Origin of the sequence: Streptomyces sp. NPDC018964 (assembly GCF_044390325.1) — a bacterium.
Classification (GTDB): Bacteria; Actinomycetota; Actinomycetes; order Streptomycetales; family Streptomycetaceae; genus Streptomyces.
Window position 1 is genome coordinate 57,226 of sequence record NZ_JBIRYZ010000020.1, and the last position, 82,228, is coordinate 139,453.

79 protein-coding genes and 3 pseudogenes (1 of these 82 cut by a window edge) are annotated in these 82,228 nt (G+C 73.2%); 33 read left to right on the top strand and 49 right to left on the bottom strand.

Translation table 11 applies throughout. The features are described from left to right. From ACH5AO_RS27335 to ACH5AO_RS27360, 6 genes are all read right to left on the bottom strand, one after another. Positions 1–289, bottom strand: partial view of a sugar kinase gene (locus tag ACH5AO_RS27335; protein ID WP_398929120.1) — the beginning only. 290 nt of this gene lie to the left of the window's left edge; only the first 289 of its 579 coding nucleotides appear in the window; its start codon is at positions 287–289; the stop codon falls past the left edge of the window. Further along, positions 286–1,434, bottom strand: coding sequence for an ROK family glucokinase (locus ACH5AO_RS27340; RefSeq protein WP_398929122.1), 1,149 nt, complete (start codon positions 1,432–1,434; stop codon positions 286–288). Before ACH5AO_RS27340 ends, ACH5AO_RS27335 begins: the two co-directional genes overlap by 4 nt. 127 nt (positions 1,435–1,561) lie before the next feature. Further along, positions 1,562–2,353 carry an ATP-binding cassette domain-containing protein gene (locus ACH5AO_RS27345; protein ID WP_398929124.1) on the bottom strand — a complete coding sequence of 264 codons (792 nt, stop codon included), beginning with the start codon at positions 2,351–2,353 and terminating at the stop codon, positions 1,562–1,564. Next, on the bottom strand, positions 2,350–3,441 hold the full coding sequence (locus ACH5AO_RS27350) for an ABC transporter permease (RefSeq protein ID WP_398929126.1): 1,092 nt from the start codon (positions 3,439–3,441) through the stop codon (positions 2,350–2,352). Before ACH5AO_RS27350 ends, ACH5AO_RS27345 begins: the two co-directional genes overlap by 4 nt. Then, positions 3,438–4,442 (bottom strand): sugar ABC transporter substrate-binding protein, encoded by a 1,005-nt coding sequence (locus ACH5AO_RS27355; RefSeq protein WP_398929128.1) that lies wholly within the window; start codon positions 4,440–4,442, stop codon positions 3,438–3,440. The genes ACH5AO_RS27350 and ACH5AO_RS27355 overlap by 4 nt, the downstream gene beginning before the upstream one ends. 171 nt (positions 4,443–4,613) lie before the next feature. Beyond that, positions 4,614–5,363 carry a GntR family transcriptional regulator gene (locus ACH5AO_RS27360; RefSeq protein WP_398929274.1) on the bottom strand — a complete coding sequence of 250 codons (750 nt, stop codon included), beginning with the start codon at positions 5,361–5,363 and terminating at the stop codon, positions 4,614–4,616. 116 nt (positions 5,364–5,479) lie between these two features. On the opposite strand from ACH5AO_RS27360, the gene ACH5AO_RS27365 reads away from it, so the two are divergent. After that, the gene (locus tag ACH5AO_RS27365; protein ID WP_398929131.1) at positions 5,480–6,502 is read left to right on the top strand and encodes a Gfo/Idh/MocA family oxidoreductase; all 1,023 of its coding nucleotides are present in this window, start codon (positions 5,480–5,482) and stop codon (positions 6,500–6,502) included. Positions 6,503–6,504: 2 nt separating this feature from the next. On the opposite strand, the gene ACH5AO_RS27370 is transcribed toward ACH5AO_RS27365, so the two are convergent. Together ACH5AO_RS27370 and ACH5AO_RS27375 are read right to left on the bottom strand one after the other, a co-directional pair. Beyond that, positions 6,505–7,179 carry a response regulator gene (locus ACH5AO_RS27370; protein WP_398929133.1) on the bottom strand — a complete coding sequence of 225 codons (675 nt, stop codon included), beginning with the start codon at positions 7,177–7,179 and terminating at the stop codon, positions 6,505–6,507. Between the two features lie 58 nt (positions 7,180–7,237). Further along, entirely contained in the window at positions 7,238–8,488 is a 1,251-nt protein-coding gene (locus tag ACH5AO_RS27375; RefSeq protein WP_398929135.1) for a sensor histidine kinase, read from the bottom strand. A 179-nt stretch (positions 8,489–8,667) separates the two neighbouring features. Between ACH5AO_RS27375 and ACH5AO_RS27380 the strand changes: the two genes are divergently transcribed. After that, positions 8,668–8,868, top strand: a complete 201-nt coding sequence (locus tag ACH5AO_RS27380; protein WP_398929137.1) for a hypothetical protein — start codon at positions 8,668–8,670, stop codon at positions 8,866–8,868. A 242-nt stretch (positions 8,869–9,110) separates the two neighbouring features. Here ACH5AO_RS27380 and ACH5AO_RS27385 read toward each other — a convergent pair whose 3' ends face one another. Continuing rightward, entirely contained in the window at positions 9,111–9,737 is a 627-nt protein-coding gene (locus ACH5AO_RS27385; protein ID WP_398929139.1) for a dihydrofolate reductase family protein, read from the bottom strand. Between the two features lie 145 nt (positions 9,738–9,882). Here ACH5AO_RS27385 and ACH5AO_RS27390 point away from each other — a divergent pair, with 145 nt between their 5' ends. Beyond that, complete coding sequence (locus ACH5AO_RS27390; protein WP_398929141.1) at positions 9,883–10,647, top strand: SDR family NAD(P)-dependent oxidoreductase; 765 nt, start codon at positions 9,883–9,885, stop codon at positions 10,645–10,647. Between the two features lie 215 nt (positions 10,648–10,862). Here the strand turns inward: ACH5AO_RS27390 and alc are convergent, their stop codons facing one another. Together alc and allB are read right to left on the bottom strand one after the other, a co-directional pair. Further along, entirely contained in the window at positions 10,863–11,942 is a 1,080-nt protein-coding gene (gene alc, locus ACH5AO_RS27395; RefSeq protein WP_398929143.1) for an allantoicase, read from the bottom strand. Further along, positions 11,939–13,309 carry an allantoinase AllB gene (gene allB, locus ACH5AO_RS27400; RefSeq protein WP_398929145.1) on the bottom strand — a complete coding sequence of 457 codons (1,371 nt, stop codon included), beginning with the start codon at positions 13,307–13,309 and terminating at the stop codon, positions 11,939–11,941. Before allB ends, alc begins: the two co-directional genes overlap by 4 nt. Before the next feature lie 246 nt (positions 13,310–13,555). Here allB and ACH5AO_RS27405 point away from each other — a divergent pair, with 246 nt between their 5' ends. Further along, positions 13,556–14,362: an IclR family transcriptional regulator gene (locus ACH5AO_RS27405; protein ID WP_398929147.1), complete on the top strand. Its 807-nt coding sequence runs from the start codon at positions 13,556–13,558 to the stop codon at positions 14,360–14,362. Between the two features lie 12 nt (positions 14,363–14,374). Here ACH5AO_RS27405 and ACH5AO_RS27410 read toward each other — a convergent pair whose 3' ends face one another. Next, positions 14,375–14,662 (bottom strand): DUF5955 family protein, encoded by a 288-nt coding sequence (locus ACH5AO_RS27410; RefSeq protein ID WP_398929149.1) that lies wholly within the window; start codon positions 14,660–14,662, stop codon positions 14,375–14,377. A 219-nt stretch (positions 14,663–14,881) separates the two neighbouring features. Here ACH5AO_RS27410 and ACH5AO_RS27415 point away from each other — a divergent pair, with 219 nt between their 5' ends. Next, a complete protein-coding gene (locus ACH5AO_RS27415) occupies positions 14,882–15,499 on the top strand; it encodes an NTP transferase domain-containing protein (protein ID WP_398929151.1) in 618 nt (205 codons plus the stop codon). A gap of 209 nt (positions 15,500–15,708) precedes the next feature. Continuing rightward, positions 15,709–17,334 (top strand): malate synthase A, encoded by a 1,626-nt coding sequence (gene aceB, locus ACH5AO_RS27420; protein WP_398929153.1) that lies wholly within the window; start codon positions 15,709–15,711, stop codon positions 17,332–17,334. Between the two features lie 4 nt (positions 17,335–17,338). On the opposite strand, the gene ACH5AO_RS27425 is transcribed toward aceB, so the two are convergent. The 3 genes from ACH5AO_RS27425 to ACH5AO_RS27435 are packed head-to-tail and all read right to left on the bottom strand — an operon-like array spanning position 17,339 to position 19,062. Continuing rightward, positions 17,339–17,614: a SelT/SelW/SelH family protein gene (locus tag ACH5AO_RS27425; protein ID WP_398929155.1), complete on the bottom strand. Its 276-nt coding sequence runs from the start codon at positions 17,612–17,614 to the stop codon at positions 17,339–17,341. After that, entirely contained in the window at positions 17,611–18,525 is a 915-nt protein-coding gene (locus ACH5AO_RS27430; protein ID WP_398929157.1) for a HipA family kinase, read from the bottom strand. Before ACH5AO_RS27430 ends, ACH5AO_RS27425 begins: the two co-directional genes overlap by 4 nt. Positions 18,526–18,552: 27 nt before the next feature. Then, a complete protein-coding gene (locus ACH5AO_RS27435; protein ID WP_398929159.1) occupies positions 18,553–19,062 on the bottom strand; it encodes a MarR family winged helix-turn-helix transcriptional regulator in 510 nt (169 codons plus the stop codon). A 73-nt stretch (positions 19,063–19,135) separates the two neighbouring features. On the opposite strand from ACH5AO_RS27435, the gene ACH5AO_RS27440 reads away from it, so the two are divergent. Further along, entirely contained in the window at positions 19,136–21,256 is a 2,121-nt protein-coding gene (locus ACH5AO_RS27440) for an MMPL family transporter (RefSeq protein ID WP_398929161.1), read from the top strand. A gap of 1 nt (position 21,257) precedes the next feature. On the opposite strand, the gene ACH5AO_RS27445 is transcribed toward ACH5AO_RS27440, so the two are convergent. Continuing rightward, entirely contained in the window at positions 21,258–22,751 is a 1,494-nt protein-coding gene (locus tag ACH5AO_RS27445) for an IucA/IucC family protein (protein WP_398929163.1), read from the bottom strand. Positions 22,752–22,854: 103 nt separating this feature from the next. On the opposite strand from ACH5AO_RS27445, the gene ACH5AO_RS27450 reads away from it, so the two are divergent. The 3 genes from ACH5AO_RS27450 to ACH5AO_RS27460 are packed head-to-tail and all read left to right on the top strand — an operon-like array spanning position 22,855 to position 26,501. After that, positions 22,855–24,384, top strand: a complete 1,530-nt coding sequence (locus tag ACH5AO_RS27450) for an IucA/IucC family protein (RefSeq protein WP_398929165.1) — start codon at positions 22,855–22,857, stop codon at positions 24,382–24,384. Between the two features lie 45 nt (positions 24,385–24,429). Next, positions 24,430–25,704 carry a VWA domain-containing protein gene (locus ACH5AO_RS27455; RefSeq protein ID WP_398929167.1) on the top strand — a complete coding sequence of 425 codons (1,275 nt, stop codon included), beginning with the start codon at positions 24,430–24,432 and terminating at the stop codon, positions 25,702–25,704. After that, entirely contained in the window at positions 25,704–26,501 is a 798-nt protein-coding gene (locus ACH5AO_RS27460) for a hypothetical protein (protein WP_398929169.1), read from the top strand. The genes ACH5AO_RS27455 and ACH5AO_RS27460 overlap by 1 nt, the downstream gene beginning before the upstream one ends. 46 nt (positions 26,502–26,547) lie before the next feature. On the opposite strand, the gene ACH5AO_RS27465 is transcribed toward ACH5AO_RS27460, so the two are convergent. Then, entirely contained in the window at positions 26,548–27,174 is a 627-nt protein-coding gene (locus ACH5AO_RS27465; RefSeq protein ID WP_398929171.1) for a winged helix-turn-helix transcriptional regulator, read from the bottom strand. An 83-nt stretch (positions 27,175–27,257) separates the two neighbouring features. On the opposite strand from ACH5AO_RS27465, the gene ACH5AO_RS27470 reads away from it, so the two are divergent. Next, positions 27,258–28,466 carry a pyridoxal phosphate-dependent aminotransferase gene (locus ACH5AO_RS27470; RefSeq protein WP_398929173.1) on the top strand — a complete coding sequence of 403 codons (1,209 nt, stop codon included), beginning with the start codon at positions 27,258–27,260 and terminating at the stop codon, positions 28,464–28,466. A gap of 43 nt (positions 28,467–28,509) precedes the next feature. Further along, entirely contained in the window at positions 28,510–28,836 is a 327-nt protein-coding gene (locus ACH5AO_RS27475) for a hypothetical protein (protein WP_398929175.1), read from the top strand. 117 nt (positions 28,837–28,953) lie between these two features. Here the strand turns inward: ACH5AO_RS27475 and ACH5AO_RS27480 are convergent, their stop codons facing one another. Beyond that, positions 28,954–29,823, bottom strand: a complete 870-nt coding sequence (locus ACH5AO_RS27480; protein ID WP_398929177.1) for a helix-turn-helix domain-containing protein — start codon at positions 29,821–29,823, stop codon at positions 28,954–28,956. 208 nt (positions 29,824–30,031) lie between these two features. On the opposite strand from ACH5AO_RS27480, the gene ACH5AO_RS27485 reads away from it, so the two are divergent. Together ACH5AO_RS27485 and ACH5AO_RS27490 are read left to right on the top strand one after the other, a co-directional pair. Further along, on the top strand, positions 30,032–30,997 hold the full coding sequence (locus ACH5AO_RS27485) for an MBL fold metallo-hydrolase (protein ID WP_398929179.1): 966 nt from the start codon (positions 30,032–30,034) through the stop codon (positions 30,995–30,997). 409 nt (positions 30,998–31,406) lie between these two features. Then, the gene (locus tag ACH5AO_RS27490; RefSeq protein ID WP_398929181.1) at positions 31,407–32,444 is read left to right on the top strand and encodes a hypothetical protein; all 1,038 of its coding nucleotides are present in this window, start codon (positions 31,407–31,409) and stop codon (positions 32,442–32,444) included. A 49-nt stretch (positions 32,445–32,493) separates the two neighbouring features. Here the strand turns inward: ACH5AO_RS27490 and ACH5AO_RS27495 are convergent, their stop codons facing one another. Further along, a complete protein-coding gene (locus ACH5AO_RS27495; protein ID WP_398929183.1) occupies positions 32,494–33,063 on the bottom strand; it encodes an SMI1/KNR4 family protein in 570 nt (189 codons plus the stop codon). 175 nt (positions 33,064–33,238) lie between these two features. Then, complete coding sequence (locus tag ACH5AO_RS27500; protein WP_398929184.1) at positions 33,239–34,144, bottom strand: oxidoreductase; 906 nt, start codon at positions 34,142–34,144, stop codon at positions 33,239–33,241. 129 nt (positions 34,145–34,273) lie between these two features. On the opposite strand from ACH5AO_RS27500, the gene ACH5AO_RS27505 reads away from it, so the two are divergent. Next, positions 34,274–35,158 (top strand): helix-turn-helix transcriptional regulator, encoded by an 885-nt coding sequence (locus ACH5AO_RS27505; protein WP_398929186.1) that lies wholly within the window; start codon positions 34,274–34,276, stop codon positions 35,156–35,158. On the opposite strand, the gene ACH5AO_RS27510 is transcribed toward ACH5AO_RS27505, so the two are convergent. The 4 genes from ACH5AO_RS27510 to ACH5AO_RS27525 all read right to left on the bottom strand — a co-directional run bounded on the left by ACH5AO_RS27510 (position 35,150) and on the right by ACH5AO_RS27525 (position 37,819). Next, positions 35,150–35,329: a hypothetical protein gene (locus ACH5AO_RS27510; RefSeq protein ID WP_398929188.1), complete on the bottom strand. Its 180-nt coding sequence runs from the start codon at positions 35,327–35,329 to the stop codon at positions 35,150–35,152. The genes ACH5AO_RS27505 and ACH5AO_RS27510 overlap by 9 nt on opposite strands. Before the next feature lie 82 nt (positions 35,330–35,411). Next, complete coding sequence (locus tag ACH5AO_RS27515) at positions 35,412–35,912, bottom strand: DUF4265 domain-containing protein (protein ID WP_398929190.1); 501 nt, start codon at positions 35,910–35,912, stop codon at positions 35,412–35,414. 64 nt (positions 35,913–35,976) lie between these two features. Beyond that, positions 35,977–37,149 carry a Cmx/CmrA family chloramphenicol efflux MFS transporter gene (locus ACH5AO_RS27520; protein WP_398929192.1) on the bottom strand — a complete coding sequence of 391 codons (1,173 nt, stop codon included), beginning with the start codon at positions 37,147–37,149 and terminating at the stop codon, positions 35,977–35,979. Between the two features lie 214 nt (positions 37,150–37,363). Beyond that, complete coding sequence (locus ACH5AO_RS27525) at positions 37,364–37,819, bottom strand: ATP-binding protein (protein ID WP_398929194.1); 456 nt, start codon at positions 37,817–37,819, stop codon at positions 37,364–37,366. A 148-nt stretch (positions 37,820–37,967) separates the two neighbouring features. Between ACH5AO_RS27525 and ACH5AO_RS27530 the strand changes: the two genes are divergently transcribed. From ACH5AO_RS27530 to ACH5AO_RS27545, 4 genes are all read left to right on the top strand, one after another. Further along, a complete protein-coding gene (locus ACH5AO_RS27530; RefSeq protein WP_398929196.1) occupies positions 37,968–38,798 on the top strand; it encodes a Scr1 family TA system antitoxin-like transcriptional regulator in 831 nt (276 codons plus the stop codon). Continuing rightward, positions 38,795–39,004: a DUF397 domain-containing protein gene (locus tag ACH5AO_RS27535; RefSeq protein WP_398929198.1), complete on the top strand. Its 210-nt coding sequence runs from the start codon at positions 38,795–38,797 to the stop codon at positions 39,002–39,004. Before ACH5AO_RS27530 ends, ACH5AO_RS27535 begins: the two co-directional genes overlap by 4 nt. After that, the gene (locus ACH5AO_RS27540; RefSeq protein WP_398929200.1) at positions 39,001–39,639 is read left to right on the top strand and encodes a hypothetical protein; all 639 of its coding nucleotides are present in this window, start codon (positions 39,001–39,003) and stop codon (positions 39,637–39,639) included. The genes ACH5AO_RS27535 and ACH5AO_RS27540 overlap by 4 nt, the downstream gene beginning before the upstream one ends. 62 nt (positions 39,640–39,701) lie before the next feature. Continuing rightward, entirely contained in the window at positions 39,702–40,124 is a 423-nt protein-coding gene (locus ACH5AO_RS27545; protein WP_398929201.1) for an acyl-CoA thioesterase, read from the top strand. A gap of 3 nt (positions 40,125–40,127) precedes the next feature. Here the strand turns inward: ACH5AO_RS27545 and ACH5AO_RS27550 are convergent, their stop codons facing one another. After that, a complete protein-coding gene (locus ACH5AO_RS27550; RefSeq protein WP_398929203.1) occupies positions 40,128–40,529 on the bottom strand; it encodes a winged helix-turn-helix transcriptional regulator in 402 nt (133 codons plus the stop codon). 103 nt (positions 40,530–40,632) lie between these two features. Here ACH5AO_RS27550 and ACH5AO_RS27555 point away from each other — a divergent pair, with 103 nt between their 5' ends. From ACH5AO_RS27555 to ACH5AO_RS27570, 4 genes are all read left to right on the top strand, one after another. Then, a complete protein-coding gene (locus ACH5AO_RS27555) occupies positions 40,633–42,096 on the top strand; it encodes an MFS transporter (RefSeq protein ID WP_398929205.1) in 1,464 nt (487 codons plus the stop codon). A gap of 225 nt (positions 42,097–42,321) precedes the next feature. Beyond that, positions 42,322–43,209 (top strand): lysozyme, encoded by an 888-nt coding sequence (locus ACH5AO_RS27560; protein ID WP_398929207.1) that lies wholly within the window; start codon positions 42,322–42,324, stop codon positions 43,207–43,209. A gap of 86 nt (positions 43,210–43,295) precedes the next feature. Further along, positions 43,296–43,955, top strand: coding sequence for a peptidoglycan recognition family protein (locus tag ACH5AO_RS27565; RefSeq protein ID WP_398929209.1), 660 nt, complete (start codon positions 43,296–43,298; stop codon positions 43,953–43,955). A 55-nt stretch (positions 43,956–44,010) separates the two neighbouring features. Next, a complete protein-coding gene (locus ACH5AO_RS27570) occupies positions 44,011–44,610 on the top strand; it encodes a 3'-5' exoribonuclease domain-containing protein (RefSeq protein WP_398929211.1) in 600 nt (199 codons plus the stop codon). 33 nt (positions 44,611–44,643) lie between these two features. On the opposite strand, the gene ACH5AO_RS27575 is transcribed toward ACH5AO_RS27570, so the two are convergent. The 18 genes and pseudogenes from ACH5AO_RS27575 to ACH5AO_RS27660 all read right to left on the bottom strand — a co-directional run bounded on the left by ACH5AO_RS27575 (position 44,644) and on the right by ACH5AO_RS27660 (position 61,766). Next, on the bottom strand, positions 44,644–46,023 hold the full coding sequence (locus tag ACH5AO_RS27575) for an 8-oxoguanine deaminase (protein WP_398929213.1): 1,380 nt from the start codon (positions 46,021–46,023) through the stop codon (positions 44,644–44,646). A gap of 115 nt (positions 46,024–46,138) precedes the next feature. Next, complete coding sequence (gene pucL, locus ACH5AO_RS27580) at positions 46,139–47,035, bottom strand: factor-independent urate hydroxylase (RefSeq protein WP_398929215.1); 897 nt, start codon at positions 47,033–47,035, stop codon at positions 46,139–46,141. 7 nt (positions 47,036–47,042) lie between these two features. Beyond that, positions 47,043–47,447: a hydroxyisourate hydrolase gene (gene uraH / locus ACH5AO_RS27585; protein WP_398929217.1), complete on the bottom strand. Its 405-nt coding sequence runs from the start codon at positions 47,445–47,447 to the stop codon at positions 47,043–47,045. Positions 47,448–47,533: 86 nt separating this feature from the next. After that, positions 47,534–48,040: pseudogene (uraD, locus tag ACH5AO_RS27590) on the bottom strand (2-oxo-4-hydroxy-4-carboxy-5-ureidoimidazoline decarboxylase); the annotation flags it as partial. Between the two features lie 126 nt (positions 48,041–48,166). Continuing rightward, positions 48,167–48,535: a helix-turn-helix domain-containing protein gene (locus ACH5AO_RS27595; RefSeq protein WP_398929219.1), complete on the bottom strand. Its 369-nt coding sequence runs from the start codon at positions 48,533–48,535 to the stop codon at positions 48,167–48,169. Then, positions 48,532–48,783 carry a hypothetical protein gene (locus tag ACH5AO_RS27600; protein ID WP_398929221.1) on the bottom strand — a complete coding sequence of 84 codons (252 nt, stop codon included), beginning with the start codon at positions 48,781–48,783 and terminating at the stop codon, positions 48,532–48,534. Before ACH5AO_RS27600 ends, ACH5AO_RS27595 begins: the two co-directional genes overlap by 4 nt. Positions 48,784–49,015: 232 nt before the next feature. Then, complete coding sequence (locus ACH5AO_RS27605; RefSeq protein ID WP_398929223.1) at positions 49,016–50,248, bottom strand: LLM class flavin-dependent oxidoreductase; 1,233 nt, start codon at positions 50,246–50,248, stop codon at positions 49,016–49,018. Beyond that, positions 50,245–51,648, bottom strand: coding sequence for an NtaA/DmoA family FMN-dependent monooxygenase (locus tag ACH5AO_RS27610; protein ID WP_398929225.1), 1,404 nt, complete (start codon positions 51,646–51,648; stop codon positions 50,245–50,247). Before ACH5AO_RS27610 ends, ACH5AO_RS27605 begins: the two co-directional genes overlap by 4 nt. A 125-nt stretch (positions 51,649–51,773) precedes the next feature. Further along, the gene (locus ACH5AO_RS27615) at positions 51,774–52,739 is read right to left on the bottom strand and encodes a fumarylacetoacetate (FAA) hydrolase (RefSeq protein WP_398929227.1); all 966 of its coding nucleotides are present in this window, start codon (positions 52,737–52,739) and stop codon (positions 51,774–51,776) included. 36 nt (positions 52,740–52,775) lie between these two features. Next, on the bottom strand, positions 52,776–54,077 hold the full coding sequence (locus ACH5AO_RS27620) for a pyridoxal phosphate-dependent aminotransferase (RefSeq protein ID WP_398929229.1): 1,302 nt from the start codon (positions 54,075–54,077) through the stop codon (positions 52,776–52,778). Between the two features lie 70 nt (positions 54,078–54,147). Next, positions 54,148–55,899 carry an AMP-binding protein gene (locus tag ACH5AO_RS27625; protein ID WP_398929231.1) on the bottom strand — a complete coding sequence of 584 codons (1,752 nt, stop codon included), beginning with the start codon at positions 55,897–55,899 and terminating at the stop codon, positions 54,148–54,150. Beyond that, on the bottom strand, positions 55,896–57,014 hold the full coding sequence (locus ACH5AO_RS27630) for a Glu/Leu/Phe/Val dehydrogenase dimerization domain-containing protein (RefSeq protein WP_398929233.1): 1,119 nt from the start codon (positions 57,012–57,014) through the stop codon (positions 55,896–55,898). Before ACH5AO_RS27630 ends, ACH5AO_RS27625 begins: the two co-directional genes overlap by 4 nt. Positions 57,015–57,093: 79 nt before the next feature. After that, positions 57,094–57,657, bottom strand: a complete 564-nt coding sequence (locus tag ACH5AO_RS27635; RefSeq protein WP_398929235.1) for a type 1 glutamine amidotransferase — start codon at positions 57,655–57,657, stop codon at positions 57,094–57,096. Next, the gene (locus ACH5AO_RS27640) at positions 57,654–58,484 is read right to left on the bottom strand and encodes an acetylglutamate kinase (RefSeq protein ID WP_398929237.1); all 831 of its coding nucleotides are present in this window, start codon (positions 58,482–58,484) and stop codon (positions 57,654–57,656) included. The genes ACH5AO_RS27635 and ACH5AO_RS27640 overlap by 4 nt, the downstream gene beginning before the upstream one ends. After that, positions 58,481–59,536, bottom strand: coding sequence for an N-acetyl-gamma-glutamyl-phosphate reductase (gene argC / locus ACH5AO_RS27645; RefSeq protein WP_398929239.1), 1,056 nt, complete (start codon positions 59,534–59,536; stop codon positions 58,481–58,483). Before argC ends, ACH5AO_RS27640 begins: the two co-directional genes overlap by 4 nt. Next, positions 59,533–60,387, bottom strand: coding sequence for a RimK family alpha-L-glutamate ligase (locus ACH5AO_RS27650; RefSeq protein ID WP_398929241.1), 855 nt, complete (start codon positions 60,385–60,387; stop codon positions 59,533–59,535). The genes argC and ACH5AO_RS27650 overlap by 4 nt, the downstream gene beginning before the upstream one ends. A 1-nt stretch (position 60,388) precedes the next feature. Continuing rightward, positions 60,389–60,574, bottom strand: coding sequence for a lysine biosynthesis protein LysW (locus ACH5AO_RS27655; RefSeq protein ID WP_398929243.1), 186 nt, complete (start codon positions 60,572–60,574; stop codon positions 60,389–60,391). A 34-nt stretch (positions 60,575–60,608) separates the two neighbouring features. Further along, positions 60,609–61,766, bottom strand: coding sequence for an isopropylmalate synthase (locus tag ACH5AO_RS27660; protein WP_398929245.1), 1,158 nt, complete (start codon positions 61,764–61,766; stop codon positions 60,609–60,611). Positions 61,767–62,044: 278 nt separating this feature from the next. On the opposite strand from ACH5AO_RS27660, the gene ACH5AO_RS27665 reads away from it, so the two are divergent. Then, on the top strand, positions 62,045–62,800 hold the full coding sequence (locus ACH5AO_RS27665) for an arylmalonate decarboxylase (protein WP_398929247.1): 756 nt from the start codon (positions 62,045–62,047) through the stop codon (positions 62,798–62,800). A 66-nt stretch (positions 62,801–62,866) separates the two neighbouring features. Here ACH5AO_RS27665 and ACH5AO_RS27670 read toward each other — a convergent pair whose 3' ends face one another. The 4 genes from ACH5AO_RS27670 to ACH5AO_RS27685 form a co-directional block, all read right to left on the bottom strand. Then, a complete protein-coding gene (locus tag ACH5AO_RS27670) occupies positions 62,867–63,556 on the bottom strand; it encodes a response regulator transcription factor (RefSeq protein WP_398929249.1) in 690 nt (229 codons plus the stop codon). A 29-nt stretch (positions 63,557–63,585) separates the two neighbouring features. Continuing rightward, positions 63,586–64,812 (bottom strand): transposase, encoded by a 1,227-nt coding sequence (locus ACH5AO_RS27675; RefSeq protein WP_398929251.1) that lies wholly within the window; start codon positions 64,810–64,812, stop codon positions 63,586–63,588. Positions 64,813–65,221: 409 nt separating this feature from the next. Further along, positions 65,222–66,493, bottom strand: a complete 1,272-nt coding sequence (locus ACH5AO_RS27680; protein ID WP_398929253.1) for an MFS transporter — start codon at positions 66,491–66,493, stop codon at positions 65,222–65,224. A gap of 211 nt (positions 66,494–66,704) precedes the next feature. Further along, positions 66,705–67,253, bottom strand: coding sequence for an SDR family oxidoreductase (locus tag ACH5AO_RS27685; protein WP_398929255.1), 549 nt, complete (start codon positions 67,251–67,253; stop codon positions 66,705–66,707). A gap of 175 nt (positions 67,254–67,428) precedes the next feature. Here ACH5AO_RS27685 and ACH5AO_RS27690 point away from each other — a divergent pair, with 175 nt between their 5' ends. The 7 genes and pseudogenes from ACH5AO_RS27690 (at position 67,429) to ACH5AO_RS27720 (ending at position 74,620) form a co-directional block, all read left to right on the top strand. Beyond that, on the top strand, positions 67,429–71,028 hold the full coding sequence (locus ACH5AO_RS27690; protein ID WP_398929257.1) for an AfsR/SARP family transcriptional regulator: 3,600 nt from the start codon (positions 67,429–67,431) through the stop codon (positions 71,026–71,028). 30 nt (positions 71,029–71,058) lie between these two features. Next, positions 71,059–71,189: pseudogene (locus ACH5AO_RS27695) on the top strand (hydroxypyruvate isomerase); the annotation flags it as partial. A 172-nt stretch (positions 71,190–71,361) separates the two neighbouring features. After that, positions 71,362–71,610, top strand: a complete 249-nt coding sequence (locus ACH5AO_RS27700; RefSeq protein ID WP_398929259.1) for a hypothetical protein — start codon at positions 71,362–71,364, stop codon at positions 71,608–71,610. 161 nt (positions 71,611–71,771) lie between these two features. Then, positions 71,772–72,470 carry a TIGR04222 domain-containing membrane protein gene (locus tag ACH5AO_RS27705; protein WP_398929261.1) on the top strand — a complete coding sequence of 233 codons (699 nt, stop codon included), beginning with the start codon at positions 71,772–71,774 and terminating at the stop codon, positions 72,468–72,470. 409 nt (positions 72,471–72,879) lie between these two features. Next, positions 72,880–73,572: a hypothetical protein gene (locus ACH5AO_RS27710; RefSeq protein ID WP_398929263.1), complete on the top strand. Its 693-nt coding sequence runs from the start codon at positions 72,880–72,882 to the stop codon at positions 73,570–73,572. Positions 73,573–73,702: 130 nt separating this feature from the next. Beyond that, a pseudogene (locus ACH5AO_RS27715) lies at positions 73,703–73,987 on the top strand (GNAT family N-acetyltransferase); the annotation flags it as partial. 117 nt (positions 73,988–74,104) lie between these two features. Further along, the gene (locus tag ACH5AO_RS27720; protein WP_398929276.1) at positions 74,105–74,620 is read left to right on the top strand and encodes a GNAT family N-acetyltransferase; all 516 of its coding nucleotides are present in this window, start codon (positions 74,105–74,107) and stop codon (positions 74,618–74,620) included. On the opposite strand, the gene ACH5AO_RS27725 is transcribed toward ACH5AO_RS27720, so the two are convergent. Further along, on the bottom strand, positions 74,617–76,230 hold the full coding sequence (locus ACH5AO_RS27725) for an AMP-binding protein (RefSeq protein ID WP_398929265.1): 1,614 nt from the start codon (positions 76,228–76,230) through the stop codon (positions 74,617–74,619). The two genes, ACH5AO_RS27720 and ACH5AO_RS27725, sit on opposite strands and share 4 nt — an antisense overlap. Next, the gene (locus ACH5AO_RS27730) at positions 76,227–77,900 is read right to left on the bottom strand and encodes an AMP-binding protein (RefSeq protein ID WP_398929267.1); all 1,674 of its coding nucleotides are present in this window, start codon (positions 77,898–77,900) and stop codon (positions 76,227–76,229) included. Before ACH5AO_RS27730 ends, ACH5AO_RS27725 begins: the two co-directional genes overlap by 4 nt. Positions 77,901–78,168: 268 nt before the next feature. Here ACH5AO_RS27730 and ACH5AO_RS27735 point away from each other — a divergent pair, with 268 nt between their 5' ends. Together ACH5AO_RS27735 and ACH5AO_RS27740 are read left to right on the top strand one after the other, a co-directional pair. Next, entirely contained in the window at positions 78,169–80,979 is a 2,811-nt protein-coding gene (locus ACH5AO_RS27735) for an AAA family ATPase (RefSeq protein ID WP_398929268.1), read from the top strand. 221 nt (positions 80,980–81,200) lie between these two features. Beyond that, complete coding sequence (locus ACH5AO_RS27740) at positions 81,201–81,992, top strand: S1 family peptidase (RefSeq protein WP_398929270.1); 792 nt, start codon at positions 81,201–81,203, stop codon at positions 81,990–81,992. Positions 81,993–82,228: the final 236 nt, after the last annotated feature.

Sequence of the window (82,228 nt, forward strand, 5' to 3'; positions counted from 1 at the left end):
CGTAGGAGGCCACCCACCAGGCGGGGTGCGGTACGGGCACCTGGTAGAGGCGGCGCTGCACCTTCGACGGCCAGCCCTCGGTGAGGCCGGTCGCGGAGTACTTCGCCTCCTTGTCCTTGCCGCTGGCCCGGCTCTGGTTCGCGGAGATCACCAGGTACCCGGCCGGGATGCCGATGAGCAGCACGATGATCAGCAGGGTGAGCGCCCTGCGGCGGATCATGTGCCACCGGTCCTCGGCCGGGCGGGGCGCGCCCGGGTGGGTCGTCTGTCGGGGGACCTCGTCGCTCACCGCGACTCCTGGGTGGTGCGGCGGGCCTCCGCGTACCGCTCGTAGCGTTCGTACCGCTCGACGCGGCGGCGCTTGGCGCGGCGGAAGCGGCGGGCGACCAGCCGGGCGAGGTCCGCGGCGCCGACCATGCCGGCCTCGGGGCCGAGCTGGGCGCGGACGATGTGGGCCTCGGGGCGGTAGCCGCGGCCGGTGAGGTGCCGCTTGAAGGCGTCCCGCGCGGGGCCGATCAGCAGGTCGTCGGCGGCGGAGACGCCGCCGCCGATGACGAAGCAGGAGGGGTCGAGGGCGGCGGCGAGGTTGGCGATGCCGACGCCGAGCCACTGCCCGATGTCCTGGAGCAGTTCGATGCACATGGCATCGCCCTCGCGGGCCAGCTCGGTGATCATCGGGCCGCTGATGTCGGCGATGTTGCCCTTGACGTGCTCGATGATCCCGTAGGCGACCGGCGAGTCGGCGGCGGCCAGCTCGCGGGCCTCGCGGACCAGCGCGTTGCCGGAGCTGTACTGCTCCCAGCAGCCGCGGTTGCCGCAGGGGCAGCGGTGGCCGCCGGGGACGACCTGCATGTGGCCGAACTCGCCGGCCACCCCGTACTTGCCGCGCTTGACCTGCCCGTCCTCCAGGATCGCGCCGCCGATGCCGGTGCCGAGCGTGATCATGACGAGGTGGTCCTCGCCGCGGCCGGCGCCGAAGCGCCACTCGGCCCAGGCGGCGGTGTTGGCGTCGTTGTCCACCAGGACGGGGACGGCGAGGCGGCCGGCGATGCGGTCGCGCAGCGGTTCGTTGCGCCAGGACAGGTGGGGGGCGAACAGCACGCGGTTGCGGTCGGCGTCGACCCAGCCGGCCGCGCCGATGCCGACGGCGTGCACGTCGTGCCGATCGGACAGGTCCAGCACCAGTTCGACGATGGTGTCCTCGACGACCTTGGGGCTCTTGGACTTGTCCGGGGTCTCCGTGCGCAGCCGCTCCAGGATGTTGCCGTCGGCGTCGACGACGCCCGCCATGACCTTGGTGCCGCCGATGTCGATGCCCACTGTCGGGACACGGGGCGCCGTCAGGTGGGAGCGGCGCTCCCGGGTGCCGACGGTTCTCAGGACCGGGGCACGGCGGGAGCCGATGGGGGCGGTGAAGTCGCGGTAGGTGCTCATCGTGTGCGATTGTGCCGCACGGCTCCGCCGGGTGCCGAATGGATCCCGGGTGCGTTGTCGGGTGCGGGTGCGTCGGGGTTGATCGCGCCCACGCGGCGGAGCCGCACATTCATACAGCCCCGCGCCCCTAAGGGCGTTTCAGTTCATGGCGTAGATCGTCCAGCTCATTTCCGCCGGCCATTTGGTTCGTCAGCTCGTCCAGCGTGATGTCGTCACGTGTGTGGTTGCCGACCATCGTGCCCCGCTTCAGGAGGACGAATCTGTCCCCCACCAGGTACGCGTGGTGCGGGTTGTGGGTGATGAAGACGACGCCCAGGCCCTCGTCGCGTGCCGCCGACACATATTTCAGGACCACGCCCGACTGCTTCACGCCCAGGGCCGCCGTCGGTTCGTCCAGGACGAGGACCTTCGCGCCGAAGTGCACCGCGCGGGCGATGGCCACGCACTGGCGTTCGCCGCCGGAGAGGGTGCCGATGGGCTGGTCGACGTCGCGGAGGTCGATGCCCATGCGGAGGAGTTCCGCGCGGGTGGTGCGGCGCATGCGGTCGACGTCCATGCGCTTGAAGGGGCCGGTGCCCTTGCGCGGCTCGGAGCCGAGGAAGAAGTTCCGCCACACCGGCATCAGCGGGACGACGGCCAGGTCCTGGTGGACGGTGGCGATGCCCCGGTCCAGGGCCTCGCGCGGGGAGGCCAGGTGGGTCTCCTCGCCGTCGAGGGCGAGCGTGCCGCCGTCGTGCCGGTGCAGTCCCGCGATGATCTTGATCAGGGTGGACTTGCCGGCGCCGTTGTCACCCAGCACACAGGTGATCTCGCCCGCGTGCACCTCCAGTGAGACGCCTTCGAGGGCGCGGACGTTGCCGTAGCGCTTGCTGACGCCGGACAGCTCCACGAGGGCCGTGCGGGAGTCGGTCCGGGTCATGTCGATGCCTCCGCGCGGCGGCGCACCCAGGTGTTGAGCAGGGTGGCCAGGAGCAGCATCGCTCCGAGGAAGAACTTGAACCAGTCGGGGTTCCACTCGGCGAAGACGATGCCCTTGCTGGTCATGCCGAAGAGCAGCGCGCCGACCGCCGAGCCGACGGCGCTGCCGTGGCCGCCGGTGATCAGGCAGCCGCCGATGACGGCCGCGATGATGTAGATCAGCTCGTTGCCGACGCCCTCGCCGGACTGGACGACGTCGTAGGAGAAGAGCAGGTGCTGGCCGCAGATCCAGGCGCCGAGGGCGACGCCCATGTAGAGGGCGGTCTTGGTGCGGGTCACGGGGACGCCCACCGCGCGGGCGGCCCGTTCGTTGCCGCCGACCGCGAAGATCCAGTTGCCGGCGCGGGTGCGCAGCAGGATCCAGCTGCCGAGGGCGACCAGGGCGAGCCACCACAGGACGGTGACCTTGATGTGCGCGCCGCCGACGGTGAGGGTCGAGGCGAACAGGGCCCGCGCGGTGGTGAAGCCCTCCATGTCGGCGATGGTCCGCGTGGAGACGGTGCCGCTGATCAGCTTGGTGAGGCCGAGGTTCAGGCCGGTCAGCATCAGGAAGGTGCCGAGCGTGACGATGAAGCTCGGCAGTCCCGTGCGGGCCAGCATGATCCCGTTGAAGGCGCCGACGGCGAGCGTGACCAGCAGGGACACGCCGACTCCGACCCAGACGTTGGCGGTCATCTGGTAGCTGAACATCGACGACACCAGTGCCGACGACGTGACCAGGACACCGGCCGACAGGTCGAACTCGCCGCCGATCATCAGCAGTGCGACCGGGACGGCCATGATGCCGATGGTGGAGGACGCGTAGAGCACGGTGCCGAGGCTGGAGGCGCGCAGGAAGCTGTCGGCGGCGAGGGCGAAGCAGCAGAAGACGGCGATCGCACCGACGAGGGAGCCGAGCTCGGGTCTGGTCAGCAGCCGCCGGAGCGGCGAAGAACCGCGCAGAAACCTTTCATCAGATGCGTCGGAAGAGGCCCCGGAGGACACGTCGGAAGAGGCATCGGGAGATACGCCGGGGGTCGTCGCGCTCATCGGGTGCCCCGCCGCGTGTAGTCCTCGAGCGCGGCGGCGTCGTCCTCGGTGATGATCTGCGGTCCGGTGAGCACGGGCCGGCCGCCGCCGAGGACATCGGCGTTGTACCGGTACAGCCACAGCAGGTCGACCGCCTCGTAGCCCTGGAGGTAGGGCTGCTGGTCGACGGCGAAGCCGAGGCTGCCGTCCTTCAGGCCGGCGGCGACCTTGGCGTTGAGGTCGAAGGTGTCGATCTCGGCGTCGCTGCCCGCCCCCTCACGCGCCTTGACGGCGGTGTCGGCGTAGGGGGCGCCCAGGGTGACGACGGCGTCCACGGCGGTGTCGGACTGCAGCCGGGCCTCGATCGCCGACTGCACGTCGGGCATGCTCGTGCCGTTGACGTGGAGGCGGACCACCGTGCCGTCGAAGGCCTTCTCCACACCGTCGCAGCGCTGCTCGTGACCGACGTTGCCCTGCTCGTGCAGGACGCAGAGGGCCTTCTTGCGGCCCCGTTCGTCCAGCTCCTCGCCGACCGCCTCGCCGGCGATCGTCTCGTCCTGGCCGATGTGGGTGAGCGCGCCGAACTCCTTCGACTCGGCCGAGCCGCTGTTCACGGTGACGACCGGGATGCCGGCCTCACGGGCGCGGGCGAGGGACGCCTTCATCGCGTCCGGCTTGGCGAGGGTGACGATGATGCCGTCCACCTTCTTGTCGACGGCCGCGTCCACGAGCTGCGCCTGCTGCTGGGCCTCGTCGTCGTGCGAGTAGAGGAAGCGGACGTTGTCCTTCACCACGGCCTGCTCCGCACCGCTCTGGACGATGTCCCAGAAGGTGTCGCCGTCCCCCGCGTGGGTGATCATCGCGAAGGTCCAGCGGGGGGTGTCCACCGCCGCCCCGCCCCGGGCCGCCGCGGCCGCGCGGGCGTCCTCCGCCCGTTTGCCGCCGGTACCGCTGCACCCGGCGAGCGAGAGGCTCAGCGCCCCCACCACCGCGATGCCCACCCAGGTCGAAAACCGTGACACGAGGACTTGCCCTTCTTGCTGTGCTCTTGCGTATGCAAGGGGCCGATGACCACACCGGCCCCAAACGCCCCATTGTCGAACACGGGCACCGGGCGTCCCCGCGCGGGGACCGGAGTTCGGTCACATTGTCCTGACATGACGACGGCGCGGTGCGCGCCTCGCGCCGGATTGTCAGGACCGTACAAGCAGCTGGAACTCGAAGGAGTAGCGGGAGGGCCGGTAGGTGTGGGTACCGAACTCCACCGCGCGGCCGGTGTCGTCGAAGGTCACGCGCTCCATGGTGAGCAGCGGGGCGCCGCTCGCCTCCTCCAGCCGCTCGGCCTCGTCGTCGGTGGCGGCACGGGCGCCGATGGTCTGGCGGGCGCTGTGCAGGGTGATCCCGGCGGCCCGCATCAGCCGGTACAGGCCGGTGGCCTCCAGCCGGTCGGTGTCCAGGTCGAGCAGTCCCGGCGGCAGGTGGTTGCACAGGTACGCCATCGGCTCCCCGTGGGTGAGCCGCAGCCGTTCGATCCGGTGCACCTCGCTGTCCTCGGCCACGCCGAGCGCGGCCGCGACCTCGGCGGACGCCGCCACGACGGTGTTGACCAGCACCTTCGTCCCGGGACGCTGCCCGGCCGCCTCCAGGTCGTCGTAGAGGCTGCTGAGCTCCAGGGGGCGCTTGACCTGGCTGTGCACCACCTGGGTGCCGACCCCGCGGCGGCGCACCAGCAGCCCCTTGTCGACGAGGGACTGGATGGCCTGGCGGACGGTCGGCCGGGACAGGCCCAGCCGCGCGGCGAGCTCGATCTCGTTGCCCAGCAGGGTGCCGGGGATCAGCGCGCCGCGCTCGATGGCGGACTCCAACTGCCGGGACAGCTGGAAGTACAACGGCACGGGGGAGCCGCGGTCCACGCTCAGTTCCAGCTGTACGGTCGGGTCCACTTCTGGTTTCGGCACGGACCGAGCGTAGTCCCGTGGGCTGTTGACGGGAAGTCGTGTAGTTCGGTTGTCCGGACATACGCATTGACAGGGAGTGGCGTGAGCCCCACTTTGTTTCCATGCGCATAGGGGTCATCGGTACGGGCCGCATCGGCACCATTCACGCCCACACACTCAGCAGGCACCGCGACGTCGGCTCCCTGATCCTCACGGACGTCGATCCGGCACGGGCCCAGGCCCTCGCCCACCGGCTCGGCGAGACGGCGGCACCCGGGGTGGACGAGATCTACACCTGGGGAGTGGACGCCGTGGTGATCACGGCGGCCACGTCCGCCCACGCCGATCTGATCGGCCGGGCGGCGCGCGCGGGACTGCCGGTGTTCTGCGAGAAGCCCATCGCCCTGGACCTGACGGGCACGTTACAGGCGATCACCGAGGTCGAGACCGCCGGGACCGTCCTGCAGATGGGGTTCCAGCGCCGTTTCGACGCCGGGTACACGGGCGCGCGGGAGGCGGTGCGCTCGGGCAGGCTCGGGCGGCTGCACACCGTACGGGCGATGAGCGGCGACGCGGAGCCGCCGCCGGCCGGGTACCTGCCGCAGTCCGGCGGGCTGTACCGGGACTCCCTGATCCACGACTTCGACATCCTGCGCTGGGTGACCGGCCGGGAGGTCACGGAGGTCTACGCGGCCGGGTCCGACGCCGGACCCGCGATGTTCCGCGAGGCGGGCGACGTCGACACCGGCGCGGCCCTCCTCACCCTCGACGACGGCACGCTCGCCACGGTCACCGCGACCCGGCTGAACGGCGCCGGCTACGACGTGCGCATGGAGCTCGCCGGGGAGCGGGACCAGATCGCCGTCGGCCTGGACGACCGTACGCCGATCGCGTCCACCGAACCGACCGGGCCGCCGGCCGCGGACAAGCCGTGGACCGGTTTCCTGGAGCGGTTCGGGCCCGCGTACGAGGCCGAGCTGATCGCGTTCGTCGAGGTGGTGCGGGGCGAGCGGGCCAACCCGTGCGACGGGCGGGAGGCTCTCCAGGCGCTGCTGGTCGCGGAGGCGTGCGAGCTGTCCCGGCGGGAGCGCAGACCGGTCCGGCCGACGGAGCTGGTGCGCGGGGCGACGGCGGCGTACACCTGAGATCAGTGGTCCCCGGGTTCGTCCAGGAGGCCGGCGTCGTGGGCGAGCAGGGCGATCTGGACGCGGTTGTCGAGGTTCAGCTTGGCGAGGATCCGGGAGACGTGGGCCTTGACGGTGGCCACGCTCATGTAGAGCTCGGCGGCGATGTCGGCGTTGGCCAGGCCCCGGCCGACGGCGACGGCGACCTCGCGTTCACGGTCGTTGAGGTCCGCGACGCGCGCGCGTGCGCGCGTGCGCCGCGTGTCGGCGGCGGTGCCGGCCGCGTGGGCCATCAACTGCCGGGTGACGGTCGGCGACAGCACCGGGTCGCCGGCCGCGACCCGGCGCACCGCGGCGACGATCTCGGCGGGCGGGGTGTCCTTGAGGACGAACCCCGCGGCCCCCGCGCGCAGCGCGCGCAGCACCTGCTCGTCGGCGTGAAAGGTGGTGAGCACCACGACCTGCGGGGCGTCCTCGCGCCGGCGCAGCGACTCGGTGGCGGTGAGACCGTCCACCGTCGGCATCCGGATGTCCATGAGGACGACGTGCGGCCGGGTGCGGTCGACGAGCGCCTCGACCTCGCCGCCGTCTGCGGCCTCACCGACGATCTCGATGTCGTCCGCGCCGCCCAGCATGAAGGACAGTCCGGCCCGCACCAGCGGGTCGTCGTCGACGAGGAGCACTCTGATCGCAGTCATGGCCCGTAGGTAATCACGGCCGGGCGGGGCGGGAACACACGCGCCGCCCGGTCCCCGTTCAGTCCCACGGCAGCCTGGCCCGTACCTCGAACCCGCCGTCGGGGGCGGGCCCGTGTTCCAGGGTGCCGCCGGCCAGGGCCGCCCGTTCGGTGAGGCCGATCAGGCCCTGCCCGGCGCCGGGCACATGCGGCACCTCCCCCTCCGGCGCCGGGTTGCGCACGGTCACCGTGAGGCCCTCCCCCGGGCCGCCGGTGACCGACACGGCGACCTCCGCGCCGGGGGCGTGCTTGCGGGCGTTGGTCAGGCCCTCCTGGGCGATCCGGTAGGCGGTGCGGCCGACGGAGGCGGGGACGGCAGCCGGGTCGGTGACCCGCTGGTCCAGGGTGGCCTTCATGCCGGCCTGCCGGGACTCGGCGACCAGGGTGTCGAGCGCCGCGAGCGTCGGCTGCGGCCGGCCCGCGTCGTCGGCGTCGCCGGCCCGCAGCACGCCGATGATCTCCCGCAGGTCCTGCAGCGCCTCGTGCGCGCTCTCCCGGATGACGCCGGCCGCCCGCGCGACCTCCTCGCGCGGGGCGTCGGGCCGGAACTCCAGGGCGCCCGCGTGCACGCTCAGCAGCGTCAGCCGGTGCGCGAGCACATCGTGCATCTCCCGCGCGATGGCCTCGCGCGCGAGCCGCTGCGCCTGTTCGGCCCGCAGCCGCGCCTCGGTCTCGGCCCGCCGCGCCCGGTCCCGCAGGCTCAGCATGAGCTGCCGCTTGGACCGTACGAACATGCCCCAGCCGACGATCGCGACCACCAGCACCACGAAGAGGACCAGCGAGGCGAGGTACGGCAGGTCGGGATCGGGTCGCCACCAGAAGTACAGCGGGACGGACACCGCGTGGGCCCCGCCCACCCACAGCACGTACCGGAAGGGCCGGTGCACGGCGAGCGTGAACAGGGCGATCATGGCCGCGCCCCCGGAGGTCTCCGAAACGAAGCCGACCGGGACCATCACGGCGGCCAGGGCGAGCGGCCACCGTCGGCGCAGCCAGACCGCGGCGCACGACAGCGCGCCGAGCACCTGGTCGGCGACGGCCAGCGCGTGCGGGACGGCGTGGTTGTCGTGGAGCGACTCGGCGCCCACGAGACCCACCAGGACGGCCAGCACGAAGCAGGAGAAGTCGACGACCCAGTCCCGCGCGGTGCGCCGGGGCCGGCGCCCGGAACGGGCCGCGTCGGGGTCGAGTTCGTGGAGGAGGGCGGACGGGAAGAACCATCGGCGCCCCGTGAACACCGGGGCGGTGTGCGCCGCCTTGTCACCAGTCACAGTCGACAAATCTATGCAAGGAACGCCTCCGGTACCGCCCTGCGGGCGGGATCACCGACCAAAGTCGCGGCACCGCGGACTTTCGGCGCTCCGGCCGGCGCGAAGCACCGCCTTCCGTCGGGGAGGGCTCACCCCGCGGCCGATACGGACGGGGGATCCGCGGGGCGAGGATCGACGCCATGAAGGAATTGCTGGGAATCATGGGTTTCCTCGCCGTGGCGCAGGGAGTGGCGGGTCTGGTGACCGAGTTCTCCGACTGGGACTGGGGGCTCGTGCAGCGGTTCGGGTTCCTCGACGGCTACGAGATCTACGCGAGCGTCGCCCTGCTGGTGCTGGGCGGCGCCCTGTTCGCCGCCGCGGAGCGCCTGAAGTCCGGCTGATCAGCGGTGACGGTGCGGCGGGCGCCACGGGTGGGGAGCCCGGGGTGGCCACCGTGTGCGCGGGGGCGTCCTTGCCGCACCCCGCGACCTGCGCTGGTGGGACGCCTGCCGGGCCTCTTCGCGGGAGGGCTGTCGTACTCGCTCCGACGGCAGCGCCGGCGCCGGTGCGGGGTGGACCTGACCTCCATCACCGTACGGGCGGACTCGGCGTAGGCCGTGGTCCTTTCCCGCCGTGGCCGGTGTCAGGCGTCCGCCGGGAGCTCGTACGAGCCGTACTCGGGGCGGCCGGCGAAGTCGTAGGTCTGGACGGACACGCCCGCGGCGGTGATCTCTCCGCCGGTGTGCCGGAAGGCGCTCGGCATCGAGCCCTCCGGGAACAGGCGGCGCCCGGCGCCGAGGACGACCGGGAAGGTCAGCAGGTGCAGGGTGTCCACGAGGTCGAGCGCGAACAGGGACCGGGCGAGGGCTCCGCTGCCGTGCAGCTGGAGCTCGCCGCCGGTGCGTTCCTTGAGGGCGGTGACCTCTTGGGCGAGGTCGCCGCGGAGCACGGTGGTGCCGGTCCACCCGGGGTCGGTGAGGGTGGTGGAGGCGACGTACTTCGGCAGCGTGTTCAGCTTGCCGGCGACCGGATCGGCGGGGTCGGTCATCTTCGGCCAGTACGAGGCGAAGATGTCGTACGTACGACGGCCGAGGAGGAAGGCGTCCACGCGGGAGAAGACCCCGTTGACGAACCGGCCGAAGTCCTCGTCGCCGTAGGGGACGCTCCAGCCGCCCTGGTCGAAGCCGTCCCTGGTGTCCTCCTGGGGGCCGCCGGGGGCCTGGTGGACGCCGTCGAGGGTGACGAAGGCGGTGACTACGAGCTTGCCCATGGCGGGTTCCTGCCTTCCTGGCGCGCGGGTGGGGCATGTCGTCATCAGCTCAGACCCCGGTGGGGTCCGCAACTCGTCGGCGGGGCGTCAGGTCGACGTCCGTTCGCCGCCGGTGACCGGGCGGCTGGGGCGCTGGGATGGACGCATGACGACGGACATTTCTGTGAGGAACCCTGAGAAGGCCCTGCTCGGCAAGGTGGCGCTGGTGACCGGCGGCAGCCGCGGGATCGGTGCGGCGACGGCGTTGCGGCTCGCGCGGGAGGGCGCGGACGTCGCGGTGACGTACGTGAACGGCGAGGAGGCGGCCGGGGAGGTCGTGCGGGCCGTGGAGGCTTCGGGGCGTCGCGCGGTGGCCCTGCGCGCGGACGCCGGCGACCCGGAGGAGGCGGCGGGGGCGGTGAACGCCGCAGCGCGGGAGTTGGGCCGGCTCGACGTCCTGGTGAACAACGCGGGCGTCGGCGTGCTCGGGCCGGTGGAGACGCTGTCCCGCGCCGATGTCGACCGGGTGCTCGCGGTGAACGTGCGCGGCGTCTTCCTCGCCTCCCGCGCGGCGGTCGCCCTCATGCCACGCGGGGGCCGGATCGTCACCGTCGGTACGTGCATGACACAGCGGGTGCCCGGGCCGGGCGGGACGCTGTACGCGATGAGCAAGTCGGCGCTGGTGGGGCTGACGAAGGCGCTGGCGCGGGAGCTGGGTGAGCGGGGGATCACGGCGAACATCGTCCATCCGGGGCCGATCGACACGGACATGAATCCGGCGGACGGGCCGTATGCGGGCGGGCAGGCGGCGATGACGGCGGTGGGGCGGTTCGGGACGGCGGAGGAGGTCGCGGAGACGATCGTCCACCTGGCGGGGGCGGCGTACGTCACCGGGGCGGAGTTCTCGGTGGACGGGGGGCATGCGGCGTGATGTCCGGCTGGACGTGACGGCCGGGGTGGCGGGCGCCGCGCCGGGGGGCTGCCGGCCGGGGGTGGGGTGCTGAGCGTAAGGGGTTGTTCTTCCGGCGTTGCCGGGTGCCGCTGCGCCCACCCGTGCCGCCCCAGCGGCACGACTGCCCGCAGCTACGGCGGCACGGCTGCCTGCGGCTGCGGTGGTTGTGGCATGACCGCCGCGGCCGGGCGGGGTCAGCCGTTCTGTTCGGTGAGGGAGCCGAAGAGGCGGAGGCGGGAGATGCCGCCGTCCGGGTGGATGTCCACGCGGGCGTGGGTGGCGGTCGCCGGGGCCGGGAGGACGAAGCGGTGGGCGGTGTCGGGCTGGAGGCGGGTGCGGGGCAGGATCTCCCGCCAGTCGCCGTCGTCCCCGTCCTTCACCGACACCGACGCCCAGCCGGCGCTGTTGCCCTTCAGGTACGCCGTGTCGATCTCCAGGGCGCGGATCTCCGACCGGGCGGCCAGGCGGTAGCGGATCCAGTCGTGGCCCCGGTCGCGGCGGCGGCGGGTCTCCCAGCCGTCGCCCATCGTGTGGGAGCGGCCGGGCCGGATGGTGTTGACGGCCGGTGCGTAGAAGTGGTCCGAGGCGTCCTCGACCCGGCCGCCGTTCTCCAGGGCGACGACGTCGAAGGTGCCGAGCGCGGCCAGCCACGCCGGGTCCGGGACGACCTCGCCGTGCACGCGCAGTCGGGCGATGCCCCCGTCGGGGTGCTGGTTGAGGCGCAGGTGGGTGAAGCGCTGCCCGGATGTGACGGCGAAGCCGTTGGCCGCGTGGCCGCCGACCGGGGTGCGCGGGACGAGCGTCGTCCACGTCACGTCGTCCGAGAGCAGTTCCTCCGGGGAGGGGAAGCCCGCCACCGACGTGCCCTCGACGGAGACGGCCCGCGGGTGGTTGCCGCGGAAGTGGGCGGTGTCCACGACGATCCCGCGGACGACTCCGGGGGCGCCGAGCCGGATCAGCGCCCAGTCGTGGTCCTCGTCCGCCGGCCAGGGGTGCTCGGCGGAGGTGCCGCGCCGGCGGCGGGTCTCCCAGCCGTCCATGATCTTGCCCTTGTGCCCGTAGCGCTCGGGGTCGAACCCGGCGCGCCCGGGCAGCAGCAGGTTCTCGCGCTGGGCGAAGAACTCGTCGTTGGCGGCGACGACACCGGCGCCGAGCCGGCGGTCGGCGAGGTCGGCGAGGTGGGTGAAGGGGAAGTCGGCGGTGCGGTAGTCCGCGTACGGGTCACCGCCGCCGTAGGGGGGTGCGTCGCCGGTGAAGCTCTCGATCGCCGTCACGGTGGTCCGGTCCTGTCCTTCGGGTGTCGGTGGGGGCGGGTGAGCAGTCGGCCCTTCGGTTCGGTGAACGCGCCGTCGGCGAGGATGCGTTCACCGTGCAGCCAGGTGGACTTCACGACGCCGTACAGGGTCCTGCCCGCGTAGGCCGTCACGTGGTTGCGGTGCTGGAGCGCCGCCGGGTCGACGGTGAAGGTCTCGTCGGGGTCGAGGACGGCGAAGTCGGCGTCGCGGCCGGGCGCGATGGCGCCCTTGCGCGCGTCGAGTCCGGCGAGCGCCGCCGTGCGCGTCGACATCCAGCGCACCACGTCCTCCAGGCCGTGGCCGCGTCCGCGGGCCTCGGTCCAGACGGCCGGCAGGCCGAGCTGGAGGCCGGAGATGCCGCCCCAGGCGGTGGCGAAGTCGTCCGTCTTGAGGTCGGCGGTGGACGGGGAGTGGTCGCTGACGACGCAGTCGACGGTGCCGTCCGCCAGGGCCCGCCAGAGCAGGTCCCGGTCGGCGGCCTCGCGGATGGGCGGGCAGCACTTGAACTCGCTCGCACCGTCGGGGATCTCCTCCGCGGTGAGGGTGAGGTAGTGGGGGCAGGTCTCGACGGTGACGCGTACGCCGTCCGCCTTGGCCGCGGCGATCGTGGGGAGCGCGTCGCCGGAGGAGAGGTGAAGCACGTGCACGCGTGCGCCCCGGTGTTTCGCCTGGGCGATCAGGTGCGCCACCGCCGTGTTCTCGGCCTCGCGCGGGCGGGAGGCGAGGAAGTCGGCGTACTTCGGGCCGCCGCGCCGCGGGGCGGCGGCGAGGTGGTGCGGGTCCTCGGCGTGCACGATCAGCAGGCCGTCGAAGGCGGCGACCTCCGCCAGGGACCGGGCCAGCTGTTCCTGGTCGAGGTGGGGGAACTCGTCCACGCCGGAGGGTGACAGGAAGGCCTTGAAGCCGAAGACGCCGGCCTCGTGCAGCGGGCGCAGGTCCTCGACGTTGCCGGGCAGGGCGCCGCCCCAGAAGCCGACGTCGACGTGGGCCCGGCCGGCGGCGACCCGCTGTTTGGCGCGCAGGTGGTCGACGGTGGTGGTGGGCGGGAGGGAGTTGAGCGGCATGTCGATCAGGGTGGTGACGCCGCCGGCCGCCGCCGCGCGGGTGGCGGTCCGGAAGCCCTCCCACTCGGTGCGTCCGGGGTCGTTGACGTGCACGTGGGTGTCGACCAGGCCGGGCAGCAGGACGTCGTCGCCGAGGTCCTCCAGGCGGGCGCCTTCCGGGACGGGCGCGTCGTACGGCAGGACGGCCGTGATCGTGCCGTCGGCGACCGTGACGGACGCGGCGCGCGTCCCTCCGGGGGTGATGACGCGCGTGGAGCGCAGCACGTGTCCGGCGTCGGGCACCCGCATCCTCCTCCTGGTCTTCCGCCGGGATGGGATTCAACGTTCTGTTGAAGGAGTCTTCCCCCGCGTCTTCCGGCCCGTCAAGGGCCCCGCTGCGCACGGCCCGGCCCGACGGCCGCCCCTGGAAGGTTCCGCAAGACGGAACTATGCTTTCGCCCACCAGAACGCGGCTCCGCGCAAGCGGGTGGCCGACCGGCCGCCGGGTAGGCTTCTGCCCTTCCTGCCAGGTCCCGAAAGGAACGCGCCGTGCCGACGTCCAGCGCCAGCACCACCGACTCCGCCCGGCACGCCGCCGGCGGCGGCGTGCAGTCCCTCGAGCGCGCCTTCGACCTGCTCGAACGGATGGCGGACGCGGGCGGCGAGGTCGGCCTGAGCGAACTGTCCGCGAGCAGCGGGCTGCCCCTGCCGACCATCCACCGCCTGATGCGCACGCTGGTCGCCTGCGGCTACGTGCGCCAGCAGCCCAACCGCCGCTACGCGCTGGGCCCGCGCCTGATCCGGCTCGGCGAGTCCGCCTCCCGGCTGCTCGGCACCTGGGCGCGGCCGCACCTGGCCCGCCTGGTGGAGGAGACCGGCGAGACGGCGAACATGGCGCTGCTCGACGGGGACGAGGTCGTGTACGTGGCGCAGGTGCCGTCGAAGCACTCCATGCGGATGTTCACCGAGGTCGGCCGGCGCGTCCTGCCGCACTCCACGGGCGTGGGCAAGGCCCTGCTGGCCGGTTTCCCGCCGGAGGAGGTGCGGGCCCTGCTCGGCCGTACCGGCATGCCCGCCGCGACGGACAGGACCATCACCACACCGGAGGGCTTCCTGGCGGCCCTGGAGGACGTACGGCGCCTCGGCTACGCGATGGACGACAACGAGCAGGAGATCGGCGTCCGTTGCCTCGCCGTGCCGGTGCCGGACTCCCCCACGGCGGCGGCGATCTCCATCTCGGGCCCGGCGGGGCGGGTCACGGAGTCGGCGACGGAGAAGATCGTGCCGGTGCTCCAGCAGGTCGCGGCGGAACTCTCCGAGGCGCTCACCACGCCGGGCACCGCCCCCACCGCCTGACCGGGGCGCGCGTCAGCCGCGCGGTGACGGGCCGAACAGGTCCACCGCCTCGCGCAGTTCGCGCACGCCCTGCCCCAGCGCGCTCACCGAGCCGATCGCGCCCGCGATCAGCAGCAGGGAGCGGCGCAGCCGGGGGATCTCGGGGTCGCCGGCGGCGGCCATCCCGGCCAGCGCGGCGAGTTCCTCCTCCGCGACGCTCCGGTCCCGGAAGTCCCCCGGATGGGCGGCGAGTTGACGGCGTAACCGGGACACGACGGAGCGCAGCTCCGTCACCCGCGGGTCCACCTGACTGCCGGGCACACGCCTCTGCTCCACACTGGGCAACGCAGTCCTCCCCCTGGCACCTCGTAGTGCGCCTCCCCGACCGGCCCCGGTACCCCGCCGGCCGGTCGCGCCAGTAAACGCCACCCCGGCCCCCTCGCGCCAGTCCGCTGCGTCATCGAGTTGCTCCGCAGCGTGACAGGGCGGTTCCGGGCGCCCGTCCCGGCGCTCCCGCGGCGGGTGCGGTATGCAGGAGGCATGACGACACATCACAGGGGCGGGGACGCCACCGCGGAGGTCGCGGGACTGCTGCTGGCCGCGGGTGGCGGGCGGCGGCTCGGCGGGCGGCCCAAGGCGCTGCTCACGCACCGGGGGCGGCCGCTGGTGGAGCACGCGGTGGGAGTGCTCCGCGCGGGCGGCTGCGCGCGGGTGCACGTGGTGCTCGGCGCGCGGGCGGACGAGGTGCGCGCCCGCGCCCTCCTGCCGGACTGCGTCCTCGTCGACAACCCGCGGTGGGAGCAGGGCATGGGCACCTCCCTGCGGGCCGGCCTCGGCTCGCTGGCCGGGACGGGCGCGCGGGCCGCGCTGGTCTCGCTGGTCGACCAGCCCGGTATCGGCCCGGAGGCGGTCGCCCGGGTGCTCGGCACCCACCGCTCCCCCGAGTCGCTCGTCTCGGCCGCCTACGACGGCGTGCGCGGCCATCCGGTGCTGTTCGGCGCCGCGCACTGGGCCGGGATCGCCGCGGCCGCGACCGGCGACCGAGGGGCACGCGCCTATCTGGAGGAGCACGCGGAACGGCTCACACTCGTCGAGTGCGGCGACGTGGCCGAGGCGTACGACATCGACACAGAGGCGGATCTGGCGCACCTCGAGTGAGCCGGACGGCGGCGGGCGAGCGGCGGCAAAGGCGCCGGGCGCCGCCTCGCTCCGACCCGGAGGGTCCCGGCACCGACGGAACATTGAACTTCCACCATGAGGAAATTACTATCCACCACCCAGGAGCGTCCGGCCTCCGACGGACGTCCGCCGCCGTACCCGGGCCGACCGGCACCCGGTGTCCCGCACGCCGAAGGAAGTGACAGCCGATGTCCGCACCAGCGCCGTCCCCGCTGGCCATCGTCGACGCCGAGCCCCCGCACCGGCAGGAGGAGGTCCTCACCGAGGCGGCGCTCGCCTTCGTGGCCGAGCTGCACCGGCGGTTCACGCCCCGGCGTGACGAGCTGCTCGCCCGCCGCGCGGAGCGCCGCGCCGAGATCGCCCGTACGTCCACACTCGACTTCCTGCCGGAGACGGCCGCGATCCGCGCGGACGACTCCTGGAAGGTGGCGCCGGCACCCGCGGCCCTCGAGGACCGCCGCGTCGAGATCACCGGGCCCACCGACCGCAAAATGACCGTCAACGCCCTCAACTCGGGCGCGAAGGTCTGGCTCGCGGACTTCGAGGACGCCTCGTCTCCCACCTGGGAGAACGTGGTCACCGGCCAGCTCAACCTGATCGACGCCTTCACGCGGACCATCGACTTCACCGACCCGGTGTCCGGCAAGTCGTACGCCCTGCGCCCGGACGCGGAGCTGGCGACGGTCGTCATGCGCCCGCGCGGGTGGCACCTGGACGAGCGTCACCTCACCGACCCCGACGGCACCCCGGTGCCCGGCGCGCTGGTCGACTTCGGCCTGTACTTCTTCCACAACGCCGAGCGGCTGATCGCGCTCGGCAAGGGCCCGTACTTCTACCTCCCCAAGACGGAGTCCCACCTGGAGGCCCGGCTGTGGAACGAGGTGTTCGTCTTCGCGCAGGAGTACCTGGGCGTGGCGCAGGGCACGGTCCGCGCCACCGTCCTGATCGAGACGATCACGGCCGCGTACGAGATGGAGGAGATCCTCTACGAACTGCGCGACCACGCCTCCGGTCTGAACGCCGGCCGCTGGGACTACCTCTTCTCCATCGTCAAGAACTTCCGTGACGGCGGGGCGCGGTTCGTGCTCCCGGACCGCAACGCGGTGACGATGACCGCCCCGTTCATGCGCGCGTACACCGAACTCCTCGTCCGCACCTGCCACAAGCGCGGCGCGCACGCGATCGGCGGCATGGCGGCGTTCATCCCGTCCCGCCGGGACGCGGAGGTCAACAAGGTGGCCTTCGAGAAGGTGCGCGCCGACAAGGACCGTGAGGCGGACGACGGTTTCGACGGCTCCTGGGTCGCCCACCCCGACCTGGTCCCGATCGCCATGGAGGCCTTCGACCGGGTGCTCGGCGACCGGCCGCACCAGAAGGACCGCCTCCGCGAGGACGTGGACGTGAAGGCGGAGGACCTCATCGCCGTCGACTCCCTGGACGCCAAGCCGACGTACGCGGGCCTGGTCAACGCCGTGCAGGTCGGCATCCGCTACATCGAGGCGTGGCTGCGCGGGCTCGGCGCGGTGGCCATCTTCAACCTGATGGAGGACGCCGCCACCGCCGAGATCTCCCGCTCCCAGATCTGGCAGTGGATCAACGCGGGGGTCGTCCTCGACAACGGCGAGCGGGTCACCGCCGAGCTGGCCCGCGAGGTCGCGGCCGGGGAGCTGGCGGACATCCGCGCGGAGCTCGGCGAGGAGGCCTTCGCGGCGGGCAACTGGCAGCAGGCGCACGACCTGCTGCTGAAGGTCTCCCTCGACGAGGACTACGCCGACTTCCTCACCCTGCCGGCGTACGAGCGACTCAAGGGCTGAGCCGCTACTTCTCCGAGTGGCCCAGGGACTTCCCCGGGGCCACTCGGTCGCGTACGGCCCGCTTCACGGCCGTGGGCTCCGGGAACCCCTGCTCGCGCCGGTCCCACACGACCTCGTCGCCGACCCGGACGACGAAGACACCGCCCGTTCCGGGCTTCAGCGACAGTTCCGTCACCTCCGTCTCGAAGGTCATGAGCAGCTCCTGCGCCAGCCAGGCGGCCCTCGGCAGCCAGCGGCACCGGGTGCAGTACTCGATCTCCACCCGCCGGACGTCCGTCATCCCAGGTGCACCGACCAGTCCTGCTCCGCCGCCGGTTTGCCGTGCAGGTCGGGGACCCGCTTCAGCCAGTCCGGCCGGCCCCGCCGGGTCGTCGCCGCCCGCCGGGCGTTCTCCTCGGCGAGCTCGTCCGGGCTGGGGAAGTCGGTGGGCAGCCACGCCGTGGACGCCCGCACGCGCGCGTGCAGGTACGCCACGTACGCCTCGCGGACCTCGTCGGGCGTGGCGAAGTGGGCGTCGTCGGCCAGCCAGTCGTCGGGGACCTCCGCGGTGACGGACCGCAGCAGTTCCTCGGTCACCTTCGGCGCGAGCTCGGCGTCCGCCGCGCGGACGTCGGGGCCGTAGTGGCCGAGGGCGTGGTGGCGGAAGTCGTACGCCTTGCCGGGGTCGGAGCCCTCCCAGCGGTGGTGGAAGACGAGCGCGGCCCCGTGGTCGATGAGCCACAGCCGCGGCGGGGCGACGCCCCGTGTCGGCCACACCACCAGGTTGGAACTGTGGACGGTGCGGTCCACGTTCACGGTGAGGGCGTCGAGCCAGACGATCCGGCCGGCCTCCAGCGGATCGACGGGGAAGGCACGGGCGACCTCGGGGGTGAGGTCCCGCGCGCCCGACAGGTAGTCCATGCCGAGGTTGACGCCGGCGCTGGCGGCGTGCAGCTCCCGCACCTCCTGGTGCGGCTCGTCGGCCGCCACCGCCGGGTCGAAGCGCACCAGTACCAGCTCCGGGAACCGCAGCCCGAGGGCGCGGGCCAGCTCCCCCACGATCACCTCGGCGACCAGCGCCTTGCGCCCCTGCGCGGAGCCGGTGAACTTGACGACGTACGTGCCGAGGTCGTCGGCCTCGAAGACGCCGGGGACGGAGCCGCCCTGACGCAGCGGTGTGACGTAGCGGGTGGCGGTGACCTCGGTCAGCATGTTCCGAACCCTACCCGCGGTCCTCCCTCAGTCCGCCTGCCGCCGCAGGAGGACGAGTTCGCGGTTCATCTCCCTGAGGAACCGCACGATCACCGTCAGTTCGTCGGGGGTGAAGCGGCCGCGCGCCGCGTCGGTGCCGTGCGCCAGCGGCCGGAAGTACTCCCTGGCCAGGTCCCTGGCCCGCTCCGCGTACTCCAGGTGCACCACGCGGCGGTCGCCGGCCGCCCGGACGCGCCGGATGTGCCCCGCCCGCTCCAGCCGGTCGAGGCAGGCGGTGACCGCTCCGGACGTGAGGTTGAGCTGCTTGCGCAGGCGGCCGGGCGTCATGGGCTCGCCCGGCGCGTCGGCGTCCGCGTCGGCGTCCAGGATCGCGATCAGGGCCTGCATGTCGGTGGGGTGCAGGCCCTGCGCGTGCGCGAACTCCTGGGCGATGCGGTTGAACTCGCTGTTCATCCGGCGCAGCTGGACGGCGAAGGACTGCAACCCCGTCGGGTCGTCCGCCGGAAGAGGTGGCGAGGGGGTACCGGAGCCGCTCATACAGCTCAGTATAAGATCACTCGATGATTGAGATACTTGACCATTGACTTACTCCTTCGGCTCTGGGATCCCCATGAAGAACGCACCGCACCGGGCCCGGTGGCTCGTCCCCCTCGCCCTGTTGATCGTCTGGCTGGGGGTGGGCGGGACACTCGGGCCGTACGCGGGCAAGCTGGGCGAGGTGGCCACCAACGACCAGGCCGCCTTCCTTCCGCGAAGCGCCGAGTCCACCCGTGTACTCGATGCCCAGAAGGCGTTCGACCAGTCCGAGACCATGCCGGCCGTCGTGGTCTGGACGGTGGACGGCGGCCGGGTCACCGGAGCCCAGCAGGACGCCGCCTCGGACGCGGTCGGCGCCCTCGCCGGCGGCGCCGGTGTCGTCGGCCGGCCCTCACCGGCGCTGGTCTCCGAGGACCGGAAGGCCATGCAGGCCGTCGTGCAGCTCCAGCCCGACCTGGGCGACGAGCTGCCCGACGTGCTGGACGAGGTGCGCCGGGCGGCGGACGGCGTGTCCGGGGCCACGGCGCGGATCGCCGGTCCGGCGGCGAGCCAGGCCGACCTGTCGGACGCGTTCGCGGGCATCGACGGACTGCTGCTGGGCGTGGCGCTCGCCGCCGTGCTGCTGATCCTGCTGCTGGTCTACCGGAGCGTCCTGCTGCCGTTCCTGATCATCCTCGGCTCGGTGTTCGCCCTGGGGCTCGCCTGCGCCGTCGTCTACGCGCTGGCGGACCGGGACGTGGTGCGGGTCGACGGCCAGGTGCAGGGCATCCTCTCGATCCTCGTGATCGGCGCGGCCACCGACTACGCCCTGCTGCTCGCGGCCCGTTTCCGCGAGGAGCTCGCCGAGCGCGGCGACCGGTACGCGGCCGCGCTGGCGGCCGTGCGCAGGTCCTTCGGTGCCGTCACGGCGAGCGCCGCCACCGTGGCGCTCGGTCTGCTGGCCCTGCTCGCCAGTGACCTCACGAACAACCGCGCCCTCGGACCGGTCGGCGCCATCGGCATCGTGTGCGCGGTGCTCTCCACGCTCACCTTCCTGCCGGCCGTGCTGGCCCTGCTGGGCCGGACCGCGTACTGGCCCGCCCGGCCGAAGGCGTCGGACGCGTCCGTGGAGGGGCACGGCGTGTGGCGCCGGGTCGCCTCGGCCGTGGACCGCCGGCCGCGCCGGGTGTGGCTGCTGACCGCGCTGGTCCTCGCCGTCTTCGCGGCCTTCGCCCCCTCCCTGTCCGCCAGGGGGGTGCCGCTCGACGAGATCTTCGTGAACGACGCGCCCTCGGTCGCCGCCCAGAGGACGCTCGGCGAGCACTTCCCCGGCGGGTCCGGGAACCCGGCCGTCATCATCGCCGACGCCGGCCGCACCGCCGAGGTGACGGCCGCGGCGAAGAAGACGGAAGGCGTGGCCTCGGCCGGCGCCGTCTCCGCCTCGGGACGGCCGGTGGCCGGTGAGCCGCTGGTCGTCGACGGGCGCGTCCGCATCGACGCCACCCTCGAGGACGCGGCGGACGGCGACGCCGCGAAGGAGACCGTCGAGCGGCTGCGCGCGGCCGTGCACGCGGTCCCCGGGGCCGACGCGCTGGTCGGCGGCTACACGGCCCAGCAGTACGACACCCAGAGGACCGCCGCCCACGACCGCACCCTGATCGTCCCGGTCGTGCTGGCCGTCATCCTGCTGATCCTCGTCCTGCTGCTGCGCTCCCTGCTCGTGCCCGTGCTGCTGGTCGCGACCGTCGCGCTCAACTTCCTGGCGACCCTCGGCGTCTCGACGCTCGTCTTCGAGCACCTCCTCGGGTTCAGCGGCACGGACGCCTCCGTCCCCCTGTACGGGTTCGTGTTCCTGGTGGCCCTCGGCGTCGACTACAACATCTTCCTGATGTCCCGGGTGCGGGAGGAGGCGCTCGTGCACGGCACCCGGCGGGGCGTGCTGCGCGGGCTGACCACGACCGGCGGAGTGATCACCTCGGCCGGTGTGGTGCTCGCCGCGACGTTCGCCGCGCTGATGGTCATCCCGCTGGCCTTCCTCGTGCAGATCGCCTTCATCGTGGCGTTCGGCGTGCTGCTCGACACGCTCGTGGTCCGCTCGCTGCTGGTCCCCGCGCTGGTGATCGACGTCGGGCCCCGGGTGTGGTGGCCCGGGGCCCTGGCCCGCGACGGCGCGGGACGCGCGCCGAAGGAGGCGGAGGCGTCGGAGCGGGGCTGACTCACCCGCCGGCCAGTGGACTGGGCAGCGGGCGGTAGCGGGCGTCCGCGCCGTCCGCCCCGGTCCAGCGCAGGAGGAGGTTGGTCTTGGCCGGGAGGGTGGGGGCGGTGAGCAGGGCGGGGATCTCGGGGAGGTCGTGGCGGGCCAGTTCGCGGCGGAGGGCGGGCCAGGGGTCGAGGCCGGGGTGGTGGTCGGCGAGGGCGGCGGCGATCTCCATGAGGTGGTTGACCACCAGGCAGTAGACCAGGCGTTCCCAGCCCGCCTCCCGGGAGACCGCGGACAGCAGTTTCACGCCCTCCGCGTCCCGGTAGACGACCCGTACCGGCATGCCGTCGGGGTCCATGGCGACGAGCGTGTTCTGCAGGTGGGCCTCCACGACGACGCCGTGTCCGTGGAAGGCCGCCAGGGCCGGGGGGACCGCTCGCGACAGGTAGGCCTCCCACCAGGCCGCCGGCCGCGCGGCGGCGGCCAGCGGGTTGCCGTCGAAGCCCTCCGCCAGGGCGGCGGCCAGGTAGGGGGTCGCGCCGGGCGGGACGTGGCCGCGCAGGCCGTCGCGGACGACCACGGCCAGCTGCTCGTACGCGAAGTCGGCGGTGCGGTGTCCGCGGTCGCTCTGCCAGGCCGCGTCCAGTCCGGCGAAGGCGTCGCGCGCGGCCGTGTCGGTCGCCCGGAGCCTCAGCAGGTCGTGGCGCCACAGCCGGCGGACGTCGTTGGTGATGCGCACGTCCAGGCTGAACTTCAGGAACAGGTCGCGCCCGGGCGCGTACACGGTGCGGATCGCCGCCGCGGGCCACACCGGGAAGGGGGTGGTGCCCAGCCGGATCAGGCGGCCGTCGGTGAAGGCGGGGGCGAGGTCACGGGCCGCGAGGTCCAGCTGCCAGGGGTGCGCGGGCAGCAGTCGGTAGCCGGGCGGTGCGGTGCCCAGGCCGTCGAGGGCCGCGGTGTCGCCGTCCTCCACCACCGTGTCCTCACGCAGCCCCAGCAGCGTCAGCGGGAAGCGGGCGTGCGCCTCGGGCGCGTACGGCAGCCAGGCCGCCGCGGGGCCGCCGCCGCGCGCCTTGGGGGCGGGGTGGTGGGTGTGACCGGTGACGAGGGCCTGCTCGGAGCGCAGATAGGGGTCGTCGGGCGGGGTGGCCCGGGCGCGGGCGGCGAGCAGCGCGGCCACCGCCTCCCGGCTGTCGAGCATCTCGGCGGGCAGTTCGTGGTTGGGCAGCCCGGTGTGCCGGCGCAGCTCCTCGGCGACGAGTTTCACCAGTTCCGTGTGGCCGAGGCGGTGCCAGGCGCCCGCCGCGTGGACCTCGGGTTCGCGGGGGCGCCGGGTGCCGCGCACCCGCAGCAGGCGGTCCGTGCCGGGCAGGCGGTACGTCGGGCGCGCTCCCGGTCCCGGTACGGGCCGCGCCACTTCGCGCAGCAGGCAGTTCAGCAGCGGCACCGCCGCGTACGCGTCGGCGCGGCGGGCCGCGTCGTCGTTCGCGGGCGGGGTGATGGGGTCCACGCGTTCCTTGGTTCCTTACGGTCTGTCCGGGCGGAGACGATCAGTATGTCTGTACGTCGTCCGCCCCCGCGTCCCGTCCCGCGCGTCACCGAGGAGCCCGCCCGTGCACCGTCCCCCCACCGCCGAGACCGAGGTCGCCGACGAGTTGGCCGTCGTACGGCCCGGCCTCGTGCCCCGGTACGCCGGCGAGCTGCCCGGCGCCCGCGCGGCCGTGCTGACCCGGCTGTGGCGCGGCCTCGCGCACGAGCCGCTGCCGTGGATCGCCCGCCGGGAAACGGGCCGCGAGGGGCTCACCCTGCACCTGGCGGACGGCCGGCGGCTGCGCGGCCCGCACGCGGACCCGTACGCGACCGGCGCGTACGTCACCGCCGTACGGCTGGACGGGGTGGTGTACGGCGATCCCGCGCGGCTGATGACGGAGCTGGCCGTACCGCACTCGGTGGTGTTCGCCGCCGAACTCGGGCAGAGCGCGGCGTCGTTGGCGCTGTCCAGGGCGGGCCGGGAGGACCGGCCGGAGGAGTGGCCCGCGCGGGACTGGGAGTGGGAGCAGCGGGTGGTGGACGGGCACCCGTTCCACCCCAACTGCCGTTCCCGGCCCGGTTTCTCGGTGGCCGAGCAGCTCGCCTACGGGCCCGAGCACGGGCCGGTCGTGGAGCTGGGTCTTGTGCCCGTGCCGGAGGCCGGGTGCGTGGTGTCGGGGAGCTGGCCGCGGTGGCTGCGGGAGCCGGGGCGGCTGGTGGTCCCGGTGCATCCGTGGCAGGCCGCGCACGTGCTGAAGCGGACGGGCGGGGGGCGGCTCCCGGCGGGCGGGGTGCCGCTCCCGGCGCATCCGCTGATGGCGCTGCGCACCCTCGCGCTGCCGGACGGACCGCACGTCAAGACGGCGCTGAGCGCCCGGCTGACGTCCTCGGTGCGGGACATCTCGCTCGGTTCGGTGGCCGCGTCGGCGGTGCTGTCGGACTTCGGGGAGGCGGTGGCGGCGCGCACCGACGGGCTGCTGCGCGTCACCCGCACGCTGGGCGCGGTGGCGGCCGGGTCGCCCGATCTGGCGGCGGTGCTGCGCGAGTCGCCGGAGGTGTACGCGGCGCCCGGGGAGCGGGTCGTCCCGGTGGCGGCGCTGGCGACCACGGGGCTGCCCGGCTCCCCCGCCTGGCTGGGCCGGTTCGCGCGGCTCGCGCTCACGGTCGGGCTGCGGCTGCTGGAGCTGGGGGTGGCCCTGGAGGCGCACGGCCAGAACCTGCTGGTGGTGCTGGGGCCGGACGGGAATCCGGTGCGGCTGGTCTACCGCGATCTGGCCGATCTGCGGATCGGCCCCGCGCGCCTGGCCCGGCACGGTGTCCCGCTGCCCGGACGGTTGCCCGCGCGCATGGTCACGGACGACGAACGCGTCCTGCGGCGCAAGCTGTTCGGCTCGCTGGTGGGTGGTGCGCTGGCGGGCACGGCGGGGTCGGGGCCGGCGCTGCGGGCGGCCCTGGAGAGTGCCGTACCGCATCTGCCGCGCACCCCGGACCTGGCCGCGCTGCTCGACGAACCGCTGCCGGTGAAGGCGCTGACGCTGATGCGGCTGTCACCGGGGACTGCGGGGGACCAATGGGCGGAACTGCCCAATCCGCTGCGCTTCGGGTCCGGGTGACGCACCGTTTTGGAGCAGGAAACCTCTGATCAATAGGATCCACCGATGATCAGAAGAAAACGGCCGGTGGCAGGCGCCTGTGCCCTGCTCGCCGCACTGACGGCCGGGCTCGCCTTCCCGGCCGGGGCGTCCGCCGGTGAACCCACGGGCCAGGACGCGCCGAAGGTGAACCTCGTCCTCGATGTGAGCGGCTCGATGCGGGCGACGGACATCGACGGGCGGTCCCGGATGGCGGCGGCGAAGCAGGCGTTCAACGAGGTGCTGGACGCGACGCCCGAGGAGGTCGAGCTCGGCATCCGCACCCTGGGCGCGAACTACCCCGGCGACGACCGCAAGGAGGGCTGCAAGGACACCGCGCGGCTCTACCCGGTCGGCCCGCTGGACCGCACCGAGGCGAAGACGGCGGTGGCCACCCTCGTCCCGACGGGCTGGACCCCGATCGGCCCCGCCCTGCTGAAGGCGGCCGACGACCTCGACGGCGGCACCGGCTCCAAGCGGATCGTGCTGATCAGCGACGGCGAGGACACCTGCGCCCCGCTCGACCCGTGCGAGGTGGCCCGGGAGATCGCGGCCAAGGGCATCGGCCTGACCATCGACACCCTGGGCCTGGTGCCGAACGTCAAGATGAGCCGGCAGCTCAGCTGCATCGCCGAGGCGACCGGCGGGACGTACACCTCCGTCGAGCACCAGGACGAGCTCACCGACCGGGTGAACGAGCTGGTGGACCGCGCGGCCGAGCCCGTGGTGACGCCGGTGGCCACCGAGGGCGCCGGCTCGTGCGCCAAGGCACCGGTGCTGGAGTCCGGCCTCTACACCGACCGTGAGGAGTTCGGGCAGCAGCGCTGGTACCGCGTGGAGCTGCTCGCCGGCCAGGAACTGCGCGCCTCGGTGAGCGTGGCGGCGGACCGCGCCGTGCGCCCGGACCACGGCGTGCTGCTGCGGGCCGTCACGGTGCACGGCCGGGAGATCGTGCGCGGCGAGGCGGCCGGCAACGGCCGTACGGACGTGCTGTCCACCGGGCTGCGGTACCCGAAGCCCGAGCGGGACGACGACGACAGCGACAAGCCCGCGGCCGAGGTCGTGTGCCTGGCGGTGACCAACTCCTTCTCGGCGGACTCCGGGGTGAAGACCACGCCCGGTCTCCCGCTGGAGCTGACGGTCGACGTCGTGGACGGCCCGGACGGGGCGGACGACGTGGCCTCCTTCGGTCTGGGCCGGGGCTGGTGGCTGCTCGGCGTACTGATCCTCACCGGCTTCCTCGCCGGTCTCGTCTGGGGCTGGCTGTCACGCTGGCGGGTCGCCGTCTGGAGGACCAACTGATGCGCGCCGTACGGATACTGAGTACCGCCCTGCTGGCCCTCGGGCTGGCCGCCGCCCCCGCCGCGGCCGACTCCTCCCCCTCCCCGAGCGCGTCCGGCGACGACGGGGCGCCCACCCGCGCGGGCACCTCGTTCCGCACGGCGACGGAGGTCGAGCAGGGGCAGACCGCCACCGCACGCGCCTCCACGGGCGACTACCTGTACTGGTCGTTCCCGGCGGACGCCGGGCAGCGCCCCACCGTCCGCGCGACGGTGAAGCTGCCGGAGAGCCACGCGGCCGAGACCTGGCAGATCGACGTGTACGACGGTCTGCGCCGCCGCCAGGCCTGCCAGTACGGCGCGCAGACCCGCACCGCCGGGGCGGACACGCCCTCCGTGGAGCTGGAGTGCGTGCTGCGCACGGTCCGCGCCTGGTCGGAGCCGTGGGCGAACGACCCGCTGCCGGGCACGTACTACGTCCGGCTCACGGCGGTGCGGGTGGAGACGGCCGACCTGGGCCAGGCGGTGGACGCCGAACTGCGCGTCGGGTCCAAGGACATGGGCGGCGCGGCGGCGGTGGACGGCGCGCTGTCCGAGCCGCTGGTGCCGGGCATCGCCGCTCGGGCCGACTCCGACGAGGAGGAGGACTCGGCGGTCCTGGCCGACCTGGAGCCGGAGGACGGCTGGACCTCCGGCTGGTGGTCCGACCGCTGGGTGTGGACCGCGGCGGGCGGCGCGCTGGCCGCCCTGGCGGGCGTCGCCGGCTACCGCCTGACGCGGGGATCCGGGCGTCCGCCCGGGGTGCCGCCGACCGCGTGACGCGTCGTGGAAGGCCCGCCCCGTGCGGGCCTTCCGCCTTTTCCCCTCACGTCTCCCGCAGCGCCTTGGCGAGCGTCCCCTCGCCCGTCACCCCGACCCGTCCCGCGCGGACCGCGTCGGCCAGGGTCAGTTCGCCGCGGCCGATCGCCGTACAGGTGGCTGTGTCCAGGGAGAGCAGGGCGTCGGGCTCCCCGGGGGCGGGGCCGTCGCCGTACACGGGACCGTCCTCGGCACCGACCCGCAGGTGGAACCGGCCCTCGTCCAGGCGGACTTCGACGAGGCCCTCGCCCTCCAGGGCGCGCAGCAGGGGCAGCGCGAACCAGTGGGCGCGCACCGCGTCCGTGGGCCGCCGCTCGCCCAGTTCGCCCTCGCCCCAGGCGCCGAGGGCCTGGAGCACGGGCAGCAACGCGCTCCCGCGCGGGGTGAGTTCGTACACGTACGCCGCTCCGGGCGGGGGCAGTCGCCGCCGGGTGGTGAGGCCGTCGCGCTCCATGTCCTTGAGCCGGGAGGCCAGTACGTCCGTGCTGACGCCGGGCAGGTCCGCGTGCAGGTCGGTGTAGCGGCGCGGCCCCGCGAGGAGTTCCCGGACGATCAGCAGGGTCCAGCGGTCGCCGACGACGTCGAGCGCGCGGGCTGCGGAACAGTACTGGTCGTAGCTTCGGCGTGGTGACATGCGACGCAGTCTAGACATGTTGTTGGACTTTCCAAGCTCCTACTTGGTAAAACCAAGCAACACCACGTGAGGGGAAGTGGCCCATGGAGTTCCGGCAGTCGAGCAAGCTCAGTGAGGTCTGTTACGAGATCCGCGGCCCGGTGATCGAGCACGCCAACGCGCTGGAGGAGGCGGGGCACAGCGTGCTGCGCCTGAACACCGGCAATCCGGCCCTGTTCGGTTTCGAGGCGCCGGAGGAGATCGTCCAGGACATGATCCGGATGCTCCCGCGGGCCCACGGCTACACCGACTCGCGGGGCATACTGTCCGCCCGCCGCGCGGTCGCCCAGCGCTACCAGACCCTGGGCCTGGAGGTCGACGTCGACGACGTCTTCCTCGGCAACGGCGTCTCCGAGCTGATCTCGATGGCCGTACAGGCCCTGCTGGAGGACGGCGACGAAGTCCTCATCCCGGCGCCGGACTTCCCCCTGTGGACCGCGGTGACGAACCTCGCGGGCGGCAAGGCGGTCCACTACCTCTGCGACGAACAGGCCGACTGGTACCCGGACCTGGACGACATGGCCGCGAAGATCACGGACCGCACCAAGGCCGTGGTCGTCATCAACCCCAACAACCCCACCGGCGCGGTCTACCCGAAGGAGATCGTCGAGGGCATCCTCGACCTGGCCCGCCGCCACGGCCTGATGGTCCTCGCCGACGAGATCTACGACCAGATCCTCTACGACGACGCCGTGCACCACTCGGCCGCCGCGCTCGCCCCCGACCTGGTCGTCCTCACCTTCTGCGGCCTGTCCAAGACCTACCGCGTGGCGGGCTTCCGCTCCGGCTGGATGGTGGTCACCGGCCCCAAGCAGCACGCGAAGGACTACCTGGAGGGCCTGACCATGCTGGCCTCCATGCGGCTGTGCGCCAACGCGCCCGCCCAGTACGCCATCCAGGCCGCCCTCGGCGGCCGGCAGTCCATCCACGAGCTCACCGCCCCCGGCGGGCGGCTGCGCGAGCAGCGGGACGTGGCCTGGGAGAAGCTGAACGAGATCCCCGGCGTGAGCTGCGTGAAGCCGAAGGGCGCGCTGTACGCGTTCCCGCGCATCGACCCGTCCGTGCACAAGATCCACGACGACGAGAAGTTCGTCCTCGACCTGCTCCTGAGGGAGAAGATCCAGGTCGTCCAGGGCACGGGCTTCAACTGGCCCTCCCCCGACCACTTCCGCATCCTCACCCTCCCCCACGCGGAGGACCTGGAGGCGGCGATCGGCCGGATCGGGCGGTTCCTGAGCGGATACCGGCAGTGAAGGGCCAGGAACCGCCGGCGGGGTGATCGCGTCGGATCAAGACATGCGAGAAGAGAGACGGGGCTGTGTGGGCATCCTCCTGGCGGCCGTGGGGGCCGTCGCGGCGGTGCTCGCCTGGGCGCCGAGGGCGCGGGTCAACGTCCACGGCGGCTTCGAGGGCATGCACCGGGACCTGAGCGTCCTCTACGTCGACCTCCCGCTCATCGCCGCCGGCGGCGCGCTCGTCCCGCTCACCGCCTGGCTGCTCGGCCTGCGCACACTGCGCCGCCCGTGGCTCGCGGCCGTGCTCGCGGCGGGCGCGCTCGGGCTCGGGATCTGGGGCCTGCTCAGCTGGTGGACGCCCTACGAACGACCCGAGTTCACGGAGTAGGCGCCCCCTGCCGAAGTCACCGGGAGGGCAAGGGTTCGACGGCGGCGCGGACGTCGCGTCAGCCCGGCGGAGTACGGGTGCGTCCGGGGTCCCGCGGATCCCGCAGGACGCCGCACCTCATCCGCGCACCTTGCCGAGGCCGCGTGCCTGTCGCAGCATCGTCAGCGCCGCGGAGGAGGCGGACGCGGGCTCCGCGGTGAAGGTGACGAGGGACTGGTGCGGTTCCTGCGGGACGTGGAACGTCTGTTGCGTGACGGTCAGGTCCCCGACGACCGGATGGGCCAGGTCGTAGACGTCCCGGCCACAGGGCTCGACGGTGTGTTCGGCCCACAGCGAGGCGAACTCCGGGCTGTGGATCGCCAGTTCGCCGACCAGCGCGGCGAGGCACGCGTCGTCGGGATTGCGGGCCGTCAGGATGCGCAGGTTGCCGACCACGGCGCGGGCCTTGGCGGGCCAGTCGCGGTAGAGGGCGCGGGTGTGCGCGTCCAGGAAGACCAGCCGGGACATGTTGGGCCGGGTGTCGGTGTCGTCGGGCGAGGCGATGTCCAGGTGGCCGGCGAGCAGGGCGTGTCCGGCTCCGTTCCAGGCGAGCACGTCGTTGCGGCGGCCCATGACGAGTGCGGGCACGTCGCCCATGGCGGCCAGCAGCGTCCGCAGATCGGCGGAGGCGTGCTCCACGGGAGGCGGCGCCGGTCTGTTCCGGTGACTCGCCGTGGCCGACAGGACGTGCAGATGTTCCCGCTCGGCCGGGGTCAGTCGCAGGGCGGTCGCGATCGCGTCGAGGACCTCGGCCGAGGCGTTGAGCGACTGGCCCTGTTCGAGCCGGGTGTAGTAGCCGGCGCTGACCCCCGCGAGCATCGCGAGTTCCTCCCGGCGCAGCCCGGGCACCCGGCGCCGGTCCCCGTACCGGGGCAGGCCGACGTCGTCCGGGCCCAGTCGCGCCCGCCGCGCCATCAGGAACTCACCGAGCGGTGATCTGCGGTCCATGGCGGCAAGTATGCGCGGCGGCCGGGTCCGTCGCCTGCACCTGTCAGGGGTAGGCAGGAGCGGGTCTGGTCACCCGGGTCCGGGGCCCTCAGAGTCGATCGCACGGATCACGGCACAAGCCCTCCGCATCCGTCCCACCCGCCGTCCACGACGCCGCCGAGCGCATCGCGAACCGGCCCCGCGCGTCACACCCGAACGAGGGAGACACATGCCCGCCACCCCACCCGCGCCGCTCTCGCCCACGGAGGCGACCGCTTCCACGGCACCCCCGGTCACCACGATCCGACTGGGTGACGTCGAGATCACCCGCGTCATCGAGTTCTCGGACGTCTCACCGATGACGACCGACGTGTTCTTCCCCGGCAGCAAACCGGAGGAATGGCGGCGCCACGCCGCACTGCTGGACCCGGACCACTGGGACGCCCGCACCGACCTGACACGCGTCGCCACCCAGTCCTGGGTGCTGCGCAGCGAGGGCAGGGTCATCCTGATCGACACCGGCGCGGGCAACGGCAAGTACCGCCCGCTGCAACCGATCTGGTCCTACCTGAACACGAACTACCTGGAGAACCTCGCCGCGGCCGGCATCGATCCCGAGGACGTCGACCTCGTCGTCAACACCCATCTGCACGACGACCACGTCGGCTGGAACACCCGGCTCGACGGACGCGACTGGGTCCCCACCTTCCCCAACGCGACCTACCTCATGCCGCGGCCCGACGTCGAGTACTGGCACCCGGAGAACCTGCACAACACCGTGTTCGGCCGGGGGAACCAGAACGTCTACGAGGACAGCATCGACCCCGTGATCGAGGCCGGGCTCGTCAAAACCTGGGACGACTCCTACATCATCGACACCAACCTCCGGCTCGAACCGGCCCCCGGGCACACTCCGGGCTCCTCGGTCATCCACCTCGAATCCGGAGGCGACCGCGCGGTCTTCGCCGGTGACCTGATGCACGGCGCGATCCAGATCCACGAACCCCACCTCAACAGCTGCTTCGAGGAGGACGAGGACGCCGCCCGCGCCAGCCGGATGCGGATGTTCGCCTACGCCGCCGACCACAACGCCCTCGTGCTGCCCGCCCATCTGCCCGGCCACGGCGCCTTCGAGATCCGGCGCGAGGGCACCGGATTCGGCCTCTCCCGCTGGGCGCCCTTCTCCCGCACCTAGCGCGTCACCGGCATCAGCGGCCCGTAGGCCCTCTGGCCGGCAGCGCCCCGGGCGGCCGGCGCAACCGCCGCTGAACAGCAGCAAGACAGCCCAGCAGGGCGTCAGTCAGTGGCAGAGCCATGACCACCGGAACCTGAGTATCAGCATCAATGTCAGTGGAGGGCACTACGGTGCCGGGGTGACTGATCTCGAAGTAGTGGCCCGTGCGTCGGTCAGCGGTGCACGCACTTTTGAAGACGTGAAATGCCACCCCCGGCTTCCGCTGGTGGCCTGCTCGGACTCCGAGCGTCCGGCCGTTCACGTCTGGGGCTGCGGCGGGGGGCGACTCCGCGAGCTCGGCTCCGTGAGCCTCTCTCCGGACCCCTATGGGGACGCCTTGGGGTGGGACAGGGAGAAGCGGACGCCCGCCGTGGCGTGGCATCCGGACCGGCCACTGCTCGCCGTGGCAGGAGAGGACGGACTGCGGCTGTGGACTCCTGAGGGAGTCTCCGCACCGGACGGCGCTCCTGCCACGGCCGCCTACCGCGGTCTGGCCTTCAGCCCGGACGGGCAGACCCTGTGGGGTTCACCCTCGTTTCGCGGCGACGGCGACGACTGGGAGAGCTCGGACGCCCTTGACCTCACCTCCGGAAAGGTCGGTGCCGGACGCCCGTGGGACACGGGGGTCGTCGAGCATCCCGGCGGCGGACTCGTCGCCACGCTCGCCAGCAACCAGGGGGCCACGTACTGCTTTTTCGCGCGCGTCGACCAGGGGACCGCGCCTGCCGTGATGCGGCCGCTCCGCCGGGCGTTGATCCTGGACTGCGATGGCTACCAGGCTCCGCTCTTCAGCGTGGACGGGCGCCACATGGCGATCCGCGGCAACGCCTACGACCACTCGGCGGAGGTCTTCGAGTTCCCCTCACTGCGCCGGGTGCTGGCCACCACCCTCGGCGACCCCTGCCCTCCTTACCCGTACCCGCAGGACTGGCTCGACCAGATGAAAGCCTGGTCGCGCCACAACATCGCCTTCGGATCCCGACCGGGCGTGCTGTGGATCGGCACACCGTCGGGGACGCTGGTCGAGATGGACCTCGAGACCCGGCAACCGGTCGAGCACGATGTACTGGCCGGATCCCGCTTGTCCGCGCTGGCCGCCACCGCGACCGGCGAGCTTCTCGTCGCCGGCGGTGAGGGAGAACTGGTGCTCTTGTCCGTGCCGACCGGTTCCGCGCCGGCCGGCGCCGCAAGCGGGGACGTCGCGAGGGCCGCGGCCGTGGAGTTCTCGGAGGCCACCACCGAGATCCCGGACGACGACGCCGAGTTGGAGACGCACCTCGTCGTGACCGACGGAACCCGCACGTGGGAAGCGGACGATCTGACGACAGTGACCGCGGCCGGCGCAACGGATCCGACCTGGCTCCGCATTCAGGCTGCCCTCAACAAGGCACGCGTCGAGAGCGAGTAGGCCATGGAAGGCGGTGCACCGTCCGCGCCGACGGTGCACCGGTCCGGGGCTACGACCAGACGAGCCGGCCTCCGGCTGCCTCGCAGACCGGGTGGTTCCCCTCGGCGATCCTTGTCAGCGTTTCCGCCACGGAGTCGAAACAGTCAGCCAGGGTGTCGTACTCCCCCATGACCGTGATCTCGCCCACGGTCCACCTGCCGATGCGTCCGTCCCGCGCGTCGATGAACTTCCCCGTCCAGCCGTCCTGGTCCGACAGGAACGGGATCCACTCGTTGCGCCAGAACGGGTTCTCCGGCTGGTCCGGAGGATCACATCCCTCAGGCGTGGTGCGGTTCGCGTACAGCTTCTCCATCGCTCTGACGCCCAGGAAGAAGCTCCCCTCGTCCGGGAAGCCCGCGAAGCCGCAACACGCCACGTCGTCGTCCACGTCCGCCTCGGGGAGATCCAGATTGTTCCGCAGCAGCCACCCGCGAAGATCCTGAGGGAACGAAAGACCCATCCGTTCCTCGGCGGACGCGAGCATCTCTTCCGTCGCGGGCCCGGGCAGATCCGCGTGATCGGCCGGAGCGTGCTGCCGGAGAAGACGCATCACACGGGACCAGCTCTCCACGGCACTCATCCCCCACTGTCCCTTCGGCCGGCTCGTCGACGCCCGTCACCCTAGCGGCACTTCGCACCACACCGTCCCGGTGTACGGGTCTCCCCACGTCGAAGTGCGGCTGATCAGTCGACTGCTCTCCGACCGTTCCCGAGGACGGAGCGGGAGCGGGTCCTGTTGCCAGGCCGACGACGGCTCACAGGTAGCGGACGCCCGTCAGCTCCTCGGCCGCCGCCCAGAGCCGCCTGCCCACGGCCGGATCGGCCGCCTCCCGGCTGAGCCGGGCCTCGGTGACCCGGCCGCGGGTCTCCCCCACCCCGGACGGCCCGAAGAACTGGCCGCCCCGCACACCGGGATCGGTCGCGGCGCGCAGTTGCGGCAGCGCGCCCTGCTCCACCGGCTGCGTGACCAGCAGACCGGCCCGCGCGATCACCTGTCCGAGCCGGCCACGGTGCTCCCAGGCGCGCGGAGTCAGGTTGGTGCGGGTGAGACCGGGGTGGGCCAGTGTGCTGATGACGGGTGATCCGGTGGCGCGCAGGCGCCGGTCCAGTTCGACGCCGAAGACGGTGGTGGCGAGCTTGGACCGGCCGTAGGCGGGAGCGGCCCGGTAGTCACGCTCCGACATCAGGTCGTCGAAGTCGAGGTGCGCGTTCTTGTGGGTGATCGAGCTGAGACTGACCACCCGGGCTTCCCTCGCCGCGGCCAGCCGGTCGAGCAGCAGTCCGGTCAGCGCGAAGTGCCCCAGCATGTTGGTGCCGAGGTGCAGCTCGAAGCCGTCGGCGGTGGTGCGGCGCGGGCCGAGCAGGACCAGGCCGGCGTTGTTGACCAGCAGGTCGACCGCCGGGTGGTCGGCGGCCAGCTTCGCGGCGAACGCGTGGACGGAGTCGAGCGAGGCCAGGTCCAGCTCGCGCACCTCCGTGTCACCGCCGATCCGGCGGGCGGCCTCCGCACCGGCGGCGGTGTCGCGGACCGCGAGCACGACGCGGGCGCCCCGGCGGGCCAGCTCGGTGGCGGTTACCAGGCCGAGGCCCGAGTTCGCGCCGGTCACGACGGCGGTCCTACCCTGCTGGTCGGGGATGCGGTCGGCGGTCCATCCGGCCATCTGCTGCTCCTGGGGTGTCGACGGGTGGACCTACGACGCTAGGAGCGGTACGGGCCGATTCGGTCGTTCTCGTTTCCCTAGGTCTGCGGGACCTACCTTGGGCGCTCACCGGGAAGGCACACTTGCGGCATGACCCATCCGTACGCCCGTGAGCTCGGTGATTTCCTGCGCGCCCGACGCGACCGGCTGCGCCCGCGGGACGTCGGCCTGGAGCCTGGCGGCCGGCGCAAGGTCACCGGACTGCGGCGCGAGGAGCTGGCCCTGCTGGCCGGGCTGAGCACCGACTACTACCAGCGGATGGAGCAGGGCCGGGAGGTACGCCCGTCCGACGACGTCCTGGACGCGCTGGCCGGGGCGCTCGGTCTCGACGAGGCGGAACGCAGGCACCTGTTCGGTCTGGCCCGTGCCGCCCGCCGGCCGGTGCCCGCCCGGCCGGACCGCGGTCCGGAGAGGGTCCCGGACAGCACCCGGCGGCTGCTGCGGGTCATGGACACCCCGGCGGTCGTGCTCGGCCGCCACCTCGACCTGCTCGACTGGAACCCGATGGCGGAGGCGCTGCTCGGCAGCCCGGACGGCTACCCGCCCGACCGGCTCAACATGCTCCTCCTGCTGTTCGACGACACGCGGACCGGTGAGCGGAGCTGCCCGGACTGGGAGCGTCAGGCCCTGGAGTACATCGGCATGATGCGCGCCGCCGTCGCCACCGACCCCACCCATCCACGCGCCACCGCGATCATCGGCGAACTGAGCATCCGCAGCGCCGAGTTCCGGCGGCTGTGGGCCCGGCACGACGTACGGGCCTCGGTCAGCGGCACCAAGACCTTCCGGGTCCCCGAGGTCGGCGACGTCGTCCTGGACTGGGACACCTACCCGCTGCCCGGCCTCCCCGGCCCGTTCATGCTGGTCTTCACCGCCGAGCCGGGCAGCCCCGACGCGGACCGACTGCACCTCCTGGCGTCGCTGCGCGCGACCCGCTCGAACGGGAAGGCCACGCCTCCGGCCACCTCACACTGAGCCCAGGGCGACCTCGCACCACACCGCAAAAAAGGTGCGGGACCATGCGAAACCGGAGCCGTAGGCGCCCGAGCCGGTGAAAGTACCGGTTGCCACCGGGTGTTCGCCGCGCGCGTCGGCGGCGAGCCGCACGTTCCCCGGAACGCCGAGGGGCGCGACGACGAAGACCATGCCGTCCTCGTCCACCGTGAAGGATCACGTGTCAGTCTCCGTCATCAGCGCCCACCCGGGCGTTCAGGCCAGGTGGCCGCCGTCATGTGACGTCGAAGTTCTTCGAGTCACTCCACTCCCAGAAAGCGGTTCCCTGCTGGATCTCCTCCTGGACGGAGTCGAATACCGGCTGCGCCGCGGGGACGTCCGGGACGTCGATCGCGACATGACGATCGCCGTTCCATTCACTCAGAAGATCGGCCGAGTCCACAGCACTGCGCAGCGCAGCCCGACTGTCCCCTGCGGGGCGGGGTTCGGTGAAGAGAACCCGAAGGACACGGCGGCCCGACTTACTGATCAAACGGTCGATGGTGTCCGCCTCGCTCTTCCCCACCACGTCCCCCAGCGCGAGACCGTAGACGTAGAACGGGATGCAGCAGACTTCGTATCCGGCACCCTCGGCAAGCTCGCGAAGCCATAGTTGCTCAAGCATCCCGTCCAGGTCGAAACGCGCCAGGTCGGCCATCGCCATGTAGTTCTTCTCGCCCCTCCAGGCGGGATCCTCATGGCTGACGTAGGTGATGCCCTCGATGGTGACGTGCAACGTCTTCTCCGCAATCAGGTCGGGAACGGAATCGCGGCAGGCCGCTTCCGCTCATGGAATCACTCTAGGATTTGCCACCGTGGCTTCCATATGAGCCGGCCACCACGGCGGCGGCCATGAGCAGCGCGACCGCGACGAGGAGTCCGCTTGCCCAGAGCGGCCCGAGGTTCCCGGCTTCGGTGTCGAGGGTGGCCGCGGCGATGACGGGGCCGAGGGCGGCGCCCACGTTGAGCGCCGCGGTCGCATACGAGCCGGCCATGGTGGGAGCACCCGCGGCCTCGTAGAGGACCCGCGTGATCAGCGTGCCGCCCAGCGCGAACGACAGTACGCCCTGCACGAATACGAGGATGAACAGGGCGACCGGCTCGTCGGCCAGCAGCGCCAGGGCCGGCCAACCGATGAGCAGCAGCGGGCCGCCGACTGCGATGACCGACCCAGGACGCCGGTCGGACAGCCGACCGGCGACGGTGACGCCCACGAAGGAACCGGCGCCGAAGAGCACCAGAGCGACAGAGATCCACCACTCGCCCAGCCCGGCGCTTTCGGTCACCACCGGGGCGAGGAAAGTGAAGCTCGCGAACGTCGCCGCGTTCACCAGCGCGCCGAGCAGCATCACCAGAATCAACCGTCGCCGGGTGAGCTGGGCGAGCTCCGCCCGCAACGCCGGCCTGCCAGTCGCCTCGTCCTCATCACGTCCTGCTGGGATTCCCTTCAGGATGCCGAGAGCCGCGGGCAGGCAGAGAGCGGCGACCGCCCAGAAGGTGGCCCGCCAGCCGAGCAACGTGCCGAGCACCGATCCGCCGGGGACACCGGCGATCGTGGCCACCGTCGTGCCTGACAGCAGCACGGCCAGCGCACGCCCCTTCCTGTCGGGCGGGACCAGCGTGGCGGCAGCCGTCAGAGCGACCGCGAGGAACCCCGCGTTCGCGAGCGCGGCGACGACCCGGGTGGCGAACAGGACCGGGTAGCTGGTGGTGAGGGCGCCCACGGCATGAGCTGCCGCGAAAACGAGGACGAACCAGAGAAGGCTGGAGCGCCTGGGCCAGTCGCGGGCCAGCGCGGCCATGAGGGGGGCACCGACCATCATGCCGACCGCGAAGGCCGAGGTGAGCGTTCCGGCTGTCCCGACGGTGACATCGAGGTCCGAGGCGATGTCCGGCAGGAGGCCGGCGAGCATGAATTCCGAGGTGCCCATGGCGAAAACCGCCAGGGCGAGCAGGTACAGCGGGAGAGGCATCGAGTGGCTCCGAGGTGAGGAGAGGCGAGAAGGTCATCTCGTCACCGCGGCCAGCCCCGAGGGCACACCCGCCCGGCCGCAGAACGCGGCGCGACGACAGGGCTACGAGCTCACTGGTTCAGGGGGCTGACGGCGTGACCGAAAGCCCCCACCGTGTCCGACTCAGGACTCGACATGTCCCGCACGCTACCCGACCGATGCCCGTCGAAAGAAGTCAGCGCAGGGCGACTTCGCACCAGACCGTTTTGGCGTACGGGTCGCCGCCGGTGGTTCCCCAGTGCGTCGACAGGGCCTCGACGAGGAGCAGGCCGCGGCCGGACTCCGTGTCGGGTGCGGCGGGTTGCAGCGTGCCGGGGGTCGGTGGGCGGTGGTCCGGGCGGGCGTCGGTGACTTCGATACGGAGCGTGGTGTCCGCCGGGTGGAGGGTGAGGCGGAGGCGGAAGTCCCGGCCCCGTACGCGTCCGTGCACCACCGCGTTCGTGGCGAGTTCGGCCACCAGCAGGGCCGACGTGCGGTTGGCCTCGGTGTCGTACGGCCAGCCCCAGGAGGCGAGTTGTTCGGCGGCGAGGTGCCGGGCCAGGCGTGCGCCCCGGGTGGTGGCCGAGAGACGGATGCTGAAGTGCCGGGCGGGGCCGGTGTGTTCGGTGGGCGGGGCGATCTCGACGTTCATGTCACTCAGCGTGGCCACTTGGATCCACCGTGAACAGGCCCGGCGGCCGGACCCGGGAGCGTCGTACGGGAGCCGTCCGGGCTTGTCCGGGTCGTGACGCGTGACGTCCCGCGCCTGCCGTGTGTTGAACCCACGGAGGTGCGGGGACATGAGCGTGGAACCTTACGGCGCGGACGAGGAGTCGGCGGCCGTGCTGCGGACCGTCGGCAAGGTCATCAAGATGTGCCGGGAGCGGGAGGGCATGACCCAGGCCGGTCTCGCCACGGCCATCAGGTACAGCGAGGAGCAGGTGTCCTCCGTCGAGCGCGGGCGCAGGGCCCCGGCGGAGGAGTTCCTGGAGGCGGCGGACCGGGTGCTCGAAGCGGGCGGCCTGATCGCGGGACTGAAGAAAGAGGTGGAGAAGGCCCGGTTCCCCAAGAAAGTACGGGACTTGGCCAAGCTGGAGGCAGAGGCCGTGGAGATCTGCGCCTATGACAACTCCGTCATCAACGGGCTCCTGCAGACCGAGGAGTACCTGCGGGCAGTGTTCGGGTCACGGCGTCCGGCATTCTCCGAGGAGGAGGTGGACCGGCTTGTCACTGCGCGACTGGCACGTCAGGAGGTCATCAAGAGCAAGCAGGCGAACCTGTCCTTCAGCTTCGTGCATGATGAGGCTGCACTACGGAGGCGGGTCGGGGGCAGAATGGTGCTGCGCCGACAGCTCGAACGACTGTTGGAAATCGGACAGAAGCGGAACGTGGAAATCCAGGTCCTTCCTCTGGATCGCGAGGACAACGCCGGTCTCGGCGGCCCCTTCCACCTGCTGCGGCTCAAGGAGGGCGCCACGGTGGCACACAACGAGGTTCAGCGGACCAGCCGACTGATCTCGGAGAGGAAGGAGATCCAAATCTTGGAGCTGCGGTACGGAGTCATCCGGGCCCAGGCCCTCCCGCCACGTGAGTCGTTGGCCTTCGTCGAGAAAGTCCTTGGAGAGACATGAGTGTGAAGCCCCCGACCAGTGACGGCACCGAGCTGACGTGGTTCAAGAGCAGCTACAGCACCGACGACGGACCCGCCTGCGTCGAGGTCGCCCTCACCCCCGAAACCATCCACGTCCGCGACTCGAAGCACATACACGGCCCCCGCCTGACCTTCTCCCCCCACCACTGGGCCGCCTTCCTCCCCTACGCCTCCGGACGACGATGACCCGACCGCTCACCGCCGCGCAGCGCCGCATCGTCGACGCCGCCGATCCCGGTACCGGGCGACTGCGGGGCACGCCGGCGCAGCTCGCCGCGCTGGTGAAGCGCGGACTCGCCTTCCGGCATCCGAGACCGCCGCACGATCACTTCCTGACCCCGGCGGGACACCGGGCGCGCGAAGCGGAGACGGTGGCGGCGGAGGCGGCGCCCGAGCCGGTCAAGGCACCGCCCGCGACCGGGGTGTTCGCCGCGCGCACCGGCGGTGAGCCCGCCGCGCCCGTGTCGGGCCCCGCCCGGCTGCGGGAGGTGCGCGGTGCCTGGCAGGGGATGCTGGAGCTGCGCCGGATGACCAATCCCGACGGCGCCACCGACCGGCCGTGCGGCTGGGAGCGTTCGCATCTGGTGCAGGCCGCCGCGCTCGCCCTGGAGGCCGCCGGGCATCGCCCGGCCGGTGACGGCGAGGGTGGTTACCGGGTGCGGGAGACCCCGCAGCCGGAGGCGGTCGCCGTGTACGAGCCGGACGGCGCCGCGCTGCGGGCCTGCGCGGCCACGCTGGAGGGGGCCGGCTGGCAGGTCGGGGAGTACACGGAGCCGAGGACGCGGGCGCGCTATCTGCTGGCCTCCCCGCGCCGGGTGTGAGGGGCGTGCCAGGATCGGTGGGTGATGCACCGGACCGAGCAGGCGTGAAGGGGACAGACGCGATGAGCGAGCCGTTTTCCGTCCGGGTGACCGTGCGCGGATACGAGACCGACGTGCAGGGGCACCTCAACCAGGCCGTGTACCTCAACTACGCCGAGCACGCGCGCTGGTCGCTGCTCCTGGAGGCGGGGATCAGCCAGTCCGGGCTCATCTCCCAGGGCGTGGGGCCGGTCGCCCTGGAGACCACCATCCGTTACAAACGGGAGCTGCTCGCCGGTGACGAGGCCGACGTGAGCTGTACCTTCACCTGGAGCGGCGGCAAGGTCTTCACCATCGAGCAGACGATCACCAAGGCGGACGGCACCGTGGCCGCCGAGATCACAGCCGTCGGCGGGCTGATGGACCTCGGGCGGCGCAAGCTCGTGCCGGATCCGCGGGATGTCTTCCGGGACCTGGCGAAGGACCCGGGCCTGCTCGGGCTGTAGAACCTACGCGTCGGCGGGTTCGCGGGCGTGCTCGATGTCGTAGGCCGCCCGCGACTCGGCGATGTGGACCCGGTGGCGCTCGGCCCAGTCCGTCAGCCGTAGCAGCGTCTCGTGCAGTTCGCGGGCCACCGGTGTGAGTGCGTACTCCACCTTCGGCGGTACCGTCGCGTGGACCGTACGGCTGACCAGACCGTCGCGTTCCAGGTTGCGCAGGGTGAGGGTCAGCATGCGCCGGCTGATGCCCTCGATGCCGCGCTCCAGTTCGGTGAAGCGGATGGGGCCGTGCGCCGCCGCGACCAGGATCTGCACACTCCATTTTCCGGAGACCCTGTCAAGAACTTCCCGCACCGGGCACGCGTGCGCGTTCACCACCTGCGGAGTAACACCGGTGTTCCTCTGGGACATCGAACTGCCTCCTTACAGCCACCCCGATGGTCACCCACGATGTCCCCCGTTACAAGTCGTGCACCCATGGGGTCCAGGCAGCAGCAGACGGAGGCTTCCCACCATGTCCACCTCGGCCGCGTCACCGGCACCGGCGGCACCGCCACGTACGTACTCCCGCTGGGCGTCCCTCGTCGTGCTGTGCGCGGGGACGCTGATGACGATCCTGGACGGCAATGTCGTCACGGTCGCCATGCCGGCCGTCCAGCGCGACCTCGGCTTCAGCGCGCCGGGGCTGGCCTGGGTCGTCAACGCCTACCTCATTCCGTTCGGCGGTCTGCTGCTGCTCGCCGGCCGGCTCGGCGACCTGATCGGCCGCAAGCGGATGTTCACGGCCGGTCTCTCCGTCTTCACCGCGGCCTCCGTGCTGTGCGGGGTCGCGGACGACCGGGCCGTGCTGGTCGCGGCGCGGGCGGTCCAGGGCGTCGGCGGGGCGATGACGTCGGCCGTGGTGCTGGGCATGCTGGTGGCGCTGTTTCCCGAAGGGCGTGAGCAGGCCAGGGCCATCGCGGTGTTCAGCGCCGTGGGGGCGGCGGGCGGGGCCCTCGGCACGTTCCTCGGCGGTGCGCTGACCCAGACCCTGGGCTGGCACTGGATCTTCCTGATCAACCTGCCGATCGGAATCGTCGCGCTCGTCGCGGCGGTCCGCGTGCTGGCCCCCGACCGTCCGGACGCCGCCGCGGGGTCCGCCCGGGGCGCCGACCACCTGGGCGCCGCGCTGGTCACGGGCGCGCTGATGCTCACCGTGTACGTCATCGTCGGATCCGGTGAGCGGAGCCCGGGCCGCACCCTGTCGCTGTCCGCGCTCGCCGTGACCCTGTTCGTGGCGTTCGCCCTCCGTCAGAGCCGCGCGGCACGTCCGCTGCTGCGGCTCGGGCTGTTCCGCTCGCGGCTGCTGAGCGGGGCGAACGTCGTGCAGATCCTGATGGTCGCGACGATGTACGGCTTCCAGTTCATCGGTGCGTTGTATCTGCAACGGGTGCTCGGGTACGGCGAGTTGGCCACGGGGATGGCGTTCCTGCCGGCGCCGGTGGCGATCGGGGTGCTGATGCTGGGCCTGTCCGCGCGCGCCATCGGCCGGTTCGGGGCGTACCGGGTGCTGCTGTCCGGGCTGGCGCTGATCGTCGCGGGGATGGCGCTGCTGAGCCGGGCGCCCGTGGAAGGCGTGTACGCGGTGGACGTGCTGCCGCCCATGCTGCTGCTCGCCGCCGGGTTCGCCGCCGCGATGCCCGCGCTGACCGGTCTGGCCATGGCGGGGGCCCGGGAGGAGGACGCGGGGCTGGCGTCCGGGCTGTTCAACACCACTCAGGTGGTGGGCGGCGCACTGGGCCTGGCGGTGCTGTCGGTGCTCGCGGCGAGCCGTACGGACGGGCTGCTCGACGGGGGCGGTGAGTCGGTGCCGGCGATCGCCGAGGGGTATCAGCTGGCTTTCCGCGTGGCGACGGCGGTCGCGGTGGCGGCGTTCGTACTGGCGGCGGTGGTCCTCGGGGCGCGCCGGCCGGTGCGCGTGCGGCCGGAGGCCGGCTGAGGGTTTCACCCGCTGAAAGTTTCCGCCGCCCGGTTCCCGGGTTTCCAGGTCATCCGCTCCTACAGTGGGCCAGACCACCAGAGGAAACCGGAGGCCCTTTACACCTGCGGAGTCCACGTGTGTAACTAATGACGAGTACACGTCAACGAGTACGGATCTGCCCAGGTGGCAGCGGCCGACGTCACCTCCTTCGCTCATCCCCACATGTGTCAGGAGGCAGCCCCCATGTTCCCTGTCCCCCGTCCCTCGACCGGCCCCCGCAGACGGATCGCCACGGCGCTCGGCGTCCTCGGCGCCGCCCTCGCGCTGACGGCCACCACCACCGGCGGCGCGACCGCCGCACCGGAGCCCGACCAGGGCAGCCCCGTCCACGTGGGACCCGGCGAGGCGTACATGGGTGTGGGCGCCCGCATCCACGAGGGCACCCCCGCCGAGGCGCCCTCGACGGTCGCCCTGGCCGCCACCGACGGCGTCCAGGGCATCGACGTCTCGCACTGGCAGGGCGCCATCAACTGGACCTCGGTGCGGAACTCCGGCATCCAGTTCGCCTGGATGAAGGCGACCGAGGGCACCACCTACAAGGACGACCGGTTCGGCAGCAACTATCCCGCCGCGTACAACGCGGGCGTGATCCGCGGCGCGTACCACTTCGCGCGCCCCGACGTCTCCGGCGGCGCCACCCAGGCGAACTACTTCGTCGACAACGGCGGCGGCTGGTCGCGCGACAACCTCACCCTGCCCGGCGTCCTGGACATCGAGCACAACCCGTACGGGGCGATGTGCTACGGCCTGTCCACCACGCAGATGCGCACCTGGGTCAACGACTTCTACACCACGTACAAGTCGCGCACGAGCCGCGACGTCGTCATCTACACGACGGCGAGCTGGTGGAACACCTGCACCGGCAACTGGACCGGCATGTCCGCCAAGAGCCCGCTGTGGGTGGCGCACTGGACCTCGGCGGCGTCGCCGACCGTCCCGAGCGGTTTCCCCACCTGGACGGTGTGGCAGTACACCAGCACCGGTGCGGTCCCCGGTGTCTCCGGCAACGTGGACCGCGACCGGTTCAACGGCTCCCGCGACCGGCTGCTGGCGCTCGCCAACAACACGTGACGCGCGATCACGCGGTGGGGCCGGCGGCCGCCCGTCGCCGGCTCCCGCGTCTTCCCCCCACCCCGCCTCCGTCCCGAGGAGTGACCGTGCATCCCGAGAACACCCTCCGGCGCCGTCTCCTGCTCGCCGGCGCGGCCGGGCTGGCCACCGCCGGCGCCGTGCCGGGCGCCGCGCGGGCGCGCGACGCCGCGACCGTCGAGCCGGACATCGACTCCACCGGCACCTGGGACGCCCGTCCCCCGCAGGGGACCATCGGCGTCCTGCAGTACCGACCGAGCCGGATCGTCGTCCACCACACGGTGAGCGCCAACACCGCCGACCTCTCCCGCGCCCAGGCGCACGCCCACGCCCACTGGGTCCAGGACCTGCACCTGGACGAGAACGGCTGGGTCGACACCGGCTACCACTTCCTGGTCAGCCGGGGCGGCTGGATCACCGAGGGCCGGCACGGCAGCCTCCAGTCGCTCACCGACGGCCGGACCTTCGTCCTCGGCTCCCACACCTCCGGGCAGAACGACCAGGCCATCGGCATCGCGTGCGAGGGCACGTACCACGCGGGCGCGGTACCGCCCGACACGCAGTGGGACGTCCTGGTGGCCCTGTGCGCGTACGTGTGTGAGCGGTACGGCATCCCCTCCGCGCAGCTCTACGGCCACAAGGACTACGGCGAGACCCTCTGCCCGGGTGTGTACCACGACATGCTGCCCCGGCTGCGGGAGGAGGTGACGGCGGCCCGGACGGTCTGACCGGCGGCGTATTCCGGATGCGGGAGCGTGCTCCGGCCTGCGATCCTTGCGTCCCATGGCTCCACGACGTGTCAGACCCAGCCTCTACATCTCCGTCGACATCGAGGCCGACGGGCCCATCCCCGGGCCGTACTCCATGCTCAGCCTGGGCGCCTCGGTGGCCGGGACGCAGGACGCCGACGGATTCCGGGCGGCCGATCCCGAGGAGCGGACGTTCTACCGCGAACTACGGCCGATCAGTGAGGAGTTCGTGCCCGAGGCGCTGGCGGTGAGCGGTCTCGACCGGGACCGGCTCGGTGCCGAGGGCGTCGAACCGGTGCGGGCGATGCGGGAGTTCGCCGACTGGGTGCGTGACGTGGGGGCGGGCGCCCAGCCGGTGATGTGCGGTTATCCGGCGTCGTACGACTGGACGTTCCTGTACTGGTACCTGATCCGCTTCACCGGTTCCAGCCCCTTCGGGCACTCGGGCTGCCTGGACATGAAGACCCTGTACGCCACCAAGGCGGGGCTGCCGCTGCGGGCGGTGGCGAAGGGCACCATGCCGCGTGAGCTGTTGTCCCGGCGCCGCCACACGCATCACGCACTGGACGACGCGATCGAGCAGGCCGAGCTGTTCGCCAACCTCATGGCGTGGCCTGGGACTTCGCGCCCTTGAGGGCCGTCTCCCGGCCGGTGGCTTCGGCGGGGCTCAGCCCCGCTCGGTGATGCGGGCCAGCCGCTGGGCCTCCGTACGGGTGGAGCGGGCGATCTCGTCCTCGTCGGCGGTGAGCAGGCGGCCGTTCTCCACGATCTGCCGGCCGTTGACGAAGGACGCGGTGACCGGGGCCGCCGCGCCGAGGACCAGCGCGGCCACCGGGTCGGCGATGGAGGCGTGGGCGAGGGTGTCCATCCGCCACAGCACCAGGTCGGCGAGCTTGCCCGGCTCCAGGGAGCCGATCTCCCCCGCGCGGCCCAGCACTTGGGCGCCCCCGTACGTGCCGAGGCGCAGCGCCTGCCGGGTGTTCAGGGCGGTCTCGCGGTGGGGGCCGAGGCGGTTGACGAGGAGGGCGTTGCGCAGTTCGGTGTGGAGTTCGCCGGACTCGTTGGAGGCGGTGCCGTCCACGCCCAGGCCGACGGGGACGCCGGCGGCGAGCAGGTCGGGGACGCGGGCGATGCCCGCCGCGAGACGGGCGTTGGAGGACGGGCAGTGGGCGACTCCCGTTCCCGTACGGGCGAAGGCGGCGATGTCGGAGTCGTTCATGTGGACGCAGTGCGCCATCCAGACGTCCTCGCCGAGCCAGCCGGTGGACTCGAAGTAGTCGGTCGGGCCCATGCCGAACAGTTCGTGGCAGAACTTCTCCTCCTCGACGGTCTCCGAGCCGTGGGTGTGCAGGCGCACACCGAGCCTCCGGGCCAACTCGGCTCCTTCCCGCATGAGTTCGGTGGAGACGGAGAAGGGGGAGCAGGGGGCGACGGCGACCTGGGTCATGGCGTCGGAGGAGGCGTCGTGGTGGCGGCGTACCGTCTCCTCGGTGGCGGCGAGCGCGTCGTCGAGGGTCTCGACGGCGAAGTCCGGGGGCAGTCCGCCGTCCTTCTCGCCGCGGTCCATGGAGCCGCGGGCGAGGGTGAAGCGCACGCCCATGTCACGGGCGGCTCCGATGACGGCACCGGACAGGTCGCCGGTGCCCCGCGGGAAGACGTAGTGGTGGTCCATGGCGGTGGTGACGCCGCCGCGGGCCGTCATCGCGAGCGAGCCCCGGGCCGCCGCGCGCACCATCGGCTCGTCGATGCGCGCCCAGGTCGGGTAGAGGGCGACGAGCCAGTCGAAGAGGTTGTGGTCGGTGGCCAGGCCCCTGGTGAGCCACTGGTAGAAGTGGTGGTGGGTGTTGACCAGGCCGGGGGTCACCAGGTGCCCGGTGGCGTCGATCCGGCGGGTGATGTTCTCAAGGCCTTCGGGGGCCGGGCCCGGGCCGAGGGACTCGATGCGGTGGCCGGCGAGGACGAGGTGACCGGAGGCGTACTCGGTGTCCTTCGCGTCGACGGTCGCGATCGCGCAGTTCTCGATGACGGTGCGCCGGTCTGCTGCCATGTTCCGTCCTTTTCGCGTACGTGGAGAGGGCACGGCAGGACCCTGGGGGTCGGAGTGCCGTGGCCGGCCGGTCGGCGGGCCGTCCGGCCGCGGGGGCCGGAAGGGGGCCGCGGGCTCACAGGTTGGTGAGGTCCACCGGTATCCGCGCCTCGCAGCCGTCCCGCAGGACGGTGGCCTCGATCAGGCCGTAGGGGCGGTCGGCGGCGACGTACACCTCGTTGTCGTTGCTGAGGCCGAACGGCTCCAGGTCCACCAGGAAGTGGTGGCTGTTGGGGAGGGAGAAGCGGACCTCGTCGATCTCGTCGCGGTGGTCGATGATCCGGGCGCCCATCCGGTACAGCGTCTGCTGCAGGGACAGGGAGTAGGTCTCGGCGAAGGCCTGGAGCATGTGCCTCCTGGTCTCCTCGTACGACGTCTCCCAGTCGGGCATCTCCTGTGCGTCGCCGGTCCAGTGGAACCGCCAGCGGCCGGAGACCGAGGTGGCGAGGACGCGGTCGCGGGTCTCCTCGAGCATCGTGTACCTGTCCTTGACGTAGCCCCGGAACTCGGAGTCGGTGGAGTTCAGCACCGTCAGGTCCTTCAGGCCGGAGACGACCTCCCACTTCTCCCCGTCGTACGTGATCTGGGCGAGCCGGGTCTCCCGGCCCTCGCGGACGAAGGAGTGCTCGCCCTCGCCGGCCGTCTCGATGCGCTGCCAGGCGTACTCCTCGATACGGATACGCGCCTGGTGTATGGGTTCCTGTGAGGTGACGAAGTGGCGGGCCAGGTGGATGCCGAACTGTTCGGCGGACTCGATGCCGTACTCCTTGGCGAAGGCGTACACGGTGTTCTTGGTGGTGTCGGTCGGCAGGACGTGGGCGTTGGAGCCGGAGTAGTGGACCTCGTCCATGTCGCCGGACAGGGCGACGGAGACGTTCAGGTCCTTGATGTGGTGGGTGGGGCCGTCCCGCGTGATCCTGACGACTCGGTTCTCCGCTTTGCCGTACTGGTTCTGGCCCAGGATCGTAGGCATGTGTCTGCTAGCTCCCTCGGTATACGGAGTAGCCGAACGGGTTGAGCAGCAGCGGTACGTGGTAGTGCTCGCCCGGTGCGACGGCGAACGTGACCGCCACCTCCGGGAAGAACGCTCCGGTGCCGCTGTCCCGGTGCGCGGGGGCGTCCTGCCGCGCATCGGCCCGGTTCCCCGCCTGCGGTGCGAGGTACGCCTCGACCGCGAAGTCGAGCCGTACGTGGGTGGTTCCCTCCGGCAGGGCCGGCAGGTCCCCGCACCGCCCGTCCGCGTCGGTCGCGGAGCCGCCGAGCGCCCGCCACTCCGCGTCCCGGCCCGAGCGGGCGGCGAGGCGGACGGCGACGCCCTCGGCGGGGCGGCCGGCGCTGGTGTCCAGGATGTGCGTGGACACGGAGGCGGTGGTGTCGGTGCTCATGTGCGTCGGTCCTCTTCGACGTCGGCTTCGGCTTCGGCTTCGGTCCCGGATCCGGCTTCGGTTTTGGTCTCGGTTTCGGTTTCGGTTTCGGTTTCGACGAGTCGGGCCAGCCGGATGCGGTTGATCTTCCCCAGTTCGGTGCGGACGATCTCGCGCTCCCGCTCCGGCGCGTTGCCGAGGCGTTCCCGGAGGGCGTCGCGCATCTGCTCGCCGGTCCGGCCGGTGGCGCAGACGAGGAAGACACGGCCGAACCTCTCCTGGTAGGCCAGGTTCAGTTCGAGCATTTCGGCCCTCAGCGCCTCCGGGGCGTCGGCCATGCCGCTCTGTTCCCTGGCGGAGGCCGGGTTCCCCGGTTCCGGGCGGCCGATCGGCGGGTGCCCGGCCATCGCCTCGTCCAGGTCGGCCGGGGACAGGCCGGCCGTGGCGGTGTCACTGGCGGCGTACAGGGCGTCGGCGGTGGGGTACGGGCGGGCGGCGAGCAGTCGCCGGGCCCATGCCGTGGAGGCGCAGACCTCGTGGAGTGCGGCGAGGGCCGCGTGCTCCTCCAGGGCGTTGAGGCGGGCCAGGCCCGGGGGTGGGGAAGTCGACGTCACGGAAAGCCTCCGTGGCCACGAGCGGCCTTGGTGTCGAACGGGCGTGCCGACAGTGAACGCCGCCACGAACAACACGTCAACAGTTTGTTGAAAATAGGGAGGGGGCGCCGCAGGCCGGGAAGAGGTTCAGGCGCCCTTCTCGCGGTTGAGGTAGTTGTAGACGGTGAAGCGGCTGACCCCCAGTGCGCTCGCCACGGTCTCCACGCCGTGCCGCACGGTGAAGGCGCCGCGCGCCTCCAGCCCGCGCACGATCTCCTGCTTCGCCTTGCGGTCCAGGTCCGCGAGCGGTCTGCCCTTCCGGCGTTCCAGCGCCGCGAGGATGTGGCCGAGGGAGTCCGCGAGCTGCGGCAGCCGTACGGCGACGACGGCGGCGCCCTCCCAGGAGAGCACCACGTCGTCGGTCCCGGCCTCGTCCGGCGGGACCATCTCGCCGCCCATGGCGTCGACCAGCGGTTTCACCGCCGCGATGAAGGCCTCGTCACCGGTGCCGGTCACCGGTCGCCGTCCTCGACGACGTTGACCTGGAGCGAGATGCGGGTGGCGCCGGCCGTCAGCGCCCTGCGCAGCATCGTGTCGACGGCGCCGAGCACCGCGTCGGCGCCGCCCTCGGCGGTGTTGCCGAACGGTCCGACGTCCACCGCGTCCAGCTCCGCCGCCTCGACGACCTCGCGGGCCACCACCGCGTGCGCGGGCACCTCGTCGAGGTCGAAGGGCTCGGTCGTGAACTCCACTCGCAATCGCACTGTGCCCCCATGACATCGGCTCCGACCTGCGCGTTCCCTCGGTCCTCCGACCGAGAGGGCGCATCCGGGGCACATCCCCCGGCAGGGCGCCGAACGCCCGGCCCGCCGCCCCGGTCCGCGCCTCCGGCACGACCTTAACGGACCCTCCTGCGGCGATCAGCGGAGATGCGCGGGCAGGCCGCCGGGTCCGCTCGCGGAACCGTACTTCCGGGAGGAGATCACCGCGGGTCCTTCAGCCCCCCGCCTTCGCGTAGCGGCTGGCGGGGCGCGGAAGGCGCAGGTGGCCGCGGAGGGTGGTGCTGTCGTACGCGGTGCGGAAGGCGCCGCGGCGCTGCAGTTCGGGGACCAGGCCGCGGGTGATCGCCGTCAGGTCGTGCGGCAGGACGGCCGGTCGCAACCGGAAGCCGTCCAGTCCGGCGGCGCGCCAGTCGAGCAGCAGGTCGGCCAGTTCGCCGGGTGTGCCGGTGAAGATCCCGGCGTCGGAGCGGAGTCCGGCCCCGGCCCGCTCGTCGAGGCGGGCCAGTCGGCGGGCGGCGGCGCCCGGCCGTTCGTCGAGGAGGACGAGGAGGTCGGCGAAGATCCGCAGCGGGCGCTCGGCCAGGTCGCGGCCGGACCGCCGGACCGCCGCGTCCACCTGGGCGAGGATCGCCGCCGCGCCCTCCCGGTCGCGCGGGGTGACGGCGACGGCGTCGGAGGCGGCGGCCGCGAACTCGTACGGTGTGGAGGCGTGGGCGAGGCTGAACACGGGCGGCTGGCCCTGGGGGCTGCGCGGGGTGATCGAGGGGCCCTTGACGCTGAAGTACCGGCCCTGGAAGTCGATGTGGTGGACCTTGTCGCGGTCGAGGAAGCGGCCGGTCGCCGCGTCCCGTATCTCGGCGTCGTCCTCCCAGCTGTCCCACAGCCGCCGCACCGCCTCCACCACGTCGGTGGCCTCGGCGAACAGGTCGTGCAGCCGGGCGGCGATCCGCTCCGGGTCGGTGACGTCCTCGTCGGTGAGCTGAGGCGTGGTACGGCGGCCGAAGAGGCCGGCGTCGGCCGCGCGGGACGATACCTGCGGGCGCCAGCCGGCCCGGCCCCGGCCGGCGTGGTCGAGGGTCGCGATGCCGATGGCCAGGTGGAACGGCTCGGTGTGGGTGACGTTCGTGGTCGGGACCAGGCCGATGCGGGTGGTGAGCGGGGCCAGGTAGGAGGCGAGCAGCACCGCGTCGACGGCGCCCCTGACCTGGTCGGTGCGGTCGTCGGGGCGGTGGAAGGCGGCGGACTGGAGGCCGAGGCCGTCCTCGAGGGTGACGAAGTCGAGCAGTCCCCGTTCGGCTTCCGTGACCAGGCCGGCCCAGTAACCGGCGGTGAGCAGTTCGGCGGGACGGGCGCCGTCCTCGCGCCAGGCCGCCGGGTGCCAGCCGGCACCGTCGAGGGCGACGGCGAGGTGCGTCGGGCCGCCGGGGGCGCCGGTCGTGCCGGTCATGCGGAGGTCTCCTTCGGGTCGTGCGCGTCGTGTCCGGCGGGGCGGCCGCCCCAGGAAGCCGGGCGGGGGGCGTCGGAAAGACCGAGATGGTCGCGGAGGGTGGTGCCGGTGTAGTCGGCCCGGTGGACGCCCTTCTCCTGGAGCAGCGGCACCACCCGGTCCACGAAGTCGTCCAGGCCGCCCGGCGTGAGGTGCGGGACGAGGACGAAACCGTCGGCGCCGTCGGTCTGGACGTAGTGGTCGATGGCGTCGGCGACCGTGCGGGGGCTGCCGGTGAAGGTGGGGCGGCCACCGACCTCGATGACCAGTTCCCGGATGGACAGGCCGCGTTCCTCCGCGTGTTCGCGCCACTTGCGGGCGGTCTCGGCGCGGTCCTTGCGGAACACGGAGTGCCCCTTGAGGAAGTGCGCGTCGTCCTCGGGCTCGATGTCGGGCAGCGGGCCGTCGGGGTCGTATCCGGACAGGTCGCGGCCCCAGACCGCCTCCAGATGGGCGATCGCGGTCTGCGGGCTCACCAGTTCCCGGCTGATCTCGTCGGCACGGGCGGCGGCCTCCTCGTCGGTGTCGGCCACGACCACGTTGGCGGTGGGAAGGATCAGCAGGTCCTCGGGGCGGCGGCCGTAGCGGGGCAGACGGCGTTTCACGTCCCGGTAGAAGGCGCGGGCGGCGTCGAGCCGGTTGTGCTTGCTGAAGACGACTTCGGCGTCGGAGGCGGCGAACTCGCGGCCCGCGTCGGACTCGCCGGCCTGGATGACCACCGGGTGGCCCTGGGGTCCGGGCGGGGTGCTGAACCGGCCGGATATGTCGAAGTGCCGGCCGCGGTGGGCGAAGCGGCCGGCCCCGGCCCGTACGTACTCCCCCGACGCCGCGTCGGCCCGCAGGTCGCCGTCGGCCCAGCTGTCCCACAACTCCCTTGCCGCGGTGAGGAATTCCGCGGCGCGGGTGTAACGGTCGGCCTCGGGGAGGAAACCGCCCCGGCGGAAGTTCTCGCCGGTGAAGGCGTCATGGCTGGTGACCACGTTCCAGGCGGCCCGCCCTCCGCTGAGCCGGTCCAGGGTGGCGAGGCGGCGCGCCACCTCGTACGGCTCGTTGAAGGTGGTGTTGACCGTGGCGGCCAGGCCCAGGTGCGTGGTGACGGCGGCCAGGGCGCTGAGCACGGTCAGGTTCTCGGGGCGGCCCGCGATGTCCAGGTCGTAGACCTTCCCCTTGTGCTCGCGCAGCCGCAGTCCCTCGGCGAGGAAGAAGAAGTCGAACCGGCCGCGTTCGACGGTCCGCGCGAGCCGGACGAACGAGTCGATGGCGATCTGGCTCCCGGAACGCGGGTCCGACCAGACGGTCACATTGTGGATGCCGGGCAACTGGGCCGCGAGGTGCACCTGTTTCTGACGGGTTGCGGGCACGCCGCCTCTCCTCCTGCGAAGTCCGGTCGATATCAAGGCCGTTGGGATGAACGGGGGTGCTGGTCCGAGCCTGCACGGGCCGGCCGTCCGCTGCACAGTCCGGCCGGCCTCGCTTCACGAGGTGTTCACGCGCCCGCGACAGAAGCCTCCGTGCCGGGGGCGGGGGCCGCCGCGGGGGTGGTGTGGGGGGCCGGGGAGACGAAGCGCACGCGGTTGTCGAAAGTGACGCCGTGGCTTTTCACGTCGATGGTGACGCGGTCGCCGTCGGCGATCCGGAACCCGTCGTGGAAACTCGCCTCGTCGGCGCCCAGCAGCACATAGTTGACCAGTCCCGGCCGCCGCACCGCGGGGTACGTGAACAGGTGATCGGCCATGTCCTGCCCCCGGTGGTAGAGCGCGTCGTCACCGCAGTCGAAACCGCCCTCCCAGGCTGTCGCGCCGTCCCGGACGATGGTGACCCGCCCGGTCACCGTGCGCGGCGGCGGGCCGAGGAACAGCCACGGGGTGAGCGCGGTGTCGCACAGCTTGCAGTACGGGTTGTAGCCGGGATCCCGGCGGTGCAGGCCGATGTCGCACAGGTCGTTGCCGAAGGTGTAGCCCGCGTAGTGCGGGGTGCCGTCGGCGTCGTTGACGTAGACGAGGGCGACCTCCGGCTCCTCGATGAGGGCGACCGGCCGCCCGGGCACGATCAGGTCCTCGCCCGGCAGCCGCACCCAGTCGCCGAAGCCCTTGAAGAACCACTTGGGCGGGGTGAACTCGCCGTCCACCGGAGCGGTCCGGCCGCCCCACTTCTTCTTGTGCGTGCCCATGAAGCCGCTCAGCAGCGCCTTGCCGGACGCGGTCGGCAGCAGCGGGGGCAGCAGACGCAGGCCGGGGTCACCGGTGGTGACGACGACGCTCTCCGCGCCCTCGGTGAGGGCCGCGCGCAGGGCCGCCTCCGAGCCGTCGGTGGCGACGAAGGCGGCGGCCACCGCGCCGTCCCCGACCCGGTGGAGGGTCTGCCGCGCGCCGTCCTCGGGGCGGCCGAAGCCGACGTGGCGGGCACCGCCGTACTCGGCCTCGAAGAGGACGGGGAGATGAGGGCTGGACATGGGTGACTCCTTCGTCGCGTCGGTGTGTTCGGGCGTTCAGGGGCGCGGGGCGGGGACCGCGGGCGCGTCGGCTCCCGTGAGGTCGGCCAGAACCTCACCGAGGCGGTCCACGGACGCGCGGATCCACGGCAGGGCGAGGGGGTCCGGGGTCGTCAGGGCGGCGGTGCGCCGCTCGTCGGTGTCGCCGTAGAGGCGGCTGGTCGCCACCCGGATCCGCAGCGGGCGCCCCGGCTCCCCGAAGGCGCTCGCGGGCAGGACGCCGACCCCGTGGCGGTCGAGCAGCAGCCCGGCCAGGGCGTCGCCGTCGCGCACGCCGTGCACGCGGGTCAGACGGTCGCACAGGGGCCCGAAGTCCGGGTAGAGGTAGCAGGTCGCGGCGACCGGCGCCGTCCGCGCGCCGGCCGCGGCGAAGCGGTCGGCGACCGCGCGCACCACCCGCTCGTGCAGCCGCCGGCTCGCCGCGACCCGCTCCACGACCTCGGGCGGCTCTTCGAAGGCGTACGCGGCCGCCGTCTGCACCGGTGCCGGCGGGCTGGACCAGATCTGGCTGGCGACGGCGACGAGCCGGGAGCGCAGGCCGCGCCCCAGCTCACCGTCCGGCAGCCGGGCCACGCCGGTGCGCCATCCTCCGAGCGCCAGGTTCTTGGTCAGTCCGGTGGTGACGACGGTCCGCTCGGGTGCGTGCACGGCCGGGGAGACGGCCGGCGCGGCGGTGTCGTACACCAGGTCGCCGTAGATCTCGTCGGAGACGATGACGAGGTCCAGGTCGCGGGCGGCGCGGGCCAGCCGCCGCAGGGTGCCGTCCGACGCGATGGTGCCGGTCGGATTGTCGGGCACGGTGACGACCACGGCGCGGGGGGTACGCCCGGCGGCGCGGGCGTCGGCGACCGCCTCGCACAGCCGGTCCGGGTCGGGCACGCCGCCCTCGCCCGGCAGGATCGGTACGGGCAGGGGGCGCGCCCCGGCGAGACGGGCCTGGGCGGCGTAGCTGACCCAGCTCGGGACCGGCACGACCACATCACCGCCGAGGGCGAGGAGCAGGGCGAACAGCAGCGACTTGCTGCCCGGCCCCGCCACCACCCGCCCCGGCTCGGTGTCCAGCCCGCGCCGCCCCCAGTACCCGGCGGCCGCGCCGCGCAGGGCAGGGCTCCCGTCCACGGGGCCGTACGCGTTCTCCCCGGCCGCCGCACCGAGCCGCGCCACCAGCCCGGGCAGCACCGGCAGCCCGATCTCCCCGCTCGCCATCGACAGCACCCGTTCCCCGGCCGCACGCCGCCGGGCCAGCACGGCGTCGGCGGCCAGCGTCGCCGACATGGGGACCGGTACGGGGTGGGACATGACGGCTCCAGGGGTTGTGGTGCGGTCGGCAGGCGCGGCGCGGTCGTCGGGGAGGGCGTCCGGGGTGCGGTCAGGTGGTGGTCGCCGGTGCGTCGGCGAACCGTGCCCGGAGTTCGGCCTTGCGGATCTTGCCGGTGAGGGTCTTGGGGAGGGCGGGTACCCGTTCCAGGCGGTCCGGGAGGAAACGAGGGTCGTGACCGGCCCCGGTGAGCCGGGCGCGGACGTCCTCGAGGCTGGGACCCCCGCCGTCGCGACCGACCACGACGGCGACGATCCCGCCGCTTCCGCCGCCCACGGAGCCCACGGGGTCTTCCGGGCTCTCGGCGGCGCTCCCCGCTCCCCCGCCGTCCGTCGGTCCGAGGCCGACCAGGGCCGCTTCGACGGCCTCGGGGTGGCTGCCGATCAGCGCCTCCAGCTCCGCCACCGGGGCCACCCGCCCGTCACGCACGATCGCGTCACGGGCCCGCCCGAGGATGCGGATGCCGCCGCGCCCGTCGGCGCGGGCGAGGTCGCCGGTGTCGAACCAGCCGTCGGCGTCGAGTTCGGCCGCGAACGCCTCCGGGCGCCGGAGGTAGCCGAGCGCCAGCGACGCCCCGCGCACCTTCAGCCGGCCCACGTGCTCGCCCTCGCCCCCGGTGGCGCCGGACGTCTCGATCCGGACCTCCATGGCGTCGATCGCGCGGCCGTTGCTGTGCGCCGCCCAGCCCTCGGGGTCCTCGGGCCGGGTGGTGGTCACAGGGCCGTTCTCGGACATGCCCCACAACGAGTGGGCGCGGGCGCCCAGTGTCGCGGACACCTCGTCGGCCAGCTCCGGCAGGACCGGTGCCGAGCCGATCACCGCGTGCCGCAGGGTGCTCGTGTCGCGCCGCCGGGCCCGCTGCGACGCGGCGACGTCCGCGAGGGTGGCGGGCGGCCCGTACAGCAGGGTGGCGCCGTAGCGTTCCACCAGGTCGAGCAGCGCCTCGTTGCGGCGTACGTCCTGGAAGGCGACGGTGCCGCCCAGCAGGACCGAGCCGAGGACGCCCTGCGCGAACCCGGAGTAGTGCACCAGTGGCGTCGAGACGGCCGCCACCCAGTCCTCGCCGGCGCCGAACGCGTCGACGTAGCCGCGGACGGCCGAGTGGACGGTGTTCGGGCTGTGCACGACGCCCTTGGACAGGCCGGTGGTGCCGGAGGTGAACAGCACCACGAAGGGGTCGTCGGCCCCGGCCGCCAGGCCGTCCAGCCGGGCGGCCGCGCCCTTTCCCGCCTCCCGCTCCACCGCCACGAAGTGCTCGTGGAAACCGAGCGCGCCCTCGGGCACGGGACCGTCCGCCACCAGGACGTGGGCGAGCGCGGGCAGTTCGTCCCGGAGCCGGACTGCGGCCTCCGCCGACGGCGCGTCCGCCGTGCCGGGCAGGGTGACGTACACCCGCGCACCGGTGAGCGCGAGACGGTGGCGCAGCTCCTCCCCGGCGCACAGCGGGGAGATGGGGACGATGACCGCACCGATCCGGAGGGAGGCGAAGATCAGCGGCACCATCTCCCAGCGGTTGGGGAGCTGTACGGCGACGAAGTCACCGCGTTCCGCACCCAGTTCGAGCAGAGCCAGGGCGAACCGGTCGGTGAGGCGGTCCAGTTCCGCGTAGTCGAGGGTGTCGGTGCGGGACTCGGCGACGCGCCGGCCCGCGACGGCCGTCCGGTGCGGACGCAGCCGGGCCTGGCGGTGCAGGTCGTCGAGGAAGGTCTCGTCCCGCCACCAGCCGCGCCGCCGGTACTCCGCGGCACGCCCCGTGGGCACCCGGTACGCGGGCGCCGGCCGTTCGGCGGCGACGCTGCTCATCGCAGGTCCTTGCGGCGGGCGGCGAGCAGCTCGGGCAGCGGGTCGCCCGCGCGGGCGGAAGCGATCTCCAGCAGGTCACGGGTGTTCTGCCGGACCCGGTCGCCGACCCAGTCGAACACCCATGTCCTGCGTGCCTCGGCCGGCAGGTCGAAGGGGACGACACGGGTGACGGCCAGGGCGGCGGACGCGGCGCCGCCGATGTTGGCGATGACACCGGGCACCAGGGCGGCACCGGAGGCGGCGACCTTCTCCTTGGCGGCGGCGCTGGAGGCGAGGTTGGCGCCCTCGACGACCAGCCCGGCCCGCAGACGGTGGGTGTTCTCGGCGGTCAGCGCGTACTTCTGCGCGGCCAGCACGAGAATGTCCGCGTCCACGTCCAGCCAGGCGTCGGGCTCCCCGGAGAGGGTCACGCCCTCCGGCAGCCGGGCGCGGTCGATACGTCCGAACCGGTCGGTGACGGCGATCAGTCCGGCCACCGGAAGCCGATCCGCGCTGATGGTGCCCTCGACGTCGGCGACGGCGACGACGGTGTGCCCGTGGTCCTCGAGGAACCGCGCCACCGCCCGGCCCACCGCGCCGAAGCCCTGCACCACGACCCGCGCCGCTCCGGTGCGGCCGCTCACCTCCAGCGCGGTGAGGGCGGCCACGCCGACGCCGTGTCCGGTGGCGTCGATCAGCGGCTCGTAGTACGTGCGCCAGTCGATCGGCATGTCGGGGGCACCGGGGCGGTAGCGGGGGTCGTAGCCGGCCTCGTCGAAGAAGACGGCCCGGTCGGCGGGTGTGACGCCCATGTCGATGCCGAGGTGGATGCCGCCGTGCAGGAGCGGCTTCACGGTGCGGCCGAAGGTGCGGAAGGTGGTCTCGCGGTCGGTGCCGTCGGAGACGATCCCGGCCTTGGCGCCGCCGATGCGCAGCCCGGCCAGGGTGAACTTCTCGGTCATGTCGCGGGCCAGTCCGGCGACTTCCTCCTCGGTGACGCCGGGGGTCATCCGGGTGCCGCCCATTGCCAGGCCGTCGACGAGCGTGTCGACGACCACCCAGCCCTCGATGGTGCCGCCGCTGCCGTGGAGGCGGACGGTGAGGGCGGGGTCCTGCGGGTCTTCCAGAGCGCTCATGGCGTACTCCTCGGGTCCGGTGCGGAAGGGGGAAGGGGACGTGTCACATGCGCCCGGCGGGGGCGGTCGCGGCGCGGGGTCACCGGTACAGCTCGGTGAAGCCCCGCAGGATCTCCAGGCCGTCCCTGCGGAATTCCAGATGGGCCTGGGAGCCGAGGAGGCGGCCGTCGTCGGAGCGCAGGAACTCCACGGGTGCCTGTGCGGAGTGGCCGATGGCGCGGTAGCCCGGCGGGGCCTCCTGGAGGTAGAGGGTGTGCCGGTGGAACACGGTGACCGTCGGCTCGACATGGCTGAACAGCGGTTCCGTGGTGTCGACCTGCGCCTCGTGGCCACCGACCCGCTGCGGTCCCTCGGCGAGCCGGCCGCCAGCGGCGACGGCGAGGATCTGCATGCCTCCGCAGATGCCGAAGACGGGCACGTCGGCGTGGGTGACGAGGTCGATCAGCGGCTGGTAGTAGGTCCGGTCGTAGGCGCGCACCTTGGTGCCGCTGAGCACGATCGCCTGGTGGCGCCCGTTCAGCCGGGTGGGTACGGACGCGGCGTCGACGGTCTCGGTGAGCGAGCCCAGCTGCTCGAATCTGCGGCACAGTTGCGGCAGTGAGAGGGTGCCGTTGTCGACGACCAGGACACGGGGCCGCGTCATGCGCTCGCTCCCGCGGGGTGGGCCGGGGCCGGCGAGGCGGTGATGAGCGTGCCGGTGCGGCCGGCCAGCAGCGGGGTGACGGCGGCGCTGCCGATGACGACCCGCGCCACACCCCCGTCCAGGGCTTCGCCGGCGGCCCGCAGCTTCTTGCGCATGCCGCCCTTGGCGCCGCCGTCGCGGAAGGCGGCCGCCTCGCGGGCGCTGATCCGGCGCACCGGCCGGTCGTCGATCAGCAGGTGGCCGACGTCGGTGACCAGGACGAGGTCGGTGGCGCCGACGGCGGCGGCGATCGCGGCGGCGGCCCGGTCGGCGTCGGTGTTGACCTCCCGGCCGGCCGCGTCGCGGGCGAGCGGGGTGACCACGTGGGCGTGGCCGGGCAGCAGGTCCTTCAGGGGTGCCGGGTCGACGCCGGTGATGGGTCCGACGAGGTTCTCGAGTTCGACCAGTTCCTTCTCCCGCCACCACCAGCGCTCGCCCTCGCCCGCGTTCACCAGGCCGTCGCTGCCGACGAGCCGTTCGCCGGTGATGCCACGGTCCGCGAGCCTCCCGAGGACGTCCTCGGCGAGCCCGGCGCTGACGGTCTTGATGTCCTCGATGACCTCGGGCGTGGTCCAGCGGCTCTGGTTGCCGTAGCGGTCGCGCAGGATCGCGGAGGGTTCGCCGTAGCGGGGGCGGAGCCGCCTGAGCGGCTTGGACCAGCCGTGCACGAGGATCAGGGGGTGGCTGCGCCCGTGCCGGGCCAGGTCGTCCCACCAGCCGCCGTCGAGGTCGTCCAGGCAGCTTCCGCCGAGTTTCACCACCGTGGGGACGGTGTCGCGGGCGCTCATGCCGGCACCACCGGCTGCTGCGTCAGCCCCGTCTCCTCCGGCAGGCCGAACCGCAGGTTGGCGGCCTGCACGGCCTGTCCGGCGGCGCCCTTGACGAGGTTGTCGAGGGCGGCGAGCACCACGATCCGGCCGCCGTCCTCGTCGTACAGAGCGGTCACGTCGGCGTAGTTGGAGCCGAGGACGGCCTGCGGGTCGGGCACCGGGATCAGCGTCTCCTCGTGCCGCCGCACCCGCACGAAGGGCTTGCCTCGGTAGAAGCGCAGGTAGGCCCGAGCCAGCTCGCGCTGGTCGATCGTCGCGTCGGTGAAGACGTAGGAGGAGGTGAGCAGTCCGCGTACGTGGGAGACCCCGTACGCCGACATGGACAGGCTGCCGACGGCGCCGGGGCGGTCGCGCTCCAGGAAGTCGGCGACCTCGGCGGCGTGCCGGTGCCCGGTCGGGGAGTACGGGGCGATGGCCCCGGCACGGAAGGGGTGCAGGTCGGAGGTGCGCAGTCGCAGCCCGCCGCCGCTGGAGCCGCTCTTGCCGTCGACGACCACCGTCTTCAGGCCGAGGCCGAGGCCGAGGGTGAGCGGGGCCAGGCCGAGGGTGATCGCGGTGGCGTAGCAGCCGGGCAGCGAGATCAGCGGGGCGTCCCTGAGCCGGTCGCCGATCAGCTCCGGTACGCCGTAGACGAACCGGTCGGCGAGGTCGGGGCGGCGGCGCACCTTCGGGTACCAGCGGTCGTGCAGTTCCGGGGTGCGGATGCGGAAGGCGCCGCTGAGGTCGATGACGGCGGGGACGCGGTCGGCGAGCAGGGCGGCCAGTTCGGCCGAGACGGGTGCCGGGGTGGCCAGGAAGAGGACGTCGACCTCGTCGGCGGTCTCCTCGGTGACGGGCCGCACCGTCAGGTGCCCGCCGAGGCGCAGTCCGGGGTGGAGTTCGGCGGGGCGCCTGCCGATGCTGGAGGAGCCACCGAGGAAGGTCAGCTCCAGGTCGGGGTGCTGGGTGACGAGTCGGATGAGTTCGCCGCCGGCGAGCCCGGAGGCGCCGACGACTCCTGCGCGGATCATGCGAGCAACTCCTGCACGTAGCGGCCGACGGCCGAGGGGATGTCCGCTCCGGTGGCGGTGGCCACCGCCCGGAAGCCGGGCGCGTGGTTGACCTCGTTGACGACGAGGCCGTCGGGGGTGCGGAAGAGGTCGACGCCGTAGATCCCCGGCCCCAGGACGTCCACCACGGCGTCGACGGTCTTGAGGATGTCGGGGTCGTGGCCGGCGGCGCGGTTCCTGTTGCCGAGGGCCGCGTTGTTGCGCCAGTCGGTGCCGCCGCTCTCGAACTCGGCGGCGCCGACCAGTTCGCGGCCGACGACGAGGCAGCGCACCGAGCCGCCGCCGAGGTACGGCTCCATGAGGGCGGCCTGTTCGAAGGCGTGGGCCAGGTCCTCGATGTAGTCGTAGACCGAGGGGGCGATGTCGGCGTGCCGGATGAGGGTGACCCGTCTGCCCATGCCGCCGAAGACGGGCTTGAGGACGACGGGCGGCGGCAGTTCGGCGAGTGCCTTGTCGAAGTCCTTGCGGGAGAGCACCAGCCGGTGGTCGGGCACGGGCACGCCGGCGGTGTGCAGCAGGGCCCGCAGGGCGGCCTTGTTCTCACAGGCGTGGATGGCGCGGGCGGTGTTGAGGGTGGGGACGCCGGCCGCCTCGGTGAGGGTGGCGATCAGCCCGCCGCGGGTGTAGCTGCGGCTGCGGATCAGGACGGTGTCGTAACCCCGCAGGGCGGGTGCGTCGGGGTGGCCGAGGGTGAGGGACTCGTCGTTGACCCAGTCGAGGCGGAGGCCGAAGGCCGGTGCGGCCTCGATGAGCAGGCGTTCCTCCCAGGCGACGCGGTCCGCGACGATGGCCGCGGTGCGGGTGGCGCCCATGTCACTGGCCCCAGTCGCGGAGTTGGACCTCGACCGTCTCCAGCGACAGCCGGCCGTCCTCGACGGCCTCGACGCGCAGGGTCAGGACGCATTCGGGGCAGGAGAGGGTCTCGCCCGCGGTGACCGGGGGCACGGTCAGGTGGGTCTCGCACTCGGGGCAGACGCCGGTCAGGGTGGCGGTGGACATGGGTTCAGCTCCGTGGTGAGGGGAGGGACGGGGGTCAGGCGGGTACGGGGCGGAAGTCGACGGCGGCCTCGCGGATCGCGTCGCGGTCGAGCAGCGGGCGGCCCTCTCGTTCCTGCCGTTCGGCCAGCCAGGGGGTGAAGGCGTCGATGTCGACGTCGAGGCCCGAGTCGGCCAGTGCCCAGCCGACCAGGGCGGTGGTGAGGCGGCTGCGCACCCGCAGTGCGCGCCGGTTGCCGACGAGTTCGGCCGGCAACGTCTCGTACGCCTCGGGGTGGCTGAGCTGGCCGGGCAGCTCGTAGGCGAAGGCGTGCGGGGTGGTCGGCCCGGGCTGGAAGGCGTCGCCGAGGCCGGCACCCCTGAGGGCGAGCCGGGACAGTTCGGTGAGGTGGGTCAGGTCGAAGCGGGTGTCGCCGTGGATGACGCGCAGCGAGGTGAGCAGTTCGGCCAGCGGGGCGTTGCCGCCGCGTTCGCCGATGCCGCCGACGGTCGCGGAGATCCAGCGGGCGCCGGCGCGGACGGCGGCCAGGGAGTTGGCTACGGCCATGCCGAGCATGTTGTGCGAGTGGATCTCGATCTCGGAGCCGTCGATGGCGGCGATGTCCCCGATCACGCTCTCCATCTGCCAGGGGGAGAGGAAGGCGACGGTCTCCGCGAGCCGGAACCGGTCGGCTCCCGCCGCGAATCCGGCCTCGACGTAGGGGACGAGCCGCTCCTTGGGGGTGCGAGCGCCGTCCTCTCCGCTGAAGGTGACGTGGAAGCCGCGCTCCTTGGCCTGGACGATCGCCGAACGCGCCAGTGACTGAAGGAACTTGGGACTGGGTGAGTCGAGCTTGAGCCGCGCGTGCTGCTCGGAGGTGGGGATGGAGTACATGATGTGCCGTACGCCCAGGCGTTCGGCCTCGTCGAGGGCGCGCGCGACCTGGCGGCGGTCCCGGACGACGAGGAGCGTCATGCTGCGCTCGGGGCCGACGGCCTCGTGGGTGGCGAGGACGAGGTCGGCGTCCTTGGAGTCCGGTCCGGAGACCATGCCGACCTCGACCAGTTCGACTCCGGTGCGCACCAGCAGGCCGGCGATGGCGGCGGCGTCCTGGGGGCCGAACTCGACACCGGCCATGTGCGCGGAGTCCCGCAGGGTCGCGTCGGATATGCGGGGCGGCGTCCGCAACACCTCGGGGTTTTCTGCCAATGCCATGTCCTTCACTCCTTGCTCCCGAAGTTCCCGAGGGAATCCGAAAGGGTCGGCATTCTCGAAAAGGGTCCGCACCGCGCCCCGGGTGGCGTCGGGCGTTGATCGCTTATCCATATCCTTGACGGCTCGCACGGAAATCACAACAGCGGCCGTGTCAGGATCACGTGGCGGGGTGTCAAGAAATGTCAGGAAGGAAAAGGAGTGCAAGGCGCGGGTGGCGGGAGCGCCAATTAACGGGCGGTCTCGTCCCCTTGGTGTGACGCGCGCCCTACGGTGAGGTCATGGATCTCTTCTCGCTGCCCCGGCTGGGGGTCGTCGTACCGCCGGAGAACCCGACGGCGGAACCCGAGTTCAACCATCTGCTCGGGGCCGGCACGAATGTGTACACCACCCGTTTCCCGGTGACGCCCGGTCTGGATCTCAGGGCGATGCTGGAGACGTACAACGATGCGCTGCCGGAGCTGCTCGGGAGTTTCGGGGCTCTGCGGTTGGACGCGACCGTGGTGGCGTGCAGCGCCTCGCACTACCTGCTGGGCCCCGACGGCGACCGGGAGTTCTGCGACGAGCTGTCCCGGCGGGCCGGATCGCCGGTCGGGTCCTCCACGCAGGCCATCCTCGCGGCCTGCGCGGCGCTCGGGGTGACCCGCCTGACGCTGGTCTCCCCGTACGAGCCGTGGCTCACCGACGCCTCCCGCGCCTTCTGGGAGGAGGCGGGCCTCACGGTCGACAAAGTGGTGAGGGTGCCGGCGGCCGACGCGGACGCGGACGGCGGGGCGCGTTACGACCCGTACGCGGTGACGACCGGGGCGATCCTGCGGCGGATACGGGAGCGGGAGCTGCCCGCCGGCACGGCGCTGCTGTTCACCGGTACGGGTATGGGCACGCTCGCCGCGCTCACCGAGCTGGCCCGGCGGGAGCCGCGCCGCACGCTGCTGTCGTCGAACCTGGCGTCGGCCTGGTGGGCGCGGCAGGTGGCGGGGGCGACCGGCGCGGCCCGCCATCCGCTGCTGCGGCGGCTGGAGCACGCGCCGGCGTGACGTGGGGTGGGGCAGGCGGTGCGGGGCTGAACGGGCGGGCGGTCCGACGGGGGACCGCCCGCCCGTTCAGCCCGCGGACGTCTCGGGTACGCGCCAGGCGTAGCCCATGCGGTAGCCGACGCCCCGGACGGTGATGATCCAGCCGTTGAAGCCGAGTTTCGCCCGGAGGCTGCTGACGTGGGTGTCGATGGTGCGACTGGCGTGACCCCAGTCACTCCCCCAGACCCGCGCCATCAATTCCTTGCGTGTGACGACCTTCTCAGGGGTGGCCGCCAAGGTGTACAGCAGCTCGAATTCCTTCGACGTGACGCCGACGAGCCGGTCGCGCAACCGTACTTCCCGGCGCCGCGGATCGATGTGCAGATCGTGCAGGGAAATGGCCTCCGGAAGGATCTGCCGGGGCTGGGACCGGCGCAGTACCGCCTCGATCCGGGCGACTATTTCGCGGAATCCCCAGGTTTTCACCACGCAGTCGTCCGCGCCCGCGTTCAGGACGAGAACGCGCTCCAGTTCGTCATCGGCCTCGGTGACGGCCATCAGCGCCGTGTTGCCGTTCATCCTCAGGGACCGGCACAGTTCCAGTCCGTCGATATCGGGCAACTCCAGGGAGAACAGCACCAGATCGGCGTCGCCACAGCCGCGCACGGCCTGTTCCCCGGTGCAGGTGCCGCGCGCGGCGAATCCCTGACGCCGCAGATCGCGCACCATGGCCGCGACGGCGGCGCCGTCCGGCTCCACCACGAGTACCCGTCTCACGTAGCCCACCCTTTCTCCTCGGTTCTGCGTCAGTTCGGCGTGCCGGTGAGTGCGGCGGCCGATGGATCCGGTGCACGGGCCGGCGCGTCCGGGGGCACGGGGCCCTTGCCGGGCGCGTCGGCCAGGCACTGGTAGACATAGGCGGCCGAGGCCATGGTCATGTGGTGGTGCCAGCCGGGGAACGAACGGCCCTCGAAGTCGAGGACGCCGAACCGCCGGCCGAGCACGGCCACGGCCGTGAGCGCGGCAGCGTGTCCGCGGGCGAGCCGCAGGACCTCCTCCACCCGGTGGTCCATGAGCGTGGTGAGCCAGTACCGGGCCGGCCGCCGCCCCTCCGGGTCGGGCCGCTCCAGCGTGCGGTACGGACGGGCGCCGGCGTCGTCCCCGCCGCCGGGCCCCGGCAGCCCCAGCGTGCCCGCGTACGTGTGCACGGGCACCGCCCGCGTCCGGCCGTCAGGGGCCCGGCCCAGGATCACGTGCGTCTGCCGGGCGTGCCGGTCCTCCATGAGCGCGCGCACGGTGGTGGCGGGCTGGTGCCGCCCCGCCGGCACCGGCTGGTCGGGGGTGACCTCGCACACCACGTCCGCGCCCTGCCGGGCGAGGCCGGCCAGGACACCGGCCGCGTCGTCGCACCGCGTCAGGTCCAGCACCCAGGGCAGGCGCGGTAAGTGCGGCTGTGCGGCCGCGTCAGCGGCGTATCCGAGGACATGGTCGGCGACCGCGCGCCCCGTCTCGGCGGCGGGAACGCGCGCGCGGCGCATGCGCTCCCGGTCCGCGTTCCAGCCGCCGCCCAGCACCAGGCCCCAGTCGACCGGGTAGCAGTGCCCGCCCGCAACCAGGAAGAGACCCAGTGCGCGCTGGCAGTTGACGGTGCGTCCGGTCGTCCGGTCGACCCTCCGGTGCACGCCGACCGAATGCTCGCCGCGCTTGGGAATGATGAGTTCGGCGACGGTCCAGGCGTACGGTGTCGTGCTCGCGGCCACCCGCCGGGCGAGGCGGCGGCGCACCGGGGTCCAGTCCCACGGGCTGGCGTTGATGAACTGGTGCAGGCCGTGAGCCGCGGCCGGCGGCAAGGACGTCGTCAGCGCCATGCTCCGCGGTGTCTTCTTGCCGGACGCGTGGAGCAGCGCCCACAAGTACGCCTGAGCCCAGCGGCGCTGCTCGGAACGCTGGAACGCCTGGAACACCTCGTCCACGAAGCTCCGCAGGCCCGCGCCCTCTCCCAGCACCGCCGCGCTCACCTCACTCGACGACATGTGACGCCACTCCCCCTCGTTCCTCGCCGCCGTCCACGTCCGGGTGGCCACATGGCACACACGCACGAGGCGAAAGTACCGTCCGGGCCGAGGTTTGCCCGGTTCGCCGCCCGATTTCGCGAACTCGCCCCCTGACCTGCGAAAACACTCTGTCACCGGGCGTGCGCGAAGAGCGCGTGCGGGGGGCCGGGAGCGGCTCTACCAGTACCGGAGCACTCCTCGGCGGATTCGCGGGGTGAAGTGTCAACAAATCATGAACATGCGTCCGGCCGGACCGCGACGGGCCGGCCCGCGGGCGAACGGTGAACATGCGGCGGGAATCGCGCCGGCCCCGGAGGGCGCCGCGCCGGCCCCGGAGGGCGGGCCGTGCGGCCTGCTCTCCGGGGCCGGTCCTCAGGTTTCCGGGGCGTCAGGTGGCCGGGTCCGAAACGGGTGCCGCTCCCTCCGCCGGGGCCACCGGGCGGTGCGCCGGGAAGCCCGCCCGGCGGGCATACAGGACGACCGCGATCACCGGCAGCAGGAGCACCAGCACCGTCCAGGGGAACGACTCGCTGCCCGCCTCGTCCAGCAGGATCCCGCCGGCGATGCCGCCGCCCGCCATGGCCGCGTTCCAGAGGGTGACCAGCATCGCCTGCGCCGAGTCGGCGTGGTCGCCGCCGGCGTCGCCCACGGCCGTCTGGAGCAGCGTCGGCACACCGCCCCAGCCCAGGCCCCACAGCACCACCGCGACGTAGACGAGGGCGGTGCTGTCGGACAGGACGGCCAGCAGCGCGGCCGCCACGGCCACCAGCACGGCGCCGCCGACGGTCAGCCCGCGCAGCCGGCGGTTGATCTGCGCGCCGACGATCCAGATGCTCGCCAGCGACGCCCCGCCGAAGACGAGCAGTACCAGGCCCGTGCTGCCGCCCAGGCCGATGTCGTCGAGGTAGGTGGCGATGTACGCGTACAGGACGGTGTGGGCGAGGACGAAGACGAGCGTGACGAAGAGGACCGGGGTGACGCCGGGGACGCGCAGGGCGCGCAGCATCCTGGGCCGCTCGCCGCGCGCCTGTCCGGGAAAGTCCGGTACGGCCGCCAGGATCCAGACGAACAGGACCACCGTGAGCACCGTCATCGACAGGAACGCCACGCGCCAGCCGAGCCAGTCGCCGAGGAAGGTACCGGCGGGCACGCCCAGGGAGAGGGCGACGGGGATGCCCGCCATGGCGATGGCCATGGCCTTGCCCTGGAGGTGCACGGGGGCCATGCGCCGCGCGTAGCCGGCGAGCAGGGCCCAGGCCAGGCCGGCCGCGACACCGGCCACGAACCGCGCCACCATGGTCAGCCCGTAGACGGACGACACGGCGGTCACCGTGTTGGCGAGGGCGAAGCCGCCCACGGCGGTGAGCAGCAGTTTCCTGCGCCGCCAGCCCGAGGTGGCGGCGGTGAGCGGAAGCGCGGTCAGGGCGGTGCCGACGGCGTAGACGGTGACGGTCTGACCGGTGGCGGACTCGCTCACCCCGAGGTCCCGGCTCATCGCGGGCAGCAGTCCGGCGGGCAGGGTCTCGGTGAGGCTGGTGATGAAGACGGCGGTGGCGAGGGCGAGCAGGGCGAACAGCGGGAGTCTCTGCTCGCCGCCCTCGCCGTCCTTCGGGTCCGGTGCCGCCGCGGCATCGCGTGCCGTGTCGGATGCGGTGCTCATGGGATGTGCTCCAGGTCTTCGGGATCGGGAGGCGGGGGCCTCGGTGGGGAGGCGGGGACGGGTGGTGGACACGGTGGGTGCCGGTTCACGGGGCGGCGGTGGCCGTCTCGCGGGACGGGCGGTCCGCGGGTGGCGGCGGGGCGGTCCGCGTGCGGGCGGTGGCCGGTCCGGGGGACGGTGGGGGCCGGTCCGGGGGACGGCGGTGGCCCGTTCACGGGGAGCCGAGGCCGCCGTCGACGGGGAGCCGGGCACCCGTGGTGAACGTCGCCTCGGTGGCGAGGAAGAGCGCGGCGCGGGCCACCTCCTCGGCGGCGCCGAGACGGCCCAGCGGGGGCAGGGGTACGGCGCCGGCGCCCGGCGCCTCGATACAGCCCGGCGCCACGGCGTTGACGCGGATGCCCCGCGCCACCAGCTCGGCGGCCAGCGCCCGTACGGCGTCGGGGCACGGGGTGGGCGAGGTGAGCACCAGCGCGCCGCCGTCCCGGAGGTGGCCCAGCAGGGGCCGTGCGACCGGGATGGCGTCGGAGAAGAGCAGGTCGACCCCGTCGCCGGCGCACGCGGCCAGCGCGGCCCCGACGCCGGACGGGGCGACGACGCGGGCGGCCTGGCCCAGTTCGCCGGCGGCGTGCGCGCGTTCCCCGGCGGTGCGGGCGGCCAGCAGGACCGTGGCCCCGCCCTCCACCAGGCGCTTGGCGATGGCCAGGCCGATACCGCCGGCCCCGCCGACGACGAGGGCTTCGGTGTGCGCGTACTTGGTCATGGTCGCCGCTCCTTCCGCGGTGCCCGTCCTCGCCGGTGCGTGGTACCGCCCACGGGACGACTCTGCGTCCGGGCGCTTCGGGGAACCTTCGGAAAACCTTCGGGCCGGTCGCCCCCGGTCCGGACGGGCCGTCGTGGTGTCCGGGGCCGGTCGCCGGGCGGGTACGGTGACGCCCATGCGGTTTGGGGTGCTCGGGCCACTGGTGGTGTGGGACGGGGAGGGGCGGGAGGTCAAGGTTCCCGAGGCCAAGGTCCGGGCGCTGCTCGCGGACCTGCTCGCGCACGAGGGGGCGCCGGTCTCCGCCGACCGGCTCATCGGCGACCTGTGGGGCGACGAGCCTCCCGGCCGCCCTTCGGGCGCCCTCCAGGCCAAGGTCTCCCAACTGCGCCGGGTCCTCGGCCGGGAACGGGTGGTGCGGCAGCCGCCGGGCTACCGGCTGCGGCTCGACGGGGGCGACGAGGTGGACGCCGCGCGGTTCGGCGCCCTGGTGGCCGAGGCTCACACCGTCGGGGACCCCCGCGCCCGGGCGGCGCTGCTCACCGAGGCGCTGGAGCTGTGGCGGGGGCCGGCGTACGCCGACTTCGCCGACGAGCCGTTCGTACGGGGGCCCGCGCAGAGACTCGCGGAGCAGCGTCTGTCGGTGCTGGAGGCACAGGCGCAGGCCCGTCTGGAGGCGGGCGGGCACGCCCTCCTCGCCGGTGAACTCGCCGACCTGGTGGCCCGGCACCCGCTGCGGGAGCGGCTGCGGGCGCTCCAGATGCGGGCCCTGTACGCGGCGGGCCGCCAGAGCGAGGCCCTCGCCTCCTACGACGACCTGCGCGCCCGCCTCGCCGACGAGCTGGGCGTCGACCCGAGCCCCGAACTCGCCGCCCTGCACGGCGCGGTGCTCCGCCAGGACCCGCGGCTGGACGCGGGGTCACCGGGTGCCGCAGGCCCGTCGGGGACGACGGGGACGACGGGCGTCACAGCGCCCGAGCAGTCCTCGGACGCCGCGAGCCGCACAGCAGCGGACGGAACGCCGGACGCGGCGGAGATGTCCGGAGCAGCGGGTGCCGCGCACCCGCCAGGAGCGGTCGACGTCGTGGGAGCCACCAGAGCTTCCGAGGCCACCGGGGCTTCGACGGCCACGGGCGTCACGGATGCGGCGAGGACGCCCGGCGCCACGGGAGCCGCGGTCGCTAATGCCGCGCATGCTCCCAGTCCCTCCGACCTCCCCGTCCCCCTCACCCCCCTCATCGGCCGACGCGACGCCCTCGCCCGCCTCTCCCTGCTGCTCGCGGAGTCACGGCTGGTGACGCTCACCGGCCCCGGCGGCGTCGGCAAGACCCGGCTGGCCGTGGCGGCGGCCGCCGCCGAGCGGGACGGCACCGCCCGGTCCGGTCGACCGGCGGACACCGTATGGCTCGTGGAGTTCTCCGGTGTCCGCGCCGGCACCTCCGCCGACCTGGCCCAGGTCGTCGCCGCCGCCCTGGGCGTCCGGGACGACGCCCCCGCTCCGCTGCCGGGCACCGGCACCGCCGTCCCGTCACTGCCGCACCGCCTCGCCGCCGTGCTGCGGGACCGCCGCGCCCTGCTCGTCCTGGACAACTGCGAGCACGTGGTCGACGCCGCCGCCGAACTCGCCGAGCTGCTCCTGCGCACCGCCCCCGGCCTGCGGGTCCTGGCCACCGGGCAGGAACCGCTCGGACTGCCGGGCGAGGCGGTGTTCCTCGTGGAGCCGCTGTCGCCCGACGACGCCGTGCGGCTGTTCATGGAGCGGGCGGCCGCCGCGGCCCCCGGCTTCCCGCGCGACCCCGACGCCCCGGACGAGCCCGACCGGCGGGCCGTCGCCGAGATCTGCCACCGCCTCGACGGCATCCCGCTCGCCCTGGAACTCGCCGCAACCCGCGTACGGGCCCTGGGCGTGAGGGAGTTGGCGGCGCGGCTGCACGACCGCTTCCGGGTGCTGACGTTCGGGCGGCGCGGCGCCCCGGCACGCCAGCAGACGCTGCGGGCGATGATCGACTGGAGCTGGGAGCTGCTCAGCGCGCCCGAGCGCATCGTGCTGCGCCGCCTGGCCGCGCACCGCGACGGCTGCGATCTGGAGGCCGCCGAGGCGGTCTGCGCGGGAAACGGCGTCGGCCGGGAGGAGGTACCGGATCTCGTCACCAGGCTGGTCGACCGGTCCCTGGTGGTCGTGGTGGCCGACCCTACCGGGCCCCGCTACCGGCTGCTGGAGTCCGTCGCGGCGTACGCCACCGAGCGGCTGCACGAGATGGAGGACCTCACCGCCGTACGGGACCGGCATCTGCGCCATTACCGGGAGCTGGCCGAGCGGGCCGAGCCGCGGTTGCGCGGCGCCGGGCAGCGGTCGTGGCTGGCCCGGCTGGACGCCGAAGCGGGCAACCTCCGGGCGGCGCTGGACGAGGCGGTGCGCCGCGCGGAGGCGGGCGAGCCCGAGGAGGCGGTCCGGCTGGCCACCGCCCTGGCCTGGTGGTGGCTGCTGCGCGGCCGGCTCACCGAGGCCCGCCGCAGCCTGGGTTCGGTACCGGCGGCGCCCCCCGGAGCCCTCGTGCACGCCGAACTCGGCCTGCTGCACACCGCGTTCGCCCTGCTGACCGGAGACCGCACGGCGGTCGGCGGCACGGTACCGGCGGGCGGCTGCGGCCCGGGCGGCCGGCTCGCCGCCGCCGGCAGGGCCGTCCCCGACCCGGTGCGCCGGGCCCGCGCGCTGTGGCTGTGCGCGTACGGCCTGTTCAGCGCGGGTGACGTGGGCGAGGCCGAGAAGCTGAACGGCCATGCCCTCGCCCTTTTCACCGACGCGCGGGACGAGTGGGGCACCGCCGCCGCGCTCGGGCTGCGCGCGACGCTGGCGCTGGTCCGCGGCGACCTCGCCGGACTCGGTCGCGACGGTCTGCGCGGTGCCCGGATCTTCCGCGAACTGGGCGATCAGTGGGGCGAGTTGCAGACCGTCTCCCCGCTCGCCGCGCTCGCCGAGATCAAGGGTGCCTACGCGGAGGCCGAGCGTCTTCAGCACGAAGGGCTCCGGATGGCGAGGGAGTTGGGGCTGGAGGCCGAGGTGTCCGCCCGGCTGTCGGGGCTCGGCCGCCTGGCGCTGCTCGCCGGCGCCTGGGACCGCGCCCGCGACCTGCACGAGCAGGCGCGCCGGATCGCCGTCGAGCAGGGCTACAAGTACGGGGAGATCCACTCCGAGATGGGTCTCGCGCTGGGCGCGCGCCGCTCCGGCGACCTCGACGGGGCCGAGGCGCATCTGCTGCGCATCCGCGACGGCCACGCCGATGTGTCGTCCCGGGCGGGCGACCACCTCCTCCAGGCCGAGCTGGGTTTCGTCGCCGAACTGCGGGGAGACGCCCACGCCGCGGCGGCGCACCACGGGGAGGGGCTGGAGATCGCCCGCGCGCTCGCCGAGCCCCGCGCCCTGGCGCTGTCGCTGGAGGGCCTCGCGGGCGCGGCGGCCTTGTCCCGCGCGGTTCCGGGGGCGTCCGGCGCCGCCGTCCTGCTGGGCGCGGCCGCCGCCGCCCGCGGCCGGGCCGGGGCACCGCTGCCGCCCGCCGAGCGCACCGACGTCGACCGGGTCACCGCCGCTGCCCGCACCGTCCTGGGCGCGTCCGCTTTCACTGAGGCGTACACGCGCGGCACCCGCCTGTCGCCGGAGGAGGCCGTCCGGCACGCCCGTACGACCGGAGCCCTGCCGGCGCCGGGGCCCCGCACGGCTGATTCCCGGCGGTCCGGCCCTCTCGACAAGCCAGGAGAACCAACAACAAGCTTCCATTGAAAAGAAAAAACCTTCCACACGGCTGCCCGGCCCGACCGAGGCGCCCTGTCCGTGCCCGGCGAGGAGTCGGAGCGGTTCCGCGCCAGCGTCGACGTGTGGCCGCCGATCTCGCCGGGTCCCTGCGCTGTACGGCCCTGAACGCGCCGTACGGCGCGCGGGTCTGACCGGCCCGCGCCCCGCACGGCCCTCCGGCCGGCACCTGTCCTGCCGCGCCCGGCCTCACGCCGCCGGACGGTCACCCCCGGGGCGGCGCCCGGACGCGGACGGTCCCGCATCCGGGCGCGCTCCCCCGCCCAGGGTGCGGATCCGTCCGGTGCGCAGCAGCCTGGGGGCATGGCACCTCCAGCACATCCCACGGAACATCCGCACATCGTGGTGCACTCCCCGGCTCTGGACGGGTCCCGGCGGGTCACCTCCGGCGACGACACGCTGGGCATCGCCACGCACGTCGACGACGTGGGCGAGATCCTGCGGCTGGCCGACCTGTACGTCACCGATGTCGAGGGGACGGACCTGATCGAGTGGCAGGGCGGCGGCCCCGACGACTGGCCGGGACTGTCGGAGCACCACGAGACGACCTGAGCGCCTCTACACCATCGGCTGTACGCCGGGTACGTCACCCTCAAATGAACCTCTGGAAGCGGCCCGGAACGCTTCGACCACCACCATGGGCGGGCACACTCCTGGCACACGGGGCCCGCCGACACGGGGGCGGCGGGCCCCGGCCGAGGGGGTGTCATGCCATGACCGGCACCGGAGGCGTCCAGGGGACGCCGCATGAGATCGCCCTGCTGTCCGGCGGTCCGCGCGCCGCGGTCACGGTGGCCGTGGTCGCCCTGCACCTGCGGGGCGCGGTCGAGGCGGGCGCGCCGGGCACGATCCGGGCGGTCGACGGGGAGGCGGGGCGGGCCCTGCCCCCGCTGCCGCCACCGGGGGTCTCGCTGGACGTGGCGGCCGAGGTCGCCGTGGGGCGGGTGGACGCTCTCACCGGCGAGGTGCGCGCGTTGTACCTGGAGAGCGCCGTCTATCACTGCCTGGAGGAGCCCTCCGAGATCCGGGAGTTGCTGCGGCACCCGGACGTCCGCTGGGCGCTGGCCGAGGTGCGGGTCGGGCTGGCGGACGCGGGGATGCTGCGTGCCACGCCGCTCAGGCCGACCAGGGCCGCCCGCCGGCGGGTGAAGGTCCTGCGGAAGGCGTTCCCGGTGCCGTCGAGCAGGCACGGCCTGACGGACGACAGGAAACTGCTCGCCATCGCGTTGCACGGCAAGCCCGCGCTGAGCACCCTCGTGCCGCGCTTCGCCCTGCGGGCGGGGCTGACCGAACGGGTCAAGATCAGGGACAAGGGCCTGCGCGGCTCCTCCGGCGGCGGCACCTACGGCGGTGGCGGCGCTCCCCTCAGCTGCGGTGGCGGCGGCGGATGCGGCGGCGGGGGCGGGGGGTGAGCACGTCCGGGAGGGCAGACCTCCAGTGCCCTGAGCGACGTCGGGACGTGCCCCGACGTCGGTCGCGAGTTCCTCGAACCCGGTGACGTCCTGGGCGCGGGACGCGGCGGGTGCGGGTGCAGCCCTCGACATGGCGGGCGGGGGTGTGGGTGATGCCGCCGGAGGCCTTGAGCGCCGCGCGGAAGGGGGTGATCGCCGCGCTGGGGGCACCGAACGCGTCGGTGACGCCCTCGCCCCTGAGGATGTCGACCGCTGTGCGGGCAACGGTCGTCCGGGCCTGGAATGGATGTGGGGCCGGTGGCCGAACTCGTCAAGACCCGTCAAGCCCCGTCAAGAGGGGCAAGTGCCGGACACACGGCGGACCGGTGGAGGACGATGGGCGTCGTCCCGAGAGCACAGGAGGGGGGCCATGCCCGAGAGCGTGCCGGTGCGCTGTCCTGCCTGCCGGCGCTCGCACCGCTACACGGCACCGTCGTACCCCTGCGCGTGCGGCGCGCCCGTCGCGCCGCCGCTGGACCTGGACGGGGTGCCCGCTCCGGTCGGGCACCGCGCCTGGGACGAGGAGTGGGTCGCCGTGCGGTGTGGGCGCTGCGGGCTCCGCGGCGAGTGGCCGCGGCCGGAACTGGGGTGCCCGTGCGGGACGGTGCTGCTGATCCCGGTGGCCGGGCCATCGGCACTCCACGTCCCGGCGGGGCGGCCCGGGACCTCCGCCGCGCGGGACACGGGCCAGGACGAGGACCGGGACGCGGTCACGGCCGCCGTGCTGCACCTGCGCCGGCTCGGCCACGAGGACGTCCGCCGCACCGGCCGGCCCTCCCCCTCCGGTGTCGAGCTGGCGGGCCGCGGCGTCCTCGCCCAGGTCGGCCCGCCGGCACGTCCGGCGACCCCGCGGGACGTGGAGTGCCTGTGGCTGGCGGCGATGACCGCGTCCGCCGTCTGCCGGTACTTCACCGCCGTCGGGTACACCGAGGAGGCGCGGGCCCGCGCCGACACGCTGGACGTCCCGCTGTTCCTGCTCGGCCCCGCCGGCACCCCGCGGCCGGTGAACGGCCCCGCCGAGGCACTGGACGCCGACGGGGCACTGGACACCGACGGCGCCTGAAAACCCGGCGACGCGCCCGCCGCCGGCGTCCGATACTCGGCGGATGCGCATCCGTCCCGCCGCACCCGGTGAACTGCCCGCCCTCCAGGACATCGAACGGGCCGCCGGCGCCCCGTTCCGCGACCTCGGCATGCCGGAGATCGCCGACGACGACCCGCCCGCCCCGGATGTGCTGGAGTACTACCGCCGGGCGGGCCGCTGCTGGGTGGCGGACGGCGAACGAGGCCGGCCCGTGGCGTACTTGACCGCCGGACCCGTGGACGGCGCCCTCCACGTGGAGCAGGTCTCCGTCCACCCGGACGCCGCCCGCCGGGGCGTGGGCCGGGCGCTGCTCGACCACGCCGCCGCCCACGCCCGCGAGCAGGGCCTGACCGCGCTGACGCTGACCACGTTCGCCGACGTCCCGTGGAACGCCCCGTACTACGCGCGTCTCGGCTTCCGCACGCTGGGCGAGCCCGAACTCACGCCGGGCCTGCGGCGGATCCGCGCCGAGGAGGCCGGGCACGGGCTCGACCGGTGGCCGCGCGTGTGCATGCGCCGGGACGTCCCCCCGCACCCGCGGCACGCGGGCCCGACCGCCCGGACGACGATCAGACCGGCGCGTGAGCGGGACCTCCCCGGTTTCCTCGGCCTGGCGGCCCAGGTCGAGCAGTGGTTCGGCCCGATGGTCGGGGAGCCGGGCTTCCACGACGCGGTGCGCGAACACATCGCCGGCTCCCGAGCACTCGTCGCCGAGTCCTCGGGTCCTGACCTCCTCGGCGGACTGCTGTTCGGGGGCGAGGCGCCGACGTATCACGTGCACTGGCTCGTCGTCTCGCACCGGGCGCGGGGGAAGGGCGTCGGCCGCGCGCTGATGGCGGAGGCGGTGCGCCGGTGGGTGCGTGGGCCGGGTGACCTCGAGGTGGTCACCTTCGGGGCCGACCACCCCGGCGCCGTCGGCAGCGGCGCCCGCGTCTTCTACGAGCGCCTCGGCTTCACCCCCGCCGAGGCCGCCGCTCCGGGTCCGGAGGGCGGCTCCCGGCAGGTGTTCCGGCGGACCCTCGCTTAATCCTCGGCCGCGTACCGCTCCCGCAGTTCGATCTTGCGTACCTTCCCGGACACCGTCATCGGGAAGGTGTCGAGGAGCTGGAGCCGGCTCGGGATCTTGTAGTGGGCGAGGCGGTCCGCGCAGAAGGCGCGCAGTTCGTCCAGGGTGAGCGGGTCGGCCGGGTCGCGCGGGATGACGCAGGCGAGCACCTCCTCGCCGTACCGCTCGTGCGCGACCCCGACGACCTGGACGTCCGCGATCTTCGGGTGGGCGTGGAGGAACTCCTCGACCTCGCGCGGGTAGATGTTCTCCCCGCCCCGGATGATCATGTCCTTGATGCGGCCGACGATCTCCACGTAGCCGTCCTCGCGCATCACCGCGAGGTCCCCGGTGTGCATCCAGCGGCCCGCGTCGACGGCCTCGGCGGTCCTCTCGGGCTCGTTCCAGTAGCCGAGCATCACGCTGTAGCCACGGGTGCACAACTCCCCCGCGCTGCCGCGTGGTCGGGTCACCCCGGTGACCGGATCGACGACCTTGACCTCGATGTGCGGCAGCACCCGGCCGACGGTGCCGGTGCGGTGTTCCAGGTCGTCGTCCATGCGGGTCTGGAGCGAGACCGGGGAGGTCTCGGTCATGCCGTAGCAGATGGAGACCTGCTCCATGTACATCTCGGCGACCACCCGCTTCATCACCTCCACCGGGCAGGGCGAGCCCGCCATGATGCCGGTGCGCAGCGAGGTGAGGTCGTACGACGCGAAGCCGGGCAGGTTCAGTTCGGCGATGAACATGGTGGGCACGCCGTAGAGCGAGGTGCAGCGCTCGCGCTGGACGGCCTCCAGGGTGGCCTTCGGCTCGAAGGAGGGGGCCGGGATGACGATGCAGGCGCCGTGGGAGGTGGCGCCCAGGTTGCCCATGACCATGCCGAAGCAGTGGTAGAACGGCACGGGCAGGCAGACGCGGTCCTGTTCGGTGTAGCCGACGGTACGGCCCACCCAGTAGCCGTTGTTGAGGATGTTGTGGTGGGAGAGCGTGGCGCCCTTCGGGAAGCCCGTGGTGCCCGAGGTGTACTGGATGTTGATGGGGTCGTCGCAGCTCAGTCCGGCGGCGATCTCGTCGAGCCGCTCCGGCGGTACGGCGGACGCGCCCGCGGTCAGCGCGTCCCAGGACGGGTCGCCGATGTAGACGGTCTCCCGCAGGCCGGGGCAGGCTCCGCGTACCTGGTCCACCAGTGCCCGGTAGTCGCTGCCCTTGTGGGCGAGGGAGGAGACCAGCAGCGAGATCCCGGACTGCCTGAGCACGTACTCCAGCTCGTGCGCCCGGTAGGCCGGGTTGATGTTCACCATGATGACGCCGATGCGGGCGGTGGCGTACTGCACCAGCACCCATTCGGGGCAGTTGACGGCCCAGATGCCGACCCGGTCGCCCTTCTCGACGCCCTTCGCCAGCAGTCCGCGCGCCACCTCGTCGACGGCGGCGCCGAACTCGGCGTAGGTCCAGCGCCGTCCGGACGGTACGTCGACGAGGGCCTCGCGGTCGGGCCACGCGGCGACGGCCCGGCCGAGGTCGGCGCCGATGGTGTCGCCGAGCAGCGGGGTCTCGTCGGTCCCGTGCGTGTAGGAGAGTGCGGTCACCGGAAGTCCTCCTCGCGGTACTCGGCGGTGGAGCCGGCGGCCGTGGCCTCGCGCAGTTCGATGCGGCGGATCTTGCCGGAGACGGTCTTGGGCAGTTCGCCGAACTCCAGGCGGCGGATCCGCTTGTAGGGGGCGAGCGTCTCGCGGGAGTGCTCGAAGAGCACCTTCGCGGTGTCCGGGCCGGGCTGCCAGCCCTCCGCGAGCACGATGTACGCCTTGGGGACGGCCAGCCGCAGTTCGTCCGGGGCGGGCACGACGGCCGCCTCGGCGACCGCCTCGTGCTCCAGCAGGGCGCTCTCCAGCTCGAAGGGGCTGATCTTGTAGTCGCTCGCCTTGAAGACGTCGTCCGCGCGGCCGACGTAGGTGATGTACCCGTCCTCGTCGCGGGAACCGATGTCGCCCGTCCGGTAGTAGCCGCCGGCCATCGCCTCGGCGGTGCGGTCGGGGTCGCCGTGGTAGCCGGTCATCAGGCCCACCGGGTGGTCGGAGAGGTCGAGGGCGATCTCGCCCTCGGTGGCGCCGGGCGCGCCGGAGACCGGGTCGAGGAGTTCGACGCGGTAGCCGGGGCTGGGGCGGCCCATGGAGCCGGTCTTGAGGACCTGGCCGGGGCTGTTGGAGACCTGGACGGCGGTCTCGGTCTGGCCGAAGCCGTCCCGGATGGTGACGCCCCAGGCGCGCCGGACCTGCTCGATGACCTCGGGGTTGAGCGGCTCGCCGGCGGCGACGACCTCGCGGGGCGGGGTGCGCAGCAGGCCCAGGTCGGCCTGGATGAGCATGCGCCACACGGTCGGCGGGGCGCAGAAGGTGGTGACGCCGGCCTTGTCCATCTCGGCCATCAGGCGGGGTGCGTCGAAGCGGGTGTAGTTGTGCAGGAAGACGGTGGCCTCGGCGTTCCACGGGGCGAAGAGGTTGGACCAGGCGTGCTTGGCCCAGCCGGGCGAGGAGATGTTGAGGTGCACGTCGCCGGGGCGCAGGCCGATCCAGTACATGGTCGCCAGGTGGCCGATCGGGTACGAGGTGTGGGTGTGCTCGACCAGTTTGGGGCGGGCGGTGGTGCCGGAGGTGAAGTACAGCATCAGGGGGTCGTCGGAGAGGGTGGGTCCGTCGGGCGTGAAGTGCTCGGCGGCGCCGTGGGCGTCCGCGTACGGCTGCCAGCTCCCGCCGGCTCCCTCCCCCACGGCGATCCGGGTGTAGTCGCCGGGCACCTCGTCGAACTTCGCGGTGTCGGCGGCGCGTGCGATCACATGGCGGACGCGGCCCCGTTCGACGCGGTCGCGCAGGTCGGCGGGGCCGAGCAGCGGGGTGGCCGGGATGACCACGGCGCGCAGTTTCATCGCGGCGAGGGCGGTCTCCCACAGCTCGGCCTGGTTGCCGAGCATCACCAGCACCCGGTCCTCGGCGCGCACGCCCCGCTGCCGCAGCCAGGTGGCGACCTGGTCGGAGCGGCGGGACAGGGCTGCGAAGGACAGCCGGGTCTCGTGGCCGTCCTCCTCGACGAGGTGCAGGGCGGTGCGGTCGTTGCCGTCCGCGATCACGTCGAACCAGTCGAGGGCCCAGTTGAACCGGTCGGGCCGGGGCCAGACGAAGTCCCGGTGGGCGGTGGCGTAGTCCTCGCGGTGTTCCAGCAGGAAGTCCCGGGCCCTGCGGAACGCCTCCGTCGCCGTCGTCATGTCTCCTCCTCATGCCGGACCATTGCCGGGCGGCTCCGCGACATCGTGTAATCCGTGACGTGGGTCTCCCTACCCCGGGCGGCGGGGCGGCTCGCCGGACGGGGCGGTTGTCACGGGTTTGCGTCGTTTTCCCCTGACGGGCATTACCAGCGATACGGCTTTGGTTTTACCGTCGCCGGCCCGCTGTAATTTGCCTCACTACACGGTCCGCCCGGAATTAAGGAACCTGTTGCCTAATATTGGCCAGGACACGCCCACGGAGGGAGCGGTGACCGTGCGACGGGACTTCAAGGAGCCTGCCAGGTGCCGCCCCGACCTGGTCATAGGGCGGGAGGAGCTGTACTCCGAGGCGCGGGAGCAGCTCGCCCGAGGGGGCAGCGTGCTGCTGCACGGCCCGGCGGGAATAGGAAAGTCGACCGTGCTGCGGGCACTCGCTGCCGAAAACGCCGGTGCGGCGGGGACGGTGTTGCGCTGCTCCGCCACGGAGTCAGAATCCCACCTTCCGTTCCTGGCGCTGGCCGATCTGTTCGGTCTGGTCCTCGACAAGGTGTCCGCCCGGCTGCCCGCCGCCCAGCGCACCGCCCTGGAGTCGGCGCTCACCGGGCGCGGGGAGTCCTCCCTCCAGCGGGACGGCCTCGCGCTGCGTCTCGCGGTGCTGTCCACGCTGCGGGCGCTGGCCGCCGAGGGGCCGGTCCTCATCGTCGCCGACGACCTCCAGTGGCTGGATTCCGCCAGTGCCGAGCTCCTCGGCTTCGCCGCCCGGCGGCTCGGCGACAGCCCGGTGCGGATGCTGTGCGCGGTACGCACGGACGGCGAGGAGTACGACCGTCATCTGCGCGCCTGCCCGCCGGACACGCTCGCGGTGCGGCTGGGCCCGTTCTCCCGCACCCAGGTGTCCGCGCTGCTCGACCACCGCGGCTACACCGGTCTGTCCCGTTCCACGGCCCGGGACATCCACCGCACCAGCGGCGGCAACCCGCTGTTCGCCCTCGAGCTGGGCCGCGCCCTCGCCGAGAGCCCCACCCGGCCCAGACCGGGCGAGCCGCTGCCGGTGCCGACCTCGCTGCGGGCGCTGGTGCTGAGCCGCCTGGAGATGCTGTCGGACGAGGCGCGCCGCACCCTGTTGGTGGCCAGCGCGGGCGCCCGCCCCACCCTGGCGCTGCTGCACGCGGCCGGCCGGGAGAACGCCGAGGCGGAGACGGCGCAGGCCGCCGCGCTCGGTCTGCTGGCGACGGACTCCGAGGAGCCGGCGCTGCGGTTCGCGCATCCGCTGATCTCGGCCGCCCTGTACGCGGAGGCGCCGGCGCGGGAGCGGCGGGCGGTGCACACGGCGCTGTCCACGGCGGCCTCCGACCCCATCGAGCGGGCCCGGCACCTGGCGCTGGCCGCCACCGGCCCCGACCCCCGGGTGGCGGCCCGGCTCGCCGAGGCCGCCGCGCTGTCCCGGGACCGCGGGGCGCCCTCGGTCGCCGCCTCGCTCGGGCTGCTCGCCGCCCGGCACACCCCGGCCGACGGCGATCCCGGCCCCGACGCGCGGCGGCTGCAGGCCGCCGAGGACGCGATCACCGCCGGTGAGGTCGACCTGGCCCGGGACATAGCGCGCGAGGTGCTGACCCGGGCGACGGTGCCGGCCGAGCGGGTGCGGGCGTGGATGGTGGTCATCGAGGCGGCCGGGCAGGCGCTCGGCGAGGTCGACGCCGTCTTCCCGCAGGTGCTGGCCGACGCCGGCGACGACCCCCGGCTGCTGGCCCTGGTCCACTACCAGCTGGCCTGGCGGGAGGTGGTGGTCGACGGCGACTTCGCCAAGTCCCGCCAGGAGGCCGCGCACGCCGCGGAGCTGGCCGCGCGGGGCGGTGACCGGCGCACCGAGCTGATGGCGCTGGCCTTCCAGTCGTCCACCGAGACCCTGATGGGCCACCCCGACGCCCCCGCGACCATCCAGCGGGCGCTCCAGGAGCCCCAGGACCCCGACGTGGCCTGCCACCACAACGGCGCCGCCATGGCGAGGTTCCGCTGGCTGCTGATGAGCGACCAGCTGCCTCAGGCCCGTACGGCCATCACGGCGCTGCTGCGGGAGGCGCGGCGGCGCGGCATGGTGGAGAGCGAGGTGCACTTCTCGCGGCTGCTCGCCGACACCGAGCTGCGCTTCGGGCACTGCGGCCGGGCCCTGGACCTGGCCCGCGAGAGCCTGCGGCTGGCCCGGGACTCCGGGATCGGCGAGAGCGCCTCGGCCATGCTCGCCTCGCTCGCGGAGGCGTCGGGCGGGGACGTGGAGCGGGCGCTGACGCTGGCCCGCGAGGCGGCGGACCACGCCGAGGTGGACGGCGACCAGTTGTACCTCTCCCTCGCCCTGGCCGCCCTCGGCTACGCCCAGTTGGTGGCGGGGGACGCGCAGGGCGCGGTCCGTTCGCTGCGCCGGGTGCGGGAGCTGGAGCAGGGCATGGGCATCAGCGACCCGGCGCGGGGCCGCTGGCAGGGCGACCTCGCCGAGGCGCTGGTGCGGATCGGTGAGCCCGGCGAGGCGCAGGAGCTCATCGACGTCACCCGGGTGCACGCGCTGCGGCTGAACCGCGCGAGCGTCCTCGCGGTGCTCGACCGCGCCGAGGCGCTGGTGCGCGCGGCACGTGGCGAACGCCAGACGGCTCAGGCGCAGCTGGCGTCGGCGCAGGAGCGGCTCGCCACGCTGGGGTACGGCCTGGAGGAGGCGCGGGCCGCCTTCGCGCTGGCCCGGCTGCGCGGGCGGGGCCCGGCGCCGGCGGCGTACGACGAGGCCGCCCGGCTGTTCCGGCGCTGCCGCGCGCTGCCGTGGCTGCGCCAGGTGGAGCAGGCGGTGGCCGCGGGTCCCACGGAGGCGGAGACCGTGCCCGCCGCGGCGCCGGGCGCCCTGGACGGGCTGGCCGCGATGGAACGGCAGGTCGCCGCGCTGGTGATGGAGGGCGCCACCAACCGGGAGATCGCCGGCCGGCTGTTCATCAGCGTCAAGACCGTCGAGGCGACCCTCACCCGGGTCTACCGCAAGCTGGGCATCCGCTCACGGGTCGACATCGTCCGCCTGGCCGCGGGCCGCCGCACGCCGTAGCCCCTCGGGGCGCCACCGGGGTGCCATCGGGGTGCCATCGGGGCGACCGAGGGTTTTCCCTGCCCCAACTCCCTTAGGGGGTTCCCTCATTGGGACGATCGCGCTCCGGGTCGTAGCGTGACGGCGTGCCGCTCGCCGGGCACACGGGGGCCTGTCCCGAGACCCCCGTGCTCCACCCCCACCCCCGTGCGACCCCCACCGGCCGTCCCGTGAGGAGACCCATGTCCGGGCTCACCCGTGCCAAGAAGGCCGCCGCCGTCTGCGCGGCCACCGCTGCCGCCGCCGCGACGGCGCTGATCGCCGCTCCCTCCGCCGTCGCCGCCCCGCAGCCGATCGTCGGCGGTACGACGACCACGGCGTCCGCGTACCCGTTCATGATGCAGATCACCGACGCCTCGCAGAACCAGTTCTGCGGCGGCACCCTCGTCTCGCCCACCAAGGTGGTCACGGCCGCGCACTGCATGGTCGGCGAGACCACGGGCAGCGTGCGCGTGGTCGGCGGGCGCACCTACCGCAACGGCACCAACGGCACGGTCGCCAGAGTCAGCCGGATATGGATCCACCCCAGCTACAGAAGCGTCACCCGGGGCGACGACGTGGCCGTGCTGACCCTGTCGACGTCGATGCCGTACACCACCGCGTCCTACGTGTCCTCCTCCGACACCTCGGTGTACGCGGCCGGCACGACCGCCCGCATCGTCGGCTGGGGCACCACCTCCTCGGGCGGCGGCTCCTCCAACCAGCTGCGCACCGCGACCGTGCCGACCGTCTCCGACACCAGCTGCCGCGGCTCCTACGGCAGCCGGTACGTGCAGAGCGACATGGTGTGCGCCGGCTACTCCTCCGGCGGTGTGGACACCTGCCAGGGCGACAGCGGCGGACCGCTGCTGATCGGCGGCCGGCTGGCGGGCATCACCTCCTGGGGCGACGGCTGCGCGGCGGCCGGCTACCCGGGCGTCTACACCCGGCTGACCACGTTCTCCGCGGACGTGACGGCACAGGTCAACGGGTGACGGACACCCCCGTGAATTCCTGAGTACCCCTCAGGTGACAGACCAGGGGGCGGGGGGGGGGGGGCCGCGCCCCCCCCCCCCCCCCCCCCCCCCCCCCCCCCCGCCACCCCCCCCCCCCCCCCCCCCCCCCCCCCCCCCCCCCGGGTCGTGCAGGTCGTCGGTGGCGCGGCTCATGCGGTCCGCCTCTCGTGGGGAAGATGACATGCACTCGCTTTTCGATATGTCGAACGCCATCT

What these genes read in the sequence shown, in the direction of transcription:
- ACH5AO_RS27340 (WP_398929122.1), bottom strand. Translation starts at nt 1,434, where the DNA reads ATGAGCACCTACCGCGACTTCACCGCCCCCATCGGCTCCCGCCGTGCC.
- ACH5AO_RS27345 (WP_398929124.1), bottom strand. Translation starts at nt 2,353, where the DNA reads ATGACCCGGACCGACTCCCGCACGGCCCTCGTGGAGCTGTCCGGCGTC.
- ACH5AO_RS27350 (WP_398929126.1), bottom strand. Translation starts at nt 3,441, where the DNA reads ATGAGCGCGACGACCCCCGGCGTATCTCCCGATGCCTCTTCCGACGTG.
- ACH5AO_RS27365 (WP_398929131.1), top strand. Translation starts at nt 5,480, where the DNA reads ATGCGCATAGGGGTCATCGGTACGGGCCGCATCGGCACCATTCACGCC.
- ACH5AO_RS27370 (WP_398929133.1), bottom strand. Translation starts at nt 7,179, where the DNA reads ATGACTGCGATCAGAGTGCTCCTCGTCGACGACGACCCGCTGGTGCGG.
- ACH5AO_RS27380 (WP_398929137.1), top strand. Translation starts at nt 8,668, where the DNA reads ATGAAGGAATTGCTGGGAATCATGGGTTTCCTCGCCGTGGCGCAGGGA.
- ACH5AO_RS27385 (WP_398929139.1), bottom strand. Translation starts at nt 9,737, where the DNA reads ATGGGCAAGCTCGTAGTCACCGCCTTCGTCACCCTCGACGGCGTCCAC.
- ACH5AO_RS27390 (WP_398929141.1), top strand. Translation starts at nt 9,883, where the DNA reads ATGACGACGGACATTTCTGTGAGGAACCCTGAGAAGGCCCTGCTCGGC.
- ACH5AO_RS27415 (WP_398929151.1), top strand. Translation starts at nt 14,882, where the DNA reads ATGACGACACATCACAGGGGCGGGGACGCCACCGCGGAGGTCGCGGGA.
- aceB (WP_398929153.1), top strand. Translation starts at nt 15,709, where the DNA reads ATGTCCGCACCAGCGCCGTCCCCGCTGGCCATCGTCGACGCCGAGCCC.
- ACH5AO_RS27425 (WP_398929155.1), bottom strand. Translation starts at nt 17,614, where the DNA reads ATGACGGACGTCCGGCGGGTGGAGATCGAGTACTGCACCCGGTGCCGC.
- ACH5AO_RS27430 (WP_398929157.1), bottom strand. Translation starts at nt 18,525, where the DNA reads ATGCTGACCGAGGTCACCGCCACCCGCTACGTCACACCGCTGCGTCAG.
- ACH5AO_RS27435 (WP_398929159.1), bottom strand. Translation starts at nt 19,062, where the DNA reads ATGAGCGGCTCCGGTACCCCCTCGCCACCTCTTCCGGCGGACGACCCG.
- ACH5AO_RS27440 (WP_398929161.1), top strand. Translation starts at nt 19,136, where the DNA reads ATGAAGAACGCACCGCACCGGGCCCGGTGGCTCGTCCCCCTCGCCCTG.
- ACH5AO_RS27455 (WP_398929167.1), top strand. Translation starts at nt 24,430, where the DNA reads ATGATCAGAAGAAAACGGCCGGTGGCAGGCGCCTGTGCCCTGCTCGCC.
- ACH5AO_RS27460 (WP_398929169.1), top strand. Translation starts at nt 25,704, where the DNA reads ATGCGCGCCGTACGGATACTGAGTACCGCCCTGCTGGCCCTCGGGCTG.
- ACH5AO_RS27465 (WP_398929171.1), bottom strand. Translation starts at nt 27,174, where the DNA reads ATGTCACCACGCCGAAGCTACGACCAGTACTGTTCCGCAGCCCGCGCG.
- ACH5AO_RS27470 (WP_398929173.1), top strand. Translation starts at nt 27,258, where the DNA reads ATGGAGTTCCGGCAGTCGAGCAAGCTCAGTGAGGTCTGTTACGAGATC.
- ACH5AO_RS27475 (WP_398929175.1), top strand. Translation starts at nt 28,510, where the DNA reads ATGCGAGAAGAGAGACGGGGCTGTGTGGGCATCCTCCTGGCGGCCGTG.
- ACH5AO_RS27480 (WP_398929177.1), bottom strand. Translation starts at nt 29,823, where the DNA reads ATGGACCGCAGATCACCGCTCGGTGAGTTCCTGATGGCGCGGCGGGCG.
- ACH5AO_RS27485 (WP_398929179.1), top strand. Translation starts at nt 30,032, where the DNA reads ATGCCCGCCACCCCACCCGCGCCGCTCTCGCCCACGGAGGCGACCGCT.
- ACH5AO_RS27495 (WP_398929183.1), bottom strand. Translation starts at nt 33,063, where the DNA reads ATGAGTGCCGTGGAGAGCTGGTCCCGTGTGATGCGTCTTCTCCGGCAG.
- ACH5AO_RS27500 (WP_398929184.1), bottom strand. Translation starts at nt 34,144, where the DNA reads ATGGCCGGATGGACCGCCGACCGCATCCCCGACCAGCAGGGTAGGACC.
- ACH5AO_RS27505 (WP_398929186.1), top strand. Translation starts at nt 34,274, where the DNA reads ATGACCCATCCGTACGCCCGTGAGCTCGGTGATTTCCTGCGCGCCCGA.
- ACH5AO_RS27510 (WP_398929188.1), bottom strand. Translation starts at nt 35,329, where the DNA reads ATGGTCTTCGTCGTCGCGCCCCTCGGCGTTCCGGGGAACGTGCGGCTC.
- ACH5AO_RS27520 (WP_398929192.1), bottom strand. Translation starts at nt 37,149, where the DNA reads ATGCCTCTCCCGCTGTACCTGCTCGCCCTGGCGGTTTTCGCCATGGGC.
- ACH5AO_RS27525 (WP_398929194.1), bottom strand. Translation starts at nt 37,819, where the DNA reads ATGAACGTCGAGATCGCCCCGCCCACCGAACACACCGGCCCCGCCCGG.
- ACH5AO_RS27530 (WP_398929196.1), top strand. Translation starts at nt 37,968, where the DNA reads ATGAGCGTGGAACCTTACGGCGCGGACGAGGAGTCGGCGGCCGTGCTG.
- ACH5AO_RS27535 (WP_398929198.1), top strand. Translation starts at nt 38,795, where the DNA reads ATGAGTGTGAAGCCCCCGACCAGTGACGGCACCGAGCTGACGTGGTTC.
- ACH5AO_RS27540 (WP_398929200.1), top strand. Translation starts at nt 39,001, where the DNA reads ATGACCCGACCGCTCACCGCCGCGCAGCGCCGCATCGTCGACGCCGCC.
- ACH5AO_RS27545 (WP_398929201.1), top strand. Translation starts at nt 39,702, where the DNA reads ATGAGCGAGCCGTTTTCCGTCCGGGTGACCGTGCGCGGATACGAGACC.
- ACH5AO_RS27550 (WP_398929203.1), bottom strand. Translation starts at nt 40,529, where the DNA reads ATGTCCCAGAGGAACACCGGTGTTACTCCGCAGGTGGTGAACGCGCAC.
- ACH5AO_RS27555 (WP_398929205.1), top strand. Translation starts at nt 40,633, where the DNA reads ATGTCCACCTCGGCCGCGTCACCGGCACCGGCGGCACCGCCACGTACG.
- ACH5AO_RS27560 (WP_398929207.1), top strand. Translation starts at nt 42,322, where the DNA reads ATGTTCCCTGTCCCCCGTCCCTCGACCGGCCCCCGCAGACGGATCGCC.
- ACH5AO_RS27570 (WP_398929211.1), top strand. Translation starts at nt 44,011, where the DNA reads ATGGCTCCACGACGTGTCAGACCCAGCCTCTACATCTCCGTCGACATC.
- ACH5AO_RS27575 (WP_398929213.1), bottom strand. Translation starts at nt 46,023, where the DNA reads ATGGCAGCAGACCGGCGCACCGTCATCGAGAACTGCGCGATCGCGACC.
- pucL (WP_398929215.1), bottom strand. Translation starts at nt 47,035, where the DNA reads ATGCCTACGATCCTGGGCCAGAACCAGTACGGCAAAGCGGAGAACCGA.
- uraH (WP_398929217.1), bottom strand. Translation starts at nt 47,447, where the DNA reads ATGAGCACCGACACCACCGCCTCCGTGTCCACGCACATCCTGGACACC.
- ACH5AO_RS27605 (WP_398929223.1), bottom strand. Translation starts at nt 50,248, where the DNA reads ATGACCGGCACGACCGGCGCCCCCGGCGGCCCGACGCACCTCGCCGTC.
- ACH5AO_RS27615 (WP_398929227.1), bottom strand. Translation starts at nt 52,739, where the DNA reads ATGTCCAGCCCTCATCTCCCCGTCCTCTTCGAGGCCGAGTACGGCGGT.
- ACH5AO_RS27620 (WP_398929229.1), bottom strand. Translation starts at nt 54,077, where the DNA reads ATGTCCCACCCCGTACCGGTCCCCATGTCGGCGACGCTGGCCGCCGAC.
- ACH5AO_RS27625 (WP_398929231.1), bottom strand. Translation starts at nt 55,899, where the DNA reads ATGAGCAGCGTCGCCGCCGAACGGCCGGCGCCCGCGTACCGGGTGCCC.
- ACH5AO_RS27630 (WP_398929233.1), bottom strand. Translation starts at nt 57,014, where the DNA reads ATGAGCGCTCTGGAAGACCCGCAGGACCCCGCCCTCACCGTCCGCCTC.
- ACH5AO_RS27635 (WP_398929235.1), bottom strand. Translation starts at nt 57,657, where the DNA reads ATGACGCGGCCCCGTGTCCTGGTCGTCGACAACGGCACCCTCTCACTG.
- ACH5AO_RS27640 (WP_398929237.1), bottom strand. Translation starts at nt 58,484, where the DNA reads ATGAGCGCCCGCGACACCGTCCCCACGGTGGTGAAACTCGGCGGAAGC.
- argC (WP_398929239.1), bottom strand. Translation starts at nt 59,536, where the DNA reads ATGATCCGCGCAGGAGTCGTCGGCGCCTCCGGGCTCGCCGGCGGCGAA.
- ACH5AO_RS27650 (WP_398929241.1), bottom strand. Translation starts at nt 60,387, where the DNA reads ATGGGCGCCACCCGCACCGCGGCCATCGTCGCGGACCGCGTCGCCTGG.
- ACH5AO_RS27655 (WP_398929243.1), bottom strand. Translation starts at nt 60,574, where the DNA reads ATGTCCACCGCCACCCTGACCGGCGTCTGCCCCGAGTGCGAGACCCAC.
- ACH5AO_RS27660 (WP_398929245.1), bottom strand. Translation starts at nt 61,766, where the DNA reads ATGGCATTGGCAGAAAACCCCGAGGTGTTGCGGACGCCGCCCCGCATA.
- ACH5AO_RS27665 (WP_398929247.1), top strand. Translation starts at nt 62,045, where the DNA reads ATGGATCTCTTCTCGCTGCCCCGGCTGGGGGTCGTCGTACCGCCGGAG.
- ACH5AO_RS27675 (WP_398929251.1), bottom strand. Translation starts at nt 64,812, where the DNA reads ATGTCGTCGAGTGAGGTGAGCGCGGCGGTGCTGGGAGAGGGCGCGGGC.
- ACH5AO_RS27680 (WP_398929253.1), bottom strand. Translation starts at nt 66,493, where the DNA reads ATGAGCACCGCATCCGACACGGCACGCGATGCCGCGGCGGCACCGGAC.
- ACH5AO_RS27685 (WP_398929255.1), bottom strand. Translation starts at nt 67,253, where the DNA reads ATGACCAAGTACGCGCACACCGAAGCCCTCGTCGTCGGCGGGGCCGGC.
- ACH5AO_RS27690 (WP_398929257.1), top strand. Translation starts at nt 67,429, where the DNA reads ATGCGGTTTGGGGTGCTCGGGCCACTGGTGGTGTGGGACGGGGAGGGG.
- ACH5AO_RS27700 (WP_398929259.1), top strand. Translation starts at nt 71,362, where the DNA reads ATGGCACCTCCAGCACATCCCACGGAACATCCGCACATCGTGGTGCAC.
- ACH5AO_RS27705 (WP_398929261.1), top strand. Translation starts at nt 71,772, where the DNA reads ATGACCGGCACCGGAGGCGTCCAGGGGACGCCGCATGAGATCGCCCTG.
- ACH5AO_RS27710 (WP_398929263.1), top strand. Translation starts at nt 72,880, where the DNA reads ATGCCCGAGAGCGTGCCGGTGCGCTGTCCTGCCTGCCGGCGCTCGCAC.
- ACH5AO_RS27720 (WP_398929276.1), top strand. Translation starts at nt 74,105, where the DNA reads ATGCGCCGGGACGTCCCCCCGCACCCGCGGCACGCGGGCCCGACCGCC.
- ACH5AO_RS27730 (WP_398929267.1), bottom strand. Translation starts at nt 77,900, where the DNA reads ATGACGACGGCGACGGAGGCGTTCCGCAGGGCCCGGGACTTCCTGCTG.
- ACH5AO_RS27740 (WP_398929270.1), top strand. Translation starts at nt 81,201, where the DNA reads ATGTCCGGGCTCACCCGTGCCAAGAAGGCCGCCGCCGTCTGCGCGGCC.